This is a genomic window from Actinomycetospora sp. NBRC 106375 (genome assembly GCF_030269665.1).
Lineage (GTDB): Bacteria > Actinomycetota > Actinomycetes > Mycobacteriales > Pseudonocardiaceae > Actinomycetospora.
Genome location: NZ_BSTS01000002.1, coordinates 226,636 through 340,500, shown reverse-complemented (window position 1 = coordinate 340,500; position 113,865 = coordinate 226,636). Strand labels below are relative to the sequence as shown.

The 113,865-nt window shown below is 75.1% G+C and carries 112 protein-coding genes (1 of these 112 only partly in view); 79 read left to right on the top strand and 33 right to left on the bottom strand.

Going from position 1 to position 113,865, the window contains the following annotated elements; translation table 11 throughout:
• Both asnB and QSK03_RS05150 read left to right on the top strand, forming a co-directional pair.
• A protein-coding gene (gene asnB / locus QSK03_RS05155; protein WP_285648954.1) for an asparagine synthase (glutamine-hydrolyzing) crosses the window boundary here: on the top strand, nt 1-741 show its 3' portion. Its footprint begins 1,119 nt before the window's first position; only the last 741 of its 1,860 coding nucleotides appear in the window; the start codon falls outside the window, past its left edge; it ends in the stop codon at nt 739-741.
• Between the two features lie 654 nt (nt 742-1,395).
• Nucleotides 1,396-2,604 (top strand): DUF445 domain-containing protein, encoded by a 1,209-nt coding sequence (locus QSK03_RS05150; RefSeq protein ID WP_285649265.1) that lies wholly within the window; start codon nt 1,396-1,398, stop codon nt 2,602-2,604.
• Here the strand turns inward: QSK03_RS05150 and QSK03_RS05145 are convergent.
• Together QSK03_RS05145 and QSK03_RS05140 are read right to left on the bottom strand one after the other, a co-directional pair.
• The gene (locus QSK03_RS05145; protein ID WP_285648952.1) at nt 2,601-2,963 is read right to left on the bottom strand and encodes a fluoride efflux transporter FluC; all 363 of its coding nucleotides are present in this window, start codon (nt 2,961-2,963) and stop codon (nt 2,601-2,603) included. The genes QSK03_RS05150 and QSK03_RS05145 overlap by 4 nt on opposite strands.
• Complete coding sequence (locus QSK03_RS05140; protein ID WP_285648949.1) at nt 2,960-3,430, bottom strand: fluoride efflux transporter FluC; 471 nt, start codon at nt 3,428-3,430, stop codon at nt 2,960-2,962. The genes QSK03_RS05145 and QSK03_RS05140 overlap by 4 nt, the downstream gene beginning before the upstream one ends.
• Nucleotides 3,431-3,643: 213 nt before the next feature.
• On the opposite strand from QSK03_RS05140, the gene QSK03_RS05135 reads away from it, so the two are divergent.
• The 4 genes from QSK03_RS05135 to QSK03_RS05120 all read left to right on the top strand — a co-directional run bounded on the left by QSK03_RS05135 (nt 3,644) and on the right by QSK03_RS05120 (nt 5,893).
• A complete protein-coding gene (locus QSK03_RS05135) occupies nt 3,644-4,126 on the top strand; it encodes a helix-turn-helix domain-containing protein (protein WP_285648947.1) in 483 nt (160 codons plus the stop codon).
• A gap of 51 nt (nt 4,127-4,177) precedes the next feature.
• Nucleotides 4,178-4,900 carry a hypothetical protein gene (locus QSK03_RS05130; RefSeq protein ID WP_285648945.1) on the top strand — a complete coding sequence of 241 codons (723 nt, stop codon included), beginning with the start codon at nt 4,178-4,180 and terminating at the stop codon, nt 4,898-4,900.
• A 133-nt stretch (nt 4,901-5,033) separates the two neighbouring features.
• On the top strand, nt 5,034-5,333 hold the full coding sequence (locus QSK03_RS05125; RefSeq protein WP_285648943.1) for a DUF2516 family protein: 300 nt from the start codon (nt 5,034-5,036) through the stop codon (nt 5,331-5,333).
• Nucleotides 5,334-5,335: 2 nt separating this feature from the next.
• Nucleotides 5,336-5,893 (top strand): YbaK/EbsC family protein, encoded by a 558-nt coding sequence (locus QSK03_RS05120; RefSeq protein ID WP_285649263.1) that lies wholly within the window; start codon nt 5,336-5,338, stop codon nt 5,891-5,893.
• 6 nt (nt 5,894-5,899) lie between these two features.
• Here the strand turns inward: QSK03_RS05120 and QSK03_RS05115 are convergent, their stop codons facing one another.
• A complete protein-coding gene (locus QSK03_RS05115; RefSeq protein WP_285648941.1) occupies nt 5,900-7,168 on the bottom strand; it encodes a hypothetical protein in 1,269 nt (422 codons plus the stop codon).
• Between the two features lie 739 nt (nt 7,169-7,907).
• Between QSK03_RS05115 and QSK03_RS05110 the strand changes: the two genes are divergently transcribed.
• On the top strand, nt 7,908-8,909 hold the full coding sequence (locus QSK03_RS05110) for a pirin family protein (protein WP_285648939.1): 1,002 nt from the start codon (nt 7,908-7,910) through the stop codon (nt 8,907-8,909).
• On the opposite strand, the gene QSK03_RS05105 is transcribed toward QSK03_RS05110, so the two are convergent.
• Complete coding sequence (locus QSK03_RS05105; protein ID WP_285648937.1) at nt 8,906-9,409, bottom strand: DUF2505 domain-containing protein; 504 nt, start codon at nt 9,407-9,409, stop codon at nt 8,906-8,908. The genes QSK03_RS05110 and QSK03_RS05105 overlap by 4 nt on opposite strands.
• 25 nt (nt 9,410-9,434) lie before the next feature.
• Between QSK03_RS05105 and QSK03_RS05100 the strand changes: the two genes are divergently transcribed.
• From QSK03_RS05100 to QSK03_RS05090, 3 genes are all read left to right on the top strand, one after another.
• On the top strand, nt 9,435-10,556 hold the full coding sequence (locus QSK03_RS05100; protein ID WP_285648935.1) for a UDP-N-acetylmuramate dehydrogenase: 1,122 nt from the start codon (nt 9,435-9,437) through the stop codon (nt 10,554-10,556).
• Between the two features lie 122 nt (nt 10,557-10,678).
• Nucleotides 10,679-11,884 (top strand): L,D-transpeptidase, encoded by a 1,206-nt coding sequence (locus tag QSK03_RS05095; RefSeq protein WP_285648933.1) that lies wholly within the window; start codon nt 10,679-10,681, stop codon nt 11,882-11,884.
• Between the two features lie 73 nt (nt 11,885-11,957).
• Nucleotides 11,958-13,139 (top strand): L,D-transpeptidase, encoded by a 1,182-nt coding sequence (locus QSK03_RS05090; protein ID WP_285648930.1) that lies wholly within the window; start codon nt 11,958-11,960, stop codon nt 13,137-13,139.
• 13 nt (nt 13,140-13,152) lie between these two features.
• Here QSK03_RS05090 and QSK03_RS05085 read toward each other — a convergent pair whose 3' ends face one another.
• The gene (locus tag QSK03_RS05085) at nt 13,153-14,064 is read right to left on the bottom strand and encodes a LysR family transcriptional regulator (protein WP_285648928.1); all 912 of its coding nucleotides are present in this window, start codon (nt 14,062-14,064) and stop codon (nt 13,153-13,155) included.
• A gap of 70 nt (nt 14,065-14,134) precedes the next feature.
• Between QSK03_RS05085 and QSK03_RS05080 the strand changes: the two genes are divergently transcribed.
• Nucleotides 14,135-14,998 (top strand): SDR family NAD(P)-dependent oxidoreductase, encoded by an 864-nt coding sequence (locus QSK03_RS05080; protein WP_285648926.1) that lies wholly within the window; start codon nt 14,135-14,137, stop codon nt 14,996-14,998.
• A gap of 7 nt (nt 14,999-15,005) precedes the next feature.
• On the opposite strand, the gene QSK03_RS05075 is transcribed toward QSK03_RS05080, so the two are convergent.
• Nucleotides 15,006-15,782: an SDR family NAD(P)-dependent oxidoreductase gene (locus QSK03_RS05075; protein WP_285648923.1), complete on the bottom strand. Its 777-nt coding sequence runs from the start codon at nt 15,780-15,782 to the stop codon at nt 15,006-15,008.
• A gap of 139 nt (nt 15,783-15,921) precedes the next feature.
• Between QSK03_RS05075 and mshA the strand changes: the two genes are divergently transcribed.
• The 5 genes from mshA to QSK03_RS05050 all read left to right on the top strand — a co-directional run bounded on the left by mshA (nt 15,922) and on the right by QSK03_RS05050 (nt 20,916).
• Nucleotides 15,922-17,211: a D-inositol-3-phosphate glycosyltransferase gene (gene mshA, locus QSK03_RS05070; RefSeq protein WP_285649261.1), complete on the top strand. Its 1,290-nt coding sequence runs from the start codon at nt 15,922-15,924 to the stop codon at nt 17,209-17,211.
• A 50-nt stretch (nt 17,212-17,261) separates the two neighbouring features.
• Nucleotides 17,262-17,780 (top strand): type III secretion system chaperone family protein, encoded by a 519-nt coding sequence (locus QSK03_RS05065; protein ID WP_285648921.1) that lies wholly within the window; start codon nt 17,262-17,264, stop codon nt 17,778-17,780.
• A gap of 296 nt (nt 17,781-18,076) precedes the next feature.
• Complete coding sequence (locus QSK03_RS05060; protein WP_285648919.1) at nt 18,077-19,666, top strand: AMP-binding protein; 1,590 nt, start codon at nt 18,077-18,079, stop codon at nt 19,664-19,666.
• Between the two features lie 138 nt (nt 19,667-19,804).
• The gene (locus tag QSK03_RS05055) at nt 19,805-19,984 is read left to right on the top strand and encodes a hypothetical protein (RefSeq protein WP_285648917.1); all 180 of its coding nucleotides are present in this window, start codon (nt 19,805-19,807) and stop codon (nt 19,982-19,984) included.
• Between the two features lie 239 nt (nt 19,985-20,223).
• Nucleotides 20,224-20,916, top strand: coding sequence for a hypothetical protein (locus QSK03_RS05050; protein ID WP_285648915.1), 693 nt, complete (start codon nt 20,224-20,226; stop codon nt 20,914-20,916).
• Nucleotides 20,917-20,923: 7 nt separating this feature from the next.
• Here QSK03_RS05050 and QSK03_RS05045 read toward each other — a convergent pair whose 3' ends face one another.
• Nucleotides 20,924-21,607, bottom strand: coding sequence for a DUF899 domain-containing protein (locus tag QSK03_RS05045; protein ID WP_285648914.1), 684 nt, complete (start codon nt 21,605-21,607; stop codon nt 20,924-20,926).
• Nucleotides 21,608-21,803: 196 nt separating this feature from the next.
• Between QSK03_RS05045 and QSK03_RS05040 the strand changes: the two genes are divergently transcribed.
• Together QSK03_RS05040 and QSK03_RS05035 are read left to right on the top strand one after the other, a co-directional pair.
• On the top strand, nt 21,804-23,897 hold the full coding sequence (locus tag QSK03_RS05040) for an HNH endonuclease signature motif containing protein (RefSeq protein ID WP_285648913.1): 2,094 nt from the start codon (nt 21,804-21,806) through the stop codon (nt 23,895-23,897).
• Between the two features lie 119 nt (nt 23,898-24,016).
• Nucleotides 24,017-24,436 carry a trypco2 family protein gene (locus QSK03_RS05035; protein ID WP_285648912.1) on the top strand — a complete coding sequence of 140 codons (420 nt, stop codon included), beginning with the start codon at nt 24,017-24,019 and terminating at the stop codon, nt 24,434-24,436.
• Between the two features lie 94 nt (nt 24,437-24,530).
• Here QSK03_RS05035 and QSK03_RS05030 read toward each other — a convergent pair whose 3' ends face one another.
• The 9 genes from QSK03_RS05030 to QSK03_RS04990 form a co-directional block, all read right to left on the bottom strand.
• Complete coding sequence (locus QSK03_RS05030) at nt 24,531-26,039, bottom strand: hypothetical protein (protein WP_285648910.1); 1,509 nt, start codon at nt 26,037-26,039, stop codon at nt 24,531-24,533.
• Nucleotides 26,040-26,060: 21 nt separating this feature from the next.
• Nucleotides 26,061-26,261 (bottom strand): hypothetical protein, encoded by a 201-nt coding sequence (locus QSK03_RS05025; RefSeq protein ID WP_285648908.1) that lies wholly within the window; start codon nt 26,259-26,261, stop codon nt 26,061-26,063.
• 61 nt (nt 26,262-26,322) lie between these two features.
• Entirely contained in the window at nt 26,323-27,207 is an 885-nt protein-coding gene (locus QSK03_RS05020; RefSeq protein ID WP_285648906.1) for a hypothetical protein, read from the bottom strand.
• Between the two features lie 163 nt (nt 27,208-27,370).
• Entirely contained in the window at nt 27,371-27,808 is a 438-nt protein-coding gene (locus QSK03_RS05015; RefSeq protein WP_285648904.1) for an OsmC family protein, read from the bottom strand.
• A gap of 29 nt (nt 27,809-27,837) precedes the next feature.
• The gene (locus QSK03_RS05010; RefSeq protein WP_285648903.1) at nt 27,838-28,320 is read right to left on the bottom strand and encodes a MarR family winged helix-turn-helix transcriptional regulator; all 483 of its coding nucleotides are present in this window, start codon (nt 28,318-28,320) and stop codon (nt 27,838-27,840) included.
• Between the two features lie 37 nt (nt 28,321-28,357).
• Nucleotides 28,358-28,627, bottom strand: a complete 270-nt coding sequence (locus tag QSK03_RS05005; protein ID WP_285649259.1) for a GlsB/YeaQ/YmgE family stress response membrane protein — start codon at nt 28,625-28,627, stop codon at nt 28,358-28,360.
• A gap of 99 nt (nt 28,628-28,726) precedes the next feature.
• The gene (locus QSK03_RS05000; RefSeq protein WP_285648901.1) at nt 28,727-29,683 is read right to left on the bottom strand and encodes a ferredoxin family protein; all 957 of its coding nucleotides are present in this window, start codon (nt 29,681-29,683) and stop codon (nt 28,727-28,729) included.
• Nucleotides 29,684-29,729: 46 nt separating this feature from the next.
• The gene (locus QSK03_RS04995) at nt 29,730-31,103 is read right to left on the bottom strand and encodes a cupin domain-containing protein (RefSeq protein ID WP_285648899.1); all 1,374 of its coding nucleotides are present in this window, start codon (nt 31,101-31,103) and stop codon (nt 29,730-29,732) included.
• Nucleotides 31,104-31,118: 15 nt separating this feature from the next.
• A complete protein-coding gene (locus QSK03_RS04990) occupies nt 31,119-31,511 on the bottom strand; it encodes a hypothetical protein (RefSeq protein ID WP_285648897.1) in 393 nt (130 codons plus the stop codon).
• A gap of 179 nt (nt 31,512-31,690) precedes the next feature.
• Here QSK03_RS04990 and QSK03_RS04985 point away from each other — a divergent pair, with 179 nt between their 5' ends.
• From QSK03_RS04985 to QSK03_RS04935, 11 genes are all read left to right on the top strand, one after another.
• Nucleotides 31,691-32,461, top strand: coding sequence for a phosphoglyceromutase (locus tag QSK03_RS04985; RefSeq protein WP_285648895.1), 771 nt, complete (start codon nt 31,691-31,693; stop codon nt 32,459-32,461).
• A 133-nt stretch (nt 32,462-32,594) separates the two neighbouring features.
• The gene (locus QSK03_RS04980; RefSeq protein WP_285648893.1) at nt 32,595-33,842 is read left to right on the top strand and encodes a sensor histidine kinase; all 1,248 of its coding nucleotides are present in this window, start codon (nt 32,595-32,597) and stop codon (nt 33,840-33,842) included.
• Nucleotides 33,839-34,552, top strand: a complete 714-nt coding sequence (locus QSK03_RS04975; RefSeq protein ID WP_285648891.1) for a winged helix-turn-helix domain-containing protein — start codon at nt 33,839-33,841, stop codon at nt 34,550-34,552. Before QSK03_RS04980 ends, QSK03_RS04975 begins: the two co-directional genes overlap by 4 nt.
• A gap of 20 nt (nt 34,553-34,572) precedes the next feature.
• Nucleotides 34,573-35,568, top strand: a complete 996-nt coding sequence (locus QSK03_RS04970; RefSeq protein WP_285648889.1) for a Ppx/GppA phosphatase family protein — start codon at nt 34,573-34,575, stop codon at nt 35,566-35,568.
• Nucleotides 35,569-35,573: 5 nt separating this feature from the next.
• Complete coding sequence (locus QSK03_RS04965) at nt 35,574-36,971, top strand: Rv0497 family membrane protein (protein ID WP_285648887.1); 1,398 nt, start codon at nt 35,574-35,576, stop codon at nt 36,969-36,971.
• A 45-nt stretch (nt 36,972-37,016) separates the two neighbouring features.
• Entirely contained in the window at nt 37,017-37,799 is a 783-nt protein-coding gene (locus tag QSK03_RS04960; protein WP_285648885.1) for a sugar phosphate isomerase/epimerase family protein, read from the top strand.
• 22 nt (nt 37,800-37,821) lie between these two features.
• A complete protein-coding gene (gene proC, locus QSK03_RS04955; protein ID WP_285648882.1) occupies nt 37,822-38,664 on the top strand; it encodes a pyrroline-5-carboxylate reductase in 843 nt (280 codons plus the stop codon).
• 302 nt (nt 38,665-38,966) lie between these two features.
• Nucleotides 38,967-39,197, top strand: a complete 231-nt coding sequence (locus QSK03_RS04950; RefSeq protein WP_285648880.1) for a helix-turn-helix domain-containing protein — start codon at nt 38,967-38,969, stop codon at nt 39,195-39,197.
• 131 nt (nt 39,198-39,328) lie between these two features.
• Nucleotides 39,329-39,430: a 30S ribosomal protein bS22 gene (locus QSK03_RS04945; protein ID WP_010241351.1), complete on the top strand. Its 102-nt coding sequence runs from the start codon at nt 39,329-39,331 to the stop codon at nt 39,428-39,430.
• A 60-nt stretch (nt 39,431-39,490) separates the two neighbouring features.
• Nucleotides 39,491-40,543, top strand: coding sequence for an NAD-dependent epimerase/dehydratase family protein (locus QSK03_RS04940; RefSeq protein ID WP_285648878.1), 1,053 nt, complete (start codon nt 39,491-39,493; stop codon nt 40,541-40,543).
• A gap of 79 nt (nt 40,544-40,622) precedes the next feature.
• Nucleotides 40,623-41,702 (top strand): lysophospholipid acyltransferase family protein, encoded by a 1,080-nt coding sequence (locus QSK03_RS04935; RefSeq protein WP_285648876.1) that lies wholly within the window; start codon nt 40,623-40,625, stop codon nt 41,700-41,702.
• A gap of 1 nt (nt 41,703) precedes the next feature.
• Here the strand turns inward: QSK03_RS04935 and QSK03_RS04930 are convergent, their stop codons facing one another.
• The 4 genes from QSK03_RS04930 to QSK03_RS04915 all read right to left on the bottom strand — a co-directional run bounded on the left by QSK03_RS04930 (nt 41,704) and on the right by QSK03_RS04915 (nt 45,772).
• Nucleotides 41,704-42,672 carry an HAD family hydrolase gene (locus QSK03_RS04930; RefSeq protein WP_502872139.1) on the bottom strand — a complete coding sequence of 323 codons (969 nt, stop codon included), beginning with the start codon at nt 42,670-42,672 and terminating at the stop codon, nt 41,704-41,706.
• Nucleotides 42,673-42,979: 307 nt separating this feature from the next.
• Nucleotides 42,980-44,263: a DUF5667 domain-containing protein gene (locus tag QSK03_RS04925; protein ID WP_285648872.1), complete on the bottom strand. Its 1,284-nt coding sequence runs from the start codon at nt 44,261-44,263 to the stop codon at nt 42,980-42,982.
• 124 nt (nt 44,264-44,387) lie between these two features.
• Entirely contained in the window at nt 44,388-44,990 is a 603-nt protein-coding gene (locus tag QSK03_RS04920) for a sigma-70 family RNA polymerase sigma factor (RefSeq protein ID WP_285649257.1), read from the bottom strand.
• A 599-nt stretch (nt 44,991-45,589) separates the two neighbouring features.
• Nucleotides 45,590-45,772, bottom strand: coding sequence for a hypothetical protein (locus QSK03_RS04915; protein ID WP_285648871.1), 183 nt, complete (start codon nt 45,770-45,772; stop codon nt 45,590-45,592).
• Between the two features lie 226 nt (nt 45,773-45,998).
• On the opposite strand from QSK03_RS04915, the gene QSK03_RS33400 reads away from it, so the two are divergent.
• The 16 genes from QSK03_RS33400 to QSK03_RS04835 all read left to right on the top strand — a co-directional run bounded on the left by QSK03_RS33400 (nt 45,999) and on the right by QSK03_RS04835 (nt 60,646).
• A complete protein-coding gene (locus QSK03_RS33400; protein WP_502872131.1) occupies nt 45,999-46,496 on the top strand; it encodes a glutaredoxin family protein in 498 nt (165 codons plus the stop codon).
• On the top strand, nt 46,493-47,077 hold the full coding sequence (locus QSK03_RS04905; RefSeq protein ID WP_285648869.1) for a hypothetical protein: 585 nt from the start codon (nt 46,493-46,495) through the stop codon (nt 47,075-47,077). The genes QSK03_RS33400 and QSK03_RS04905 overlap by 4 nt, the downstream gene beginning before the upstream one ends.
• Nucleotides 47,074-47,745, top strand: coding sequence for a ferritin-like domain-containing protein (locus QSK03_RS04900; protein WP_285648865.1), 672 nt, complete (start codon nt 47,074-47,076; stop codon nt 47,743-47,745). The genes QSK03_RS04905 and QSK03_RS04900 overlap by 4 nt, the downstream gene beginning before the upstream one ends.
• Nucleotides 47,746-48,233: 488 nt before the next feature.
• Nucleotides 48,234-49,004, top strand: coding sequence for a redox-sensing transcriptional repressor Rex (locus QSK03_RS04895; protein ID WP_502872130.1), 771 nt, complete (start codon nt 48,234-48,236; stop codon nt 49,002-49,004).
• On the top strand, nt 49,001-50,407 hold the full coding sequence (locus QSK03_RS04890; protein WP_285648863.1) for a glutamyl-tRNA reductase: 1,407 nt from the start codon (nt 49,001-49,003) through the stop codon (nt 50,405-50,407). The genes QSK03_RS04895 and QSK03_RS04890 overlap by 4 nt, the downstream gene beginning before the upstream one ends.
• Nucleotides 50,404-51,426, top strand: coding sequence for a hydroxymethylbilane synthase (hemC, locus tag QSK03_RS04885; protein ID WP_285648861.1), 1,023 nt, complete (start codon nt 50,404-50,406; stop codon nt 51,424-51,426). Before QSK03_RS04890 ends, hemC begins: the two co-directional genes overlap by 4 nt.
• A gap of 44 nt (nt 51,427-51,470) precedes the next feature.
• Nucleotides 51,471-53,111: a bifunctional uroporphyrinogen-III C-methyltransferase/uroporphyrinogen-III synthase gene (locus QSK03_RS04880; RefSeq protein ID WP_285648859.1), complete on the top strand. Its 1,641-nt coding sequence runs from the start codon at nt 51,471-51,473 to the stop codon at nt 53,109-53,111.
• A gap of 35 nt (nt 53,112-53,146) precedes the next feature.
• Nucleotides 53,147-54,121 (top strand): porphobilinogen synthase, encoded by a 975-nt coding sequence (gene hemB, locus QSK03_RS04875; RefSeq protein WP_285648857.1) that lies wholly within the window; start codon nt 53,147-53,149, stop codon nt 54,119-54,121.
• Nucleotide 54,122: 1 nt separating this feature from the next.
• Complete coding sequence (locus QSK03_RS04870; protein ID WP_285648855.1) at nt 54,123-54,596, top strand: hypothetical protein; 474 nt, start codon at nt 54,123-54,125, stop codon at nt 54,594-54,596.
• A 5-nt stretch (nt 54,597-54,601) separates the two neighbouring features.
• Entirely contained in the window at nt 54,602-55,081 is a 480-nt protein-coding gene (mce1N, locus tag QSK03_RS04865) for a transport-regulating membrane protein Mce1N (RefSeq protein WP_285648854.1), read from the top strand.
• Nucleotides 55,078-55,437, top strand: a complete 360-nt coding sequence (locus tag QSK03_RS04860; protein ID WP_285648850.1) for a hypothetical protein — start codon at nt 55,078-55,080, stop codon at nt 55,435-55,437. The genes mce1N and QSK03_RS04860 overlap by 4 nt, the downstream gene beginning before the upstream one ends.
• Before the next feature lie 81 nt (nt 55,438-55,518).
• A complete protein-coding gene (locus QSK03_RS04855; protein WP_285648848.1) occupies nt 55,519-57,663 on the top strand; it encodes a serine/threonine-protein kinase in 2,145 nt (714 codons plus the stop codon).
• 67 nt (nt 57,664-57,730) lie between these two features.
• Nucleotides 57,731-59,047, top strand: coding sequence for a glutamate-1-semialdehyde 2,1-aminomutase (gene hemL, locus QSK03_RS04850; protein WP_285649252.1), 1,317 nt, complete (start codon nt 57,731-57,733; stop codon nt 59,045-59,047).
• Nucleotides 59,044-59,688 carry a histidine phosphatase family protein gene (locus QSK03_RS04845; RefSeq protein WP_285648846.1) on the top strand — a complete coding sequence of 215 codons (645 nt, stop codon included), beginning with the start codon at nt 59,044-59,046 and terminating at the stop codon, nt 59,686-59,688. The genes hemL and QSK03_RS04845 overlap by 4 nt, the downstream gene beginning before the upstream one ends.
• The gene (locus QSK03_RS04840; protein ID WP_502872129.1) at nt 59,685-60,266 is read left to right on the top strand and encodes a TlpA family protein disulfide reductase; all 582 of its coding nucleotides are present in this window, start codon (nt 59,685-59,687) and stop codon (nt 60,264-60,266) included. The genes QSK03_RS04845 and QSK03_RS04840 overlap by 4 nt, the downstream gene beginning before the upstream one ends.
• Before the next feature lie 65 nt (nt 60,267-60,331).
• Nucleotides 60,332-60,646 (top strand): zinc-ribbon domain-containing protein, encoded by a 315-nt coding sequence (locus QSK03_RS04835; RefSeq protein ID WP_285648845.1) that lies wholly within the window; start codon nt 60,332-60,334, stop codon nt 60,644-60,646.
• Nucleotides 60,647-60,688: 42 nt separating this feature from the next.
• Here the strand turns inward: QSK03_RS04835 and QSK03_RS04830 are convergent, their stop codons facing one another.
• Nucleotides 60,689-60,865: a hypothetical protein gene (locus QSK03_RS04830; protein ID WP_285648844.1), complete on the bottom strand. Its 177-nt coding sequence runs from the start codon at nt 60,863-60,865 to the stop codon at nt 60,689-60,691.
• A 505-nt stretch (nt 60,866-61,370) separates the two neighbouring features.
• Here QSK03_RS04830 and QSK03_RS04825 point away from each other — a divergent pair.
• The 4 genes from QSK03_RS04825 (at nt 61,371) to QSK03_RS04810 (ending at nt 66,444) form a co-directional block, all read left to right on the top strand.
• Complete coding sequence (locus QSK03_RS04825) at nt 61,371-62,219, top strand: cytochrome c biogenesis CcdA family protein (RefSeq protein ID WP_285648843.1); 849 nt, start codon at nt 61,371-61,373, stop codon at nt 62,217-62,219.
• 20 nt (nt 62,220-62,239) lie between these two features.
• Nucleotides 62,240-64,024, top strand: coding sequence for a cytochrome c biogenesis protein ResB (resB, locus tag QSK03_RS04820; protein ID WP_285648842.1), 1,785 nt, complete (start codon nt 62,240-62,242; stop codon nt 64,022-64,024).
• Nucleotides 64,014-65,009: a c-type cytochrome biogenesis protein CcsB gene (gene ccsB, locus QSK03_RS04815; RefSeq protein ID WP_285648839.1), complete on the top strand. Its 996-nt coding sequence runs from the start codon at nt 64,014-64,016 to the stop codon at nt 65,007-65,009. Before resB ends, ccsB begins: the two co-directional genes overlap by 11 nt.
• Nucleotides 65,010-65,097: 88 nt before the next feature.
• Nucleotides 65,098-66,444 carry an AAA family ATPase gene (locus QSK03_RS04810; RefSeq protein ID WP_285648837.1) on the top strand — a complete coding sequence of 449 codons (1,347 nt, stop codon included), beginning with the start codon at nt 65,098-65,100 and terminating at the stop codon, nt 66,442-66,444.
• A gap of 15 nt (nt 66,445-66,459) precedes the next feature.
• Here QSK03_RS04810 and QSK03_RS04805 read toward each other — a convergent pair whose 3' ends face one another.
• Both QSK03_RS04805 and QSK03_RS04800 read right to left on the bottom strand, forming a co-directional pair.
• Complete coding sequence (locus QSK03_RS04805; protein WP_285648835.1) at nt 66,460-66,726, bottom strand: hypothetical protein; 267 nt, start codon at nt 66,724-66,726, stop codon at nt 66,460-66,462.
• 248 nt (nt 66,727-66,974) lie between these two features.
• The gene (locus tag QSK03_RS04800) at nt 66,975-67,178 is read right to left on the bottom strand and encodes a BldC family transcriptional regulator (RefSeq protein WP_133830047.1); all 204 of its coding nucleotides are present in this window, start codon (nt 67,176-67,178) and stop codon (nt 66,975-66,977) included.
• Between the two features lie 206 nt (nt 67,179-67,384).
• Between QSK03_RS04800 and QSK03_RS04795 the strand changes: the two genes are divergently transcribed.
• Complete coding sequence (locus QSK03_RS04795) at nt 67,385-67,744, top strand: DUF4229 domain-containing protein (protein ID WP_285648834.1); 360 nt, start codon at nt 67,385-67,387, stop codon at nt 67,742-67,744.
• Between the two features lie 3 nt (nt 67,745-67,747).
• On the opposite strand, the gene QSK03_RS04790 is transcribed toward QSK03_RS04795, so the two are convergent.
• The 3 genes from QSK03_RS04790 to QSK03_RS04780 form a co-directional block, all read right to left on the bottom strand.
• On the bottom strand, nt 67,748-68,620 hold the full coding sequence (locus tag QSK03_RS04790; protein WP_285648831.1) for a 1,4-dihydroxy-2-naphthoate polyprenyltransferase: 873 nt from the start codon (nt 68,618-68,620) through the stop codon (nt 67,748-67,750).
• A gap of 48 nt (nt 68,621-68,668) precedes the next feature.
• A complete protein-coding gene (locus QSK03_RS04785; protein ID WP_285648829.1) occupies nt 68,669-69,934 on the bottom strand; it encodes a DUF8814 domain-containing protein in 1,266 nt (421 codons plus the stop codon).
• 299 nt (nt 69,935-70,233) lie between these two features.
• Nucleotides 70,234-70,908 carry a DUF998 domain-containing protein gene (locus QSK03_RS04780; RefSeq protein ID WP_285648827.1) on the bottom strand — a complete coding sequence of 225 codons (675 nt, stop codon included), beginning with the start codon at nt 70,906-70,908 and terminating at the stop codon, nt 70,234-70,236.
• 150 nt (nt 70,909-71,058) lie between these two features.
• Here QSK03_RS04780 and QSK03_RS04775 point away from each other — a divergent pair, with 150 nt between their 5' ends.
• Together QSK03_RS04775 and QSK03_RS04770 are read left to right on the top strand one after the other, a co-directional pair.
• Nucleotides 71,059-71,382, top strand: coding sequence for a YciI family protein (locus QSK03_RS04775; RefSeq protein WP_285648826.1), 324 nt, complete (start codon nt 71,059-71,061; stop codon nt 71,380-71,382).
• Nucleotides 71,379-73,352: a sigma-70 family RNA polymerase sigma factor gene (locus QSK03_RS04770; RefSeq protein ID WP_285648825.1), complete on the top strand. Its 1,974-nt coding sequence runs from the start codon at nt 71,379-71,381 to the stop codon at nt 73,350-73,352. Before QSK03_RS04775 ends, QSK03_RS04770 begins: the two co-directional genes overlap by 4 nt.
• Nucleotides 73,353-73,355: 3 nt before the next feature.
• Here the strand turns inward: QSK03_RS04770 and QSK03_RS04765 are convergent, their stop codons facing one another.
• The 3 genes from QSK03_RS04765 to QSK03_RS04755 form a co-directional block, all read right to left on the bottom strand.
• Nucleotides 73,356-75,089, bottom strand: coding sequence for a DHA2 family efflux MFS transporter permease subunit (locus tag QSK03_RS04765; RefSeq protein WP_285648824.1), 1,734 nt, complete (start codon nt 75,087-75,089; stop codon nt 73,356-73,358).
• 88 nt (nt 75,090-75,177) lie between these two features.
• Complete coding sequence (locus QSK03_RS04760; RefSeq protein WP_285648822.1) at nt 75,178-75,957, bottom strand: HlyD family secretion protein; 780 nt, start codon at nt 75,955-75,957, stop codon at nt 75,178-75,180.
• Nucleotides 75,958-75,964: 7 nt separating this feature from the next.
• Nucleotides 75,965-77,377, bottom strand: coding sequence for an efflux RND transporter periplasmic adaptor subunit (locus QSK03_RS04755; protein ID WP_285648820.1), 1,413 nt, complete (start codon nt 77,375-77,377; stop codon nt 75,965-75,967).
• A gap of 444 nt (nt 77,378-77,821) precedes the next feature.
• On the opposite strand from QSK03_RS04755, the gene QSK03_RS04750 reads away from it, so the two are divergent.
• The 26 genes from QSK03_RS04750 (at nt 77,822) to QSK03_RS04625 (ending at nt 107,966) form a co-directional block, all read left to right on the top strand.
• On the top strand, nt 77,822-78,964 hold the full coding sequence (locus QSK03_RS04750) for a DUF6777 domain-containing protein (protein ID WP_285648818.1): 1,143 nt from the start codon (nt 77,822-77,824) through the stop codon (nt 78,962-78,964).
• A 107-nt stretch (nt 78,965-79,071) separates the two neighbouring features.
• On the top strand, nt 79,072-80,847 hold the full coding sequence (gene menD / locus QSK03_RS04745) for a 2-succinyl-5-enolpyruvyl-6-hydroxy-3-cyclohexene-1-carboxylic-acid synthase (protein WP_285648816.1): 1,776 nt from the start codon (nt 79,072-79,074) through the stop codon (nt 80,845-80,847).
• A 115-nt stretch (nt 80,848-80,962) separates the two neighbouring features.
• Nucleotides 80,963-83,815: a Na+/H+ antiporter subunit A gene (locus tag QSK03_RS04740; RefSeq protein ID WP_285648814.1), complete on the top strand. Its 2,853-nt coding sequence runs from the start codon at nt 80,963-80,965 to the stop codon at nt 83,813-83,815.
• Nucleotides 83,812-84,303, top strand: a complete 492-nt coding sequence (locus QSK03_RS04735; RefSeq protein WP_285648812.1) for a Na(+)/H(+) antiporter subunit C — start codon at nt 83,812-83,814, stop codon at nt 84,301-84,303. Before QSK03_RS04740 ends, QSK03_RS04735 begins: the two co-directional genes overlap by 4 nt.
• Entirely contained in the window at nt 84,300-86,114 is a 1,815-nt protein-coding gene (locus tag QSK03_RS04730; RefSeq protein WP_285648810.1) for a Na+/H+ antiporter subunit D, read from the top strand. The genes QSK03_RS04735 and QSK03_RS04730 overlap by 4 nt, the downstream gene beginning before the upstream one ends.
• Complete coding sequence (locus QSK03_RS04725) at nt 86,111-86,683, top strand: Na+/H+ antiporter subunit E (RefSeq protein WP_285648808.1); 573 nt, start codon at nt 86,111-86,113, stop codon at nt 86,681-86,683. The genes QSK03_RS04730 and QSK03_RS04725 overlap by 4 nt, the downstream gene beginning before the upstream one ends.
• A complete protein-coding gene (locus tag QSK03_RS04720) occupies nt 86,680-86,964 on the top strand; it encodes a monovalent cation/H+ antiporter complex subunit F (protein WP_285648806.1) in 285 nt (94 codons plus the stop codon). The genes QSK03_RS04725 and QSK03_RS04720 overlap by 4 nt, the downstream gene beginning before the upstream one ends.
• A complete protein-coding gene (mnhG, locus tag QSK03_RS04715) occupies nt 86,961-87,374 on the top strand; it encodes a monovalent cation/H(+) antiporter subunit G (RefSeq protein ID WP_285648804.1) in 414 nt (137 codons plus the stop codon). The genes QSK03_RS04720 and mnhG overlap by 4 nt, the downstream gene beginning before the upstream one ends.
• Nucleotides 87,375-87,397: 23 nt before the next feature.
• Nucleotides 87,398-88,000, top strand: coding sequence for a DUF3592 domain-containing protein (locus QSK03_RS04710; RefSeq protein ID WP_285648802.1), 603 nt, complete (start codon nt 87,398-87,400; stop codon nt 87,998-88,000).
• Nucleotides 87,997-88,707 (top strand): demethylmenaquinone methyltransferase, encoded by a 711-nt coding sequence (locus QSK03_RS04705; RefSeq protein WP_285648801.1) that lies wholly within the window; start codon nt 87,997-87,999, stop codon nt 88,705-88,707. Before QSK03_RS04710 ends, QSK03_RS04705 begins: the two co-directional genes overlap by 4 nt.
• A gap of 101 nt (nt 88,708-88,808) precedes the next feature.
• Nucleotides 88,809-90,335, top strand: a complete 1,527-nt coding sequence (locus QSK03_RS04700; protein ID WP_285648800.1) for a geranylgeranyl reductase family protein — start codon at nt 88,809-88,811, stop codon at nt 90,333-90,335.
• Between the two features lie 165 nt (nt 90,336-90,500).
• Complete coding sequence (locus QSK03_RS04695) at nt 90,501-90,866, top strand: NADH-quinone oxidoreductase subunit A (protein WP_285648799.1); 366 nt, start codon at nt 90,501-90,503, stop codon at nt 90,864-90,866.
• 2 nt (nt 90,867-90,868) lie between these two features.
• On the top strand, nt 90,869-91,465 hold the full coding sequence (locus QSK03_RS04690) for a NuoB/complex I 20 kDa subunit family protein (RefSeq protein WP_285648798.1): 597 nt from the start codon (nt 90,869-90,871) through the stop codon (nt 91,463-91,465).
• 166 nt (nt 91,466-91,631) lie between these two features.
• Complete coding sequence (locus QSK03_RS04685) at nt 91,632-92,276, top strand: NADH-quinone oxidoreductase subunit C (RefSeq protein WP_502872138.1); 645 nt, start codon at nt 91,632-91,634, stop codon at nt 92,274-92,276.
• Nucleotides 92,273-93,613 carry an NADH-quinone oxidoreductase subunit D gene (locus tag QSK03_RS04680; protein WP_285648796.1) on the top strand — a complete coding sequence of 447 codons (1,341 nt, stop codon included), beginning with the start codon at nt 92,273-92,275 and terminating at the stop codon, nt 93,611-93,613. Before QSK03_RS04685 ends, QSK03_RS04680 begins: the two co-directional genes overlap by 4 nt.
• The gene (nuoE, locus tag QSK03_RS04675; RefSeq protein ID WP_285648795.1) at nt 93,610-94,407 is read left to right on the top strand and encodes an NADH-quinone oxidoreductase subunit NuoE; all 798 of its coding nucleotides are present in this window, start codon (nt 93,610-93,612) and stop codon (nt 94,405-94,407) included. Before QSK03_RS04680 ends, nuoE begins: the two co-directional genes overlap by 4 nt.
• Nucleotides 94,404-95,735: an NADH-quinone oxidoreductase subunit NuoF gene (gene nuoF / locus QSK03_RS04670; RefSeq protein ID WP_285648794.1), complete on the top strand. Its 1,332-nt coding sequence runs from the start codon at nt 94,404-94,406 to the stop codon at nt 95,733-95,735. Before nuoE ends, nuoF begins: the two co-directional genes overlap by 4 nt.
• On the top strand, nt 95,732-98,467 hold the full coding sequence (gene nuoG / locus QSK03_RS04665; RefSeq protein WP_285648793.1) for an NADH-quinone oxidoreductase subunit NuoG: 2,736 nt from the start codon (nt 95,732-95,734) through the stop codon (nt 98,465-98,467). Before nuoF ends, nuoG begins: the two co-directional genes overlap by 4 nt.
• Nucleotides 98,464-99,810, top strand: coding sequence for an NADH-quinone oxidoreductase subunit NuoH (gene nuoH, locus QSK03_RS04660; RefSeq protein WP_285648792.1), 1,347 nt, complete (start codon nt 98,464-98,466; stop codon nt 99,808-99,810). Before nuoG ends, nuoH begins: the two co-directional genes overlap by 4 nt.
• Nucleotides 99,810-100,391, top strand: a complete 582-nt coding sequence (gene nuoI, locus QSK03_RS04655; RefSeq protein ID WP_285648791.1) for an NADH-quinone oxidoreductase subunit NuoI — start codon at nt 99,810-99,812, stop codon at nt 100,389-100,391. The genes nuoH and nuoI overlap by 1 nt, the downstream gene beginning before the upstream one ends.
• 26 nt (nt 100,392-100,417) lie before the next feature.
• On the top strand, nt 100,418-101,305 hold the full coding sequence (locus QSK03_RS04650; RefSeq protein WP_502872137.1) for an NADH-quinone oxidoreductase subunit J: 888 nt from the start codon (nt 100,418-100,420) through the stop codon (nt 101,303-101,305).
• Nucleotides 101,302-101,601 (top strand): NADH-quinone oxidoreductase subunit NuoK, encoded by a 300-nt coding sequence (gene nuoK / locus QSK03_RS04645; protein WP_285648790.1) that lies wholly within the window; start codon nt 101,302-101,304, stop codon nt 101,599-101,601. The genes QSK03_RS04650 and nuoK overlap by 4 nt, the downstream gene beginning before the upstream one ends.
• Nucleotides 101,602-101,697: 96 nt before the next feature.
• Complete coding sequence (nuoL, locus tag QSK03_RS04640) at nt 101,698-103,695, top strand: NADH-quinone oxidoreductase subunit L (protein WP_502872136.1); 1,998 nt, start codon at nt 101,698-101,700, stop codon at nt 103,693-103,695.
• Nucleotides 103,692-105,335 carry an NADH-quinone oxidoreductase subunit M gene (locus tag QSK03_RS04635; RefSeq protein ID WP_285648789.1) on the top strand — a complete coding sequence of 548 codons (1,644 nt, stop codon included), beginning with the start codon at nt 103,692-103,694 and terminating at the stop codon, nt 105,333-105,335. Before nuoL ends, QSK03_RS04635 begins: the two co-directional genes overlap by 4 nt.
• Nucleotides 105,332-106,945: an NADH-quinone oxidoreductase subunit NuoN gene (gene nuoN, locus QSK03_RS04630; RefSeq protein ID WP_285648788.1), complete on the top strand. Its 1,614-nt coding sequence runs from the start codon at nt 105,332-105,334 to the stop codon at nt 106,943-106,945. The genes QSK03_RS04635 and nuoN overlap by 4 nt, the downstream gene beginning before the upstream one ends.
• Before the next feature lie 4 nt (nt 106,946-106,949).
• Nucleotides 106,950-107,966, top strand: coding sequence for a polyprenyl synthetase family protein (locus QSK03_RS04625; protein ID WP_502872127.1), 1,017 nt, complete (start codon nt 106,950-106,952; stop codon nt 107,964-107,966).
• Nucleotides 107,967-107,992: 26 nt separating this feature from the next.
• Here QSK03_RS04625 and rarD read toward each other — a convergent pair whose 3' ends face one another.
• Nucleotides 107,993-108,934 carry an EamA family transporter RarD gene (gene rarD, locus QSK03_RS04620; RefSeq protein WP_285648787.1) on the bottom strand — a complete coding sequence of 314 codons (942 nt, stop codon included), beginning with the start codon at nt 108,932-108,934 and terminating at the stop codon, nt 107,993-107,995.
• Nucleotides 108,935-108,936: 2 nt separating this feature from the next.
• On the opposite strand from rarD, the gene QSK03_RS04615 reads away from it, so the two are divergent.
• Entirely contained in the window at nt 108,937-109,872 is a 936-nt protein-coding gene (locus QSK03_RS04615) for a patatin-like phospholipase family protein (protein ID WP_285648786.1), read from the top strand.
• A 1-nt stretch (nt 109,873) separates the two neighbouring features.
• On the opposite strand, the gene QSK03_RS04610 is transcribed toward QSK03_RS04615, so the two are convergent.
• The 3 genes from QSK03_RS04610 to QSK03_RS04600 all read right to left on the bottom strand — a co-directional run bounded on the left by QSK03_RS04610 (nt 109,874) and on the right by QSK03_RS04600 (nt 113,830).
• Nucleotides 109,874-110,968, bottom strand: a complete 1,095-nt coding sequence (locus QSK03_RS04610) for a 2-oxoacid:ferredoxin oxidoreductase subunit beta (RefSeq protein WP_285648785.1) — start codon at nt 110,966-110,968, stop codon at nt 109,874-109,876.
• Nucleotides 110,965-112,851: a 2-oxoacid:acceptor oxidoreductase subunit alpha gene (locus QSK03_RS04605; protein WP_285648784.1), complete on the bottom strand. Its 1,887-nt coding sequence runs from the start codon at nt 112,849-112,851 to the stop codon at nt 110,965-110,967. Before QSK03_RS04605 ends, QSK03_RS04610 begins: the two co-directional genes overlap by 4 nt.
• Before the next feature lie 172 nt (nt 112,852-113,023).
• The gene (locus QSK03_RS04600; RefSeq protein WP_285648783.1) at nt 113,024-113,830 is read right to left on the bottom strand and encodes an enoyl-CoA hydratase-related protein; all 807 of its coding nucleotides are present in this window, start codon (nt 113,828-113,830) and stop codon (nt 113,024-113,026) included.
• Between the last annotated feature and the right edge of the window lie 35 nt (nt 113,831-113,865).

Below are 113,865 nucleotides of genomic sequence, written 5' to 3'. Positions count from 1 at the left end.
CGCGGCCGGTCGACCGTCGCGCTCTCGGGCGAGTCGGCCGACGAGGTGTTCGGCGGGTACCGCTGGTTCCACGACGCCGACGCGGTGAACGCCGACACGTTCCCGTGGATGGCCGCGACGCGGATGGGCCCGCTCGACCACTCCACCGGTCACTTCGCGCCCGAGCTGCGGGACAGGCTGGACCTGGCCGGCTACATCGACGCCTCGTACCGGGACGCGCTCGCCGAGGTCCCGCACGTGGACGGGGTGAGCGCGCAGGAGCGGCGGATGCGCGAGGTCTGCTACCTGCACCTGACGCGGTTCGTGCAGATCCTGCTCGACCGCAAGGACCGCATGAGCATGGCCAGCGGCCTCGAGGTGCGCGTGCCGTTCTGCGACCACCGCCTCGTGCAGTACGTCTTCAACACGCCGTGGGCGCTCAAGACGTTCGACGGCCGGGAGAAGAGCCTGCTGCGCGCCGCGACGCGGGACGTGCTGCCGTCGTCGATCGTCGACCGGGTCAAGAGCCCGTACCCGTCCACCCAGGACCCGGGCTACGAGAAGGCGCTGCGGGCGTCGGTCGCCGACCTCGTGTCCGACCGCGACGCCCCCGTCCGGGAGATCGTCGACCTCGACGCCCTGCGCGCCGCGATCGACGCCCCGCAGGACGGCCCGAGCATCGACACCGACCGCGCGCGCATGGAGTCGGTGCTGCAGATGGACGCCTGGATGCGGCGCTACCGCCCGACGCTCGCCCTGTAGCCGGAGCGCGTCCCCGTGAGGGGCGTCCCCCGGTCACCGTGGGGCAGCACGGCGACCGGGGGACGCGAGACCCCGTGCGGCCGGGCGCGGTCGGTCGCACGGGGGACCGGGTCGTCCCGCGGGACGGCTCGGTGGTCGGCGGGTGACGTCGACGGCCCCGTCCGTCCGGGGCGACCGGCGACCGTGACGGCGGCGCGGCGACTCCGGTGCGAACGACGGCGACAACGGCATCAGTCCAACGAACGACCTCGTCCGCCCGATACGCACTCTCGTTGTCGTGCCCGGGATTCGCGCCGGGCGGTCGTCCGGTTCACCAGTGCGGGTGACGACAAGGATGTGACGTCGGTCTCCTCCATCTCGCCCACGGCCCCCGTCCCCTGTCCCGTCGGCCGCCGAGGGGTCCCGGGCGGTGGGACACTGGAGGACGTGCAGACCGCCCAGGGCCGCAGCGGAGCGGAGCTCGACCCACCCACGGATCCCGTCGGCGTGCCGGTGGTCGGACGTGACCGTACCGATGATGCGGGCTCGGACGACAGGTCCACGGGACGGTCGTCTCCCGGAGGGGCATCTCCGGGTCGGTCGCGGCCGGACGCGGTCGGTACGGGGTTCGTCGGCCTCGTCGACGACGCCGACAAGCGGGCCCGGCTGCGCCGGATGAAGGCCGTCGCGCTCTCGTTCCTGCTCGGCGCCGCCGTCGTGTGGGTGGTCTTCCTGCTGTGGGAGCGCAACGGCGGACCGGCGTTCACGGGCTACGTCCGCGCCGCGGCCGAGGCCGGGATGGTCGGCGGCCTCGCCGACTGGTTCGCCGTCACCGCGCTCTTCCGGCACCCGCTGGGCATCAAGATCCCGCACACGGCGCTCATCCCGCGCAAGAAGGACCAGCTCGGGGCGAGCCTGTCCGGGTTCGTCGGCGAGAACTTCCTGGCGCCGACCGTGGTGGGCGAGAAGCTGCGCGCCGCGCAGATCTCCGCGCGGCTCGGCGGCTGGCTCGCGGCCCCGGGCAACGCCGAGCGCGTCACCGCCGAGCTCGCGACCGTCGTGCGCGGCGCGGTCACGGTGCTGCGCGACGACGAGATCCAGGCCGTGGTCGACCAGGCCGTCACCCGGCGGGTCGTCGCCCAGCCCTGGGGGCCGCCGCTGGGGCGCCTGCTGGCCGGCGTGCTGGCGGACGGGTCGCACCGGCGCCTCGTCGACCTCGTGTGCGACCGCGCGTGCGACTGGGTCCGCACCAACCACGAGACCGTCATGGCGCTGGTGAGCAAGCAGGCGCCGAGCTGGTCGCCCCGCTTCGTGGACGGCATCATCGCCGACCGGCTCTACGCCGAGGCGCTGTCGTTCGCCTGGGCGGTGAAGTCCGACCAGGACCACCCCCTGCGCAAGGCCATCGACCGGTTCCTCGTGTCCTTCGCCGCCGACCTGCAGGACGACCCGGACACCCTCGAGCGGGTCGAGGACATCAAGCGCCAGCTGCTCGAGCACCCGGACGTCCAGGCGCTCATCTCGCGGGCCTGGGCCACCGGCAAGGCGATGCTCCTCGACGCCGCCGAGGACCCGTCCTCGCAGCTGCGCCTGCGGGTCACCGACGGCATCGCCCGCTTCGGTGAGCGCCTCGACGGCGACGCCGAGCTCCGCGACAAGATCGACGGCTGGATCGTCGACGCCGCCGGCTACGTCGTCGGCCGCTACTCCGGCGAGATCTCCACGCTGATCTCCGACACCGTGGCCCGCTGGGACGGCCCCGAGACCTCCCGCAAGATCGAGCTGCAGGTCGGCCGCGACCTCCAGTTCATCCGCATCAACGGCACGCTGGTCGGCGCGCTCGCGGGCCTGGTGATCTACACGGTCGGCGAGCTGCTCGTCTAGGTCCAGAGCACGGCGCCGAGGGCGAGGCCGAGCCCCGCGGCACCGAGGCCGGCGAGGGTCGAGGCGACCGCGTTCATGACGCTCGTGGTCCGGGCGCGCTCGTCCGCGAGGCGGACCGTCTCGTAGGCGAGCGTCGACCAGGTCGACAGGCTCCCGCAGAACCCGATGCCCACGGCGGCCACCACGACGTGCGGGGCGGGACCGCCGAGCACCAGGCCGAGCACGAACGACGCGGTCATGTTCACGGCGAACGTGCCCCAGGGGAAGCCGGTGCCGTGGGTCGACTGGAGCCACCGGTCGGTCAGGTAGCGGGTCGGCGCCCCGAGCGCGGCGCCGAGGGCGACCAGGAGCGCGGTCACCGGAGACCTCCCCGCACGCCCGCGACCCGGCGGCTCACCGCCATGGCCAGGGCCGCGGCGCCGACCGCGGCGAGGACGGTGCCCGCGAGGTAGGCCAGGGCCGTCGCGCGGTGGCCGCCGGCGAGCAGGGTCTGGGTGTCGACCGCGAACGTCGAGAACGTCGTGAACCCGCCGAGGACGCCCGTCCCGAGGAAGGGCCGCACGAGCGGGTGGGCGTCGCGCACCTCGGTGACCACGACGACCAGCACGCCCATCAGCAGGCTGCCCAGCACGTTGATGCCGAACGTGGCCCACGGGAAGCCGCCCGGCGGCGTCGGCAGCCCCAGCCCGACCGCCCAGCGGGCGAGCGAGCCCACGACGCCGCCGAGCGCGACGACGGCCACGGCGGCGCCCTGCCCGCGCAGGACCGGGGCTCCGGGGGGACGTCCGGCGATGACGTCCTCGGCGTCGGGATCCGGGCTGGTCATGTGTCCTCCCTGGGCGCACGTCACTGCCGCTCCAGGGACCGTTGGCGCAGGTCGCGCGGTTGTCGGCGGGCCCCACCGCCATCGGCGCCGGAGCCTAGTCCGTCCCCCGTCCGTGTGTGCGACAGCCCACGTGACCAGCGCAAGCAGAGCGCTTGCACCAGCTAGCACTCGTGTTAGCGTGGGTGTCAGCGAGTTCGGGAGGAGGTGGTCCGGATGCCCAGCACGGACGGGGTCGAGAAGATCGGCCAGGCCGTCGAGGACATCGGGGCCTACATCCGCCGGCAGCGCGAGGGCGCGGAGGTCTCCCTCCGCCAGCTCGCCAAGGTCGCGGGCATCAGCAACCCCTACCTGAGCCAGATCGAGCGAGGGCTGCGGAAGCCCTCCGCCGAGATCCTGGCCCAGATCGCGACCGGCCTGCGGATCTCCGCCGAGGCGCTGTACGTCCGTGCCGGCATCCTCGAGCCCCGGGAGTACTCCCCTGTGCTCGACGCCGTGGCCGCGGATCCGGACCTGTCGGAGCGCCAGAAGCAGGTGCTCACCGACATCTACGAGTCCTTCCGCGGTGGCAACGCCGCCGAGAAGGCCGCCGGGCGCAGCGACGCGACCGGGCCCGAGGGCATCGGGACCGTCCTCGAGGAGGCGGTCGACGCTGCCGTCGACCCCGCCGTCGACACCCCGGCCCAGCGGTCGTCCTAACCGACGTCACGCATCTACCGCCAAGACCACGCAACAGGAGTGAGGACCATCATGGCTGTCACGTTCCCGACCAAGTTCGACGTCCGCGAGGCCCGCGACCAGGCCAACAAGGTCGTCTCGGACGCCATCGACCCGCTGCGGTCGCCGGCTCTGGCCGTGCTCGGCCTGGGCGACGTGGCCGTCGCGACCGCGCGTGAGGCCGTCGGCCGCGTGCAGGCCGGCGCCACCGAGGTGCAGGCCCGCGTCGAGGACCTGCCGTCCGAGCTGCAGGAGCTGCGCACCAAGCTCACGGCGGAGGACTTCCGTCGCCTGGTCGACAGCTACCTGGCCGCCGTCCGCAGCGTCTACACCGACCTGATCAAGCGCGGCGAGGGTGCCTACAAGGACATCACCGCCCAGCCGCAGGTCAAGCAGGCGCTGGCCACGGTCGACCAGGTCGGCAAGGACGTCGAGAAGAACCTCGAGGACACCGTCGAGGGCGTCCGCGTCCGCGGTGAGAGCGCTCTCGCCGAGGTCACCAAGCAGACCCGCTCGGTCGGCGAGCGCGCCGCCCGCGCCACCCAGCGCTTCAGCGCGCAGGCCGCCGAGGCCGTGTCCGAGGCGGGCTCGGAGCTCTCCGAGGAGATCAAGGAGGCCGGCGACGAGGTGGCGTCCGAGACGCGCAGCACCACGCGCAAGGCCGCGGCGCGCACCGCGCCGAAGAAGCAGGGCCCGAAGAACGCCCCCAAGTCGGCGGCCACCGCGACCGCCGCCAAGCGGGCGCCGAAGGCCTGACCCCTCGTCACCCCGCGGGGTGATGCCACACCACCGAACGGCCCCGGGATGCTCCCCGTCCCGGGGCCGTCGTGTGTGCCCGGGAGCCTGCGTGCCTGTCGCGGCTTCTCGCGGTGCACGTACTCTGCGAAGTGTGTCGGTGCTCTACAACCTCGACTTCTATGTGCTGAGCCTGTTGTGGCTGCTCGGGATCCCGGTGGGTCTGTACGCCTTCGTCCACGCCCTGATGCAGCGCTCCGACGCGTTCACGGCCGCCGACAAGCTGACCAAGCCGGTCTGGTGCGCCATCACCGGCGTCGGCCTCGCGATCCTCGCGATCTCCACGAGCGGCCCGTACAGCTTCCTCTGGCTCATCGGCATGATCGCCGTGCTCATCTACATCGTCGACGTGCGTCCCCGGGTCGTCGAGATCCAGCAGGGCCCTCGTTGGTGACCCTGACCGACGAGGCCCGCGCCGTCGCCGGCAGTCTCGAGCCGGAGCCCGCCCTCGCACGCACGGACCTGCTCGCCGAGCCGGTCGTCGTCGCCCTGCGCGCCCTGCCCGAGGACGTCGCGGCCACCTGCCTGGTCGCGGCGATCGACCCGGACCTCGCCGACACCGCCGCCTTCTGCGAGGCCTACGGCTCGCCGCTCGACGCCTCGGCCAACTGTGTCGTCGTCGCCGGGTCGCGCTCCGGGGAGCGCCGCTACGCCGGCTGCGTCGTGCTGGCGACCACGCGCGCCGACGTCAACGGCGCGGTCCGCCGGCGCCTCGACGTCCGCAAGGCGTCGTTCGCGCCGATGGACGAGACCGTCGCGCTCACCGGCATGGCCTACGGCGGCATCACGCCGTTCGGCCTGCCCGCCGGCTGGCCGCTGCTCGTCGACCCCGCGGTGCTCGCCGCGCCCGCGGTGATCGTGGGCAGCGGCATCCGCGGCAGCAAGCTGCTCGTCCCCGGCGAGGTCCTGGGCGCCGTGCCCGGCGCCGAGGGCCTCGACGGGCTCGGTCGCTGAGCCGCGCTACCGCCCGCCGTCGACGCGGGCGTTCCACAGCGCCGTGATCCGGGCGCCCGGGGTGCTGTAGACGGGGTTGGCGGCCGTCGTCGGGAACGTCAGGTCCGAGCCCGGGTCCGAGCGGAACGGGTGCCGGGCGACCTCGGCGTCGTTGAGGGTCACCACGATCGTGCCGCTGGTCCCGATCGTCCCGGAGTTGACCAGCCGGACGGTGACCGTGCAGGTGGGACTGCTGCACACCTCGCCGCTGCCCTCCACCGAGATCGCGAGCTGCGGGCGCTCGGTGAGGGCGGTGAACCAGCTCTTCATCGTCGGCAGCTGCGCGACGAGGCCGGGCACCGTCCCGAGGACCTGCGGGTCCGCCCGGGCGACGGTCGCCGGCCCGGCGCGGCCCGTGCCGAAGCCGGGCAGGTCCATGGCGACCAGCGCCGGCGGGTCGTCGTCGCGCACCGTCAGGCGGGTCTCGTCGGCGGCCCCCGAGGTGAACACCCGGGCCTCCTGACCGTCGACGACGACCGCGTCCTGCTCCCGCAGCCCGGCCGGCGACAGGCGTCCCGCGAGCTCGCCCGGGGACACCCCCCAGGTCGGGAGGCCGTCGGGCAGCGCCGAGCGCGCGTCGGTGAGCCAGACCCCGGCGAGCCGCTCGACCAGCTCCGGCCGGGAGGCCGCGGCGGACCGCTGCCACCACGCCTGGTCGCCCCGGATCGCCTGCTCGGTGCCGGACAGCACGAAGTCGGCGCGCCCGCCGCTGTCGCGGGTCAGGGTGCCCGTCGCGTCGCCGGACCGGTCGACCGTCATCGCGACGGCGACCTGCCCGCCGGCGCGGTCGGCGACGCGCCCGGCGTAGGCCACGCCCTCCCAGCCCCTCATGTCGGCCGAGACCGCCTCGACCGTGGCCGCGGGCGAGCTCGGCCGTGTCACCAGCACGACCGTCGCGACGAGCAGGACCAGGACGACGGCCGCCGCGATCCCGATCGCGAGGAGGCGCCGGCGCGGGCGACCGCTCGGGGGTGCGCCGGGTGCGCCGGGTGCGCCGGGTGCGCCGGGCGGTGGCGGGCCCCAGAACGGGCCGGTGGCGCCCGGGCCGGACGGACCGGGGCCGCCGGGGCCCGGTGGACCGTAGGCGCCGTACGCGCCGTACGCGCCGTAGGCCCCGGGAGCGCCGTGTGCCCCGGGGAACGGGCCGGTCGGCGGGCCCCACGGGCCGGTCCCGCCCGTGGCCGGGGGCGTCCCGAACGCGGGCGCGGCCGCGGCGCCCGGGGGCACGGGCGGCATCGGTCCGGTGCCCGGTCCCGGGTACGGCGCCGGGCCCCACGGGGCGGCCGGGGTCGACGGCGGACCCGCGCCCGGGGCCCCGGGCTGCCACGGTGCGGGAGGGACCTCGTGGCGCCGGGTGCCGCCCTCGGTCGGCGACCCGATGGTGGTGACGGTGGTGGTCGCGGCGGGCGTGCCCTCGGGCGGTGTCGCGACCCCGGTGTCGGCGCCGTCGGACGCGGTCGGGGTGGTGCCGCTCCCTGCGGGAGATGCTTCGGTTTCCGCAGCATCGGCGGCGGGTGTGGCGGCAGCCGCGGCGGCAGGCGAGGTCCCGTCATCCGCCCGGGATGCTTCGGTTCCCGAAGCGTCGGCGGCGGGTGAGCCGGTCGGCCCCGCGGCCACCCCAGCGGTGCCGTCATCCGCGCCGGATGCTTCGGTTTCCGCAGCATCGGTGGCGGATGTGCGGTCCGGTCCGGTGGCCGGCGTCGGGGCGGCGTCCGCGCCCCCGTACGACCGGGTGGGTTGCACGGCGGTGGGGGTGGCGTCGGGGCCCCCGGGCGCGGAGTCCGGGCGGGTCTCGTCGTCCTCGGGCGCCATCGCGCGACCTCCCCCACGCCGCGCCACCAGGGCGCATGATCGACACGCGCACCGTAACCCGTTCGAGGGTCACGGAGGGGACGTTCGGGGCAGGGAATCGACACGACCCGCGGCGGGTTGTCAGCGATACAATTTGAAGCTTCAACAAGTCGAGGAGTGGACGATGCCCGCACTCACGGTCGCCGACCTCACCGTCCTGCCGCGCATCCCCGAGCCCGGGGGTCCCGGCGTCGCCGTCACGGAGCGGAGCGTGCGCTCGGTGACCACCGCACCGCAGGGCTACGAGGGCGAGGGCTTCCCGGTCCGGCGCGCGTTCGCGGGCGTCGACCTGGCCCTGCTCGACCCGTTCATCCACATGGACCAGATGGGCGAGGTCGAGTACGCGCCGGGGGAGCCGAAGGGCACGGCGTGGCACCCGCACCGCGGGTTCGAGACCGTCACCTACATCATCGACGGCACGTTCGAGCACGCCGACAACCACGGCGGCGGCGGGCTGATCACCAACGGCGACACCCAGTGGATGACCGCCGGCGGCGGGGTGCTGCACATCGAGCGTCCGCCGGAGGCCCTCGTCGCGTCCGGCGGGCTGTTCCACGGGCTGCAGCTGTGGGTGAACCTGCCGCGCGCCCAGAAGTGGGCCCAGCCGCGCTACCAGGACCTGCGCTCGGGCGAGGCGGCCCTGCTGAGCTCCGCCGACGCCGGGACCCTGGTGCGGGTCATCGCCGGTGACGTCGCCGGGCACGCCGGCCCCGGCTCGACCTACACCCCGATGACGATGGCGCACGCCTCCCTCGAGCCCGGTGCCCAGCTGCACCTGCCGTGGGACGTCGAGCAGAACGCGCTGGTCTACGTCCTCTCCGGCGACGGCACCGCCGGCGTCGAGCGACGCCCGATCCGCACGGGGCAGCTCGCGGTGTTCGGCCCCGGCGAGTCGCTGCGCGTCGCCGCCGACGCCGGCCAGGAGGGCCGGCACCCGAAGCTCGAGGTGGGCCTGCTGGGCGGACGCCCCATCCGCGAGCCGATCGCGTGGGGCGGGCCGTTCGTCATGAACACCACCGACGAGGTGCACGACGCCTTCCGCGACTTCCACGCCGGTCGCCTCGGCGCGATCCCCGCGGAGCGGGTCCCGCACGCCGGCGCGTCGAACGGCGTGACGACGGGCTAGCGACCCTGTCCGAGGCGGCGGCGGGTGAACTCGTCCTCGGCGTCGAGCAGGTTGCCGACCTGCTCGACGACGACGCCCTCGATCTTGCTGCCGACCATCGGCACGTTCACCGCGGCCTGCCCGTCGATCTCGGTGACCGACCCGTCGCCGTCGTCGGCGAGCCGCTGGGTGCCGGTGAGCGTCCCGGGCAGGCCGCGCACCGTCACCTCGAACGTCCCGTCGTAGCCGCCCCCGTCCCGCGGCGTCCAGGTCTCGACGCGGTCGAGCACCAGGTCGTCGCCGGTGAAACGCCGCACGACGGACGGCAGGAACTCCACGGGCACCGAGTGGCGCAGGCGCAGGCGGGCGCCCGCGCCGTCGACCGAGTGCTCGAGCAGGGCCGGGTCGTTGCCGCCCAGCTCCTTCAGGCGGGCGCGCAGGTGGTCGTCGTCGACGAGCACCGCGTAGACGTCGTCGGCGGGCGCGTCCCAGGTGGCGTGGTGGGCGATGCGGCGGGGCACGGGCGGCAGGTTACCGTCGGGTGTCGTGGCACCCGGGACGACCGCAGGGACACCGACCACCGGCACCGCCGGTCGGGACGCCGACCCCGCGGCACTGCTGGCGCCCCACACCACGCTCGGGCTCGGCGGCCCGGCGCGGCGGCTGGTGCGGGCGTCGACGGCCGACGCGGTGGTCGAGTGCGCCCGCGCGGCCGACGAGGCCGGCGAGCCGCTGCTGCTGGTCGGCGGCGGCTCGAACCTCGTCGTCGGCGACGCCGGCTTCCCCGGCACCGCGGTGGTGATCGACAACTGGGGCCACCGCGAGGTCACGCGCGACGCGGGGTCCGTCGTCGTGCACGTCGAGGCGGGCCACGACTGGGACGCCCTTGTCGCCGACACCGTCGCGGACGGGCTCGGCGGGCTCGAGTGCCTGTCCGGCATCCCGGGACGGACCGGGGCCACGCCGGTGCAGAACGTCGGCGCGTACGGCGTGGAGGTCGCCGACGTGCTCGTCGACGTCGACCTCTACGCCCGGCGCACCGGCCGCCGCGCGACGGTGCCCGCCGCCGACCTCGACCTCGGCTACCGCACGAGCAGGCTCAAGGGCGACCGCAACGTCGACGGCGAGGTCGTGCTCGGCGTGCGCTTCCGTCTGAGCACGGACGGGCTGTCCGCCCCCGTGCGCTACGCCGAGCTGGCCCGCGCCCTCGACGTCGCGCCGGGCACCCGGGTGCCGGTCGCCGCGGCCCGCGAGGCCGTGCTCGCGCTGCGCCGGGGCAAGGGCATGGTCCTCGACCCGGAGGACGCCGACAGCCGCAGCGCCGGGTCGTTCTTCACCAACCCGGTCGTGGACCCCGACACCGCGGCGGAGGTCGCGGCGCGCGCCGAGACCATGGGCGTGCCGCCCATCACCGCCTGGCCCCAGCCCGACGGCCGGGTGAAGCTCTCGGCGGCCGCGCTCATCGAGCGTTCCGGCATCCCGCGCGGCCACCCGGGCGAGCACGCCCCGGCGCGCGTCTCCACCAAGCACACGCTCGCGCTGACCCACCGCGGCGGGGGCACCACCGACGACCTGCTCGCCCTCGCCCGCGACGTCCGCGACCACGTCGACGCCGCGTTCGGCCTCCGCCTCGAGCCCGAGCCGGTGCTCGTCTCCTGCGCGCTCTGACCCTCCGACGAGACCCGGCTCACGATCACTGCGCCACCCGTGTGAGCGCCTCCGGCACCTGACAACCGTCCCGGGACGAGCCGCGTCCTGCGGTTCGGGATCGATCAGGGAGGGGTTCTCGGGTGCGGGGTCGTGTGCAGGGTGTGCTGGCCGTGGTGGTGGCGCTGATCGCCGTCGCCGGGGTCGTCGTCGGCTGTGCGTCCGCGGGCGCGGCACCCCGGTTGGACGGGACCACGTCGCCGGGCCAGTCGTCGTTCGCCGAGTCGTCCGACGGTCCGCCGGCCGTGACGACGACCGCCGTCCCCGGCCGGGCCGACGTCGACCCCGGCGGCGAGATCAGCGTCTCCGCCCCGGACGGCGCCCTGCGCGACGTGGCGCTGACCGGCGGCGACGGCCACGTCGTGGCCGGCGCGGTCTCCCCCGACGGGCACCGCTGGGCCGCGACCGAGGCGCTCGGCTACGGCAAGCGCTACACCTGGACCGGCTCGGCGGTCGGCGCGGACGGCGCCGCGACACCGGTGGCGGGCGCGTTCGGCACGGTGAGTCCGGATCGTGTCGTGCGCGCGCAGTTCGCCCAGCCCGACGACGCCACGGTGGGCGTCGCCGCGCCGATCGTCGTCCAGTTCGACGGCCCGGTGACGGACAAGGCCGCGGCCGAGCGCGCGCTGGACGTCCGGACCAGCGTCCCGACCGAGGGGTCGTGGGCCTGGCTCCCCGACGACGCCCAGGGCTCGCGCGTGCACTGGCGCCCGAAGGCCTACTGGCAGCCGGGCACCGTCGTCGACGTCACCGCGAACCTCTACGGCGTGGACCTCGGCGACGGCGCCTACGGCCGCGAGGACCTCACGAGCCACCTGACGGTCGGGCGCTCCCAGGTCGTGCGGGCGGACGTCACCAGCCACCGGATGGTCGTGATCCGCGACGGTCAGCAGGTGATGGACGTGCCGGCGAGCTACGGCCTCGGCAGCGACCCGAACCGCATCACGCGCTCGGGGACCCACGTCGTCACCGAGAAGTTCGACAACAAGCGCATGACCAGCGCGCAGTACGGCTACGACCTCGTCGAGCACTGGGCCGTGCGGATGAGCAACAACGGCGAGTTCATCCACGCGAACCCGGCGTCGGCGTCCGCGCAGGGCTCGAGCAACGTCACCCACGGCTGCGTCAACCTCTCGACGGCGGACGCCCGGGCGTACTACGACACCGCGCTCTACGGCGACCCGGTCGAGGTCACGAACTCGCCGGTCGCGCTCTCCGCGGCCGACGGCGACGTCTACGACTGGGCGGTCGACTGGGACACCTGGCGCGGGATGTCGGCGCTGCCCTGAGCCGCGCCCGCGGGCGGCTATCGGGCCGCCCTGCCACGATGGTGGCGTCGGGGACACGAGGGTCGGGGGATGTATGGGTCGGGCCCTGCGGGTCGTGCTCGCCGTGCTGAGCGGTCTGGTGCTGGTCGTGGCGGCGGCCTGCGGGTCCGGGGCGCCGACGTCGCCCGGGGCGGGCCCCGGTCCGTCCACGACGCCGGCCCCGCCTCCGGTGAACGTCGCCGTGCAGCCGGCCGCGAACGCCACCGACGTGGCGCCGCGCGCGCCGGTCGGGGCCACCACCACCGACGGCACGTTCACCGACGTCACGCTGACCGCGTCGTCGGGCGGGCCGGTCGCGGGCACGCTCTCGCCCGACCGTAAGCACTGGACGCCGGACGGCCCGCTCGCCTACGGCACGACGTACACGTGGGGCGGCACGGCGACGGCACCGGGCGGGCGCACGTCGCCCGTCACCGGGTCGTTCAGCACCATGCCGCCCGACCGCACCGTGCGGGCGACGATCAACCCCGGCGACGACCGCGAGGTCGGCGTCGCGGCGCCGATCACCATCCAGTTCGCGGCGCCGGTCGCCGACAAGGCCGCCGCCGAGCGGGCGCTGCACGTGCGCACCTCGGTGCCCACGGAGGGGTCGTGGGCCTGGCTGCCGGACCAGGACGGCGGCTCGCGCGTCCACTGGCGGCCCAAGGACTACTGGCGGGCGGGCACGCAGGTCGACGTCCGCGCCGACCTCCTCGGCGTCGCCCTCGGCGGCGGCGAGTACGGGCGCGAGGACCTCACCACCTCGTTCCGCGTCGGGCGGTCGCAGATCGTGCGGGCCGACGTGAACAGCTTCCGCATGGTCGTGATCCGCGACGGCCAGCAGGTGATGGACGTGCCGGCGAGCTACGGCCTGGACTCCGACCCGAACCGCACGACGCGCTCGGGGATCCACGTAGTGACCGAGAAGTTCGACAACAAGCGGATGGTCAGCGCGCAGTACGGCTACGACCTCATCGAGCACTGGGCGGTGCGGATGAGCAACAACGGCGAGTTCATCCACGCGAACCCCGCCTCGGCCGGCGCGCAGGGCTCCAGCAACGTCACCCACGGCTGCGTCAACCTCTCCACCCCCGACGCGATCACGTACTACAACTCCGCGATCTACGGCGATCCGGTCGAGGTCACCGGCTCCGGGGTGGACCTGGCGCCCTCCGACGGCGACATCTACGACTGGGCCATCCCCTGGGACCAGTGGCAGGGGATGTCGGCGCTCTGAGGGCTACGGGCCCTCACGCCGTGACCGCCCGGCCGAGCGCGCGGGCGACGGCGCCCACGGCGGGGTCGGGGGCCCCGGTCACGCGGCCGTCCTCCGGCCGCTGCGCGAGCAGCAGGCGGCGGGTCTCGCGCGGTTCGCCCCGGACGGCCAGCACCCGGACGTCGACACGCACGTCGGTCAGCAGGGCCGCGGGCACCGTCGTCAGGGCGAGCCCGGCCTCCACGAGACGGAGCTTCGCGAGCCAGTCGCGCACGACGTAGCGCACGTCCGCGCGCTCCCGCAGGCCCGGCCACACCCCGAGCAGGGAGTCGCCGGCGTCCGACCGGCTCGCGACCCACACCTGGTGCTCCAGCTCGGCCACCTCGACCGCGCCGCGCGCGGCGAGCGGGTGGTCGGGCCCCACCGCGACGTGCAGATCCCGCTCCTCGAGACGGGTCAGCCGCAGCGGCGGACTCTCGGCGTCGGGCGGACGGAACGGGGGCGTCTGCGCGATCAGGGCGAGATCGAGGGTCCCCGCGCGGACGGCCCGGACGAGGGCGGGCGTGGTGCCCTCGCGCACGCTGACCTCGATCCCTGCGGGCAGGCCCGCGAGCGCGGCCGGGACGACGCCGGCGAGCGCCGCGGGGAAGGCCCCGAGCCGCACCGGGCCGCTCGACGCCGACGGGTCGGCGAGCTCCGCCGCGGCCTCGTCGATCTCGTCGAGCACCCGGACCGCGCGGCGCAGGAGCATCCGGCCGGCCGCGGTGAGCAGCACGCCGTGGCGTCGGCGCTCGACCAGCGCGTGGCCGGCAGCCGCCTCGAGGGCGGCCATCTGCCGGGACACCGCCGACTGCGTGTAGCCGAGGCTCGCGCCGGCCGCCGTCAGCGACCCCGTCGCCGCCACCGCCCGCAGGACCCGGAACCCCGTCGGCGTGAGGTCTGCCATGCGCGATGAGCATGCCAGCTCTGTCGCATCGTCGCTTCTCGCATGGCTGGTGTCGACCTAGCGTCGAGGGATGACGACGTCACGGACCGCCCTCGTCACAGGAGCCACCCAGGGCCTGGGGCTCGCCCTCGCCGCCGGTCTCGCCGCCCGGCTCGAGCCGTCGGACCGCGTGCTGCTCACGGGACGCGACGCCGGGCGCGTCGAGGCCGCCGTGGCGGCGCTCCCGGCCCGGCGGGCCCGGGTCGAGGGCCGGGTCCTCGACGTCCGCGACCCCGCCGCGATCACCGACCTGGCCGGCGACCTGGGCGAGGTCGACGTCGTCCTCTCCAACGCGACGTCCCGGATGAGCCCCGAGCAGGACCCCGCCGAGGAGGTCGACGCCGTCGTCGAGACGAACAACCTCGCGACGAGCCGGGTCCTGCGGGCGTTCGGCCCGCGCCTGCGGCCGGGCGGGCGCCTGGTCGTCGTCGCGAGCGCGCTCGGCACGCTCGACAAGCTGGACGTCCGCGTGCGGGAGCGCTTCGCGGCCGCGGCGCGCGGGTCGCTCGAGGACGTCGACGCCCTCGTCGCGGACTGGCGGGCCGCCGTCCACGCGGGCCGGGCCGTCGAGGAGGGGTTCGGCACCTGGCTCAACATCCCGTCCAAGGTCGCGCAGGTCGCGGCCGTGCGGGCCGTCGCGTCCGCCCGGCGGGCCGAGGACCTCCGGGCGGGCCGCCTGGTCGTCGCCCTGTGCCCGGGCCTCATCGACACCGCGGCCTCCCGGCCCTGGTTCGCCGACATGAGCAGCGCGCAGACCCCGGACCAGGCCGCGGCCTGGCCGCTCGACCTGGTGCTCGGGGACGAGGTGGCGCCCTTCTACGGCGAGCTCGTCCAGTTCGGCCGGGTGCTGCCGTGGGAGACCGGGATCCCGGTGCCCCACCGGGCGGTGTCGTAGGAGGGGCTCACGTCTCCCGGTGGAAGCGCATGCCCGTGGCCTGGGCGCGGGGCTTGAGGACGATGGTGTCGAGGTTGACGTGCGAGGGCCTGCTCATCGCGAACGCCACCACCTCGGCGACGTCGCCGGCCGTCAGCGGCTCGATGCCCTGGTAGACCTTGGCCGCGCGCTCCTCGTCGCCGCCGAAGCGCACCAGCGAGAACTCGGTCTCGACCGCACCCGGCGCGATCTCGGTGACGCGCACCGGCTGCCCGAGCAGCTCGCCGCGCAGCGTGCGGTGCAGGGCGCCCTCCGCGTGCTTGGCGGCGGTGTAGCCCGAGCCGCCGTCGTAGACCTCGAGCCCGGCGATCGAGGTGATCGTCACGACGTGCCCGTCGCCCGAGTCGATCAGCATCGGCAGCAGGCCCTTCGTGACGCGCAGGGTGCCGAGGACGTTGGACTCCCACATCCAGCGCCACTTGTCCTCGTCGGCCTCCATGACGGTCTCGGTGCCCTTGGCGCCGCCGGCGTTGTTGACCAGACCCCGCAGGGGCTGCCCGCCGCGCACCAGGTCGCCGACCCCGGCGACGAACGCCGCGACGGAGTCCGGGTCGGTGACGTCGAGCGTCAGCGCGGTCCCGCCCACCTCGGCGGCGACCTCCTCCAGGCGGTCCGCGCGGCGCGCACCGAGGACGGGGTGCCAGCCGTCGGCGGCGAGGGCGCGCGCGGACGCGGCGCCGATGCCCGAACTGGCACCGGTGACGACGACGAGGGGACGGTCGGTACCGGTCTGCGGCTCGCTCACACCGCGGCACCCTAGGACCCGATCGTCGATGTTCGCCCGGGCCTCACGGCCCCTGCGCACCTAAGGTGGCGGTGTGACCCCGGCGGCGACGACGGCGACGGCAACAGCGGCCACCCGTTCCCGGGGCCCCGAACCCGTCATCCGTCCGCATCCCGGGCAGCTCCGCCGGGTCGCGGTCATCTCCCTGCACACCTCGCCCCTGGCCCAGCCCGGCACCGGCGACGCGGGCGGGATGAACGTCTACGTGGTCGAGACCGCGCGGCGCATGGCCCAGCGCGGGGTTCAGGTCGAGATCTTCACGCGCGCGACGTCGTCGGACCTGCCGCCGGTCGCCGAACTGGCCCCCGGCGTGCTGGTCCGGCACGTCACCGCCGGCCCCTACGGCGGCCTGGGCAAGGAGGACCTCCCGAGCCAGCTGTGCGCGTTCACGGCCGGGGTCCTGCGCGACGAGGCTCGGCACGAGCCCGGGTGGTACGACGTCGTGCACAGCCACTACTGGCTCTCCGGCCAGGTGGGCTGGCTGGTCCGCGACCGCTGGGGCGTCCCGCTGGTGCACACCGCGCACACGCTGGCGAAGGTCAAGAACGCGTCGCTCGCCGAGGGCGACCGCCCGGAACCCCTGGGCCGGGTCGTGGGCGAGGAGCAGGTGGCCGCGGTCGCCGACCGGCTCGTCACCTCCACCCAGGCCGAGGCCGACGACCTCGTCGGCGCCTACGGGGCCGACCCCGAGCGCATCCGCACGATCGCCCCGGGGGTCGACCTGCGGACGTTCACGCCGTCGCGCGACCGGGACGCCGCCCGCGCCGCCCTCGGGATCGCGCCGGACGCCGTGACGCTGGCGTTCGTCGGGCGCATCCAGCCGCTCAAGGCCCCGGACGTCCTGCTGCGGGCCGCCGCCACCATGGTCGCGCGCCGCCCGGAGCTGCGGGCGCGGCTCGCCGTGCTGGTCGTGGGCGGCCCGTCGGGCACGGGGCTGGCCGCGCCGGAGTCGCTCGTGTCGCTGGCGCGGGAGCTGGGTATCGCCGATCTCGTGCGCTTCCTGCCGCCCCGTGCCGGCGACGAGCTCGCGGAGGTCTACCGGGCCGCCGACGTGGTCGCCGTCCCCAGCCACTCCGAGTCCTTCGGCCTCGTCGCCCTCGAGGCGCAGGCCTGCGGCACCCCCGTGGTGGCCGCCGCCGTGGGCGGGCTGCCCACGGCGGTCGCCCACGAGCGGTCGGGCCTGCTCGTCGACGACCACGACCCCGCCCACTGGGCCGACGCACTCGCCCGCGTGGGCCTCGACCAGGCCGAGCGCCAGCGGTTCGCGGCGGGCGCCGTCGAGCACGCGACGATGTTCTCCTGGGAGCGCACCGCCGATGCGCTGCTCGCCACCTACGCCGAGGCCGCACGCTCCCTGGCCCGCGCCCGCGCGGCGGAGGTGGCGGTGTGAGCCAGGACGCGGAGCGATCAGGGGAGCACGCCGACAGGGGAGCCGGACCCGTGTCGCAGCCCGACCTCGACGAGCTCGAGAAGGTCCTGGTCGCCGCGCTCGACGAGCGCGAGCTGACCTACCTGCGACGCGGGCCGGGACGGCTCTTCGTCACCCTGCCCGGCACGAAGAAGCTCGCCACGCACTGCTGGCTGGTGCTCACGCCGCACGCGCTGCTCGTCGAGGCGTTCGTCTGCCGGCACGCGGACGAGAACCTCGCGGAGGTCTACCGCTTCCTGCTGCAGCGCAACGCCCGGCTCTACGGCGTGCACTACACGATCGACCGCGCCGGCGACATCCACCTCGTCGGCCGGATCGCGCTCCACGCGATCACCGACGAGGAGATCGACCGCATCCTCGGGCAGGTGCTCGAGGCGGCCGACGGCGACTTCAACACCCTGCTCGAGCTCGGCTTCGCCACGTCGATCCGCCGCGAGTGGGCCTGGCGGGAGTCGCGCGGGGAGTCGCTGGCGAACCTGTCGGCGTTCGCGCACCTGGTCGAGGACGACCGGGGGAATCAGGAGCCCTGAGATGTGGGCCGCGCCGCCGGCGTGGGACGGGGGGCATCCGACGCCGGCGGCGGGCGTTCTGCGGGGCGCTCGCGCAGAGTGGTCGAGCCGTCGGTTCTCCTACGTCGCGATCAGCCACAACGACGCAAGCGCCCACTGTCCCACCACGCAACAGACAGAACAAGGCGTCGCAATACGGCCGAACGGGTGACCCCTGGTCGACCTCCCCCATCCGCATCGAATCAGGCGCGGGCTCGTACCGGCAGGTAGGTTGACCACGATCGAACCCGGCCTCGGCGCGACGAGGAGTGCCATCCATGATCGTTCGTAGCCCGTACGACGACATCGACGTCCCCGACGTGGGTCTGCCCGAGTTCCTCTTCGGCGACCTGGGGGACGCGGCCGATCGGGTGGCGATCATCGACGGGCCGTCGGGGCGGCAGATGACCTTCGGGGAGCTGGCGCAGGCCGTGGACCGCTTCGCGGCGGCGCTCGGCGAGCGCGGCCTCGGCCGGGGCGACGTCATCGCCCTCTTCGCGCCGAACACCCCGTACTACCCGGTGGTGTTCCACGGCGCGCTCGCCGCAGGCGTCGCGGTCTCGACGGTCAACGCGCTGTACACCCCCGACGAGCTCGCCTTCCAGCTGCGCGACTCGGGCGCGAAGATGCTCGTCACGATCTCGCCGTTCCTCGACCGCGCCCGCGCCGCGCTGCGGGAGGAGGGACTCGCGGTCGCCGAGGTCGTGCTCCTCGACGACGCCCGCGACGAGGCGTCGACGCCGATGCCGGAGAACGCGCTGGCGGACCTGCTGACCACCACCGCCGAGCGCCCGGGCGTCACGGTCACCGGCGACGACGTCGCCGCGCTGCCCTACTCGTCGGGCACCACCGGCCGCGCCAAGGGCGTCGTGCTGACCCACCGGAACCTCGTGGCCAACCTGCTGCAGGTCCAGGCCATGGGCACGCACGTCACGGCCGACTCCAAGATCCTGGCCGTCCTGCCGTTCTTCCACATCTACGGCATGACCTGCATGATGAACCAGGGCATCCACGCCCGGGCCGCGGTCGTCACGATGCCGCGGTTCGATCTCGCCGAGTTCCTGCGGATCATCTCCGAGCACCGCGTCGACCGCGTCTACATCGCGCCGCCGATCGCCGTGGCCCTGGCCAAGCACCCGATGGTCGACCAGTACGACATCGACTGCGTCGACATCGTCTTCTCCGGCGCCGCGGCCCTCGACGCCGAGCTCGGCCAGTCCGTGGCCCGCCGCCTGAACTGCACGGTGCTGCAGGGCTACGGCATGACCGAGCTCAGCCCCGTCAGCCACTGCATGCCCGACGACCGGCCGGACATGGACCTCGGCTCGATCGGCGTCGCCATCCCCAACGTCGAGTGCAAGCTCGTCGACCCCGACACCGGGGACGAGGGTGTCGAGCGCGGCGAGCTGTGGGTGCGCGGACCCAACGTCATGCGCGAGTACCTCAACAACGCCGAGGCCACCGCGTCGACCCTCGACGGCGACGGCTTCCTGCACACCGGCGACGTCGCCACGGTCACCGACGAGGGGATCTTCTACATCGTCGACCGGGTCAAGGAGCTCATCAAGTACAAGGGCTATCAGGTCCCGCCCGCCGAGCTCGAGGCGCTGCTGCTGACCAACGAGGCGATCGCGGACGCCGCGGTGATCGGGGTCAAGGACGCCGAGGGCGAGGAGATCCCCAAGGCCTTCGTCGTACGGCAGCAGGGCGCCGACCTCTCGGGCGACGACGTCATGTCGTTCGTCGCCGAGCGCATCGCCCCGCACAAGAAGGTCCGCGTCGTCGAGTTCATCGACGAGATCCCGAAGTCCGCCTCCGGCAAGATCCTGCGCAAGGACCTGCGGGCGCGCGAGAGCGCGCCGGCCTGAACGGGTCCTTCCCCTGGGGTTGTTGAGTGGTGCACCATCTGGTCGTGCACCGCGGTCGCGCCGCGATCGTGTGCTGAGCGGGTTGATCACGCAGCCCCTCTGCCCTCCGTCCCGCCGACGGTTGTCCAGGGGTAGCCGATGTCGACCGAACGCGATCTCCTGAGCGCCCTCCTGGACGATCCGCCCGAGGCGCCGACGGGGTTCTCCGAGTGGTTGCGCGACCAGGACCTCGGAGACCTCGCCGCCGTGGCGCGCACCGCGCGCCTGTCCGGCGACTCCTTCGGTCGCCACCTCCGCTCCCACGCCGGACGGTGGTGACCCGGCCGGGCGACCCGCGGCCCCCGAGTGCGGATACGTCATTCATCGTCCGGGCAGCGCACATCTTGTGCGCTTGACGAGAAGCTGTCCGTAGGAGGACCGTTTCGGCGGGCCGCGAGCTGCGCCTCGCGCCCGGCGCGGCCGCGTGCGGTCGGCAGCCCGGGCCCCGTCGGTCACCCTCCCCCCGCGTGACCGACGGGGCGTCGGCTCTCCCCTGGCCCGCTCGTACCGTGGGGACCGTGGTGCGTTCGATGGCCCCCGGCGTCGCGCTGCTCGCCGCGCTCGGGACCGGTGCAGCGATGCTGCTGGCGGGCAGCGGCGTCGTCACCTTCGTCGTCACCGCGGTGCTCGCCGCGGTGCAGGTGGCGCTCCTGGCACGCGTCCGCGACGTCGCCGTGCCTTTCCAGCGGTTCCTGCTCGCGTGGTCGGGCCAGGCCGGGCTGACCTACGCCGTGGCGGGCGACCCGACAGTCGAGTCGGCCCTCGTGTTCCTGGGGGTCGGGCTCGTGTTCGCCGCCGTCGTGCTCGGCGGCCTGGCGCTGATGAGTCGGCTCGACGGGGCGGACGACGTGTCGATCCCGGACGACGAGCTGGGCGACGAGTGGGACGACGGGCCGGACGACGGGCCGGACGACGGGCCGGACGACGGGCCGGGCGACGGGCCGGGCGACGGGCCGGGCGACGGGCGGAACGGCGGGCCGGGCGACGGGCGGGACGACGAGTCGGTGGCCGGGTACGGCCCCCGGCCGGGTGGCGAGACGGTGGCCGGGCACGACCGTCGTCCGGGTGACGCGTCCGCTGGCGGGAACGCCGTCGCGCCGGGCGTCGAGGACGGCAACGGGCCGAGCGACGCGGCGGGGTCCGCGTCGCCGACGTCGGCCGAGACGCGACGCGGCGGCACCCAGCCGCTGCCCGTCGCGGACGGGGACTGACGCAGCGTCAGAGGGCGGCGGCGCCCGCGGACGCCGTCTCGTACTCGTCGTGGCGGCGCCACCAGACGTACGGGTCCGACTGCGGGGTGCCGGCCGGCGAGTCCTCCCACGCCTCCTGGCGCCCGAACGGCGTGATGTCGAGGAACGACCAGACGCTGCCGAGCTTCTCGGTGCCCCGGCCGTCGATCATGTAGGTGCGGTAGACGTCGTCGCCGTCCCTCAGGAACACGTTGAGCGCGAACCCTCCGCCGAGGCCCAGGTCGTCGTAGAGGTCGCTCCCGACCGACGAGTACCAGGGCACGGACCAGCCCATGCGCGCGCGATAGGGCAGGGTCTCGGCCAGCGGGCCCGAGCTGATCACGGCCCGGGTCACGTCGCGGGCGTTGAGGTGCGCAGCGTGGCCGAACTGGTCGACGAACATCGAGCAGCCCTCGCACGGCTGCTCGGCGTCGGACCACATGAACTTGTACGCGATGAGCTGACGGCGACTCTCGAACACGTCGACGAGCCGCGTCGGGCCCTCGACACCCTCGACGACGTAGTCCTTCTCGAGCTTCACCATCGGCATCCGTCGCCGTGCCGCGGCGAGGGCATCGTTCGCGCGGGTGGCCTCCTTCTCGCGCACGAGCAGCTCCTGACGGGCCTGGTCCCACTCGGGGGCGGTGACGACGGGGCGATCGGCGAGGTCCATCGTCCGATCCTAGAGTTGTATCGCCTGATTCTGTCAAGGAATCGTGGATGGTTGCTCGCGCTGGAGCAGGCCTGCCCGCCGCCCGGACGAGGATCGGCCTCGGCGTCGCCGGCGGTTGTCCACACCCCCTCCATCCATCCACAGCTGACGAACCGGTTCTCGCAGGTCACGGCGTCACCGCCCTACCGTGGAACCCGTGACGACGACGGTGGCGAACCCGCAGCGAGCCGGCGGTCCAGCTCCTGCCGGGCCGCTCCCGCTGCTCGCCGACCTCACGGGTTCGGAGGCCGTCGCCGCCCTGCAGGAGGCGTCGCGCGAGGCCAACCGTCAGGCCGCGTGGGTCCTGCGCCTGACCCACGAGGTGGCCCGCAGCATCGGCGCGAGCACGACCGCCCGGGCCGACGAGACCGACGAGTTCGGCGCCGACGAGGTCCGCGCGGCGCTCGTGCTCTCCCGTGCGGGCGCGCGCAAGCGGGTCGAGCTGGCCGAGCGCTTGGTGGAGCGTCTCCCCGAGGTGCTCGCGGTGCTCGAGGCGGGCCTGATCGACGAGCCGCGCGCCCGCGCCTTCGCCGACTCCCTGGCCGATGCCGACGACCATCTCGCCCACCGTGTGTGCGCGCGGGTGCTTCCCGAGGCGCCCGATCTCGTCCTCGGAGCGCTCATCGCGCGCATCGAGAAGGTGCTGCTCGCCCTCGATCCCGAGTGGGCCGCCCGTCGCGAGGAGGCCGCGCGCCTGCGGCGCCGCCTGCGGGCCTGGCGCAACCCGTCGGGCACCGGCTCCTTCGCCGGCTACGACCTCCCGCTCGATCGCGTCGTCCGCGGCACGTCCCGCTTCGAGGCCATCGCGGCGGCCGCCCGCCGTGCCGGCGCCCGGGCCGGCATCGAGGCCCTGCGCGCCGACGCCGTGGTGGGCGTGTACGACGGCACCTTCGCGGGCCTCGACGACGACGAGATCATCCTGGCCCTCGTCGAGCAGCACGCCGGCGACCCGTCGGGGCCCGCCGACCCTGCGGGGAAGGGCGAGGCCGACGAGCCGGTCGACGACTCCGAATCGGCTCGGGATGTCGAGCCCGTGGCGGACGCGGAGCCCGCGCAGCATGCGCACACCGCCGAGCCCGCTCAGGATGTCGAGCCCGCCGAGGATGTCGGGCCCGCCGAGGATGTCGGGCCCGCCGAGGATGTCGGGCCCGCCGAGGATGTCGAGCCCGCCCAGGATGTCGAGCCCGCCCAGGATGTCGAGCCCGGGGAGCCCGGGGAGCCCGGGGAGCCCGGGGAGCCCGGGGGGGACGCCAACGGCGACGACTCAGGAGCCGGTGCCTGCGCAGCCGGGGCCGGCTGCGAGCCGCCGGAGCGACCGAGGGCCGCGCTGCGGAACGGCACCGTCGAGGTGCGGGGCTCGCTGATCACGTTGCTCGGCGCGTCCGGGCATCCGGGCGAGGTCGTGGGCTGGGGCCCGGTCCACCCGGGGCAGTTCCGCGCGATGGTGGCGGCGCGCGGTCGGGCGGAGTGGCGGGTCGTGGTGGTGGACGACGCCGGACACCTGCTCTTCGTCGACCTCACCCGTCGACGGCCCGGCCACATCGCCGCCGACGGTCGGGGCGACATCGTCGAGGTGTGGGTCGCGGAGTCCGAGCTCGCCGGTCTCGCCGAACTGGCGCGCGAGCTCGCGCCCGCCTGGCTCCCGCTCTGCCACGACATCGTCGCGCGCCACCGAGCGTGGGGGTACGCCGGTCGACCGGTGCCCGGCGGCGACGCGTTGCGTCGGTTCCCGCGGTCGGCTCTCGCGCGGTGGGTGGCCGTCCGCGACCGCTACTGCGTGGGGCCCGGGTGCGCGTGCTCCGCGGAGGCGGCGGACCTCGACCACACGCTCGACCATGCGTACGGCGGTGTGACGGTCGACGCGAATCTCGACCCGGTCTGCCGGCACGACCATCGCCTCAAGCACGAGGGCGGTTGGGTGCTCCGTCAGGTCGCGCCGGGTCGCTTCGTGTGGACGACTCGCTGCGGACAGGTGATCCCGGTACCGAAGCGACCGGTCCGGCGCGAGCTCCCGCCGCCCTGCCCGCGTCCGGACGGTCGCCCGCGGGAGGCGCCGCTCGACCTCGAGCCCCTCGCCGCCGACGAGGGCGATCCGACGGGCCGCACCTCGAGCGCGTGGATTCACGGCACCTTCCCTCCGTGGGTGCCGAACCCGGACCCGCCCGTGGACCCGATCTCCGATAGCCGCTCGGACCCGGCAGCGCCCACGCTCCCGGCATCCGTCGAGCGGGATGACGAGCCCCCGTACTGACCCGGCTCGCCCCGACGGCGTACCCGTCTCCGTGCCCGTCTCTGTCTCCGTCTCTGTGCCCGTCTCTGTGTCTGTGGCCGAGGCCGTGGGCTGTCGGTCGGGCTGGCTACGGTCGGCGCATGAGCGACACGGGGGACGGCGCGGCAGCGGGGAGCGAGCCCGACGAAGGTCTCGGGCTGGACGAGGTGCTGCTCGCGCTGCGACGGGACCTCGTCGCGGCGCGGGGCCGGCGCGGCGAGGGCTACGGCCTCGGGGTACGGGAGGTCGAAATCGAGCTCGCGGTGGAGGTCCGCCGGCGCCGCGAGGCCGGGGGGTCGGTGGGGGCGAAGTGGTTCGTCCTCTCCGGCGACGCGTCAGCCCGGGGCGAGCGGGAGAGCACCGATACGCACCGGATCCGGCTCACCCTCGGCCCGGTGCTCCCCGACGCGGACGCCGGGCACGAGGTCCTAGACCCGCAGGCCGGGACGGGCGCCGAGACCGCCGCGGGCGTCGTGGGCCCGGCGATCGCGGAGGCGCCCCCGGAGAGCACCGGCCGCTGAGCCGCCGGCCTCGTCCCGGCTACCGAGGGCGTGCCTCGCCTCGCGTACCAACGGCCGGTTCCGTCCCGCTCACCGCCCGCCGGCGTCGTCCCGCTCACCGCCCGCCCGGACGTCCCGTGCGGTAGTGACGGGGGTCGGACAGGCGCAGGTCGCGACGGGTGCCGTGGTCCGGCCCGATGCGGTGGGCGAGGCGCCCGCCGTGCAGGGCGACGAGGCCTTCCTGCAGGGGTTCGTGGTGGGTCGACGCGGTGGCGTCGACGAGGGCCTCGCCGACGACGTCGGGACGTGCCTCGCGGCGGGCGGCGCGGTCGACGGCCTCGACGACCCAGAGGTGTTCGGGGAGCGCGGCGAGGCGATAGAGGTCGGCGAGCGCCGGGTGGACGCCGCGGGCGGTGAGGCCTTCGAGGAAGTCGTCGCTGCGGACGACGTAGGTGCGGAAGGTCAGCTCGCCCGCCGCGGCGGCGCGGGCCACGGGTTCGTCGTCGTCGGCGCGCCGCAGGTAGCCGGCGAACCACAGGCGTCCGGCGGCCTCGGCGCGCTCGGCGGTCACGTAGACGGCAGGCAGCAGGGGCAGGATCGCGGTCTGCCACGGCCGGTGGGCGTCCTCGGGCTCGGCGAACGGGTCGGCGACCTCGAGGTAGGGGCCGCGGGCGTCGTCGTGGCGCCACAGGGTCACGCGGCGGTCGTCGGCGGCGTCGCGCCGGTGCGCCACGACGACCCAGGCGTGGCTCGCCGAGATGACGATCGGCGGGAGCTGGCTGTTGACGTAGCGGCACAGCACGGCGCGCAGGGACAGCCGCCCGGCCTGCGGGTCGGCCCGGCGCCCGGGTCCGCCGTCGCCGCCGGCCGGTTCGGCGACCGTGTCCGCCGCGGCGTCCTCCTCGGGCGTGGACGGCAGGTGCATGAGCCCCGGGGAGAGGCCGAGGCGGGTGGCGCCGGCGAGCATCTGCTGCACCGAGAGGCCCTCGCTGGGGATCTGGCGGCCGACGATGACGCCGCCGAGCGTGGCGTCGTGGACCTCGGCGGTGAGGCGACGGGGCAGGTCGTGGGCGAGGTGCGCGTGGCGCAGGACCATCCACAGGGTCGCGTGGGCGCAGCGCAGGTACTCGGCGTCCTGGCTGAGGAACGGCATCGCCGTGATCGACAGCGGGGTGCCGAAGAGCGACACCCGCTCGGTGGCGTCGCACCGGATGGCGCCGTCGAGGCCGGGCGGCGGCGCGAGCATGGTGCGGCCGACCGGGGTGGAGGGCAGCGGGCGCAGCACCACGTACCCGCGGTAGGCCTCGGGGCGCAGCCGCGAGAGGTCGGCGGGGACGTCGTCGGTGAACAGGTGCCAGCGGTGGCACACCGAGGGGCGGCGGCGGAAGAGCCGCCCGTGGAAGGCGCCGTGCTCGCTGCGCCAGTCGGGGTCGAGGTGGCGCTGCTCGACGACGACGCTGCGCACGCCGTGCTCCCGGGCGATGGCGACGATGCGGTCGAGGGGACGGCTCTCGGCGCCGCCGGCGTAGAAGTCGACGAGCTCCTCCCACGCACCGGGCACCGTGACGTCGTAGACCGCGCCCGCCGAGTCGTCGGGCGACCAGGCCAGGAAGGACCACGTCACGGGCGGACCCCGGCCGGGACCTCAGTGCAGGCGGACGCCCTCGGTGTCGACCTCGGCGCGGAGCTCGGCGTCGCGGACGCGGTCGAGGTCCGCGCGGTAGCGGCGCTGGAGGGCGGGATCGTCGAGGTGGAGGCGGGCGGCGAGGTCGTCCGCCGGCTCGCCGGGCTCGTGGATGCGCGTGCGTCCCGTGCGGGCCGGTCCGTCGGCCGTGCCGTGCGCCATGGCGTCTCCCCGGTGGTGCCGTCGCCCCCCAGGCTACCGGGCGCGGGGGGCGGCGAGGAGGTCAGCGACCGGCGGGCACCGAGCACGCGGCCACCGTAGCCGCGCCCTCCGACACCGACACCGACACCGACACCGGCGCGCCGGTCGCGTCGTCGCGGGTGCGGGCCAGCACGATCCCCGCGCCGGCCGTCGCGAGGAGCACGACGGGAGCGACGTACGGGAACGCGGCCGACACCGTGTCGCCGAGCAGCCACGCGCCCAGCAGGGAAGGCGGGACGACCTCGGCCGCGACGACGATGGCCGTCACGGTGGTGACCGCGCGCTCGCGCAGCGCGGCGGCCCAGGCGAGGCCGCCGACCGCGCCGCCGGCGGCGGCGATGACGAGCGCGGGGTCGGTCAGCGCGTCGAGCCCCGACGTGGTGTCGACGAGGCGCACCGCCAGCGAGCAGACCGCGAACCCGAGCCCGGAGACGACCGCCAGCGCGGTGCCGCGGCGGGACGCGGTGCCGAGGAGGGCCGCGACGCCGCCGGCGAGGGCGAGCACGAGCGCGGAGGCCGCGAGGGCGACCTCGAGGGCCCCGGTGTCGGTCGGAGTCCCGGTGTCACCGGAGAGGAGACCGAGGACGCTCAGCCCGCCGACGACCACGCCGACCGCGAGCACGCCCCCGCGCCCCAGCCGTGTCCCGAGCCACCGGCGCGCGGCGAGGGCGGTGACGACGAGGCTGCCGGTGACCGCGCCCTGCGCCACCGCCATCGACACCGTGTGCAGCGCGAGGACGTGGGCGGCGAAGCCGACGGCCTCCCCGGCGAGCCCGAGCAGGAACAGCGGGCGCACCAGCAGGGTCGCGAGCGGACCCGCGTGCCGGGCGGCGGCCACGCCCTGGGCCAGCGAGCCCAGCCCGAGCGTGACCGCGGACAGCACGACCCACAGCACTCCGACGACCATGCTCTCCACGGTGACCGTCCGGCCTGTGTGGGAGCTGGGTGGGGGATGGGTCGTCGACGAGCCCGGCGAGCGAAGGACGCCCTCGCTGCGTCACAGGCAGCGAGGGCGTCCCTCGGACGGTCCGCGCGCCGACGGTCCGAAGCCCCGAGCGGTCGGCGCGCGCTCAGTTCCCGAGCGCGGCGTCCAGGGTGATCGTGGTGCCGGCCAGGGCCTTGGACACCGGGCAGGTCTTCTCGGCGGTCGAGGCCAGCTCCTTGAACTTCGCGTCGTCGAGGCCGTCGACGTCGGCGCGCAGGGTGATCGCGATGCCGCTGATCTCGAAGCCGCCGCCCTTGGCGGGCGAGAGGGTGACCTCGGCGCTGACGTCGATCGAGTCCGCGGTGAGGCCTTCGCCGCCGAGCACGCCGGAGAGGTTCATGGCCAGGCACGACGAGTGCGCCGCGGCGATGAGCTCCTCGGGGCTGGTCTGGCCGTTCGGGTCCTCGGCGCGGGTCGGGAACGAGACGTTGAACTGGCCCGCGTTGGACGAGTCCAGGGTCACCTGACCCTTCCCGTCCTGCAGGCCGCCTTCCCAGTGGGTGGTCGCGTCGCGGCTCGGCATCGTCGCCTCCTGGTGAGGGTGGAGTGGGTTCAACTGGCGGACGACGCGCCGTCGACACCGCGGTACACGACGGTCGAGGCGGTGATCGTCCGGAGGAGCACGATGAGCTCGTGGCGCGCGCGGTCGTCGAGACCGAGCGCGCACCCGATCGTGCGGGGGACGTGGCTCACGCGGGCGCGCAGGTCGCGACCGGCGTCGGTGAGGTGCACCGTCACGGTCCGCTCGTCGTGCGGAGCCCGGCGCCTCTCGACGAACCCGGCGCCCTCCAGCCGCTTGAGCAGCGGCGAGACGGTGCCGTAGTCGAGCGCGAGCGCGGCACCGACGTCCCGGACCGTCCGCGGCTCGGACTCCCAGAGGGTCAGGAGCACGAGGTACTGCGGGTAGGTCAGGCCCAGCTCGGCGAGCAGGGGCCGGTAGACGTCGGTGACCGCGCGGGACGCCGAGTAGAGCGCGAAGCAGGCCTGCTCGGAGAGGAGCAGGTCGTCCTCCGCGCCGCCGTCGTCCGTGCTCACGTCCGGAAAACTAGCGCACGATCACATCGCGCACAATTTATCGCTGGACCCGCTTGCGGCCCGTCACCTTGTTGTAGATCACCAGCAGGATGATCGCGAAGACGACCGACCCGATCCAGCCGACCGGGTTGGACAGCGTGATCCGTCCGGTGAACAGGGAGAACACGAGGCCACCGACGACCGAGCCGAGGATGCCGAGACCGATGGTCGCGAGGAGCCCGATGTTGTCCTTGCCGGGGACCAGCGCGCGGGCGATGAAGCCGACGATCAGTCCGAACAGGATCCACCCGAGGATGGTGAAGATGATCATTGAAGCGAGCTCCGTTCGAGGCGTTCGTGCCGTGCAGCCGCCACGTTCCCCCGGATTCGCCTTCTCAACCAGTCCCCACGCGCGTTCGAGCGAGGTTCATCGTCCGGCCACGGCGCCGAGGGTCCCCGTGCGGGCCACGTCGGCGCCCGGCGTCAGCTCGACGAGATCGAACACGCGCATCGACGCCGCGCGGCCGGCCGAGCACGTCAGCGGCGTCGGCGAGGCGACCCAGCGCTCGCGCACGACGACCGTGACCGGTCCGCGGGCGGCGCCGCCGTCGAGGGTGACCTCGGTCAGGCCCGGCTCGCGGACCTCGACACCGAGCACGCGCAGCGCGTCGATGCCGGGCTCCTGGAGGGCCAGCCGGGCGTGGTGCTGGGCGGCCTGGGCGGGCGGGGTGAGGAACGAGCGTCCCCGCACCCAGACCGTGTCGACCTCACCGGCCTCGTAGCGCTCGGCCACCGCGACGGCCTCGGTGGCGGGCACGCGGCCGAGCACCAGGCCGTGGGGCAGCAGCACGACGTTCGCGGCGAAGCGGTCGCCGCCGGTGTGGGTCGTCTCCCAGGTGCGCTCGGGGTACGCGGCGGCGAGCTCCGCGGCGACCGGGCGCCCGCGCATCGCGCAGCAGGCGTCGTGCCGGCCGTGGGCGCAGACGAGGTAGACCGGCTCGGACGACGGCGTCGTCACGGCCTCGACGTCGGCCAGGGCGGCCGGGAGCGCGGCCGGGGACTCGACGCGGCCCCACCGCACGGACTCGGCGCCCGGCGTGGTGTCGACGACGGCGAAGCGGCCGCGGTCGGCGGTCGGCTCGCCGCGCGAGCGGCTGCGCCGGATGAGCTGGAACCGGCCGCCGCGTGCCCGGCAGAACGCGCCGATCGCGTCGACGACCTCGGGCGGGAACCCCGCGTCGCCCAGCGCCTGGGGACCCCACGGGCCGGGGTGCTCGACGAGCAGCCAGCACCGGGCGGGCGGAGCGGTCGCGACGAACGGGTCGTCGCGCTCGCGCGCGGCGTCAGAGCACCGGAAGCCCGCGTCCGTCGGCGGCGAGGTCATCTCCCCGTCATACCCGGCCGGGGCCGGACGGGACACCCGACGGGCGTCACACCGGCAGCAGCACGCCCTCGCGCAGCAGGCGCCGCACGACGACGGCGCCGTCGTCCGCGTCCAGCCCGGGCAGCTCCCCCGCGCGGGCGGGCCGGCCGTCGAGCAGGCGCTCGCAGGCGGCGCGTGTGCCGGCCGGGAGGGTGACGGTGCGGTCGGCCAGCTCGAGCACGACGGGGTCGCCGTCGCCGCCCGGGCGCAGGCGGTGGTGCAGGCCGCGGCGGCGCCGCACGGCGGTGTCGTCGTCGGCGGACGAGGCGGCCGCGGCCTGGGCGAGCGGGGCGAGCGCCTCGGGGCGGTTGCCCGTCCACGCCCGCCGGCGCAGCCGCCGCGCGACGCGGTCCGTGCGATCGGGGTCGGGTGCGGCGAGGGTCTCGGCGAGGCGGGCCGCGACGGCCTCGACGTGCGGGGCCAGCGCGGCCGGGTCGGCGGCGTCGATCCCCAGCGGCAGCGAGCCGCGCAGCTCCGGGTCGCCGGTCAGGGCGTTGACGAGCGCGTCCACCACCGCCCAGCGGGTCAGCACGTGGACGCCGATCGTCAGGTGCGCGCTGACCTCGCCCTGGGCGGTCGCCGAGTGCAGGTAGCCGCGCGGCAGGTAGAGGGCGTCGCCGGGCTCGAGGACCTCGTCGATCAGCGGCTCCTCGGCGGCGCGCTCGGCCACGGCGTCGGCGCGGTCGTTCCAGGGCTGGGAGCGCAGCGGGTCGGGGTGCACGGGAGCGTGCACGTGCCAGCGCTTGGTGCCGGCGACCTGCAGCACGAAGACGTCGTGCACGTCGTAGTGCGCGGAGAACCCCTGGGACGACGCCGGGGTGACGTAGGCGTTGGTCTGCGCCGGGTGGCCGAGCTCCGCGGCGAGGTCGGTGACGAGGTCCGCGACCGGCGCCCACGTCCGGTGCACGCCCTGCAGCACGACCGTGTGGCCGTCCGCGAAGAGCGCGGCGACGCGGTCGTCCTGGACCTGGTCGGCGACCTCGGCGCCGACGCCGCCCTCGCCGGTGAAGTGGCGCGAGTCGACGACCGTGCCCTGCTTCGCGATCCGCAGGAACGGGGTGCGGAGCCCCCGCCGGCTCAGCAGCTCGTCGACGGCGGCCAGGTCGAAGAGGTCGCCGAACGCCGGCGGGTGGTCGGCGTCCGCGTGCTCGGCCAGGTCCGCGGCCCGGGAGAGGCGCGCCTCGCGTCCCCAGGCGGCCGCGGCGAACTCGTCGAGATCACCGGCGACGAGGCGCCGCAGCGCCGGGCGGGGAGCCCGCCCGGCGCCGCGGCCGTGATCGTCCTCCGGTGACCCGCCGGCCTCGGGAGTCCCGGCTGCGGGAGTCCCGGGGGTCCCGGCCTCGAGGGCCTCGGCCCCCGCGACCCCGGTCCTGGGCGTCACCGTCGTCATCGGGGCTCAGGCGCTCCCGTCGGCACCGCCGTCGGCGCCGCCGTCCGCGCCGCCGTCGGCACCACGGCCGCGCGCGCCGCCGTCGGCCGGGCCGTGCCCGGCGCCGCCGTCGGCACCGCCGTCCGCGCCACCGTCGCCCCCGGCACCGCCGTCGGCACCGCCGTCGGCACCGCCGTCGGCGCCGCCGCCACGGGCCCCGCCGTCGGCCGGGCCGTGGCTCGCGCCGCCGTCGGCGCCGCCGTCCGCACCGCCGTCGGCACCACCGTCGGCGCCGCCCCCGCGGGCGCCGCCGTCGGCGGCGCCGTCCGCACCACCGTCCGCACCACCGTCGGAGCCGCCACCGGAGGCACCGCCGTCGGCCGGGCCGTGCCCGCTCGTGGTCATGTCGTCGTCGTCCACAGCAATCCTCCGTCGTCGTCGACCCGGGCCGCGTGGCTGCGCCCGCGCCCGGCGTGATGGTGGTCTCGGCAGCAGCCTGCTCCGATGCGCAAGGCCGTACCCGGCGGGGGGTGATCTCACGCGCTCGGTGCCCCGGTGGCGTGGTGCCGCACCACCGCCGCTGGCAGGGTCTGCAGGCCATGAGTCCGGAGGGAACCGTCGGCACGCTCGTGCTCCTGCGCCACGGCCAGAGCGACTGGAACGAGAAGAACCTGTTCACCGGGTGGGTGGACGTCGCGCTGTCGCCGAAGGGTGAGCAGGAGGCCCACCGCGGCGGCCAGCTGCTCGCCGAGGCGGGCCTGCTGCCCGACGTCCTGCACACCTCCCTGCTGCGCCGGGCGATCAACACCGCCAACCTCGCCCTCGACGTCTGCGACCGCCACTGGATCCCGGTGCGCCGCGACTGGCGGCTGAACGAGCGGCACTACGGGGCCCTCCAGGGCAAGGACAAGAAGCAGACGATGGAGGAGTACGGCGAGGAGCAGTTCCAGATCTGGCGCCGCTCGTACGACACCCCGCCGCCCCCGATCGACCCCGACGACGAGTACGCGCAGACCGGCGACCCGCGCTACGCCGACCTCGGCGACGCGCTGCCGCGTACCGAGTGCCTCGCGGACGTCCTCGAGCGCCTGCTCCCGTACTGGCACGCCGCCGTCGTCCCGGATCTGCGCGCCGGCCACACCGTCCTCGTCGCGGCGCACGGCAACTCGCTGCGGGCCGTCGTGAAGCACCTCGACGGCGTCGACGACCAGACGATCGCGGGCCTCAACATCCCCACCGGGATCCCGCTGCGCTACGACCTCGAGACCACCGCCGACGGCGATCTGCGGCCGACCGATCCGGGCGGCACCTACCTCGATCCCGACGCGGCGCAGGACGCGATCGCCGCGGTCGCGAACCAGGGCCGGTAGGCCGCCCCGCCGCGGAGCCACCCAGGATGGGTGAACGGCGGGAGAACAGCAGGCCAACCCTGTCCCCCGAGGGCGTTGGACTGCTCACGCGGACACCACGGGAAGGGTCGTCGCGGCCCTACCATCGGCAGATGTGACCGTCCCCGTGCTGGTGACCGTCGTCGTGGCCCTCGCGGCCGCGGCGCTCGGTGCCGTCGCCGGGGCCGCCGGCGTGCGCTGGAAGCGCGACGAGGTCCGGCGGGTCCGGGCCAGCGGCCCCACCGTGGCGGAGCTCCTCGCCCGGCTCGTCCGCCGCTCCCACGCGGGCATCGCGGTGGTCAACCGCTTCGGCGACGTCGTGCTCTCCAACGAGCACGCCGAGGCCCTCGGCGCCGTCGTCGACGCCCGGCCCGACCCGCGGCTCGTCGCGGCCGCCGAGCAGGTCGCCGGTGGCGCCGACGCGACCGAGGTCGACCTGTCGCCGCGGTCGCACCCGCCCGGCTCGACGCCGCAGACGATCGTCGCGCAGGTCCGCCCGCTCGGGGACGGCTTCGTCGTCGTCGAGGCGACCGACACCTCGGCCGCGGTGCGGCTCGAGGCGGTGCGCCGCGACTTCGTCGCGAACGTCGGCCACGAGCTCAAGACCCCGGTCGGGGCGCTCGCCGTGCTCGCCGAGGCGGTGCTGGACGCCGACGACCCCGACGAGGTCGCCCACTTCGCCACCCGCATCCTCAACGAGTCCCACCGGCTCGGGGCGTTGGTCACGGAGCTCATCGCGCTCTCCCGGCTGCAGGGCGCCGACCGACTGCCCGAGCTGGTGCGCGTCGACGTCGACGAGGTGCTGGGCGAGGCCCTCCAGCGGGTGCGGGTGCCGGCCGAGGCCGCCGCGAGCACCACGGAGGACGCCGCCGACCCCCGCGAGCGCTTCCTGCTCGACGCGTCGAGCGGGCTCGAGGTCGCGGGCGACCGCACCCTGCTCATCACCGCCCTGGCCAACCTGCTCGAGAACGCCCTGGCCTACTCGCCCGAGGGCGCGCCGGTGTCCGTGCGGCGCCGCCGGCAGGGCGACCGCATCGAGATCTCCGTGACCGACCGCGGCATCGGCATCGCTCCCGAGCACCAGCAGCGGGTGTTCGAGCGGTTCTTCCGCGTCGACCCCGCCCGCTCGCGCGCCACCGGCGGCACCGGGCTGGGGCTCGCGATCGTCAAGCACGTCGCGGCCAACCACGGCGGCGAGGTGCGGCTGTGGAGCCAGGTCGGGGTGGGCTCCACGTTCACCCTGCGGGTGCCGGCCGCTCCCGCCGACGACACCGACGCCGACCTGGACGGGCTCGACGCCGATCTGGCCCTCACCGCCGCGGGATCCGGTCCGGACCCGTCCACCCACGGAGGTTCACCGTGACCCGCGTGCTCATCGTCGAGGACGAGGAGTCCTTCGCCGACCCGCTGGCCTACCTGCTGCGCAAGGAGGGCTTCGAGACCTCCGTCGCCGGCACCGGTGCGGCCGCGCTCGACGACTTCGAGCGCCACGGCGCCGACATCGTCCTGCTCGACCTCATGCTCCCCGGCATGAGCGGCACCGACGTCTGCAAGGCGCTGCGCCAGCGCTCGTCCGTGCCGGTGATCATGGTGACGGCCCGGGACGCGGAGATCGACAAGGTCGTGGGGCTCGAGCTCGGCGCCGACGACTACGTCACCAAGCCCTATTCCGCGCGTGAGCTGATCGCGCGGGTGCGGGCGGTCCTGCGCCGCGGCCAGGACGCCGACGGCGAGGGCGCCGCCCCGAGCACCGGCGAGCGCCAGCTGCTCGAGGCCGGCCCCATCCGGATGGACGTCGACCGCCACGTGGTCACCGTCGACGCGGGCGGTCGCCACGCCGAGGTGCCGCTCCCGCTCAAGGAGTTCGACCTCCTGGAGTACCTCATGCGGAACGTCGGACGCGTGCTCACGCGCGCCCAGCTCATCGACCGCGTCTGGGGGGCGGACTACGTCGGCGACACCAAGACGCTCGACGTCCACGTCAAGCGACTGCGGGCGAAGCTGGAGCCCGACCCCTCCGCTCCCCGGCATCTGGTCACCGTGCGGGGACTGGGGTACAAGCTCGATGCGTGACGATCGGTAGAGTCCGGCCCGTGCGACTCGGGGTCCTCGACGTCGGTTCCAACACCGTCCACCTGCTCGTGGTCGACGCCCAGCGCGGGGGTCACCCCACGCCGACCCACTCCACCAAGACGGCGCTGCGCCTCGCCGAGCACCTCACGGACGAGGGCCGGCTCGAGCCCGCGGGCGCCGACGCGCTGGTGGAGGCCACGCTGGACGCCCGGAAGCAGGCGCTCGACCTGGGGTGCGAGGACCTGCTGGCCTTCGCGACGTCGGCGGTGCGCGACGCGTCCAACTCGCCGGCGGTGCTGGAACGGGTGCGCGACGAGGCCGGGGTCGACCTGCAGGTGCTCTCCGGGCCGGACGAGGCCGCGCTGACGTTCCTCGCGGTGCGCCGCTGGCTGGGCTGGTCCGCGGGCCACCTGCTCGTGCTCGACATCGGCGGCGGCTCGCTCGAGATGGCGGTCGGCCGCGACGAGGCCCCGACCCACGCGATCTCGGTGCCGCTCGGGGCCGGGCGGCTGACGCGGGACTGGTTCACCACGGACCCGCCCCAGCGCCGCGAGCTGAAGTCGCTCACCGAGTACGCCCACGAGGTGCTGGCCCCGGCGGCGACCACGCTGCTCGGCGAGGGCCCGCCGGACCGCGCGGTGGTCACGTCCAAGACCTTCCGGTCGCTGGCCCGGCTCACCGGCGCCGCGCCGCGCAGCGCCGGCCCCCGGGTGCGCCGGTTCCTGTCGGCGGCGGGCCTGCGCCAGGTCGTGGCGTTCATCTCACGGATGAGCTCCGCGGACCTCGCCGAGCTCGAGGGCGTGTCCGCCAGCCGCTCCCACCAGCTCGTCGCGGGCGCGATCGTGGCCCACGAGGCGATGGCGGCGCTCGGCCTCGAGGAGGTCGAGGTGTGCCCCTGGGCGCTGCGCGAGGGGATCATCCTGGGTCGTCTCGACCAGCTGCAGCCGGGCGGTGGGATGGCGTCGGTCGACGGCCCCCTGGCGACTGGACGACCGACCCTGCACCAGGCACGGTAGGTGGCGTGAACAGGGACGACGGGCCCCGACCGGGCACCCAGCGCAGCGTGGCCGAGCTCCTGGCCGCGTACAGCGGGGAGTCCCAGCAGCCGCGTCGCCGGCGCCCCGAGCCCGACGACGCTCCGCCGCCCGGCCAGGACGCCGGCGGCGGCTACGCACCGCCCCCCGCGGGCTACGACCCCGGCGGCTACGACACCGGCGGCTACGACCGCCCGGGTGCCGGCTACGACACCGGCGGCCACGACCGGTCTGCCTACGGCGGTGGCTACACCGGCGGGTACGACACGGGCGGCTACGACCGCGGCCGGGACGGTGGCCAGGAGACCGGCTACTACGACCCGCGCGGCGACGACCGCGGCTACGACCGCGGCTACGACCCCGGCTACGGCTACGACGGCGGCTACGGCTCCGGCCACGACGGCGGGTACGCGCCGGGCGCCTACGACCCGGGCCCCTACGACCCGGGGCCCTACGACCCCGGTTACGGGGGCGACCCCGGCGGCGGGCGCAACGGCTTCGGGCCCGGCCCCGACAACGTCTACCCGCCCGCCCGCGACCCGTGGGCCGGCGCACCCCCCGCCCCGCCCGGTCCGCCCCCGATGGCACCGCCCGGGCCCCCGCCCGCGCCGCCGTCGCTGCCCCCGACGCAGCTGCCGGCCCAGCCCCCGGCCCCGCCGGCCACCGGCACCCAGGCCTTCGGCGGCCCGCCCGCCCGGCCCGCCGGCCCGCCGCCCGGGGCGCCACCGGAGCGGCCCGCCCAGCAGCCGACCCGCGTCGTCCCCCTGACGGGCGGGCCCGCGGCGCCGTCCGGCGTCCCGGCCGCCCGCCTCGGCGACTCCGGGCCCTCGACCATGGCCGGGCCGGCCGCGCGCCCGCCGGGCGCACCCGCGCCGCGCGGTGCCGGGCCCGACGACGGGGGCCCGCCGACGGCGGCGTCGGCGTTCGCCGGGCCGGATCTCGACGACGACCTCGACTCCGGCGAGATCGAGGCCTTCCACGACGACCTCGAGGACGGCCGCCTCGACGACGATCCGGACTCCGCGCCCGCGGGCCTGGGCCGGGCCCCGCGGGGCCGCCGGGTCGACGAGGCGGACCCGTACGGCGACGAGGACGACCTCGACGAGCCCGAGGAGGCCCGCTCCTCGGCGCGCGACTGGCTGGTGATGATCGGCCAGCTCGTGGTCGGCGCCCTGCTCGGCGCGGTGCTGTGGACGGTGTTCTCCTACCTGTGGCAGGAGCAGCCGGTCATCGCGCTCGTGCTCGCCGCCGTGGCGACGACGGGCCTGGTGTTCGGCGTCCGGGCGCTGCGGCGTTCCGACGACCTGCAGACGACGGTGCTGGCGGTGGTCGTCGGCCTGGTCGTCACCGTGTCCCCGGCCGCGATCGTGCTGTTGAGCCGCTGATCCGTGGCGTCCCACCCCTCCCCGCGCGGGGGACCGCCCGTCGCCATGTCCACGGCCTCGGTGTTCCCGGAGCCGATGGACTCCGCGTTCGAGGTGGCCGCGGAGCTCGGCTACGACGGCGTCGAGCTCATGGTCTGGACCGACCCGGACAGCCAGCGCCTCGCCTCCGTGGCGCGCGCCTCGGAGCGCACCGGGATGCCGGTGCTGGCGGTGCACGCCCCGTGCCTCGCCATCACCCAGCGGGTCTGGACGCCCGACCCGGGCGAGCGTCTGCGCCGCAGCGCGGTGCTCGCGGCGAGCCTCGGCGCGCCGACCGTCGTGCTGCACCCCCCGTTCCGCTGGCAGCGCCGCTACGCCCAGGGGCTCGCGCGCCAGGCCGACGAGCTCGAGCGCGCGCACGGCGTGCGGATCGCGATGGAGAACATGTTCCCGCTGCGCCGCGGGCGGCTGCGGTGGTCGAGCTACACCCCGGGCCACGACCCCACGCGGCCCGGCGCGCGCTGGTACACGCTCGACCTGTCCCACACCGCGACCGCCGGCGACGACGCCCTCGCGCTGCTCGAACGCATGGGTGACCGGCTGGTGCACCTGCACCTCGCCGACGGCACCGGCCTCGAGCGCGACGAGCACCTCGTGCCCGGCCGCGGCACCCAGCCCACGGCGGAGGTGTGCCGGCGCCTCGGCGCGTCCGGGTTCGACGGCACGGTCGTCGTGGAGATCAGCACCCGGCGTGCGCGGTCGCGAAACGAGCGCCTCGACATGCTCGCCGAGGCGCTGCTGTTCGCGCGGCTGCACCTCGGCACGGACCTGCCGCGCTCGCCCGTCTGAGAGCTGCGGCAGGATCGGCGCCATGGGTCAGACGGTGGCGGTCCTGGGCGGCGGGAAGATCGGCGAGGCGCTCCTGGGCGGTCTGGTGGCCGCCGGGCACGCGCCGGGGAGCCTGCTGGTGGTCGAGCCCGCCGCGGCCCGGGCGGTCGAGGTCGGCGACCGCCACGGCGTCGGCGTGGTCGACGCGCCCGAGGCGGCCCGGCGCGCCGACGTCCTCGTGGTCGCGGTGAAGCCCGCCCAGGTGCCGACCGCGCTGGACCAGGTGCACGAGGCCGTGGCGGGCCGCGAGGACCGGCCGATCGTGGTCTCCCTCGCCGCGGGCATCCCGACCGCCACGCTCGAGGCGCACCTGCCCGCCGGCACCGCGGTCGTGCGCGTCATGCCCAACACCCCGATGCTCGTGGGCCGCGCGATGTGCGTGCTCTCCGCCGGCTCCGCGGCCGGCGAGGCCGAGCTGGCCACCACCGAGACGCTGCTCGCCGCCGTCGGCCGCACCGTGCGCGTGCCCGAGGCGCAGCAGGACGTCGCGACCGCGCTGTCGGGCTCCGGACCGGCCTACGTGTTCCTGCTCGCCGAGGCCATGATCGACGCCGGCGTGGCCCTCGGGCTGCCGCGGCCGGTGGCGACCGAGCTCGTCACCACCACCGTCGACGGCGCGGGCGGGCTGCTCACGACGCCGGGCAGCGACGGGCGCGAGGACGAGCCGCCGCACGCGGGCCTGCTGCGCGAGGCCGTCACCTCACCCGGCGGCACCACCGCGGCCGCCCTCGGCGTGCTCGAGGCCGACGGGCTGCGCGCCGCGCTCGCGCGCGCCGTCACCGCGGCCCGCGACCGCTCGGTCGCCCTGGGCCGCGGCGACGCCTGACCCCGCCGGGCGGAGCGAGGGACGCCCTCGCTGCCTCCCGCGCAGCGAAGGACGCCCTCGCTCCGTCCCCGGACCACGCGCGCGCCGGTCGGACCTGGGCGTCCGCTCGTCGTGACAGGACCGTGTTCGGGCGTCTCGGCGTGGACGCTTGACGCGCGGGCCCGCGCGGCTGCCGCACGAGCGGGTGGAGTCGAACCAGACGTCACACGCGTCCCGCTACCCTCATCCGCACAGCACGGCGTGTCGGCCCGCCGGGAGGGGAAGCCCGGCGGCACGGCCTGTGCTCGGAAGGCGTGAGACCCATGCCCAACAACACGACGGGCTCCGGGACGCGGAAGGACGGGGACAACCTCGCTCGCGTGCAGTTCCTGACGGTCGCCGAGGTGGCCGCCGCGATGCGCGTGTCGAAGATGACCGTCTACCGACTCGTCCACAACGGAGAACTGCCCGCGGTCCGGGTGGGCCGCAGCTTCCGTGTCCCCGAGGACGCGGTGCACGAGTACCTGCGCGGCTCCTACTTCGACGCCGGCTGATCTCCGCGCGCGCCCTCCGAGGGGGCGCGTGGAGATCGGCCCCTCCGTCACCGGTCGCCCACGGGGCGACCGGTACGGTGGTGTGTCTGCGGCCGGGAGGCCGCCATCCCCTGCTCAACGAAAGGTTCCCTATGGGTTCGGTCATCAAGAAGCGTCGCAAGCGGATGTCGAAGAAGAAGCACCGTAAGCTGCTTCGCAAGACCCGCGTGCAGCGTCGCAAACTGGGCAAGTAAGGCCTTCGGGAGCCGAAGGCCTACAGGCCCGCGCAGACCGACCGCAGGAGAAGGCAGGGGATGTCCGAGGCGCCGTCCGTCGTCCTCGTCACCGGGGTGAGCCGCTTCCTCGGCGGCCACCTGGCGGCGCGCCTCGCCTCCGACCCGTCGATCGAGCGGGTCCTCGGCGTCGACACCACGCCGCCGTCGCGGGAGATGCGGCGGCGCATGGGCCGCGCCGAGTTCGTGCGCGTGGACATCCGCAACCCGCTCATCGGCAAGGTCATCTCCACGGCGAAGGTCGACACCGTCGTCCACGCCTCGCTCTCGGGCAACCCCGGCGCGTCCGGCGGCCGCTCGATGATGATGGAGATGAACGTCATCGGGACGATGCAGCTGCTCGCGGCCTGCCAGCGTTCCGACACGGTGCGCCGCCTGGTGGTCAAGTCGACCTCGGCCGTCTACGGCGCGAGCCCACGGGACCCCGCGACGTTCACCGAGACCACCGAGCCGAAGGCCATCCCGCCGGGCGGCTACGCGAAGGACGCGGTCGAGATCGAGGGCTACGTCCGCAGCTTCTCGCGACGTCGCCCGGACATCCCGGTGACGACGCTGCGGTTCGTCAACCTCATCGGCCCGCGGATCGACACGTCGTTCGTGCGCTACTTCTCTCTGCCGCTGGTGCCCGTGGTGATGGGGTACGACGCGCGGGTGCAGCTGCTGCACGAGGAGGACGCCGTCGCGGTGCTCGAGCGCGCGGCGGCGGAGGACCTGCCGGGCGTGTTCAACGTCGGCGCCGACGGCGTCCTCATGCTCTCCCAGGCGATCCGGCGGGCCGGGCGCATCTCGCTGCCGGTCCCGCAGCCCGCCGTGCCCCTGGTCGGCCGCTTCACCCGCCGCGCGCGCCTCGTGGACTTCTCCCCGGAGCAGCTGCGGCTCCTGAACTTCGGGCGGGTGGTGGACACCACGAAGCTGCGCACCGAGTTCGGCTTCACGCCACGCTGGACCACGGTCCAGGCCTTCGACGACTTCGTGGCCGGACGCAGCCTGCGTCCGATCATCGACCCGGCGACGCTCGGCCGGGTGCAGGGCGCGGCCACGGCCGTCGCCCGCGCCCTGCCCTCCGGCGCCTGACGGCAGTACGCACCGCAGGACCCGCGCACCACCCCGGCACCGCCGCCGTCCCGCCCCAGCGTCCTCGAGAGGAGACGTCATGCCCGAGGCCCGTGTCATCCCGCTGCACGCGGAGGGCACCGAGGGCGGACGCCGGCCCCGGCCGCGGCCGGCGCCGCGGCGGGCGAGCCGGCCCGGCGTGGGCTCGCTCGCGGAGCGCACGGCGGCGGCGCGCGGGACCACGGTCGGCCGCGACCAGGACACCGGGGAGGCGGGGGAGACGGGCGTGGCACCGACCGGTGGCGAGGTGGCCGCGCTCCCGACCCCGCAGGGCCCGACCGAGCTCGAGGCGCGGGTCGCGGAGGTCGGCGAGTTCCTGCAGCGCCGGCTCACCGGGCGCTACGCCGTCGACGACTTCGGCTTCGACCGCGACCTCACCGAGAACGTGGTCATGCCCGTGCTGCGCCCGCTCTACGAGCACTGGTTCCGCGTCGAGACCATCGGCACCGAGAACGTGCCGCTCTCCGGCGGGGCGCTGCTCGTCGCGAACCACTCCGGCACCCTGCCGCTCGACGCCCTCATGACCACGGTGGCGGCGCACGACGACCTGCCGGTGCCCCGCTACCTGCGGATGCTCGCGGCCGACCTCGTGTTCGGGCTGCCGGGCGTCGGCGCCGTGGCCCGCAAGGCCGGGCACACGCTCGCGTGCAACGCCGACGCCGAGGCCCTGCTGTCGGCCGGCGAGCTCGTCGGTGTGTGGCCCGAGGGGTTCAAGGGCATCGGCAAGGACTTCGCCGACCGCTACAAGCTGCAGCGCTTCGGGCGCGGCGGTTTCGTGTCGGCCGCGCTGCGCACGGGCGTGCCGATCGTGCCGTGCTCGATCGTCGGCGCCGAGGAGATCTACCCGAAGATCGCCGACCTCGGGCCGCTCGCGCGCCTGCTCGGCTTCCCGTACTTCCCGATCACCCCGACCTGGCCGCTGCTCGGCCCGCTGGGCCTCGTGCCGCTGCCGTCGAAGTGGTACATCGAGTTCGGCGAGCCGATCCCGACCGACGTCTACGACCCGGGCGCGGCGGACGACCCGATGCTGGTGTTCAACCTGACCGACCAGGTGCGGGAGAACATCCAGCAGACGCTCTACCGGCTCCTCGCGGGCCGGCGGAACGCGTTCCTGGGATAGATCAGCCGGCCAGGCGGCGGCGGTAGGCCGCGCCGGCGACCACGGCGCCGGCCACCGCGCCGGCGCCGAGCACCGAGGGCACGCCGATGCGCGCGGCCTTGCGGCCCGACCGGAAGTCGCGGATCTCCCAGCCCCGCTCCCGGGCCATCTGGCGCAGGTCGGAGTCGGGGTTCACGGCCACCGCGGTGCCCACCACCGACAGCATCGGGGCGTCGTTGACGGAGTCGGAGTACGCCGCGCAGCGCCGCAGGTCGAGGCCCTCGCGGGCGGCGAGCGCCCGCACGGCGTGCGCCTTGGCCGGGCCGTGCAGCAGCTCGCCGACGAGCCGGCCGGTGAACACGCCGTCCTCGCTCTCGGCCACCGTGCCCAGCGCGCCCGTGAGGCCCAGGCGCCGCGCGATGATGCGGGCCAGCTCCAGCGGCGTGGCGGTGACCAGCCAGACCCGCTGGCCCGCGTCCAGATGCATCTGGGCGAGCGCGCGCGTGCCCTCCCAGATGCGGTCGGCCATCAGCTCGTCGTAGATCTCCTCGCCGAGCGCGACCAGCTCCGTGACCGACCGGCCGGCGACGAACGACAGCGCCTGCTCGCGGTGCGCCCGGACGTCGTCCGGGGTGCCCTCGCCCCCGACGCGGAACTTCAGCTGCTGCCAGACGAAGCCGCGCAGGTCCGAACCCGAGAAGAAGTTCCGCGCCGCCAGCCCGCGCGCGAAGTGGAAGATCGACGCGCCCATCATCATGGTGTTGTCGACGTCGAAGAACGCGGCCGCGGTGAGGTCCGGCGGCACCCGCGACGACGGCGGGACCCGGTGGATGTCGGGCGCCTCGGCCGCGGCGGCGGCCGCCGCGGGCGCGCCGCCGGCGAACTCGCCGTCGTACTCGGCGTCCGGGACGAGCTCCGAGGCGGGGTGGGTCTCGCCGACGTCCGGGCGGCCCGCGCCGGACCCGCCCGCGGCCCCGGAGCCCTCCGGCACGGTCTCCAGCAGCTCGGACGCGGTGGGCGCCCCGACCCCGGGATCCTCCAGCGCCGCCTCCGCGGCCGCCTCACCCGCGCGGCGCGCCGCGTCGCGCTCCGCCTGAATCCGGCGCTCGCGCCGTCGTCCCACCGCCGGGCCTCCCGTCGCGTCCGTCCCACCGACCACGCCGTCGGGGCGGGACGGAACGAACGACCCCTCCGGTGGTGCTCGTTCACCCTAGACGTCGGCCCCGACCGTCATCGCCGCCACGACGGCGGCGGGGCGGGCGTCACGATCCCGGGGTGGCCGACGGACCGGGGTCCCGTCAGCCGAGGCTGAGGCCGGGCAGCCCGGGCAGCAGCGGCGGCACGTCGACCTGGGGGAGCAGCGGCACCGGCAGCGGCACCTGGACCGGCGCCGGCGTGGACGTCCGCTCCGACCGCGAGGACGACGACCCCGAGGAGTCCGAGTCGCGGCTGCTGTCCGACGACGTCTCCGAGGACCGGGTGGTCGTCGTCGTGGTGGTCGTGGTCGTCGTGGTGCTCGTCGGGGCCGTGCTGGACGTCCCGGCACCCTCCGAGCCCGAGGACTCCGACGACGAGGTGGACCCGCAGTCCGCGCCGGGCACCGGACCGAGGTCGTCGGTGTCGGCCGCGGCGGTCGCGCAGTTCCCGGAGCCGGAGAAGGCGGCCGCCCGGTCACCCAGGCGCTGCAGCATCTGCTGGGAGTTGGCGGCGGCGGCGCGGCCGTCGGTGTCCAGCGACGGGCTCAGCGTGTCCAGGCGGGACGACTGCGAACGCGCCCACTCCTGGAGCTCGCCGGGCGGGGGCCCGGTCGGCTGACCGGCCAGCGGCAGGATCAGCCGGGAGCCCGTGCGGGCCTGGTCGTCGAAGGCGCGCAGGTTGTCCAGCACGAGCGCGGTCTGGTCGGCGTCGAGACCGGCGGCCACCGGGCCCGGCCCCGCGGCCGTGGTGCTCTGGCGGCTGATGAGGTCGGAGACCTCCTCGAGCCGGCTGGAGGCGAACTCGAGGTGCTTGAGCCCCTTCGCCTCCTGCCCGCTGGTCAGGCCGATCTCGGCGCCCTCGGACGCCCGCTTGATGCCGTAGAGCATCTCGCCGGGCAGGGCGCCGCGGCTGAGCAGGACGGTCAGCGCGCCGAGCAGCAGCACGGCGCAGGCACCGGTCACCAGCGAGGACATCAGTCGCGTCGAGCGCCGTCCGCCGCGGCCCGGGCGGGCGTCCGCCGCGGGACGTCCGTCGGCCGGGCGCGTGCCCGCCCGCCGGGCGCCGCCGCGCGTGCCCGCGCCGGCCCGGCCGGCCCCCCGACCGCCGGCCGGACCGGAGTCCGGGGTGAGCACCCGCGTGCCCTCGTGGGCCGCGGGCCTGCTCGACGGGTCGCCGCCGATCTCGGCCATGAGGGCGGCGCGCATCCGGGCACTGGCCTCGGGGTCGGGTCCCGGGGTGTCCCGGCCCGCCGCGCGGAGCGCCGACGCGATGTCGAGGTGGCGCGCGGCCTCCCCGTCGCCACCGCGGTCCCGACGAGCACGGTCGGCCCGAGGAAGACGCCCCGTGGGGTCCCGCTCGTCGCCTGCGTCGTGCCCGCTCGACATGCCGTCCGTCCTCATCGTCCGCGCGTCACGGTCCGTGCGCGCCGTGCTCGTCGCTGGGCAAAACGACCGGACGGGCGACCGGTTACGTCGATGCGGTGTGCGGTTCGAACTACAGAGATGTCACTCACCGCAGGCCCTCGGGCAACAGTTGAGCGAGACGGCGGACCGCACGGTGCTGCAGGGCCTTCACGGCGCCCTCGTTGCGCCCCATGATCTCCGCGGTCTCGGCGACCGAGAGGCCCTGCAGGAAGCGCAGCGCGATGCATTCCTGCTGGTCGTCGCCCAGCTTCGCGACGCATCGCAGCAGCTCGGCGTGGGTGGCGCCCGCGATGACCTCGGACTCGGGCCCGGGCCGGAAGCTCGACGGGGCGACGTCGGCGACCTCGGCGGTGGAGCTCTCGAGGCGGTAGCGGCTGGACTTGACGTGGTCCAGCACGAGGTTGCGGGCGATGGTGACGAACCACGCACCGATGTCGCGGCCCTGGTAGCTCACCGACGTGATGCGGCGGAAGGCGCGGACGAACGTCTCCTGCGTGAGGTCCTCGGCCGCGGGCCGGTCGCCGAGACGGAAGAGCACGAACCGGAAGACGGTCTCGTGGTAGCGGTCGAAGAGCCGGCCGAAGGCCTCGGTGTCGCCGGCCTGGGCGGCGCGGACGAGCGCCCAGCCCTCGGCCGTCGCCGCGTCCTGGGGGTCCTCCGGCAGGTCCTCGGCGAGGTCGTCGGCCAGCTCGTCGTCGGCGTCCTCGGGCTCGGGGGCGCCGGGGTCGTCGGTGACGAGCGCGCCGTCGGTGGCCGGGCCCGCCGAACCCAGCGCGCCGCCGGGGTGCGAGGCCGTCGGGTCACCGGGGGGCTGCAGCGGGACCGCCGTGGTCGGTGCGCTCCCGCTCTCGACCGCCGTCGGCGGGGCGTCCAGCGGCGGCGCCTCGGCCGGCATGGCCTCCGCGGGCGGGTCCGGCGGGACGGGCGGCAGCGGGCCGGTGCCGTGCCGGGGCGCGGGTGCGTCCGGGACCGGGGTCCCCATCGGCGGCGTCGGGCGGCTGCCCGTCGGACGGCGGGGGCGCCGGGTCTCCGGGGCGGGCTCCGACGAGGGCGGCGGCCACGTGTCCTCGCGGCGCCGCTGCGCCGGGTACGCGATCGGTGCCGTGGGCGGCGCGGCCGTCGGCGTGCCGCGCCCGCGTCCGTCGCGGGCGTCCAGGACGGGCTCCGGGGGCGTGTCCGTCCCCGTGGCGCCCCGCGACCGCCCGCCGGTCACGCCGGGGCCCCGCCGGACGTCACCCCGGGCCGGACCGCGTCCGGGCTCGTCGGCGGGGTCGGGTGCCGCGCGCCTCACGGCGCTCCGGGGGGTGACGGGCGGCCGAGCGCGGCGCCGCTCGATCCGTCGACGGAGAGGCGAAGCCCGAGCGGCTCGCGCTCGTTGGGCAGGGCGCGGGTGCCGGAGAGGGGCGCGTCGGGGGTGCGGACCACGGACCGCGCACACGTCGGGTCGAGGCGACCGGCTGCGTCGGACATGCCCTCTCCCTCGATCGACGTTCCCGACCGGATCCCCCACGAGGGGGCGTCGCCGACGGAGCATACGTGCGGCGAGATCCCCCCTCGCACCGGCGCGCCTCACACGGGCCTGACCCTCTCCGACCTGCGCCGACGGTGCGGCGAGCGGCCGTTCGGCGGTATCTCGGGGCTCCGCAGGGGGCCCCGCGGACCGTGGGAGACTGCCGCCGGGCGGCGCAGGTGCGCCGTGCCGGAGGGAGGCGACGAGCCGGTGGCGGGCGAACGGTCCGACGAGCGGGCGACGACGTCGGTGGGCGGTGCGACGGGCGGTCGGGGAGACGGCCCGGGCGACCGGGGCGACCCGATCGAGACGTCGCCGGGCTCCGCGACCGGGAGCGCCGGGAACGCCGGGAACGGCGGGGACTTCGGGGACTCCGGGGAGGACGCACCGCTCCGCGTCGTCGTGCTGGTGCGTGCCGACTGCCGGACCTGTGACCGCATGGAGGGCGTCGTGCGCGAGATCTGCGGCCGCGTCGGCGAGGAGCACGCCGTGGTGGACGTCGACGGCGCGGGCGCCGACCCGGAGTGGCGCGCCGAGTACGGCGACCGCATCCCTGTCACCCTCGTCGACGGCGTCGAGATCGGCTCGTGGCGCCTCGAGCCCGACGACCTCGTGCGCGCGCTCACGACCGGCGGACACGGAGCGACGGGGAGCCGGACCGTCGACGGAGGGGCCGGCCGGTGACCGCCCCCGCGCCGGCCGACGTGCCGATCCTCCAGACCGCCTCGTCGCTGGTCGTCCTCACCACGACCACCTACCGCTCGCTGCAGGCGCTGCCCTTCGGGGGCGGCGCCAACGCGCCCGGTCCGGTGCGCGACCTGATCGCCGCCGCGCTGGAGGAGCTGGGGCGGGCGCGGACCGATCTCGCGGACGCGACCCGGGCCGCCGGCGGGCGGGTGCAGAACGGCTCGAACCCCCGGTACGCGCCGGTCGTCGCGCAGGCGCTGCCCACCGTACGGGGGCCGGGTGACGTCGTCGGTCTCGCGCTGACCCTCGAGGACGTCCTGGCCCAGACGCTGGTCCGCGACGTCGTCGACCTCACCTCGCCCGACGTGCGGCGCACGGTGGCGGGCCACGCGGCGGCGGCGGCCCGGCGCAAGGCGCTGCTGCTGACCCTCGGGGCCCTCCTGTCGACGGGGCGGTCCGACCTGGTCGCCGCGCCGCCGGACCTCGGGGCGCTGCCCCCGAGCGCCGGCACGGTCGGGTTCCCCGACGTCCTGTTCCCGACCGAGAAGGCGTCGCCGTCGGCGGAGGGGGCGCTGTGAGCCCCGGGCTGCCGCGGCGGGCCTTCCTGCGCGGGCTCGGCGGGGTCGCCGGGGCCGCTGGGCTCACAGCGCTCGCCGCCTGCTCGGACGCCGCCCCGGCGGGCCCGCCCGCGCCGGGCGCGACACCGGGCCCCACGCCGAGCACCACCACGACGACGGCGCCCACGTACTCCGGCGAGGCGGCCCTGGTCGCGCTCGGGGCCGCGGTCTCCGGGCTCGCGGGCGACCTTCTCGGGCAGGCGGCCGGCGGCGCGGGCCAGGGGCGCTACGGCGTGGTGCCGGGAGCGGTCTCGGCCTTCCTCTCCGGCGCCGCGGCCCAGCACGTCGCGCACGCCGAGGCGTGGAACCGGGTGCTCGTCGCCGCCGGCCGCCCGGCCGTCGACGGCACGCCGCTGACCGTCGAGCCCGCGCTGCGCGCCCGCCTCGGCGCGGCGCTGGCCCCCGTCGACCTGCTCGGGCTCGCCGCGGACGTGACGAGCACGGTCGCCGCGACCGTGACCGCGATGACGGACCAGCTGACCGGGGCGTCGGCCGTGAGCCTCGCGGCCGGGATCGGGCCGGTCGCCGCGATGCACGGCGCGACGGCCGGGTTCCTGCTCGGACGTCCGCCCACCGCACCGGCCGATCCCACCGCCGGCGCCCTGGGGCCCGACGCGCTCACCGTCTGAGGCCGCCCGGCCGCCGGGGACGCGCCACCGGCGTGGCGACGGCGCGTCCCCGCGTGTCGCCGGACGGCGCACGAGGACGCCCTCGCACCGCCTCGTCCTGCTCCGCACCGGTGCGACGACGGCGCGACGGCGCGCCGACTGGCAGACTGGAGACCCACCGCCGGTCGGCACGACGCCCGCATCGACCCGGCGCGGTCCGCGGCGGAGCGGCGGGTGGTCGAGCCCACGCCCGCACGGTCCGCGGCGATTTTGTGCGTGCGTTCACGAGCGCTAGCGTTGTCAGGCGAGCCAGTCAGGACGACGTCCGCGTGAGGACGGCCGCGGGTGCGGACACCCCCCGTGGCGTCCGCGGGACGTGCACGACGTCGGCGACCGCGGAGCGCGGGCAACGAGCGAGGCATGACAGGAGGCGCCCGGAAGTGACGGTCGACCGCGGCACCCGGCCCACCCGCCGTGCGGTGCCCTCGAGCCGACCGCCCGGGGAGGACGTGGAACCCGACGTGGCCGTGCCCGACGACGACACCGCCGACGCCGTCGACACGACCGGCGACACCGCCGACGCCGGCGCGCGACCCGTGCCGGGCGCGACGGTGGCCCGGCTGGCGGTGTACCTCCGCGTGCTGACCTCGCTGCTCGCCGACGGTCGCGGCACGGTCTCGAGCGAGGAGCTGGCCGCCGCGGCGGGGGTCAACTCCGCGAAGCTGCGCAAGGACCTCTCCCTCATCGGGTCCTCCGGGGTGCGGGGCGTCGGCTACGACGTGTCCCGGCTCACCGCCGAGGTCGAGGCCACCCTCGGGCTGACCCGTCCGCACGCCGTCGCGCTCGTCGGTGTCGGCAACCTCGGGCACGCGCTCGCCGGGTACGGCGGGTTCGCCCAGCGAGGCTTCCCCGTCGCCGCGCTGTTCGACGTCGACCCGGCGCTGGTCGGCACCACGATCGCGGGCGTCGAGGTCGAGCCCGTGGACGCGATCGGGCGGGTGTGCGCCGAGCGGGGCGTCACCATCGGCGTCGTCGCCACCCCCGCCGCCGCCGCGCAGCCGGTCTGCGACCAGCTCGTCGCGGCGGGCGTGCGCAGCATCCTCAACTTCGCGCCGACCGTGCTGGCCGTCCCGGCCGGGGTCGAGGTGCGCAAGGTCGACCTCGCGGTGGAGATGCAGGTGCTCTCGTTCCACGTCGCGCAGCGGCACGGCACGGTGCCGGCCGCCGGGCTCGCCGCCCCCGCGGCGGGCCGGACCCCGCGAGAGGCGGTCACCCGATGAGCGTGCTCCTGGTCGGCGTCTCGCACCGGACCGCCGAGGTCCCGGTGCTCGAGCGCGTCGCCGTCTCCGCCGAGGACACCCGCAAGGTCCTCGACGACCTGCTCACCGGCGAGCACGTCACCGAGGCGATGCTCGTGTCCACCTGCAACCGGGTGGAGATCTACGCGGTCGTCGAGACCTTCCACGGCGGGCTCACCGAGGTCTCCTCCGTGCTCGCCCGCCACGCCCACGCCGAGGTCTCGGACCTCACCGACCACCTCTACGTCCACTACGCGGGCTCCGCGGTGGAGCACCTCTTCTCCGTGGCCGCGGGGCTCGACTCGATGGTCGTGGGCGAGGCCCAGATCCTCGGCCAGCTCCGCGCGTCCTACAACGAGGCCCGCGAGCTCGGGTCTGCCGGCAAGGTGCTCCACGAGCTCGCGCAGCAGGCGCTGCGGGTGGGCAAGCGCGCCCACACCGAGACCGGCATCGACGCGGCCGGCGCCTCGGTGGTCTCCGAGGTGCTCGCCGACGCCGAGGACGCGCTCGGCGGCCCGGGATCGCTCGCCGGCCGCCGCGCGCTCGTGGTCGGCGCGGGCTCCATGGGCGCGCTGTCCGCGGCCCACCTGCGCCGCGGCGGTGTCGACGACCTGGTGCTGGCCAACCGCTCGGAGGAGAACGCCGAGCGCCTCGCGGTGGCGCTGCGGGGCGAGGGCGCCACCGCCCGCGCCGCCGGCCTCGACGCGCTGCCGGCCGAGATCGCGGCGGCCGACGTCGTCGTCGCCTGTACCGGCGCGATCGGCACGGTGATCGGCGAGGACGCGGTGCGCCGGGCGCTCGCGGGCCGGGCGCCCACCGCGGCGCCGCTGGTCGTCTGCGACCTCGGCCTGCCCCGCGACGTCGACCCCCGGGTCGCCGCCCTCCCGGGCGTGACCGTCGTCGACCTCGCCGCCCTCGGCGAACGCCTGCGCTCCGCCTCGGCGGGGATCGCGGTGGAGCAGGCGCGCACGGTCGTCGCCGAGGAGGTGCGCGCGTACTTCGCCGCGCAGCGCACGGCTGAGGTCACCCCCACCGTGACGGCGCTGCGCCGGCGGGCCGCCGAGGTCGTCGACGCCGAGCTGCTCCGCCTCGCCGGGCGCCTGCCCGACCTCGACGACCGCTCGCGCGACGAGGTCGCCCAGACCGTGCGGCGCGTGGTCGACAAGCTGCTGCACACCCCGACCGTGCAGGTCAAGCGCCTGGCCCAGGCCCCCGGCGGCGACACCTACGCCGAGGCGCTGCGCGAGCTGTTCGAGCTCGACCCGCAGACGCCCGCCGTGCTCGCCGCCACCGAGACCACGCGGGTCGAGCCGGGCGAGCGCGTCGACCAGGCGCTGGCCGTGGACCCGCACGAGGCCGACCACCGCGGCGGGGGGCGACGATGACCGCCACCGACACCGGCACGACGGGCACCCTCGACGCGTCCTTCAGCGGCGCGGGCGCCCGCACGATCCGCCTCGGCACCCGCGCGAGCCTGCTGGCCCGCACGCAGACCGACATCATCGCGTCCGCCCTGACCGCCGCCGGCGCGACGGTCGAGATCGTCACCGTGTCCACCGAGGGCGACCGCAGCCAGGCGGCCGGCACGCCGATCGCCGGCAGCGGCGTCGGGGTGTTCGTCACCGCGCTGCGCGAGGCGCTGCTCGCGGACGAGATCGACGTCGCGGTGCACTCGTACAAGGATCTCCCGACGGCCGCGGTGCCGGGTCTGACCCTGGCGGCCGTGCCGGCCCGCGAGGACCCGCGCGACGCGCTCGTCGCCCGCGACGCCATGGTGCTCGGCGAGCTCCCGCCGGGCGCGGTGGTCGGCACCGGCTCGCCGCGGCGGGTCGCCCAGATCGACGCGCTCGGGCTCGGTCTGCGGCTCGTGCCGATCCGCGGCAACGTCGACACCCGCATCGGCAAGGTCACCCGCGGAGAGCTCGACGCCGTGGTGCTGGCCCGGGCCGGGCTCGCCCGCCTCGGGCGCGTCGGCGAGGCCACCGAGGTGCTCGACCCGGTGCAGGTGCTGCCGGCCCCCGGCCAGGGGGCGCTGGCCTGCGAGTGCCGCACCGACGACGCTCCGCTGACGGAGCTGCTGCGCAGCACCCTGCACGACGAGGGTGTCGCGGCGGCCGTGACCGCCGAGCGCGCCGTGCTCACCGCCCTGGGTTCACCCTGCAGCGCCCCGATCGGGGCGCTCGCCGAGGTCGTGGAGGACCTCGACGACGACGGCCACGTCGTCGAACGGCTGTCGCTGCGTGCGGTGGCCACCACGGAGGACGGCGCACTGGTGCGCGCGTCCGCCGCCGGAGAGACCGAGGACGCCGAGCGGCTCGGGCGGGAACTCGCCGCCGAGATGCTCGCCGACGGGGCGGTCCCGACCGGGCCCGCCGGGAGCCGCGCGAGCGATCCCGGCGCTTGACGCCCGGCACGCCCCCTGGACACCACTGATGGGAACGGAAAGACATGACAGCACCCTCGACGACCGCCGGTCGCGTCGCCTTCGTCGGCAGCGGGCCCGGTGACCCGGGCCTGCTGACCGTCCGGGCCCGCGACGCCCTCGCCGCGGCCACCCTCGTGGTGGCCGACCGCGGGGTGCCCGCGGAGGTCCTCGCCCTGCTGCCGGAGTCCACGGTCGTGCGCCCGGTCGGGCTCGCCGACGACCCGGCCGCCGGCGGACCCGTCACCGACGCGGTCGTCGCCCCCGGGTTCGCCGCCGACGAGCCGTCCGCGAGCGCGGGCCCGGCGCCGGCCGACCCGGGCGCGCTGGCGGAGACCGTGGTGGGCGAGGCCCGCGGCGGCGCGTCGGTGGTCCGCCTGTGCCTCGGTGACCCGCTGGTCCGTCCCGACGTGGTCACCGAGGTCCGCGCCGTCGCCGCGGCCGGCGTCCCCTTCGACGTCGTCCCGGGCATGCCCGCCGACACCGCGGTGCCGACCTACGCCGGCGTCGCGCTCGGCCCGGCCCACACCGCGGTCGACCTCACCGCCGGCGAGGCCGTCGACTACGCGGCGCTGGCCGTCGCGCCCGGCCCGCTGGTGCTGCAGGCCACCGCCGCCGAGCTGGCCGGCGCGTCGGCGTCGCTCATCGAGAACGGCTGGAAGCCCGGCACCCCGGCGCTGATCACCGCCGCCGGCACGGGGTCGCGGCAGCGCACCGTCGAGGCGAGCCTCGACAAGCTCGCGGCCGAGGGCGCCGAGCTCGACGGCCCGCTCGTCGTGACCCTCGGCGACGCCGTGACCGACCGCCCCACCCTCTCGTGGTGGGAGTCGCGCGCCCTCTACGGCTGGCGCGTGCTCGTGCCGCGCACCAAGGACCAGGCGGGTGCGATGAGCGACCGCCTGCGCGTCCACGGCGCGGTGCCCGAGGAGGTCCCGACCATCGCGGTGGAGCCGCCGCGCAGCCCCGCCCAGATGGAGCGCGCGGTGAAGGGCCTGGTCGACGGGCGCTACCAGTGGGTGGTGTTCACGTCGGCCAACGCGGTGCGCGCCGTGTGGGAGAAGTTCGGCGAGTTCGGGCTCGACGCCCGCGCCTTCTCGGGCGTCAAGATCGCCTGCGTCGGCGAGGCGACGGCCGACGTGGTCCGCGCCTTCGGCATCCACCCCGAGCTCGTGCCGTCCGAGGAGACCGAGCAGTCCTCCGAGGGCCTGCTCGACGTGTTCCCGCCGCACGACGACGTGCTCGACCCGGTCGACCGGGTGCTCCTGCCGCGCGCCGACATCGCGACCGAGACCCTCGCCGAGGGCCTCCAGCAGCGCGGCTGGGAGATCGACGACATCACGGCGTACCGCACGGTGCGCGCGGCGCCGCCGCCCGCCCCGGTGCGTGAGGCGATCAAGACCGGCGGGTTCGACGCGGTCTGCTTCACGTCGTCCTCGACGGTGCGCAACCTCGTCGGGATCGCCGGGAAGCCGCACGCCCGCACGATCGTCGCCTGCATCGGCCCGAAGACGGCCGAGACCGCCGTCGAGTTCGGGCTGCGCGTCGACGTGAAGCCCGACACCGCCGACGTGCCCGCGCTCGTCGAGGCCCTGGCCGCGCACGCGGCGAAGCTGCGCGCCGAGGGCGCGCTGCCCCCGCCGCGCAAGACGAAGGCCCGCAAGCGCTAACTTGGGGGCTCAGCGCGCTCGAAGGACGAAGGTCGATGTTCCCTACTGACCGTCCCCGCCGGCTGCGGGCGAACGCCGGGATGCGGCGCCTGGTCGCCGAGACCGACGTGCGCCCGCGACACCTGGTCCTGCCCGTCTTCGTGGCCGAGGGACTGGACGCGCCGCGCCCGATCTCGTCGATGCCCGGCGTCGTGCAGCACACCCGCGAGTCCGTGCGCAAGGCGGCCGCGGAGGCGGCGGCGGCCGGGGTCGGCGGGATCATGCTGTTCGGTGTCCCCGCCCGGCACGACGCCGTGGGCTCCGGGGCGACCGACCCCGAGGGCATCCTCAACGTGGCGCTCGGCGACGTGCGGGCCGAGGTCGGCGACGCGCTGCCGGTCATGGCCGACACGTGCCTCGACGAGTTCACCGACCACGGGCACTGCGGCGTGCTGGACGCGTCCGGCGCCGTCGACAACGACGCGACGCTGCTCGTCTACGGCGAGATTGCGGTGGCCCAGGCCCGCGCCGGCGCCCACGTCGTGGCGCCCAGCGGGATGATGGACGGCCAGGTCGGCGTCATCCGGGCCGCGCTGGACGACGCGGGGTTCCGCGACACCGCGATCCTCGCCTACTCCGCGAAGTACGCGTCGGCGTTCTACGGACCGTTCCGCGAGGCCGTCGACTCCCAGCTCCAGGGCGACCGGCGCACCTACCAGCAGGACCCGGCGAACGCCCGGGAGGCGGCCCGCGAGGCGGCGCTCGACCTCGACGAGGGCGCCGACATGGTCATGGTCAAGCCGGCGATGGGCTACCTCGACGTCCTGCGGCGGGTCGCCGACTCGTCCGACGTCCCGGTCGCCGCGTACCAGGTGTCCGGGGAGTACGCGATGATCTCGGCCGCCGTGGAGCGCGGCTGGCTCGACCGCGAGCGCACGATCCTCGAGTCGCTCACCGGCATCCGGCGCGCCGGCGCCGACGTCGTCCTCACCTACTGGGCCACCGCGGCCGCCGCCTGGCTGGACCGCTGAGGTGACCGACCACGCCGGACGCGCAGCGGAGCGGAGCCGGACCCCGGCGGGTGGGCCCGCCGAGCACCGGGCGGTCACCCCGCCCGACGAGGAGCCCGGCCGGCCCGGGATCGTCACGGCCGCGGTCGTGGTCTGGACCGTCCTCGGCGTGCTCATGATCGGCACGGCGCTGCTGTTCGCGGTCGGTCTCGTGTTCGGCAGCGCCGACCCGGGCACCGGCCCGGTCGCCGTGGTCGCCGCGATGATCGTGCTCGCGGCCGCCGGGGTCGGCACCATCGTGGCGGCGCGCCGCCTCGGGCGCGGGTCGCGGTCGGCGCGGCGGGGCCTGACGATCCTCGGTGCGGTGCTCGCCGTGACCGGCCTGGTGCAGGTGACGTTCCTGGGGGTCGGCGGCGTCTGGTTCGTCGCCTTCGTCGCGGGGGCGGTGCTGCTCCACCTGCCGGCCGCCCGCGCCTGGTTCGGTCGGTTCGCGTGACATCGGTGACCCCCGGGACCCCGGGGACCCCGGACCGCACCGACGAGCCGGTGCTCTTCGCGGAGTCGGGCACCCGGCCCTGGATCCTGGTCTTCGGCCCGGCGCTGGCCGCCGTCGGCATCGGCCTCGACAGCCTCGCCCCGGGGGGCGCGGCGGTCGGGCTGTGGCTCGGGGTCGGTCTGCTGGTGTTCCTCTACACGCTGGTGCTCGTGCGCAGCCGGCGGCGGTTCCGCCGGGTGGAGCTCACCCCGTCGGTGCTCGTGCAGGGCACCAGCAGCCTGCCGATGTCGCAGGTGACCTCCCTGCGCCCGGCCGAGGAGGAGCACCACGGCCTGCGCGTGCTCGGCGACGGGCCGGTCGTGCCGCGGCGGTGCCGGCCCGTGGTGCTGCGGCTGAGCGACGGCACCCGCGCCGTCGCCTGGGCGAACGACGGTCCCGCGCTGCGCCGCGCGCTCACGGACCTGTTGACGGCGCGGTCGTCGTGACGCGCCGTCGGGCGGTCGTGCTCGCCGCCGCGGCCGTGGTGCTCGCGATCGCCGCGGTCGCGCTGCTCGTCGCCGGCGTGCAGGTCCGCGAGACGACCGGTGGCCTGCTCGTCGAGCCGATCCGCCAGCTGCACCTCGTCGGCGGCTTCCTGCTCGGCGGCACGGCCGCGGGTGTCGCCGCGGTGATCGTGGCGCTCGCGGCCGGGCCCGCCGTGCGGCGTGCCCGCCGCCCCCGGGCCGCGCCGGTGGAGGACGTCCCGGCCTCCGGGCCGGACGCGCCGGACGCCCCCGTCGCCGCCCCGGACGGGGACCCGGAGACCGCCACCATCTCGCCGGGATCCGATCAACGTTCGTGATCGCCCCACGGGCGTGTCCGCCGTATCCTCCGTCCGGGCTCCGGCGCTGCGACGGACCGCGGCCCCCGGGGGGAGGTCGGTATGACGGGCACGTCGGAGTCGTCCGGTGCGGGCGCGGGGCCGCCCGGGCCCTCGGCCGAGATGTTCGGCCCGTACCGCCTGGACCGCCGCCTCGGCCGCGGCGGCATGGGCGAGGTGCACCGGGCGTACGACACGCGCCGCGACCGGGAGGTCGCGCTCAAGCGCCTGGCGCCCGAGCTCGCCGACGACACCGAGATCCGGGAGCGGTTCGAGCGCGAGTGCCGCACCGCGGCGCGCCTGTCCTCGCCGCACGTCGTCCCGATCCACGACTTCGGGGTGATCGACGGCCGCCTCTACCTCGACATGCGGCTCATCGAGGGCCGCGACCTCGCGCGGCTCCTGCACGACGACGGCCCGCTCGACCCGGTGCGCGCGGTGGGCATCGTCGAGCAGGTCGCCGACGCGCTCGACGACGCCCACGCCCACGACCTCGTCCACCGCGACGTCAAGCCCGGCAACGTCCTCGTCACCACGGGGCGCGGCCAGGACTTCGTGCACCTCGTCGACTTCGGCATCGTCCGGCTCGGCGAGTCCACGACCCACGGGCGCGCGCTCACCGGCACGGGCACCACCCTCGGGACGCTCGCCTACATGGCCCCCGAGCAGTTCGAGGGCGCCGCGGTCGACCGCCGCGCCGACGTCTACGCCCTGGCCGTCGTCCTGCACGAGGTCCTCGTCGGGCGCCCGCCCTTCGAGGGCGACATGCCCGCGATGCTCCACCAGCACCTCAACGTCGCCCCCGCGCCGCCGTCGAGCCGGCGCCCGGGCCTGGGCACGGTCCTCGACGCCGTCGTCGCGCGGGGTCTGGCCAAGAACCCCTCCGAGCGCTACGGCGAGGCCGGCGAGCTGGCCGAGGCAGCGCGGGCGGCGCTCGGCGGGCGGTCGGGTGGCCCCGTCCCGGACCCGCCGGCGGGCCCCCACCCGGGTCCCGAGCACCACCGCGAGACGTGGGTCGGGCCGAGCGGTCCCCCGTCGCCGCCGCCGGGACAGCGGACGCCGCCCCCGCAGTACGCCGGACCCGGGTACCAGAACCCGGCCGGCCCGGCCCCGTCCGGTGGCCACATCCGCTGGGACGCCGGCTCGGGCACGGGCGGGACCTGGTCGCCGACCTCGCCGATGGCTCCCGGTCCGGGCGCCCCCGGCGCCCCCGGCCCGCCCGGGTCCTGGGGACCCCCCGGCGGCCACCCCGGGTACGGGACCCCCGAGCCGCCGAAGCGCCGGCGGCGCGGCCTCGTGATCGGGCTCGTCGCGGTCGCCGTGCTGCTGGTGGTCGCGGTCGTCGCCGTCCTGCTCGTCGTCGGGCGCACGGACAGCTCCCCGGCCGTCGTCGCGATCGGTCCGGCCGCGTCGCTGGCCCAGACCTTTCCGGACAGCGCCGGGGCGAACTGCCTGGCCGGCGACGTGACGGCGTACATCGTGTCGACCACCAACGTGCGACCCCTGGCGGTGACCCAGTGCGCGCGCGGGGCGTCGTCGATCGCCTACATCGACTGGGAGACCCCGCAGGACGCCGTGGCGCGCGTGCAGTCGTACCAGTCGTCGCCGTCGGTCGACGGCAACAGCACCTGGAACCTCGACGGCGTCCCGCAGGGCCCGTACTACCAGACCAACGTCGCCGGGCAGTGCACGACCGTCGCCGCGTACACGGGCATCCGGCAGATGGTCCAGGGCTACACGACGACCACGAACTGCGCCGACGTCACCGCCTCGCTCAACGCCATCGGCCTGCCCGGCGGCGAGGACCTGCGCGCGGTGGACCGGGTGTTCCCGGCGGCGACGCGTCCCGGGTGCAACCAGGCGACGGCCGCCGCGGGCACCTCCGGGATCACGCCGCGCCAGGTGCGCATCTGCGGCGGCCCCGAGGGCACGACCGTGAGCTTCACGCGCTGGAACGGCCCCGGCGAGGTCGCCACCGAGGCGAACGCGCGGGCCTCGCGCGCGGGCGGCGAGGTGACGTCGTGGAGCGCGCCGGGCGGGCCGCGGCTGGGCCCCTACCTGCGCGGCGAGGACGGCAGCACCTGCCGAGCCCTGCTCGGGTGGGACCGCGCGGGCTACGGCATCGAGGTCGTCGGCACCGACTGCGACGTCGTCGACCGGGCCGTGGCCGCCCTCGCGCCGCCCCCGGTGGAGTCGCTGCCGGGCTGACGCGCCGTCCCGCCCACGGCGCCCCGACAGCCCGGCTGGGACACTGGCCGGCGTGACCAGCACAGCGATGACGGGTGCCGCGACGGCCGGCGCCGGGCGCAGCGCCGAGCTCTTCGCCCGCGCCGAGGAGGTCGTCCCGGGCGGGGTCAACTCCCCGGTGCGCGCGTTCCGGTCGGTCGGCGGCACCCCCCGGTTCATGGTCTCCGGCTCCGGGCCCTGGCTGACCGACGCCGACGGCAACCGGTACGTCGACCTCGTCAGCTCCTGGGGCCCGATGATCCTCGGGCACGCGCATCCCGCGGTCGTCGAGGCCGTGCGGGAGGCGGCGTCGGCCGGGCTGTCGTTCGGCACACCGACCGCCGGCGAGGTCGAGCTCGCCGAGGAGATCGTGCGCCGCGTCGAGCCGGTCGAGCAGGTGCGGCTGGTCAACTCCGGCACCGAGGCGACGATGAGCGCGGTCCGGCTGGCCCGCGGGTTCACGGGACGCAGCGTCGTGGTCAAGTTCGCGGGCTGCTACCACGGCCACGTCGACGCGCTGCTCGCCGAGGCCGGCTCGGGCGTCGCGACGTTCGGGCTGCCGTCCACCCCCGGCGTCACCGGCGCGCAGGCGAACGACACCGTCGTGCTGCCCTACAACGACCTCGACGCCGTGGCCCAGGTCTTCGCCGAGCGCGGCCAGGAGATCGCCTGCGTGATCACCGAGGCGGCCGCGGGCAACATGGGCGCCGTCGCCCCCGACGACGGCTTCAACGCCGGGCTCAAGCGCCTCTGCCAGGCCCACGGCGCGCTGCTCGTGATCGACGAGGTGATGACCGGGTTCCGGGTCTCGTCCGCGGGCTGGTACGGGCTCGAGGGCGTCCCCGGCGACCTCTACTGCTTCGGCAAGGTCATGTCCGGCGGGCTGCCCGCGGCCGCGTTCGGCGGGCGCGCCGACGTCATGGCCCAGCTCGCCCCGGCCGGGCCCGTCTACCAGGCGGGGACGCTGGCCGGGAACCCCGTCGCCACGGCGGCCGGGCTCACGACGCTGCGGCACGCGACCGACGACGTCTACCGGGCCCTCGACGCGAACGCCGACCGGCTGCACGGGATGTTCACGGACGCCCTGGGCGAGGCCGGCGTCGTGCACACGATCCAGCGGGCGGGCTCGCTGATCTCGATCCGCTTCGCCGACGAGGCCGGGCGGAACTACGACGACATGCGTGCCGCGGAGACGTGGCGGTTCCCGCCGTGGTTCCACGCGCTGCTCGACCGCGGCGTGTACGCCCCACCGAGCGTGTTCGAGGCGTGCTTCATCTCCGCGGCCCTCGACGACGAGGCGTTCTCCGTGATCGCCGACGCGCTGCCGCACGCCGCGCGGGCGGCGGCCGCGGCGGAGGCCCCGTGACCCCGACCCGTCCGGTCCGCACCACCGTGCACCTCGTCCGTCACGGCGAGGTCCACAACCCGGAGAAGGTCCTCTACGGCCGGCTGCCCGGCTACGGGCTGTCCGAGACCGGGCGGGTCCAGGCCAAGCGGGTCGCCGAGCACCTCGCCGGAGCGGACGCGACGGCGCTGCTCGTGTCGCCGATGCAGCGCGCGCAGGAGACCGCCGAGCCCGTGGCCGCGGCGCTCGGTCTCGACCCCGTCACCGACGACCGGCTCATCGAGGCGGCGAACGAGTTCGAGGGTCTGACCGTCGGGGTCGGCGACGGGGCGCTGCGCAAGCCGGAGTACTGGCCGCTGCTGCGCAACCCGTTCCGCCCGTCGTGGGGCGAGCCCTACCTCGGGATCGCGCACCGGATGCTCGGCGCCGCGCACCGGGCGCGCGCGCTCGCGGCGGGCCACGAGGCGGTGTGCGTCTCCCACCAGCTGCCGATCTGGACGCTGCGCCGCTTCCTGGCCGGGCAGCGCCTCTGGCACGACCCGCGGCACCGTCAGTGCGCGCTGGGCTCGGTGACGAGCTTCGTGTTCGACGACGAGAGCCTCGTCGACATCGCCTACGCCGAGCCCGGCGGCGCCTCCGACCCGACGGTGACCGGGGCGTGAGGGTGCGCGCCGCCCTCCTGGCGCTGGCCGCGCTGCTGCTCGTCGCCGGGTGCTCGTCGGGCTCGCCGGACGGGAACTTCACGTTCGGGGGCACCGGCGGGGGCACGACGGTGACCTACGACCCGCCGGAGAGCCGGGGCGTGCTGCCCGCCGTGAGCGGCGACAGCCTGCTCGAGCCGGGCCGGGTGCTCTCCACCGACGCCTACCGCGGGCAGGTCGTCGTGCTCAACGTCTGGGGCTCGTGGTGCGGGCCGTGCCGCGCCGAGGCCGACGCGCTGGACCAGGTGGCGTCGGCGTCCGCGCCGCGCGGTGTGCAGTTCCTCGGGATCGACGTGCGCGACCAGCGCGACGCCGCCGCCGACTTCGTCCGCGACCGGGGCGTCGTCTACCCGTCGGTCTTCGACCCGCCGGGCCGCTCGCTGCTCGTGCTGCGCGGCTACCCGCGCAACGCGGTGCCCTCGACGATCGTGCTCGACCGGTCCCACCGCGTCGCGGCGGTCTTCCTCACCGCCGTGCTGGCCTCGGACCTGCAGCCCGTGGTCGACCGGCTCGCCGCGGAGCCGGCGCCGGCGAGCTGATCACCTCCCGCGCGGGCGCCCGATCTGCGAAGCTCGATCCAGGATCGCTCCCCGGGGGTTTGCACGTGATCATTTTCGGTACCCGCCGCACCGTCGCGCAGCTCGCGATGGTCGTGCTGACCTGCGGGAACTGCCACCGCTCGGCCGCGCACGCGGTGCTCAAGGCGGTCACGAAGTTCACGCTCTTCTTCATCCCGCTCTTCCCGGTGCGCACGCGGTACGCCCACCAGTGCACCGCCTGCGGCTTCCTGATGTGGATCGAGAAGGCGCAGGCCGAGCAGCTGGCGACGGCGCCGCCGGCGGGAGCGCCGCCGCCGCCGCCGTTCCCCCAGCAGCCCTGGCAGCCGGCGCCGGGCCAGCACCCGAACGCCTGGAACTGACCCGCCCGGGACCGTCGCCGGCCCCGGGCGGGCGCTGCGCGCTCAGCCGCTGCGACGGGCGGCGAAGTCCGTGCGGCCGTGCACGGCCTTCGTGTGCTCGCGCGGACCGGTGTGCCGCGGCGCGGCGGGCTGCGGGCTCCCGCCGGTCGTGCGGCCTCGCGCGGCGGCCCGGCGCTCGGCGCGGTTGGCCGGGCGGGGTGCGGGATCGGTGGTGCGCATGCGGGACCTCCTGGTGGGGGGAAGGGCGGACGCCGCCGGCGCCGGCAGACCAGGGGGCGCGCGCGGCCGGGCTGCGGCACGCGCCGCGGCGGAGCCGCCGCGGGGTTCGCCGAGCGGCATCGACCGCGCGCGGCCCCCTGATCACGCCCGGGGTGCGAGGCACCGCACCGGGCGGCGGGAGGGTCAGCGGGGGACGCGGGACCGTCGGGTCCCGGCGCCGTCAGGAGTCGATGTCCACGAGCGGGCACGGTACGAGCCGGCCCGCGCGGGGCGCCACCGCATTTCCCGCGCGATCCGGTGATCAGCAGGCACCGTCGGGAGATCACGAGCGCGTCATGCCCCCGGCGACGCGGCCGCGGGTCGATGAGGTGCTCCTGATCTCCTCGCGAGGCCGGCGGTGTCGCGTCCCGGACGAGCCGTGCCACCGGTTTCCTACGACACATCGTCGGAGATCGGGGCCCGCGCTCACGCGCGTCCGACCGGCGCGTCCTACCCTGGACGCGCCATGAACCTGACCGAGGTGGCCACGTCCGGCCCCGTCCTGCTCGCCGTGCTGCTGTCGGTGGCGGCGGGAGCGGTCAGCTTCGCGTCCCCGTGCGTCGTGCCGCTGGTGCCGGGCTATCTCGCCTACCTCGCCGGGCTGGTCGGCGCCGACGCGCCGGCGGTCACGGAGGACGAGGTCCGCGCCCAGTCCGCCGAGCGGCGCGCCGCGGTGACCGGCGAGCTGCCCGCCGCCGGTGCTGCCACGGCGACCCCGCGGCGGCTGCGGCGCTGGCGCCTGGCCGGCGCCGCGGGCCTGTTCGTCCTCGGGTTCACGGTCGTGTTCGTCGTGGGGCTCGGGTCGATCGTGTGGCTGGCCGACGCCCTGCTGGTCAACGAGGCGCTGCTGCAGCGGATCGGCGGCGTCGTCACCGTGGCGATGGGCCTGGTCTTCCTCGGCCTCGTGCCCGCGCTGCAGCGCGACACCCGGCCGCACCGGGTCCCGCGCGCCGGGCTCGTCGGGGCGCCGCTGCTGGGGGCGACCTTCGGCCTGGGCTGGACGCCCTGCCTCGGGCCGACCCTCGCCGGCGTAGTCGCCCTGGCCAGCGGCACCGACGCGGGCGCCGCCGGGGTCCGGGGCGTCGTGCTGCTGCTCGCCTACTGCCTCGGGCTGGGCGTGCCGTTCGTGCTCATCGCCCTCGGCGCCGGGCGCGCCGTGCGCGCCCAGGCGTGGCTGCGCACCCACAGCCGCCGCATCCAGGTGGTCGGCGGGGTCGCCCTGGTGATCGTCGGCCTCCTGCTCGCCACCGGCCTGTGGGCCGAGATCGTCGCCCTGGTCCGCGGCCCCGTCGCCGGCTTCACCACTCTTCTCTAGCCCCCTCTAGGCCCTCATCGATGACCACCACGCTGCCGCAGGCCCCCGCCGGGGACGCCGGTCCGCCGCCGGCGGGCCCGTCCGGGGTGCGCCGCGCCCTGGCCCTGGCCCGCAACACCTGGCGCGCGCTGACCAGCATGCGCACGGCGCTGATCCTGCTGTTCCTGCTCGCCGTCGCCGCGCTGCCCGGCGCGCTGCTGCCCCAGCGCACGCCGAGCCCCAACGCCGTCGACGACTACCTCACGCAGCACCCGACCCTCGGCCCGTTCCTCGACGAGCTCGGGTTCTTCGACGTCTTCGCCACGCCGTGGTTCGCGGCGATCTACCTGCTGCTGTTCATCTCGCTCATCGGCTGCCTCGTGCCGCGCTCGTTCGAGCACGTGCGGGGCCTGCGCACGGAGCCGGTGTCGGTGCCGCGCAACCTGGCGCGGCTGCCCCACCACGCGCAGAGCACGGCCGACGACGACCCCGACGCCGTCGTCGACGCCGCCCGCCGGCGCCTGCGGGGCTGGCGGGTCGCGGTGCGCGAGGAGCCGGATGGCGTCCGGACGCTCTCGGCGGAGAAGGGCGCCCTGCGCGAGGTGGGCAACCTCGTGTTCCACCTCAGCCTCGTCGCCCTGCTGCTCGGCGTCGCCATCGGCAAGATCTTCGGCTACGAGGGTCAGGTCATCGTCATGGCCGACGGCAGCGAGTTCTGCAACTCCGGGATCTACGCCTACGACTCGTTCCGTCCCGGTCTCGACGTCGACGGCACCGGGCTGGACCCGTTCTGCTTCACCGTCGACGACTTCAGGGCCACGTTCCGCCCCGACGGCCAGCCGGACTCGTTCGGCGCGAACGTCCGCTACCAGGACGCCGACGCCGTGCAGGACGGCGACCCGACCTGGCAGCCGCACGCCCTCGCGGTCAACGACCCGCTGCGCGTCGACGGCGAGCGGGTCTACCTGCTCGGGCACGGCTACGCGCCGCGGTTCACCGTGACGTTCCCGAACGGGCAGCAGCGCACCGGGCTCGTGCAGTGGCGCCCGGTCGACCAGGCGACGCTGCTCTCCGAGGGCGCCACGAAGATCGACCCGCCGGGTGTCACCGACGAGGCGCAGCGCCGACGCTCGCAGCTCGCGATCACCGGCCTGTTCGCGCCGACGTCGTCGGGCGGCGGGCTGGTCACCTCGGTGTTCCCGGCGCTGGACAACCCCGAGGTCGCGGTCGACGTCCTGCGCGGCGATCTCGGCCTCGACTCCGGCCGCGCCCAGTCGATCTTCACGGTGGACCAGGGGATGATCGACCAGGGCCGCCTGGTGCGCGTGGCCCGCGAGAACATCAAGCCCGGCGGCGAGATCACGCTCGACGACGGCACCCGGGTCCACTTCGACGGCGTCGAGAACTGGGTGTCGCTGCAGGTGTCCCACGACCCGGCCCAGACCGCCGTCCTGATCGCCGCGATCGCTCTGCTCGGCGGGCTGACCCTGTCGCTGACGGTGCGCCGGCGCCGGTTCTGGGTCCGCGCGACCCCCGCCCTGCCGTCTACGACAGGTGGTCGTACGGTGGTCGTGCTCGGAGGGCTCGCCCGCACCGACCGCGCCGGCTACGGCGAGGAGTTCGGACGGCTCGCCGCGGAGCTGGCCCCGCCGCGTGCGGACGAGGTCGGTGCCGACGGTGCCGACGGCGCCGCGGGACGGGCACGACCCGACCCGGAGGTGCCGCCCGACGCCGCCGAGGTCACCGACGCCGACCAGGACGTCGACCGGGACGTCGACGCGGAGCCCGGGCCGGACGACGACGGGAAGGACGACGATGGTCGTTGACGCGCAGTTGGGCTCCTACGGCGACCTGCTGTTCGGGTCCGCGCTGGCGGTCTACGTGCTGGCGATGATCCTGCACGCCGTCGAGTACGCGCTCTCGCGGAACCTCGCCCCGGTCGAGGAGGACGCCCGCGTGCCCGTCGCCGCCGGCGCCGGATCGTCGTCGGATCCGGCCGGCACGACCGGCACCACCGCCACGACCGACACGGACGCACCGCGACCGCCCCGCAGCCGCGCCGAGCGCTACGGGCGCACCGGGGTGTCGCTGACCGTGCTGGGCTTCGGGCTGCACCTCGCGATGCTCGTCGTGCGCGGTCTCGCGGCCGAGCGCGTGCCGTGGGGCAACATGTACGAGTTCTCCGCGGCGGTCTGCCTCGTCGCGGTCGGGGCCTGGCTGGTCGTGCTGTACCGCCGCCCGGAGCTGCGCCGCCTGGGCGCGTTCGTGCTCCTTCCCGTGATCGTCCTGATGTTCCTGGCCGGCACGGTGCTCTACACGCAGACCGCGCCGGTGGTGCCCGCGCTGCGCTCCTACTGGCTCGCGATCCACGTCACGGCCGCGGTGATCGCGTCGGGCATCCTGCTGCTCGCGGGCGTCGCCAGCGTCCTGTACCTGCTGCGCCGGGTGCACGACGGCAACCCGGCCCGGTTCGCGTGGACCGCACGCCTGCCCGGCGCCGACGCCCTCGACCGCACGGCGTACCGCGCCACGGCCATCGCGTTCCCGATCTGGACGTTCGCGGTGATCACCGGGGCGATCTGGGCCGAGGCGGCCTGGGGCCGCTACTGGGGCTGGGACCCGAAGGAGACCACGGCGTTCATCGCCTGGATCGTCTACGCCTGCTACCTGCACGCGCGGTCGACCGCCGGGTGGCGCGGCAGGCCCGCCGCGACGATCAACGTGATCGGGTTCGCGGTGATGGTGTTCAACCTCTTCTTCGTCAACATCGTGGTCACGGGCCTGCACTCGTACGCGGGGCTGCCGGGCTGATCGACCGGGCTGATCAGTTCGGGTCGTTCGGATCTCCCGACTCCGATACGGTGCGGCGCGCGCACCGCGACGAGGGAGGACCGTGGCGATGGAATCCAGGGACGACACCGGCGCCGAGCGCGACGGCGCGGCCGGTGCCGTCCCGCCGGAGACGGACCACGCCCCGGCCGACGAGGCCGCGACGGGTGCCTCGTCGGGGCCCGCCACCGGCGCGCCGGCGACCAACGGAGCGGCCGACCCCTCCGGCGTCGCGGCACCCCCGGACTCCCCGGAGACCACCCGGCGCGTCGACACCGCCGAGGCCGCCCGCGGCGACGCCGCGCAGCCCCGGCACGCCGCGGGCTTCGACCCGCGCGCCGGTGCCCCGCCCACGGGACGCGCCGCGGGGGCACCCCCCGCGCCGCCGTCGGGTGACCGCGCCCCGGTCTCGGGTCGGTTCACCACGCCGGGCCGCGGCGCCGGCGCCCCGCAGGCCGCCGGGCCCGCGTCCTACGACCTGTCCTCCGCCCAGCTGCTGCGGCCCAGCAAGCGGCCGCCGCAGACGGGCTGGCGGCGCGCGCTGTTCGTCGGCACCGGCGGCCTGGTCAACCCGGGGGAGAGCCCCGGCGACGCCGCCCGCCGCGAGCTCATCGCCCGTGTCAACCAGCCGCTGCACGGCTGCTACAAGATCGCGATGCTGAGCCTCAAGGGCGGCGTCGGCAAGACGACGATGACCACGACGCTCGGGTCGACGTTCGCGTCCCTGCGCGGCGACCGGGTGATCGCCGTGGACGCCAACCCGGACCGCGGGACGCTGAGCCAGAAGATCCCGCTCGAGACGACGGCGACGGTGCGGCACCTGCTGCGCGACGCCAACCGCGTGCGCCGCTACTCCGACGTCCGCGCGTACACGTCCCAGGGCCCGTCACGCCTGGAGATCCTCGCCAGCGAGCAGGACCCGGCCGTGTCCGAGGCGTTCAGCGAGGTCGACTACCGGCGCACGGTGACGCTGCTCGAGCACTTCTACAACGTCGTGCTCACCGACTGCGGCACCGGCCTGATGCACTCGGCGATGAAGGGCGTGCTCGACGTCGCCGACTCCCTGCTCATCGTGTCGTCGGCGTCGATCGACGGAGCGCGCAGCGCGTCGGCGACCCTGGACTGGCTGGACGCGCACGGGTACCGCGACCTCGTGTCGCGCTCGGTGGCGGTCATCAACTACGTGCGCCGCTCGTCGGGCAACGTCGACCTCGACCGGGTCTCGGACCACTTCGCCGCGCGCTGCCGGGCGGTCGTCCGCCTGCCGTTCGACCCGCACCTCGAGGAGGGCGCGGAGATCGAGCTGGAGAAGCTCAGCTCGGCCACACGCGCGGCGCTGCTGGAGCTGGCGGCCACGGTGGCCGACGACTTCGGCCGCGCCGGATCGCGCGTCCGCCTGCCGATGATCCCCCGCTGAGGGGCGGTCAGGAGCTCAGGGCGAGGAGGACGGCGGGTCCTCGCGCTGGATCTTCTCGTCGAGGGAGCGCAGGAACTCGGGGTCGTCGTCCGGGGCGACGGGCCGGCGCGGGCGCTGGGGACGCCGCGGGGTCGCCTGCCGGGTGGGCCCGGTGGGGGCGTCCTCGACCATGCCGCCGGGGGCGCCGTCGTGTCCGGCCTGCGCCGCCTGGGCGGCCATCACCTTCCACAGCAACGTCCCCACGACGACCAGGACCAGCACGGCCACGAGGAACGCGATCACTCGGACGCCTCCAGCATCTCGACGTCTCCGGCCGCGGGCGGGTCCGCGGACGGGGCAGCGCCCACGCTACCGGTCGCGCGCGGAGTCCGCGTGACGTGCGAGAGGTTGCCGTCGGGTGACGGTCGGGTGCCCGGGACGAGCGGGGTCACCGGTCGCGACCGAGTCTCCGCCGGCCGCCGCCGCACCCCCGTGCCGCGGCCCGAGCGCCGCCGACCGGCGGCGCGGGGCCGCCGGTCGTGCGGGGATCGCTAGTGGTGCGCCTCGCTGGTGAGGCCGTCGAGCAGCGTGCGCACCTCGGACTCACGGAAGCGGCGGTGGCCGCCCGGGGTGCGGATGGAGCCGATGCGGCCCGCGGAGGCCCAGCGGGTCACGGTCTTGGGGTCGACGCGGAACATCGCGGCGACCTCGCCCGGGGTCATGAGCCGCTCGCTGGCCTCGTGAGCGATGGTCATGTCACTCCACCTTCCCTATCGCCACACACAACCGGTCCGCCCCGCGGACGGCGGAGCGGACACAACACGGCGAATCGTGACACCGGACCCCGTACGTACTCGAACGCTTGTATCCAGGTAAAGGGTTCATAAAGGGCGAAAAGGGACGTGTCCGGCGCCCGCCGCCGGGCCGCACGGACGGGTCGCCGCGGGCCTACCCTGGATGCGTGAGCACCGAGGATCCCGGGTCCGGCGAGGGCGTCCGGACCGACGCCGCGCACCCCGCGAGCCCGACCGCAGCGGCCCCGACCGGGACGCCGGGCGCCGTCGCCCTGGCCGTCCTGCTCTACGTCGGCGCGCGCCTGCTCGTCGTCGCGGTGATCGCCGGCGTGCTCGTCGCGGTCGGCCTGCCGCTGCTCCTGGGGCTGCTGGTGGCCATCGTCGTCGCGCTGCCGCTCTCGCTGTACCTGTTCCGCGGGCTGCGGGCCGGGCTCACCGGCGAGATCGACGCGGCGACCGCGTCCCGCCGCGCCCGCCGGGAACAGCTGCGGGCGGAGCTGCGGGGCGACGTCGACAGCCCGGAGTGAGGGTCAGGTCAGCGCCAGCCCCAGGGCCGTCGCCGCGGACCACACCAGCAGCCCGAGCGCGGTGTCGCGCAGCACGGGGATGAGCTGCGGGCCGGTGGAGCCCGCCAGCACGCGGCGCAGGCTGGGGACCAGCAGGACCAGGGCGAGCAGGCCCGCCAGCGCGCCCCACGCGCGCAGGCTCAGCACGAGCGTCATCCCGAGCGGCACGACCACCAGCGCGGCGTAGAGCACGCGGGTGTCGCGGTCGCCGAGCACCACCGCGAGCGTGCGCTTGCCGGTCTCGACGTCGGAGGAGATGTCGCGCAGATTGTTGGCCACGAGCACGGCGCACGCGAGCAGCCCGACACCCACCGACGCGCCGATGCCCAGCCCGCTCGCGCGGCCCGTCTGCACGAACTCGGTGCCGAGCACGGCGACGGGGCCGAAGAACACGAACACCGCGACCTCGCCGAACCCGCGGTAGCCGTAGGGCCGCGAGCCGCCGGTGTAGAACCACGCCCCCAGCAGGCACGCGGCGCCGACGAGGATCAGCCACCAGTGCCCGCTGTAGAGCGAGAGGGCGACGCCGGCGACGGCGGCGGTGCCGAGACAGGCGACGGCGGCGCGGCGGACCTTGTACGGCTGGGCGACGCCCGAGCCGACGAGGCGCAGCGGACCGACCCGGTCGTCGTCGGTGCCGCGGATGCCGTCGGAGTAGTCGTTGGCGTAGTTCACGCCGATGACCAGGCCGACGGAGACGATCATCGCGAGGATCGCGGCGACCAGATCGAACCCGGCCACCCCGGCCGCGGCCCCACACCCCGCCAGCACCGGCGCGACCGCCGTGGGCAGCGTGCGCGGCCGCGCTCCTTCCACCCACTCCGCCACGGTCGCCACGCCCGGCGAGCCTAGTGGCCCGGCCGTGTCACCCGTCAGAGCGCTGTGTCACTGGCACGGCGGCAGCGGCGGGGCGCCCTGGATCCAGGCCGCCGGGACGTAGCGCTCCGGGCGGGTCTGCAGCCAGAGGTTGCTCGTGCCCTGGCTGCCCGTGACCGGCGTGCCCGCGCGCTGGCACCGGACCTCGACCTGGGCGCCGTCGCCGACGACGCCGGCCTCGGGCGCCGCGGCGTCCGGGGTGGCGCGCTCCTGGACCGGCCCGGCGCCGACGGTCACGGCGCGACCGAGGGCCGCGGAGCGCGCGGTCCACAGGTAGTCGACCGTGACGAAGCTGTTGTTCGTCAGGCCCAGACCGTGGAAGGTCCCGTCGGCGAGGTCGATGCCCGCCGGGTTCTTGATCGGGCGCCCGAAGCCGTCGTTGCCGCCGTTGTACCGGTCCTCGTAGGCGGCCTGGGCCATCGGCCGGCCCTGGGGCAGGTCCTTCCACTGCTCGCGCTGGTCGGCGGGGTTCCAGTAGTCGTCCTTGGTGTTCCAGGGTCCGACGTCCCACACCGGCACGGTCGCGCAGCGCCCGGCGTCGGTGCAGACCCGCACGCTGTACTCGCCCTTGCCGTCGGGCGAGAGCGCGCGGCGCGAGGGCAGCGCGACGAACTGGTCCTCGGGGGCGATCCGGTGCCCGTTGGCGGTGGTCCCGCCGACGAGGCCCTCGCGCGTGGCGAACACGCGGTAGCTGGCGCGCGGGGTGATGGCGCGCGGCCCGGCCGGCACCTCGTCGGCGAGCACCTCGAGGCTGCGGACCGTCGGCCCGGCCGAGCCGGTGGGCGCGAGCAGCGCGAGGCGCACGGCGACGGTCCTCGTGGGCTCCGGCAGCATCGCCGGGGCCCCCGGCTCCGCGGGGATCCACTCGGTCCACTGCCCGTCGTCACCCTGGCCGCGGACGTCGACGGCCACCTGCCCGCCGGGCGGGACGTCGCCGACGACCGGAGCGTCGATGCGGTTGACGGGCTCGGCGAACTGGTGCGCGCCGAGGTCGAGCAGGCCCTGGCGCTGCGCGCCCCGCAGCGAGGCGGGGCCGGTCTCGGTGCCGTCGCGGGTGGTGGAGAGCCGGGCGGTGCCCTCGGTGACCTCGACGCCGGTCGACGTGCCGGCGAGCGGCGGGGCCCAGCGCTGCGGTCCCTCGTCGGCCGCCGCGGACGGGGTGTCGCGCGGCAGCGGCCCGGAGGGGTCCGTCGACGGCGGGCCCGGGTCGGCGAGCGCCGCCGGGGCGCCCAGCGGGGCGGACAGGGCCAGGGCCGTCGTCAGGGCGGCGGCCACGACGAGTCCCGCCCGTCGCGTCCGTCGCTCCCGGACGGCCCGTGTCGGGGACGCGGGGCCAGTCGTGTCGGAGCGCACGCCGCAGTCAACGGTGGGACCGCGGGCCCGGGGTACCGGTCGCGACGGAGATCCGCTCGATGGGTTGTCATCCCGTCGAGTGTTTCGCCACCCGTCCGGCGCGTCGTCTCGACGGCGCCGCGTACGTCGTGCTGACGCCCGGGGCCCGCGGGGCTCTTGTGGGTGAGCACGGCGCGAGCCCCTCGGGTGCCGGGCACCCGAGGGGCTGGTGTCGCACGTCGTCAGACGGTCCGTCGCAGCCGCAGCGCCACGGCGGCGACCCACACCATGGCGGCGATCGCCCCGATCGCGAGGGTCAGGGTGCCGCCGGCTCCGCCGGCCATCGCCCAGCCCCAGCCGGCGACCAGGGCGAGCCCCGCGGCGCGGGAGACCACGGCGAGGTCGCGGCGCCCGCCGCGGGAGAAGTGGCGGCCCAGGACGCAACAGGCGGCGATCAGCGTCGTGAACGTGATCGTGCCGGCGACCATGTGGCCGTAGGCGTGCCAGGTCACGAGCGGGAGGTCCGCCGGTGCGCCGACGGGGAAGTTCGCGCCCGGGTCCATGACCATGGCACCGGCGAGGACGAGGCCGACCCCTGAGGCCGCGACGAGGCGGGGCGCCCACACACCACCGTGCGTGCCGCGCAGGGCCTGCCGGAGCCCGCCGGCGCCGACGACCGTCAGCACGCCGGCGACGACGAAGTTCGTGATCTGCAGCCACCCGAGGTCGCCGGTGGAGAGCAGGCTCAGCGGGTGGACGAGGATGTCGAACCCCGCACGGGTGGCCGCCTGCGCGGTGGAGACCGCCGCCCACCCGACGAGACCGGCGGCGAGGGCGCCCAGCCGGATGCGGGTGCCGGGGTCGGACACGGCGGCGGGGACCTGGGTGCGGGTCTGGGTGCGGGTCGGGGTGCTCATCTCGGGTTCCTCTCGTCGGGTCCTCCGGTCGGACGCTCGCCAGGACGTCGCCCGGGCTGATACGACAGGGAACGCATGGCGTTCCCTGTCGCATCGCCCCGGTCGACGGGGAGCCGGAAGCCGTCGTCACCCGAGACAGAGGAGTTCGAGATGCGCTACCTGATGACCACCGGGGAGAACAGCCGCCGGCCCGACGAGGCCCTCTTCGCCGAGATGGGCGCGTTCATCGAGGAGATGACCGCCGCCGGCATCCTCATCGCCACCGGGGGCCTGGAGCCCGGCGGCACGACCGTGACCTCGCACGGCGACGAGATCACCGTGACCGACGGGCCGTTCGTGGAGGCCAAGGAGGCGATCCTCGGCTTCGCGCTGGTCGAGGTGTCCTCGCACGAGGAGGCGCTCGAGGTCTCCCGCCGGTTCCGCCGCATCGTCGGTGACGGCGACAGCGTGCTGCGGCGGGTGATGGGCCCGTGACGTCCGCGCGTGGGGGCGGCGAGGAGCCGCGCGCCCGCGTCGACGCGGTCTGGAAGCTCGAGGCCGCCCGCGTCGTCGCCGCCCTCACGCGCATGGTCCACGACGTCGGGCTGGCCGAGGAGCTCGCCCAGGACGCCCTCGTCGCGGCGCTCGAGCAGTGGCCCGCCGAGGGCGTGCCGGACAACCCCGGCGCGTGGCTCACCGCCGTCGCCAAGCGCCGCGCGGTCGACCACCTGCGGCGCGCGCAGCGCGCGGAGCGGGCGCACGAGCGGGCCGCGTCCGAGGCACCCGGGACGGCCGAGGTGCCGGACGACGCCGACGCTCCGGACGAGGACGCCGACGTCCTGCGGCTCATGTTCCTGTCGTGCCACCCGGTGCTGCCCACCGAGGGACGGCTGGCCCTGACCCTGCGCCTGCTCGGCGGTCTGTCCGCCGCCGAGATCGCGCGCGCCTTCCTCGTCGACGAGACGACGGTCAGCCGCCGCATCGCCGACGCGAAGCGGGCCCTCGCCGCGGCGGGCGCCGAGCTCGCGATGCCCGGCCGCGAGGAGCTGGCCGCGCGCCTGCGGTCGGTGCTCGAGGTCGTGTACCTCGTGTTCAACGAGGGCTACGCGGCCACCTGGGGCCGGGAGCTGGTGCGCGCGGACCTCTGCGGGCAGGCCCTGCGCCTCGGGCACCGGCTCGCGGCCCTCGCGCCGTCGGAGCCCGAGGTGCACGGCCTGGTCGCGCTCATGGAGCTGCAGGCCTCGCGCACGGCGGCGCGCACCGCCCCGGACGGCTCGCCGATCCCGCTGCACGAGCAGGACCGCGGCCGGTGGGACCCGGTCCACGTGCGCCGGGGGTTCACGGCGATGCTGCGGGCCCGCGACCTCGGGGGCGCGCCCGGCCCGTACGTCCTGCAGGCCGCCATCGCCGTCTGCCACGCCCAGGCCCGCCGCCCCGAGGACACCGACTGGGCGGCGATCGCCGCGCTGTACGACCGGCTCGCGTCCGTCCTGCCCACCCCGGTCGTCGCGCTGAACCGCGCCGTCGCCGTCGCCCGCGCCCGTGGACCCGCCGACGGGCTCGCCCTCGTCGACGCCCTGCGCGACGACCCCCGCCTGCGCGACTACCACCTGCTGCCCGGGGTCCGCGCCGATCTCCTGCGCCGGCTCGGCCGGGGCGAGGAGGCGCGCCGGGAGTACGCCCGCGCGGCGGCCCTGACGCACAACGACGCCGAGCGCGCGTTCCTCGACGCGCGGGCGGCCGACGTCGCCGCGCCCGCGGCCCCGACGACGGGACCGACGCTCGGGGACCTCGTCGACGGCTTCCTCGCCGGGCTCGCCGCGCCGGCCCGGCGCGCCTACGCGCAGACGCTGGGCCGGCTGGTGCGCGACCTCGGCGCGACGACGCCGCCGGCGGCGGTGGACGCCGACGACGTCGCCCGCGTGGTCCACACCTCGTGGGACGGGGCCGCCGCGACGACGTGGAACCGGCACCGCGCCGCGGTCCGCTCGTTCGCCGCGTGGTCCGGGCGGCCCGAGCTCGCCGACGGCCTGGCCCGCCGCGCGGCCGACGCGCCGCCCGCGGCCCCCGTCGCCCCCGACCGCGTCGCCGCCCTGTGCGCGGACCCCGCCGTGCCGGTGCGCGAGCGGGCCCTGTGGTCGCTGCTGCACGAGTCCCGGGCGCCGGTCCGCGCCGTGCTCGCCCTCGACGTCACCGACCTCGACCGCGACGACCGCCGCACCCACGACGGCGCGGTGACCTGGCGGTCGCGCACCGCCCGCCTGCTCGACGAGCTGCTGGACGGTCGGACGCGCGGCCCGGTCTTCCTCACCGACCGGCGGCCCGGTCCCGCGCGCACCCCGGCGTCCGCCGACCGCTGCCCCGACACCGGCCGCACGCGGCTGTCCTACGAGCGCGCCGAGTACCTGTTCACCCGCGCCACCGGCCGGGAGGCGACGCTGCGCCGGCTGCGGGCCCGCGCCTGACCGTCAGGCCTCCGCCACGACCTTCTCGCCGCCGGCGGCGGGCTTCTTGCTCTTCAGCAGGAGGGCGAAGCCGACCGCGACGGCGCTGAGGACGGTCGTGACCAGCATGAGGTCGTCGAAGGCATTGGTGAACACCTGCCCGGTGGCGGCCTGGTCCAGCGAGTACTGCTGGAGGATCGCGCTCGTGGCGCCGCTCCCCGCGCCCCCCGCGCCGCCGGAGCCGGCCGCGCCGGCGGCGGCCCCCGAGCTCGCCGCCGACTCCTGGGCGCCCATCATCCCGCCCATGTCGCTCGAGCCCTGGGCCTGCTGGGCGGTCATCAGGGCGGTCATGGCGGCCAGGCCCATCGCCGACGACGTCCGCTGGACGAGGTTGTTGAACGCGCTCGCGCCGCTGGTGTTCGCGGGCGGGACGGCGGACAGGCCGTTGGTCATGATCGGCATCATCGCCAGCCCGATGCCGCCGGCGCGGAAGGCGAGGATCCACTGCAGGTGGGTGTGCGAGGTCTCCACCGTGATGTCGTGCAGCAGGTAGGTGCCGATGGCCATCACCGACAGGCCGATGACCGCGGGCCACTTGGCGCCGAACCGGTCGTAGATCCGCCCGGCCAGCGGCATCATCACCGCCATGACCGCCGCCTGCGGCAGCAGCAGGATGCCGGAGTCGAACGCCCCCATCCCCTGGAACTGCTGCAGGTAGACCGGGATGTAGAAGAGCACCCCGAACAGGCCGATCGAGATGATCGCGATGAGGATCAGCGAATTGGTGAACGGCCAGAAGCGGAAGACGCGGACGTCGAGCAGCGGGTGGTCGACCTCGAGCTCGATGACCACGAACAGGGCCAGGCACAGCGTCCCGAAGGTCAACAGGATCAGCACCCGGTAGCCGGTCCACCCCCACGACTCGCCCTCCGAGAGCGCGAGCAGCAGTGAGAACAGGCCGGCGGCGATGGCGAGGAAGCCGGGCAGGTCGAACCGCTTGGCGAGCCCGCCCGTGAAGGCGGGCAGGAGCGCGACCGCCGCGATGGCGCCGATGATGCCGATCGGGACGTTGATGAAGAAGATCAGCCGCCAGTCGACGTACTCCACGAGGTAGCCGCCGAGGGTCGGGCCGACGGCGGGGGCGACGATGATGCCGAGCCCGTACATCCCCATCGCCGCGCCGATCCGCTCCCGCGGCACGATCCGGTAGACCATCGAGAGCGCCACGACCGGGATGACGCCCCCGGGGATCGCCTGCAGGATCCGGAAGGCGATCATGCTGTTGAGATCCCACGCGAGCCCGCACAGCGCTGACCCGGCGGCGAAGCCGATCAGCGACAGGATGTAGGCGCGGTTGAGGCCGATCTTCTCGCCGAGCCACGCGCTGGCCGGGACGATCACGCCCAGCGCCAGGGAGTAGGACGTCGCGACCCACTGGATGTCCTCGGTGGTCGCCCCGAAGTCCTTCTGCATGGCCGGGATGGCGACGTTGACGATGCTGACGTCGAGCACCGACATGAACATGCCGACGACCAGGACGATCAGCGACACCACCCACGGCCCGGACGACGCCGGGGTGGGCGGCGCGGCCGGTGCCGACGGCGGGGCCGGCGCCGGGGTGCTCGGGGGCTCCGGCGGTGCCGGCGGTGCCGCCGGTGCCGCCGGTGCCGGCCGGGCCGGTGCGGCGACCGCCGTCGGCGGATCCGCGGTCGCGTCGCGGGGCTCCACCGACGTCTGGGCCGGCGTCTCGGTCGACATTTCTAGAGTGTCGCAGTGGAGGGCCGTCGGGGCTCGTTCTCCATTTCCGGAGAAAGAGTCACGAACGGTCCCTTCTCTCGCATTCCGGTCACCGGTCGTCCTTGTGGATGTCGGCCGTGACATTCATGCCGGGGATGAGGTCGAGACCGCGGGGATCATCGATCGTGATCTTCACGGGGATCACCTGGGTGACCTTCTGGAAGTTCCCGGAGCTGTTGGACTGCGGGAGCGGGGAGAAGACCCCGGCGGCGCCGCCCTGGATCTCGCGGACCGACCCCGTCAGGTCGACGCCCGGGTAGGCGTCCACGGTGATGTCGACGGGTGCGCCCACGCGCACGGCGTCGATGTCGGTCTCGTCGACGCGCGCGGTGACGGTGAGGTCGGACAGGTCGTAGGCGACCGCGAGCTGCGTGCCCGCCGTGACGAAGGCGCCCTCGGTCGTGTCGTCGGTGGCGACCGTGCCGGCGGCGGGGGCGCGGATCGTCAGCTGGGGCTGCACGAAGGCGCCCTGCAGCTGGACCCGTCCCACGGCCTCGTCGCGGCGCAGCACGGTCCCCTGCGTCGCCGACCAGTCCACCAGCGTCCCGCTGGCCGGCGCGACGATCGGGATCTGGGTGCCGTCGATCTGGGCGTTGTCGGTGGACACGATGCGGCTCGAGACCACGAGGTAGTTCACCAGGAACGCGATCGCGGCGAGCACCGCGACGGCCGCGATGACGATCAGCGCGATGCGGGTGGAGCGCTTCAACGGCCGGCGCCCGCTCGGCGGAGCGGCCTCGCCGTCGCCGTCGGTGGTCGGGGCCTGGGCCGTCGCGACCGGTCCGGTGGTGGGGTCGTCGTGCTCGGTCTGCCCGGGCTGCTCGGTCATGGGGTGCTCACCTGCCTCCGGTGACGAGGACCTGCTGGTTCGGTGACAGCCCGCCGAGGACCTGGGTCCGGTCGGCGCCGACGAGACCGGCCTGGAAGCGGGTCGGCTGCTGGTGGCCGTCCGGGGCCACGACGGTCACCGAGGTCGCGCTGCCCTGGCGGCGCACCGCGCTGTTCGGGACCGTGAGCGAGCCGTCGACCCGACCGGTGACGACCGAGGCCCGCGCGGTCTGGCCCTCCCGCAGGCGGGGATCGGGCGTGGTCAGGGCGACCGTGACGTAGTAGTTGACGACGTTGGAGATCGCCGCCCCCGACGGCGCGACCGCCTGGACCGTGCCCGTGAGCGGGACGTCCGGGATCGCGTCGACGCTGACGTCGACGTGCTGCCCCGGGGTGATGGCGGCGGCGTCCTCCTCCTGGAAGGGCACGACCACCTGGAGGGTGGCCGGGTCGTCGAGCACGATGAACTGGGCGCCGCCGGGGCGGGTCGGGCTCGCCCCGGCCGCGGCGCCCGCGGCCCCCGCGCCCCCCGCGGCGCTCCCGGCGCTGCTCGCGGCGGGCGCTCCCGGGATGGCGGCGTCGCTGCCCGGGGCCTGGGCCGTGGTCCCGGAGCTCGGGCCGACGTACTCGCCGACCGCCCCGTTGAGGGCGGTGACGACGCCGTCGGCGGGCGCCTCGAGCGTGGTGTTCTCGACGTTCCGGCGAGCCGTGTTCACCGCTGCCCGGGCGCCGTCGACCGCGGCCTCCGCGCCGTCGAGAGCGTGCGGGCGCTGCGCCTCGGCGGCGTTGAGATTGTTCTGCGCGCTGACGACGCCCTGGCGGGCCTGCTCGACCTGGAGGTCGCCGGCGGCGGAGCTCCCGCCGCCGGAGGAGCCCGAGGCGCCGGAGGCACCCGAAGCGGCGGAGGCACCCGAGCCACCCGAGGCGCCGGACGCACCCGAGGCGCCGGACGCACCCGCGCCACCCGCCGCCGCCCCGCCCCCGGAGGACGCCGCGCGCTCGGTCGCGTCGAGGATGCGGTTCGCCTGGTCCAGCGCGGCCCGCGCGCCCTCGACGGACGTCGAGTCCTCGGCCTGCTCGAGGCTCGCCTCCTGCCCGTCGAGCTGCGCCTGCGCCTGCCGCAGCGCCTGCCGGGCGGCGTAGTCGTCCACGGTGGCCAGGACCTGGCCGCGGGTGACGCGGTCGCCGACGGCCACCCGCACGGAGGTCAGCTCCCCGCCCTGGGCGAAGCCGACGCCCCGCTGCCCCGACGACACGGAACCGACGGCCGAGACCGACGTGCTCACCGAGGCGCGCTCGACCGGCACCGTGCGCGGGGCCGACGTCGTCGACGAGCCGCAGCCGGCGAGCACGGCGCTCGCGGCGACCGCCGAGACGGCCGTGGCCGCCCACAGGCCGAGTCGGGTGGTGCTGACCGTCACCAGGCCTCCCCGCTGGTTGGTACATACAAGTATTTGGTGACACACCGTCGCGGTGGAGCGTGCGACGCGGGGAGCATGACACGGACGGGTGATCGGTCAGCGGGGGGTCGGCGCGCGGCGCAGCGCGGGTTGCTGCGAAGCGTGACGATCGGGGCGATTCCGGACGAAGCTCCCTGTCCTCCGCCCCGCCGCGCGTGAATGCCGGGCCACGCCTCTGTCGGGCTTTCGGCCACTCTTCGTCGCTGTGTGTTGCGCTGAACGGCTGAACAAGCTTCGGGCGAACGTGCGACCTGTGTCACAGTCGGTGTCGAGGTCGGGGATGACGTCGGAGGCGGGCGACACCGCGGTGCGGTGCGGCCGCTCCGACTCCCGACCAGGGGGGTTCGACGACCGATGATGGAGCCTGCGCCGCCGCCGCGGCCCCCTACTCCGGCGACCGTCACGGTGTCGCGGCGATGGCTGATCACCACCGGGGCGATCGTCGCGGCCATCGCCCTCGTGGTCACGGGGTCGGCCGTCGTCATGCTGACCTCGGGGACCGCCGCCGCGGACGAGACGTCGCTCGAGCCGGTCAACACCCCGCAGGAGAACCCGTTCCTCCCGGAGCCCGGCGGGACCGACGCCTCCGGCGTCACGCCGCCCTCCGGAGCGGCCGGGTCGCACTCAGGGGCCACCCCGGGCCTGTTCGGCGGCACCGGCAGCAACACGTGCGACCGCGACGCGATGGCGGGCTTCCTCGAGGGGCACCCCGACCTCAACGCGGCGTGGGCCGAGGCCCAGGGGATCGCCGCGGAGGAGACCGTCGACTTCCTGCGGCACCTCAGCCCCGTGGTCCTGCGGGCCGACACGGCGGTGACGAACTACGGCTACGCGGACGGAGAGCTCACCAGCCGCACCGCGATCCTCCAGAGCGGCACCGCCGTGCTGGTCGACGGCTACGGCTCCCCGCGGGTCAAGTGCTACTGCGGCAACCCGCTCGCCGCGGCCCCGCACCGCCTCTCGTGGCACTACGAGGGCACGCCGTGGCCGACCTTCGTGCACGTCGACGTCGTGGTCGTCCAACCGGCGCCGGTGATCATCAACAACTTCACGATCGTCAACGTGGTCACGAACAACACCTACGTCGTCACCCCGCCGCCCTGGTGGTACGGCCAGGTCTCCGGTCCGCCGGACGACGAGGGGAGCTCGAGCGACCCCGCGGGGGACCCGTCGAGCGGCACGACGACCTCGACCACGACGACGACCACGAGTGTCCCGCCGGGCTACCGGGAGCCCGGGCCGGCGGACCTGCCGGGCAACGGCGCCCCGGGAGACTCCGGTCCGGGCACCCGGGAGTGCCTGGTCACCGGGGGCGGTCCGGTCAGCGGCGGGCTCGTCCCCGGCGGCGGGGCCGACGCGGGCGGGGCGCGTACGGCCCCGGCGGACACGCAGGGCGGGGCCGCCACCGAGCCCCCGACCTGCGAGCCGAGCGCGGGACCGACGTCCTCCACCACCAGCAGTACGACCACCACGACGACGACCACCACGACCACCACGACGACCCCGACCACGACGACCACCACGACCGACGCGCTGCCCGGCACGTGAGCGGCGGGTTCTCCGGTGCGTGAGATGCGTCGCGATGGGGGCCCGGATCGCCCGTCCGGCGTCGGCCGGCGGGTGCGCGGGCCGTCGCGTCTCTACCCTCGGGATGCGTGATTCCCTCGACGGCGCAGGCCCACGTCGTCGTCGACGAGTGGGTGCGGGCCGGGGTGACCGACGCCGTCGCGTGCCCCGGGTCGCGCAACGCGCCCCTGCTCGTCGCCCTCGACGCCGCCGACCGTGACGGCCGCCTGCGCCTGCACGTGCGCATCGACGAGCGCGGCGCGGGCTTCCTCGCGCTGGGCCTCGGCACGGTGTCCGGGCGGGTGGTGCCCGTCGTGGTCACCTCCGGGACGGCCGTGGCGAACCTGCACCCCGCGGTGCTCGAGGCCTCCCGCGCCGGGGTGGGGCTGCTCGTGGTGAGCGCCGACCGGCCCGTCGACCTCGTGGGCAGCGGCGCCAACCAGACCGTCGACCAGGTCGGCCTCTACGGCGAGGCGGCGCGCGCGTCGATGGTGATGCCGCTGGCCGAGGACCGGCCCGGGGCGGCACGCACCTGGCGGGCCGTGGTGACCCGCGCCCTCGACCGTGCCGGCGGCGTCAGCGGCGGCGACCCGGGTCCGGTGCAGCTGAACGTGCCGCTGCGCGAGCCGCTGCTCGACCCGGCCGACTCCGTGGACCAGGCCCCCGGCGAGCCCGACCCCACGCTCGCCGGGCGTCCCGACGGCGCGGCGTGGACCCGGACGGTCGCGGCCCCGCCGTCCTCGGCACTCGCGCCGCTGGCGCTGCGGGCGGGGGTGCGCACGCTCGTCGTCGCCGGCTACGGCGGCGCCGCGGTGCCCGCGGGGACCCGGTTGCCCGACGGCGTGCCGGTGCTCGCCGAGCCCACGTCGCCGCTGTGGTCGGACCCGTGCGGCGGCCGGGCGCTGCACGCCGGGACCTGGGTGCTGCCCGCCGCGCTCGACGGGGTCCGCGACGACCTGCGGCCCGAGCAGGTCGTCGTGCTCGGCCGCCCGACGCTGCACCGCGCGGTCTCCCGCCTGCTCGCCGATCCGGGCGTCGAGGTCCACGCGGTACCCGCGGTCGCGCCCACGGGCGGGCGCCCGCGCCCCGGGTGGACCGACGTGGCCGGTGCGGTCTCCGCGGTCGGCGCGCTGCCGGACCCGGACGACTGGAAGCCCGACGCCGCGTTCGCCCGGGCGTGGGCCGACGCCGACGACCGGGCCGCCGCGGCGCTCGTCGGCGACGCGGGGCGGCGGACGGCGGGGAGCGCGGACGGCGCCGTCGACGGACCCGCGCTGGCGGCCGCGACCGTGGCCGCGCTGCCGCCCGGGGCGCACCTCGTGGTCGGCGCGTCCGCCCCGATCCGCGACGTCGCGCTCGCGGCGACCCCGCGCGCGGACCTCACCGTGCACTCGGCCCGCGGCGTCTCGGGCATCGACGGCGCCGTGTCGCTGGCGGTCGGGGTGGCGCTCGCCCATCGGGGGCCGACGTACGCGCTGCTCGGGGACCTGACGTTCCTGCACGACACCAACGGGCTGCTCGTCGGGCCGGACGAGCCCCGCGGCGAGCTGACCGTCGTGGTCGCGAACGACGACGGCGGCGGCATCTTCACCACCCTCGAGCAGGGCGCGCCCCGCTACAGCGCCGCCTTCGAGCGCGTGTTCGGCACGCCCCACGGCACGGACCTGGCCGCCCTGTGCGCGGCCCACCACGTCCCGCACCGGCGCGCGGAGCCCGCCGACCTGCCCGCGGCGCTCGCGCCGACGGGGCGGCCGGGAACGCGAGTGGTCGAGGTCGCGGTCGACCGCGCCCGGCGGCGGACCGCGGGGGAGGACACCGCCGCCGCGGTGCGGGCCGCGGTGGCCGCCGACGGCCCCGGCGAGTGACCTGTGCGGTCACCGCACGCGACCACCACGGGGGATCCGGGATGATGACCCGCGGGGGCTCCGCCCCCACGAACCCCCGAACGACAGCGGGACGACGACAGGAGCGCAGGCGGGCGTGCTGGTGCTGGTGGTGGCGCACGCGGTGGCCGCGCTGCTCGCCCCCGCACTCGTCCGGGCGCTCGACCGCCGCGCCTTCCTCGTGCTGGCGCTCGTGCCCGCCGCGGCGTTCGCGTGGATCCTCGCCGAGCTCCCCGGGGTCCTCGCCGGCGACGTCCCCGAGCAGAGCGTCCCCTGGATCCCGGCGCTCGACATCGCCATCGCGTTCCGTCTCGACGCGCTCGCCGCGACCGTGTCGCTGCTGGTCACCGGCGTCGGGGCGCTGGTGCTCGTCTACTGCGCGCGCTACTTCTCGCCCGGCGCCCGCGGTCTCGGGCGGTTCGCGGGCGTCCTCACCGGCTTCGCCGGGGCGATGCTCGCGCTGGTCTGGTCCGACGACGTCTTCGTGCTCTACGTCTGTTGGGAGCTGACGACCGTCTTCTCGTTCCTGCTCGTGGGCCACGACGCCCACAAGCGGGCCGGCCGGGCGGCCGCGGTGCAGGCCCTCGTCGTCACCGCGGCCGGCGGGCTGACGATGCTGGTCGGGCTCGTGGTCCTCGCCGGGGGCGCGGGCACCACGCGCCTCTCGGAGCTCGTCGCGTACTACGCCGGCCCCGCGGCCACCCCGGCCGCGCTGACCGCGGGTGTCGTGTGCGTGCTGGTCGGCGCGATCACCAAGTCGGCCCTGGTCCCGTTCCACTTCTGGCTGCCCTCGGCCATGGCCGCGCCGACCCCCGTCAGCGCCTACCTGCACGCCGCGGCGATGGTGAAGGCCGGCGTCTACCTCGTGCTGCGCCTCGCGCCCGGGCTCGCCGACGTCCCGCCCTGGCGCCCGCTGATCGCCGTCCTCGCGATCGCGACCCTGCTGCTCGGCGGCCTCCAGGCGCTGCGCCAGCACGACCTCAAGCTGGTGCTCGCGTACGGCACGGTCTCCCAGCTCGGCTTCATGGTGCTGCTGGCGGGGGCGGGCACCCGCGACGCGGCGCTCGCCGCGATCGGGCTCGTGGTCGCCCACGCGATGTTCAAGGCGTGCCTGTTCCTCGTCGTCGGGGTGATCGACCGTCGCGCGGGCACCCGCGACCTGCGCGAGCTGTCGGGTCTCGGGCGGCGCGCGCCCGTGCTCGCGACGGCGGGGATCCTCGGCGCCGCCTCGATGGCCGGCGCACCGCCGCTGCTCGGCTTCGTCACCAAGGAGGGCGCCTTCGAGGCGTTCCTGCACGACGCCTACGGCGACTGGGCCGTCCCGCTGCTGGTCCTGGTCGTCCTGGGCTCGGTGCTCACCGTCGCCTACAGCACGCGGTTCGTGTGGGGGGCGTTCTGGCGCAAGCCCGGGGTGGACGCGGTGACGTGGTCCGAGCCCGGCCCCCTGTTCCCGGCGGCGCCGGTGGTGCTCGGGGTCGCGGGCCTCGTCGCCGGCGTGGGCGTCGCCGGGCTGGCGCCGCTGCTCACCGCCTACGCCGACACGTTGCCCGTCAGCTACCCGGCGCTGCTGGAGCTGGCCGTGGTGCCGTCGGTCGGCGTCGCGCTCGGGCTCTCGGTGGTCGCGCTGGTGCTCGGGTTCGTCGCCGGCCTGCCCGCGGTCAGCGCGCGCCTCACCGCCCGCCACCCGCTGGCCGGCGTCCGCGCGGAGATCACCTGGCGCGGGGTGGTGCACGCCCTGGAGAACACGTCGCTGCGGGTCACGGCGGTCACCCAGCGCGGGTCGCTGCCCGGGATCCTCACGACGGTCTTCGCGGTGCTCGTGCTCGGTCCCGGGCTCGCGCTGCTGCTGTCCGCGGACCTCGGCGAGGTCCGCGTCGACCGCCTCGTCGACTCCCCGTTCCAGCTCCTCGCGGCCGTGATCGGCGCCGCGTGCGCGATCACGGCCACGCGCGTGCGCCGCCGTCTCGGCGCCGTGCTCGTCGTCGGCGGGCTCGGCTACGCGACGGCGCTGTTCTTCGCGCTCGCCGGGGCGCCCGACGTCGCGCTGACCCAGGCCCTGGTCGAGACGGCCACGCTGGTGGTCGTCGTGCTCGTGCTGCGCACGCTGCCGCGCGACATCGCCGACCGGAACACCCCGCGCCAGCGGGTGCGGCGCCTGCTGGTCGCCGTGCCCGTCGGGCTGCTCATGACCGGCCTCGGCGCGGTCGCGCTCGCCGCGCGCCGCGTCCCGCCGGTGTCGGCGGCCTACCCGACGCAGGCCTACGACTTCGGCGCCGGGGCGAACGTCGTCAACGTGACCCTGGTCGACATCCGCGCCTGGGACACCATGGGCGAGCTCTCGGTGATCGTCGCCGCCGCGACCGGCGTCGCGAGCCTGGTGTTCCTGCACCGCCGCTCGGGCGCCCCGCCCCGGGCGGAGGGGCAGCCCGCGGTCACCCCGTCGACGCGGGCGGGCGGATGGCTGCGCTCGGCCCGCCGCGGCGACGGCGACCGCGTGCTGCTCCTCGAGGTGATCACCCGATTGGTCTTCCCGACGATGATGGTGGTCTCGCTGTACTTCCTGTTCGCCGGCCACAACGCGCCGGGCGGCGGGTTCGCCGGCGGTCTCGTCGCGGGCCTCGCGCTCGTCGTGCGCTACGTCGCGGGCGGGCGCTACGAGCTCGGCGAGGCCGTCCCCGTCGACGCCGGCGTGCTGCTCGGGATCGGGCTGCTCTGCGCGGGCGGCACGGGCCTCGGGGCGCTGCTGCTCGGGGGCGAGGTCCTGCAGACCGCCGTCCTGGAGGCCGACATCCCCGTGCTGGGCCACGTCAAGTTCGTGACGTCGCTGATCTTCGACGTGGGCGTCTACCTCATCGTCATCGGGCTCGTGCTCGACATCCTGCGCAGCCTCGGCGCCGAGCTCGACCGGCGCCGCACGGCCACCCTCCGACGCGAGGAGGCGCCCTCGTGACCTCGCCGATCGTCCTGCTGGCCCTGGTCGGCGTGCTCTACACCGCCGGCGTCTACCTCATCCTCGAGCGCAGCCTCACGCGCGTGCTGCTCGGCATCCTGGTGCTCGGCAACGCCACGAACGTGCTCGTCGTCGTCGCGGGCGGCCGCGCGGGCGAGGCGCCGCTGGTCGGCCGCGCCCCCGACGCCGCGATGAGCGACGCCCTGGTCCAGGCACTGGTGCTCACCGCCATCGTCATCACGCTCGGGGTGACCGCGTTCCTGCTCGCGCTGATCCACCGCGCGTGGACCCTCGAGCGCGAGGACGACCTCACCGAGGACGTCGAGGACCGCTCGGTGCGGCGCCGCCTGGCCCGCGGCGAGCAGGAGGACGAGGAGGAGCTCGACACCGCCGGGTGCGAGAGCACCTCCGACACCGACCCGGACGACACCGAGTCGCTGCCCGACCCGGCGCACGCGGCCGCCGGACGCGGGGAGGGTCCGCGGTGAACCCCGGCTCCAGCCTGCTCGCGACCCTCATCCCGCTCCCGACGCTCCTCCCGCTGCTGGGGGCGGGCCTGACGCTCGTGCTCTCGCGGCGCCCCACGCTGCAGCGCGCGGTGAGCGTCGCCGTGCTGTCGATCGTGGTCGTCATCGCGGCGCTGCTGCTCGTGGCGGCCGCCCTGTCGGGGCCGATCGTGGTGACGGTCGGGTCGTGGCCGGTGCCGCTGGGCATCACGCTCGTGGTCGACCCGCTGTCGGCGCTGATGCTGCTGACCTCGATGACGGTGACGCTCGCCGTGCTGGTCTACGCGATCGGGCAGGGCGTCTACGACCGCGACGAGGCCACCCCGATCACGATCTTCCACCCGACCTACCTGATCCTGGCCGCGGGCGTCGCGAACGCGTTCCTGTCCGGGGACCTGTTCAACCTCTACGTCGGGTTCGAGGTCCTGCTGATGGCCAGCTACGTGCTGCTGACCCTCGGCGGGAGCCGCTCGCGGGTCCGCGCGGGCGTCACCTACGTCGTCGTCAACGTGGTGTCCTCGCTGGTCTTCCTCGTGGGCATCGCCCTCGTCTACGCCGCGGTCGGCACGCTGAACCTGGCCCAGATCTCGGTGCGCATGGCCGCGGTGCCGCCGGGCACCGCGCTCGCGATCCACCTCGTGCTGCTCACGGCGTTCGGCATCAAGGCCGCGGTGTTCCCGCTGTCGGCATGGCTGCCCGACAGCTACCCGACCGCCGCCGCGCCGGTGACCGCGGTGTTCGCCGGCCTGCTCACCAAGGTCGGCGTCTACTCGATCATCCGCACCGAGACGCTGCTGTTCCCCGGCTCCGAGGTCACGCACACGATCCTGCTGGTGGCGGCCGCGCTGACGATGGTCGTCGGTGCGCTCGGGGCCATCGCCCAGTACGACATCAAGCGCGTCCTGTCGTTCACGCTCGTCAGCCACATCGGCTACATGATCTTCGGGATCGCGCTCGCGACACCGATGGGCGTGGCCGGCGCCGTCTTCTACGTCGTCCACCACATCACCGTGCAGGCCACGCTCTTCTGCGTCGTCGGGCTGATCGAGGGCGTCGGGGGCTCGACGTCGGTCAGCAGGCTGGGCGGTCTCGCCCGCGCGTCACCGCTGCTCGCGATCCTGTGGTTCGTGCCCGCGATGAACCTCGGCGGCATCCCGCCCTTGTCGGGCTTCGTCGGCAAGCTCGGCCTGGTGCAGGCCGGTGTCGCCGACGGCTCGGCGCTGGCCTGGGTGCTCGTGGTGGTCTCGGTGCTCACGAGCCTGCTGACGCTCTACGCGGTCACCAAGGTCTGGGTGCTGGCGTTCTGGCGCCCGGCCGACCAGATCCCGGTGCCGGAGCCGGCGGACCCCGACGCCGACCCCGACGCCGACGAGTCGCCGGCGGACGCGGACGAGGAGGACGCCGCCGAGGACACCGGACGCCTGCCCGGTGCCCCGGCGCCGCGCAGCGGGGTCCTCACCGGTGTCGCGCCGGGCACCGCCCGCACGATCGCGAACGCAGGGGCCAACAGCGGCGCCGAGGTCGACTGGCCGGTGGCACGGATGGCCCCGGCGGACGGCGCGCCCGTGCTCACCGGCCGGTTCCTCGGCACCCCGAACGACCGGGTGTCGTCGCGGCTGCCCGTGGTGATGGCCGGGGCCACCGGCGCGCTGGTGGCTCTCGGGCTGGCGCTCACGGTCGTCGCGGGCCCGCTGTACGCGGTCGCCGACCAGGCCGCCGACGACCTCGTCAGCCGCACGCCCTACATCTCGGCGGTCTTCGCGCAGACCGTCGACGACCGGGTCGCCCGGTGAGCCGCCCGACCCCGCCCGACACCGCGGGGCTGCTCCGCCGCGCGGTCCCCGTGGTGTGGCTCGTGCTGGTGTGGGTGCTGCTGTGGGGCACGTTCTCGTGGGCGAACGTGCTCGGCGGGCTCGCCGTCGCGCTCCTCGTCCTCGCCGCGTTCCCGCTGCCGCCCGCGCCGGGCCGGGGCTGGCTGCACCCGCTCGCCGCGCTCCGTGCGGTCGGGCGCTTCTCCGCCGACCTCGTGGTGTCGAGCCTGCAGGTGGCGTGGCAGGCGCTGCAGGCGGTGCTGCCGGGGCCGCCGATCCGCAGCTCGGTCGTCGCGGTCCGTCTCGCGTCGTCCTCGGAGTTCGTCATGGCGATGGTGGTCGAGACGCTCTCGCTCGTGCCGGGCAGCGTCGTGATCGAGGCACGGCCCGAGGAGCGCACGGTCTACGCCCACGTGCTCGGCGCCGGCGACGCGGAGGCCGTCGCGGCGTTCCGCGCGCAGGTGCGCCGGCTCGAGGCCGACATCGTCGCGGCGCTCGGGAGGCCGGCGGCGCCGGCCGCCGGTGCCGTGGCCGAGGAGGAGGTGACGTGAGCACCCTGCTCTCCCTGCTCGACGCGGTGCTGGTCGTGTCGCTCGTGCTGCTCGGGCTGTCGGCGGTCCTCGTCGTGGTCCGGCTGCTGCGGGGCCCGACGGGTCTCGACCGCCTGGTGGCCCTCGACGTGCTCGTCGCCGAGTTCCTCTGCGGGCTCGTGGCCTACGCGGCCCTCACCGGCGACTCCGCTCTCGTGCCGGTGGTCGTGGCGATCAGCCTGGTCGGGTTCCTGGGCTCCACCACCGTGGCCCGCTTCGTGCGGCGGGGGACCGGCCGGTGACCGGGCCCGCCGAGACCGGCCTCGAGATCGCGCTCGACACCGTCGGCACCGTCCTGATCGTGCTCGGGGTGCTGCTGACCCTCGTCGCGTCGGTGGGTCTGCTCTCGTTGCCCGACGTGCTGAGCCGGATGCACGCGGCCACGAAGCCCCAGGTCGTCGGGCTGCTGCTCGTCGTCGTCGGGGGCGCGCTGCACCTGCGCACGAGCGTCGACGTGTGGATGCTCGTGCTGGTCGGGGCGTTCCAGCTCGTGACCGCGCCGGTCACCGCCCACGTCGTCGGGCGGCTCGCCCACCGCGGCGACGGGGTGCGGCGGGACCTGCTCTACGTCGACGAGCTCGACGACAGCCCGGACGTCGCCGACCCCGGACCGGACACCGCACGGACCGGGCCCGACGGCGAGCCGGGATGAGCCGCCTCCCTAGACTCGGGACGATGAGGTGGCTGCGCGAGCTGGTGCGGCAGGCCCGGGAGCGGGTCGTGCCGGTGCTCGTCGCCGCCCGCGAGATCGTCCGCCCGGCGGGGCGCCGCGCGCCCGAGATCGTGGTCGTCGCGGGCCTGGTGGTCACCGTCCTGCTGGGGCTCGTGCTCGTCGCCGCCGCTCGCAACGACGCGCACATCGACGCGAACGAGGGGCGGGCGGTGGCCGAGGTGCTCGAGGGCGGGTCGCGCCCGCACACCTTCGTCCGGTTCACCGCCGACGACGGCGCCGTGCTCACCCCGGAGAAGGGCGTGTTCTACCCGCGCGGGCTCCAGCCGGGCCAGCTCGTCCGCGTCGAGTACGACCGCACCGACCCCGAGCTCGTCCGCGTCGCCGGCCGCACCTGGTCCGAGGGTCTCGTGCCCGTCGCGCTCGGGCTGGTCGTCCTGTGGGCCGTGCTCGCGCCGTCTGCCTGGCTGCTTGCCCGCGCCCGCCGGCGCCGCCGCGACGCCGAGGCCCGCGCACGCTGGCAGGGGTCCCCGGTGCCGCCGGGCGCCGGGTCCTCCGACGAGCGCGAGGACGGCGAGCCGGAGATGGCCGGGGCGGGCTCGCGGTGAGCGCGGGGGGCTCCCGCGCGCAGCTCGACCGCGACCCGAGCGCCGTCGCCCGGATGTTCGACGGCGTCGCCGCGCGCTACGACCTCACGAACACCGTGCTGTCGTTCGCCCAGGACGTTCGCTGGCGCCGTGCCACGCGCGAGGCGCTCGCCGTCGGGCCCGGCGACACCGTCCTCGACGTCGCCGCCGGCACCGGCGTCTCCACCGTGGAGCTGGCGCGCACCGGCGCCCGCTGCCTCGCCACCGACTTCTCGCTGGGGATGCTGCGCTCCGGGCGCTCGCGGGCCGCGACGGCCGGGCTGCCGTTGGTCGCCGCCGACGCCCTGGACCTGCCGCTGCCCGACGCCTCGGTCGACGCGGTCGTCATCTCCTTCGGGCTGCGCAACACCGTCGACCCGGATGCCGCGCTCGCGGAGTTCGCCCGGGTCACGAAGCCCGGCGGCACCCTCGCGGTCTGCGAGTTCTCCCGCCCGGTCTGGGCGCCGTTCCGCCGCGTCTACACCGACTACCTCATGCGCGCGCTGCCCCGCGTGGCCCGCGCGGTGAGCTCCAACCCCGACGCGTACGTCTACCTCGCCGAGTCGATCCGCGCCTGGCCTGACCAGGCCGCCCTCGCCGAGCGGATCGCCGCCGCCGGCTGGCGCTCGGTGGCCTGGCGCGACCTCACCGGCGGCATCGTCGCCCTCCACACCGCCACCCGCCCCTGACCCGACGCACGGGATGGTGTCAGCGCACACGGTGTGGTGTCAGCGCACACGGGGTGTGCGAGCAATGCGGCTTTCCTGGCGTCTCACGCCAGGATCGCCACATGCTCGGTGACGAGACACGCCGAGCAACGCGCTGGACACCCGCGAGCCTGCGTTCGTCGGCCTCCCGACACCGGATCCACACCACCCTCGGCGGGCGATCTCGACACACGATCCCTACACTCCCGGGTGCCGAGCTAGTGAACGAATTCACAAGGGAGCCAGTCGCCGTGTCCGCCACCACCGGAGCGCGCCGCAGCCCCGACGACAGCGACGCCGACGTCGTGGTCGTGGGTGCCGGTCCCGCGGGCTCCACGGTGGCCACGTACCTGGCGCGCGCCGGCCTCGACGTCCTCGTGCTGGAGAAGGCCACGTTCCCGCGCGAGAAGGTCTGCGGCGACGGCGTCACCCCGCGCGGGGTCAAGCAGCTCGTCGACCTCGGCGTCGACACGCGCGAGGAGGCCGGCTGGCGCCACCAGCGCGGGCTGCGGGTCGTCGGCGGGGGCGCGAGCGTCGAGCTCGACTGGCCCGAGCTCGCGACCTACCCCGCCTACGGCCTCGTGCGCCCGCGCCGCGACTTCGACCAGATGCTCGCCGACCACGCCCGGGCCGCCGGGGCTCGCGTCGAGGAGGGCGTCTCGGTCGCCGGCACGACGGTCGACGAGCGGACCGGGCGGGTCACCGGCGTCGAGGCGCGCCGCGGCCCGGAGCGCACGCCCGCGACCTTCACCGCACCCCTCGTCGTCGCCTGCGACGGCGTCGGCGCGCGCACCGCGCTGAGCCTCGGCATCGCCAAGCGCGACGACCGCCCGCTCGGCGTCGCGGTCCGCCGGTACTACACGAGCCCGCGCCACGACGACGCCTACCTCGAGACCCACCTCGGGCTCCACGACCGCCCGGGCGTCGGCGCCGACCTGCACGGCGGCTACGGCTGGGTGTTCGGCATGGGCGACGGCACCGCCAACGTCGGGCTCGGCGTCCTCGCGACCCGGCAGAGCGACAAGCGCGACTACCGGGCGATGCTGCGCTCCTGGCTCGACGGCCTGCCCGCCGCGTGGGGCCTGACCGAGGACAACGCCACCGGCCCGATCGGCGGTGCCGCGCTGCCCATGGGTCTGAGCCGCACCCCGCTCTACCGCGACGGCCTCGTGCTCGTCGGCGACGCCGGCGGCATGGTCAACCCCTTCAGCGGCGAGGGCATCGCGTACGCGCTGCAGTCCGCGGCGCTCGCCGCCGAGTGCGTCGTGCAGGCGATGGCCCGCCCCGAGGGTCCCGGCCGCGAGCGCGCGCTGGCCGCGTACCCGGCCGCGGTCCGCCACGCGCTGGGCAGCTACTACCGCGTCGGCAACCGGGCGGCGGGCGCGCTGGGGCGCCCGCGGTTCATGCACCACGCCCTGCGGCTCGGCCTGCCGCGGCGGCGGGTCATGGGAGCCGCGCTCAAGCTCTTCGCCGGTCTGACCGACGGCCGCGACGGGGACGCGGGCGACCGCGTGCTCGAGCTCGCCCTGCGGATGGTGCCGCCGCTGCGGGACGCACCCCCGCCCGAGAGCACGGGTCGACGCGCGAAGGAGGTGTCGCGGGCGGCCTGACGTGGCCGCCGAGGTTAGGACGCCCTCATCGGATCACCGGGCGGACGTCCTCATTAGGGTCGCCCTCGCCCGTCGAGCGTGATCCGCGGCACGGCCCCCGGCGTGGGCCGGGCCACCCACCACGTGACTCCCGATGCGCAGCACCTCAGGAGGGAAGGAGCGACGATGCTGGACCCCTACGTCCCGCTCATCGTCATGTTCGCGCTCGCCGCGGCGTTCGGGCTGTTCTCGGTGACCGCCGCGCCGTTCATCGGACCCCACCGCTACAACCGCGCGAAGCTCGACTCCTACGAGTGCGGCATCGAGCCCTCGCCGCAGCCGGTCGCCGGCGGCGGTCGCATCCCGGTGGCCTACTACCTCACGGCGATGCTGTTCATCCTCTTCGACATCGAGATGGTCTTCCTCTACCCGTTCGCGGTGAACATCGACGCGCTCGGGTTGTTCGGCCTCGTCGAGATCGTGCTGTTCGTCGCCACCGTCGCGTTCGCCTACGCCTACGTCTGGCGTCGCGGCGGGCTGGACTGGAGCTAGACATGGGACTGGAAGAGAAGCTCCCGAACGGGATCGTGCTGGCCAGCGTCGAGAGCCTGGTCAACTGGACCCGCAAGGCGTCGCTGTGGCCCGCCACCTTCGGGCTGGCGTGCTGCGCGATCGAGATGATGACCTCGGGCGCCCCGCGCTACGACCTCGGCCGCTTCGGCATGGAGGTCTTCCGCCCGAGCCCCCGCCAGGCCGATCTGATGATCGTCGCGGGCCGCGTGACCAACAAGATGGCCCCGGTCCTGCGCCAGATCTACGACCAGATGGCCGAGCCCCGCTGGGTGCTCGCCATGGGCGTCTGCGCCTCGTCGGGCGGCATGTTCAACAACTACGCCGTCGTGCAGGGCGTCGACCACGTCGTGCCCGTCGACATGTACCTGCCGGGCTGCCCGCCGCGCCCGGAGATGCTCATCGACGCCATCCTCAAGCTGCACCAGAAGATCCAGGCCGAGCCGCTCGGCCCGGTGCGCGCCGAGCTCGCCGCCGAGCGCCGCGCCCAGGGCGAGAAGCTCGAGCTGCTGCCGTCGTCGGAGAAGTACGCGAAGAAGGACCGCAAGACGGGGGAGGCGAAGGCCGAGCATGTCTGGTGATCCCGGCAAGGACGACAAGAAGCCCGAGACCCCCGGCACCGGCGCCGGCGGCGCGAGCGGCCCGACCGGCGCGTCGAACCCCGGCTCGGCCGGCACGGCCTTTGGCCCGCAGGAGATCGCGCGCCGCGACGTCAGCGGCTCCACCGCCGGCCGCGCCCGCGAGGGGATGTTCGGCATCCAGGGCTCGGGCGACACGACGGGCTTCGGCGGCCTGCGCCTGCCCGGCTACGCCCCGGCGCCTGCCGAACGCCCCTACGGCGGCTGGTTCGACGAGGTCGCCGACGAGGCCGCCGCGGCGCTGGCCGACGACACCGACGCCCCCGGCGTCGACTTCGACACGTGCGTCCACCAGGTGACCGTCGATCGCGGCGAGATGACCTGGTACGTCGACCGCGAGCACCTCGTGCGGCTCGCCCGCACCCTGCGCGACGACCCCGCGCTGCGCTTCGAGTTCTGCTCCGGGGTCTCGGGCGTCGACTACGGCGAGGGCGTGCCGCAGCAGCTGCACGTCGTGGTCCACCTGCTGTCGATGACCTACCGGCGCCGACTGCGCCTCGAGGTCGCCCTCGAGCTCGACGACGCGCACTGCCCGTCGCTGGTCGACGTCTACCCGACCGCCGACTGGCACGAGCGCGAGACCTGGGACATGTTCGGCATCGTCTTCGACGGCCACCCGAGCCTGACCCGGATCCTCATGCCGGACGACTGGAACGGCCACCCGCAGCTCAAGAGCTACCCGCTCGGCGGCATCCCCGTGGAGTACCACGACGCGGAGATCCCGCCGCCCGACCAGCGGAGGGCCTACACGTGAGCACCACACACGACGACCCGGCTCGTCCCGATCCCTATGGCGCCTCCAGCCGCGAGACCACCGAGGGCACCGTCTACACGGTCACCGGTGGCGACTGGGACGAGATGGTCGACCAGACCGCGGGCGACGAGCGCATCGTCATCAACATGGGTCCGCAGCACCCGTCGACGCACGGCGTGCTGCGGCTGGTGCTGGAGCTGCAGGGCGAGGTCGTCACCGACGCGCGCCTGGTCATCGGCTACCTGCACACCGGCATCGAGAAGAACTGCGAGTACCGCACCTGGACCCAGGGCGTCACCTTCGTGACGCGGGCGGACTACCTCGCGCCGATCTTCAACGAGACGGCCTACTGCCTCTCGACCGAGCGCCTGCTCGGCATCGAGGTGCCCGAGCGCGCCGCGACGATCCGCGTGCTCCTCATGGAGATCAACCGGATCGGCTCGCACCTGGTCGCCCTCGCCACGGGCGGCATGGAGCTCGGGGCGCTGACCGGCATGACCAACGGCTTCCGGGAGCGCGAGGAGGTCCTGCACCTGCTCGAGTTCCTCACCGGCCTGCGCATGAACCACGCGTTCGTCCGCCCCGGCGGGGTCGTGCAGGACCTGCCCGAGGGCTACGAGGAGCGCATCCGGTCGTTCATCACCGTGATGCGCGAGCGGCTGCCCGGCTTCCACAAGCTGCTCACCGGCAACCGCATCTGGCGCCAGCGGCTCGAGGGCGTCGGCTACCTGCCGGTCGACGGCTGCCTCGCGCTCGGCGTCACCGGGCCGATCCTGCGGTCGGCGGGCCTGGCGTGGGACCTGCGCGAGGTCGACCCGTACCTCGGCTACGAGCACTACGACTTCGAGGTGCCCACCGAGACCGCGGCGGACAGCTTCGCCCGCTATCTGCTGCGGGTCGAGGAGATGAACCAGTCGCTGCGGATCATCGAGCAGGTCCTCGACCGTCTCGAGCCCGGCCCGGTCATGATCCAGGACGCGAAGATCGCCTGGCCCGCGAAGCTGTCGATCGGCGCGGACGGCATGGGCAACTCCCTCGAGCACGTCCGGCAGATCATGGGTCAGTCGATGGAGTCCCTGATCCACCACTTCAAGCTGGTCACCGAGGGCTTCAAGGTGCCGCCGGGCCAGGCCTACGTGCCGATCGAGTCGCCGCGCGGCGAGATGGGTGCGCACCTGGTGTCCGACGGCGGCACCCGGCCCCTGCGCGTGCACATGCGCGACCCCAGCTTCGTCAACCTGCAGTCCGCGCCCGCGATGTCCGAGGGCGGCATGGTCTCCGACGTCATCGCCGCGCTGGCCTCGCTGGATCCCGTGATGGGGGGGTGTGACCGATGAGCCCGCTGCCGCCCGAGGCGCCGCCGCAGGCCCCGCCGGTGGATCCCGCGCACGCCATCGACGAGGCCGGCGGCACGGTCGCCCAGCACGGTGAGCTCGCGTCGGTCGACACCACGGTGTTCGACGGCGTCCGCGAGCGCGCCGCGGCGATCCTGCTGCGCTACCCCGAGCCGCGGTCGGCGCTGCTGCCGCTGCTGCACCTCACCCAGCACGTCGAGGGCCACGTCTCCCGGGCCGGCATCGCGTTCTGCGCGGAGGTCCTGGGGATCACGACGGCCGAGGTGTCGGCGGTCGCGACCTTCTACACGATGTACAAGCGCGAGCCCGTCGGCCGCCATCTCGTCAGCGTCTGCACGAACACGCTGTGCGCGGCCCTGGGCGGTGACGACATCTACGCCGCCGTGCGCGAGCGTCTCGACGGCATCGGCCACGAGCAGACCGCCGCGGACGGCTCGATGACGATCGAGCACGCCGAGTGCCTCGCCGCGTGCGACCTCGCGCCCGTGCTGACCGTCGACTACGAGTTCTTCGACAAGCAGACCGTCGACTCGGCGGTCGAGATCGTCGACGCGCTGCGGCGCGGGGAGAAGCCGCACCCGACGCGCGGGGCCCCGCTGACCGACTTCCGGTCGGTGGAGCTGCTGCTGGCCGGGTTCTTCGACGACCCGGCGGTCGGCGGGCTCGAGGCCGTCGCGGGCCCGTCGGCGGCCGAGGAGAGCCTGCGCGGCGCCCGGCTCGCCGAGGAGCGCGGGTGGACGGCACCGCCCGTGCCGGACGAGGGGAGTTCGTCGTGACCGACCCGTTGACCCCGGTCCTGACCAAGCACTGGCTGGGACCCGAGTCGTGGACGCTGCGCCACTACACCGAGCTCGGCGGCTACGAGGCGCTGACCACGGCGCTGAACACCCCGGCCGACGACCTCATCGCCCTGATCAAGGACTCCGGCCTGCGCGGCCGCGGCGGCGCGGGCTTCCCGACGGGCATGAAGTGGAGCTTCATCCCGCAGGCCAAGCCGGGCGAGGAGCCCACCGGCCCGGCGGCGAAGCCCAAGTACCTCGTCATCAACGCCGACGAGGGCGAGCCGGGCACCTGCAAGGACGTCCCGCTGATGATGGCCGACCCGCACTCGCTCATCGAGGGCTGCATCATCACGAGCTGGGCGATCCGCGCCCACTACTGCGCGATCTACGTGCGGGGCGAGGTCGTGCACTGCGTCCGGCGCCTGCACGCCGCGGTGCGCGAGGCCTACGAGGCCGGGCACCTCGGGCGGGACATCCACGGCACCGGCTTCGACCTCGACATCGTCGTGCACGCCGGCGCCGGGGCGTACATCTGCGGCGAGGAGACCGCGCTGCTCGACTCGCTCGAGGGCCGCCGCGGCCAGCCGCGCCTCAAGCCGCCGTTCCCGGCGACCGCGGGCCTCTACGCCGCGCCGACCGTCGTCAACAACGTCGAGACCATCGCGACCGTCCCGGCGATCGTGTCGGGCGGCAAGGACTGGTTCCGCACGATGGGCCGCGAGCGCTCGCCCGGCCCGAAGATCTTCTCGTTGTCCGGGCACGTCGAGCGTCCCGGGCAGTACGAGGCGCCGCTGGGCACCACGCTGCGCGAGCTCCTCGACCTGGCCGGCGGCATGTCCGGCGGCATTCCGCTGAAGTTCTGGACGCCGGGCGGGTCGTCCACGCCGCTGCTGACCGCCGAGCACCTCGACGTGCCGCTCGACTTCGAGGGCGCCACCGAGGCCGGCTCGATGCTCGGGACCACGGCGCTCATGATCTTCAACGAGACCGTATCGGTGCCGTGGGCGGTCATGAAGTGGACCGAGTTCTACGAGCACGAGTCCTGCGGCAAGTGCACGCCGTGCCGCGAGGGCTGCTACTGGCTCGCCGGGATCCTGCGCCGGATGGTCGAGGGCCACGGCACCGAGGCCGACATCGACACGCTGCTCGACGTCTGCGACAACGTGCTCGGGCGCTCGTTCTGCGCCCTCGGCGACGGGGCGGTCTCGCCGATCACCAGCGGCATCAAGTACTTCCGCGAGGAGTTCGTCGCGCTCTGCGAGGCGCAGACCCGGCACCCGGAAGTCGAGCGGATCGTCGAGCTGAGCGGAGCCAGCGCGTGACACAGGCACCGGAGAAGACGGACGCCGAGGGCCCCCCGATCCGGGAGGGCCACGTCCGGCTCACCATCGACGACCAGGTCGTCGACGCCCCGCAGGGCGAGCTGATCATCCGCACGTGCGAGCGGCTCGGCATCGTCGTCCCGCGCTTCTGCGACCACCCCCTGCTCGACCCGGCCGGCGCCTGCCGCCAGTGCCTGGTCGAGGTGGAGATGGGCGGGCGCAAGATGCCCAAGCCGCAGGCCAGCTGCACGATGACCGTCGCCCAGGACATGGTCGTCAACACCCAGATGACCTCGCCGGTCGCCGACAAGGCGCAGCAGGGCGTCATGGAGCTGCTGCTGATCAACCACCCGCTGGACTGCCCGATCTGCGACAAGGGCGGCGAGTGCCCCCTGCAGAACCAGGCGATGTCCTCGGGCCGGGCGGAGTCGCGGTTCGTCGAGGAGAAACGGACCTTCGCCAAGCCGCTGCCGATCTCCGACGAGGTGCTGCTCGACCGCGAGCGCTGCGTGCTCTGCCAGCGCTGCACCCGGTTCTCGCGCCAGATCGCGGGCGACCAGTTCATCGAGCTGCTCGAGCGCGGCGCGCACCAGCAGATCGGCACCGAGGAGACCGCCTTCGGCGAGGGCGAGGACTTCCAGTCCTACTTCTCGGGCAACACCATCCAGATCTGCCCGGTGGGCGCGCTGACCTCGGCGTCGTACCGCTTCCGGTCGCGCCCGTTCGACCTCGTCTCCACCGCCGGGGTGGCCGAGCACGACAGCTCGGGCGCCGCGGTGCGCCGCGACTGGCGCCGGGGCGCGGTCACCCGCGTCCTGGCCGGCGACGACCCCGAGGTCAACGAGGAGTGGATCGACGACAAGACCCGCTTCGCCTTCCGCTACGCCCAGGCCGCCGGTCGCATCACGCGCCCGCTGGTGCGCGGCGACGACGGCGAGCTGCACGAGGCCTCGTGGACCGACGCCCTCGAGCGCGCCGCCTCCCTCCTCGTCGCCGCGCGTGACGGCGAGGTGGTCAGCGAAGCGCCGTCACAGACGCTCAGCGTCCGCAACGGGACTTCGATCACCGAGGACTCGGGCGACTCCGCCGACGACGAGGAGACGGAGCGTGAGCCCAAGCGCGGCGTCGGCGTCCTGCCCGGCGGGCGTCTGACGGTCGAGGACGCGTACGCCTACGCGAAGTTCGCGCGCCTGGCACTCGGTACCAACGACATCGACGCCCGCGCCCGCGCGCACTCCGGCGAGGAGCTGGACTTCCTCGCCGCGCACGTCGCCGGCACCGGTCTCGGCGTGACCTACGCCGACCTCGAGGAGGCCTCGACGGTCCTCACCGTCGCCCTCGAGGTCGAGGAGGAGGCGCCGGTCGTCTTCCTGCGGCTGCGCAAGGCGGCGCGCCAGGGCACGGCGGTGCACCACCTCGGCCAGTGGTCGACGCCGGCGGTCGTCAAGACCGGCGGCCACCTCGTGGCCTGCGCCCCGGGCGGCGAGCCCGCCGCGCTCGACGCGCTGCCCGACGCCCTCGCCGAGGCGCTCACCCGTCCCGGCGCGGTCGTGCTCGTGGGCGAGCGCGCCGCCGAGGTGCCCGGGCTCTACGCCGCGGTCTCGGCGCTGGCCGGCCGCAGCGGCGCGAAGGTCGCCTGGATCCCCCGCCGCGCCGGGGAGCGCGGCGCGGTGGACGCCGGCGCGCTGCCGACCCTGCTGCCGGGCGGCCGCCCGATCGACGACGTCGCCCGCGCCCAGCTCGCGTCGACCTGGGGCGTGACCGAGCTGCCCGCGACCCCGGGCCGCGACGCCGCCGCGATCCTGCGCGCGGCCGCGGCCGGTGAGCTCGCCGGCCTCGTGGTCGGCGGCGTCGAGATCGCCGACCTCCCGGACCCCGTGCTCGCCCGCGAGGCGCTGCGCGCGGCCGACGTGGTCGTGAGCCTCGAGCAGGCCCACTCCGAAGTCACGCCGTACGCCGACGTCGTGCTGCCGGTGGCGCCCGTGGTCAACAAGTCGGGCACCTTCCGCAACTGGGAGGGCCGGGACCGCCGCTTCGCCACCACCATCGACCCGTCCGGCGGGTCGTCGGGCCGGGTCGGCGGCACCGCGGCGATCACGCTGCCGGACTGCCGGGTGCTCGACACCCTCGCCGTCGAGATGGACGTCGACCTGTTCACCCAGACCCCGGAGGTCGCCGCCGCGGAGCTCGAGCGCCTCGGCGTCGCCCGCCCGGCGCGGCCGGCGCCGGTGCGCGGTCCCGACCACCCGGATCGCCCCGAGGGCCACCACGCCGCGCTGGTCGTCACCGAGGAGGAGTATCTCGTGGCGACGCCGGCGGGGCTCGCCGAGGTCGACGTCGTGTCGGTGGTCGAGGTGGACGACGAGGAGCGCGCCGCGACCACCTCGGACGCCGACGGCGGTCTGCGGCTCGCCACCTGGCGCCAGCTCCTCGACGGCGGGTCGCTGCTCGTCGACGAGCCCGAGCTCGCCGGCACGGCCCGGCCGCCGAAGATCCGCGTGTCGACCGCGACGGCGCAGCGGCTGGACCTGCACGAGGACGACGTCGCGACGCTGGCGGGCCCGCGCGGCGAGCTGCACCTCGAGGTGGAGCTCGCGGACCTGCCCGTGGACGTCGTCTGGGCCCCGGCCCGCGTGGTCGAGCCGGGCGGCGCCGTCACCCTGGCCGGCCTCGGTCTCACCCACGGAGGCCCCGTCCGCGTGACCGGGTCGCACGACGGGAGCCAGAGGTGAACCCAGTCCCCCCGCCGGGGTACTACCAGACCCTGATCGCGGACGACCCGTTCTGGCTGACGCTCATCAAGGTCCTCGTGATCTTCGTCCTGCTGATGCTGGTCACGCTGTTCATGATCTGGTTCGAGCGCCGGGTCGTGGGGCGGATGCAGCAGCGCCCGGGGCCGAACTGGAACGGGCCGTTCGGCCTGCTCCAGTCGCTGGCCGACGGGCTCAAGCTGGCGTTCAAGGAGGACATCCGCCCGGTCCTCGCCGACAAGGCGGTCTTCTTCATCGCGCCGGTGCTCTCGGTGGTCCCGGCGTTCGTCGCGTGGTCGGTGATCCCGCTCGGCCCGCAGGTCTCGATCTTCGGTGAGCAGACCGCGCTCCAGCTGACCGACCTCCCCGTCGGCGTGCTGGTCGTGCTCGCGTGCTCGTCGATCGGCGTCTACGGCATCGTGCTCGCGGGGTGGGCGTCCGGCTCGCCGTACCCGCTGCTCGGCAGCCTGCGGAGCGCCGCCCAGGTGATCTCCTACGAGCTCGCGCTCGGCCTGTCGATCATCGCGGTGGTGCTCTACTCCGGGTCGCTGTCGACCGCGGACATCGTCTCCGCGCAGGAGGGCGGCTGGTACATCTGGCTGCTGCCGGTCAGCTTCGTGATCTTCGCGGTGTCGATGGTCGGCGAGACCAACCGCGCGCCGTTCGACCTGCCCGAGGCCGAGTCCGAGCTGGTCGGCGGCTTCCACACCGAGTACTCGTCGCTGAAGTTCGCGCTCTTCTTCCTCGCCGAGTACGTCAACATGGTCACCCTCTCCGCGGTCGCCACGACGCTGTTCCTCGGTGGCTGGCGCGCCCCGTGGCCGCTGTCGCTGTGGGCCGGGGCGAACGAGGGCTGGTGGCCGCTGCTCTGGTTCTTCGGCAAGACGCTGGCGTTCCTGTTCGTCTACGTCTGGCTGCGCGGCACGCTGCCCCGCCAGCGCTACGACCAGTTCATGCGCCTGGGCTGGAAGCTGCTGATCCCGATCAGCCTGCTCTGGGTGGTGCTGGTGGCCACGTTGCGCGTGCTGCGCAGCGAGCTGACCACCGGCCAGATCCTCATCGTGGGCGGCGTGGTGCTGGTGCTGCTGGTCGGCGCCGCCCTGCTCATCCCCGACCAGGCGCCGCCGGAGGAGGACCCGGAGCCGCCGGTCGTCGCGGACTACCCCGTGCCACCGCTCGACCTCGCCGTCCCGCCGACCCCGAAACGCCGCCGCCGCGCGGTCGCGGGCTCGCGGGAGAAGCAGAAGGACAGCGAGCCGGTGGGCGCGGGGACGGGACAGGACGCGGAGCCTGCCGGAGCCGGACCATCGAAGGGAGACCGCTGATGGGCATGTTCGACGGGCTCGCCGGGTTCGGCGTGACCTTCTCGACGATGTTCCGCAAGGTCGTCACCGAGGACTACCCGCGGGTGAAGAAGGTGACCGCCCCGCGCTACCACGGGCGGCACCAGCTCAACCGCCATCCCGACGGCCTCGAGAAGTGCGTCGGCTGCGAGCTGTGCGCCTGGGCCTGCCCGGCCGACGCGATCTACGTCGAGGGCGGCGACAACACCGACGAGGAGCGCTACTCGCCGGGCGAGCGCTACGGCGCGATCTACCAGATCAACTACCTGCGCTGCATCGGCTGCGGCCTGTGCATCGAGGCGTGCCCGACGCGGTCGCTGACGATGACCAACGAGTACGAGCTCGCGGACGACGACCGCCAGGACCTGATCTACGACAAGGAGCGCCTGCTCGCGCCGCTGCTGCCGGGCATGGAGCAGCCGCCCCACCCGATGCGCCTCGGCGAGGACGAGCAGGACTACTACGTGCAGGGTCCGGAGATGGCGCGCCGGCCCGACGTCCAGGACCAGGTCCGTGAGGAGATCCCCATGACGCCCGGTGCCGTGCCCGGGGAGGCCCGGTGAGCGCCCTGCTGGCGAGCGCCGCGCCGATGACGGGCGGCGGGGAGATGAGCACCGGCGAGTCGGTGGTGTTCTGGATCCTCGGCCCGGTCGCGCTCGCCGGCGGCCTCGGGATGATCTTCTCGCGGAACGCCGTGCACTCGGCGCTGTGGCTGGTGCTCACGATGCTGAGCCTCGGCGTGCTCTACATGGTCCAGCAGGCGCCCTTCCTCGGCTTCACACAGATCATCGTCTACACCGGCGCGATCATGATGCTGTTCGTGTTCGTGCTGATGATGGTCGGACGCGACGCCTCGGACTCGGTGGTCGAGGTGCTGCGCGGGCAGCGGCTCGCGGCCGCCGTCCTCGGCGTCGGGCTCGGGGGGCTCGCGGTGGCGGCGGTCGCCGAGACGCTCACGACCGTCGGCCCGGTCGGCCTCGGCCCGGGCTACGGCCCCGAGGCCCGCGGCAACGTCCAGGCGCTGGGCACGAGCATCTTCCGCGACTACCTGCTGCCGTTCGAGCTGACCTCGGCGCTGCTGATCACCGCCGCGGTCGGCGCGATGGTCTACACCTTCGCCGGCCAGGCGCGCCGCAAGCAGGCGAGCCAGCGCGAGCGCGTCGTCGAACGGCTGCGCGGCCCGCTGGCGGGCTACGGCTCGCGGTCCGGCCCGGGCGTCTTCGCGACCGCCGACTCGGTCGCCACCCCGGCCCTGCTGCCCGACGGCTCGGTCGCCCCGGCGTCGCTGTCGCAGATCATCGAGTCGACCCGCCGCGAGCGGCTCGACGCCGACATCGCCGACGTGCAGTCGCAGAGCGGTCCCGCCGGTGAGGTCGACGCGCGGGCCCTGCGGGGCGGTGACGGCGACGGTCACGGCGCCGGCAGCACGCACGACCGCCTCAGCGAGGGCGAGCACGAGGGTGAGGGAGCCCGATGAGCCCCACCGTCTACCTGCTGCTCTCCGCGCTGCTGTTCGCCATCGGCGCGGTCGGGGTGCTCGTGCGGCGCAACGCCATCGTCGTGTTCATGTGTATCGAGCTGATGCTCAACGCCGTGAACCTGACGCTCGTCACGTTCGCCCGCATCAACGGCTCGCTCGGCGGCCAGATCATGGCCTTCTTCGTCATGGTCGTCGCCGCGGCCGAGGTCGTCGTCGGCCTCTCGATCATCATGGCGATCTTCCGCTCCCGCCGCTCGACCTCGGTCGACGACGCCAACCTGCTCAAGTACTAACTTGCCGCCCCAAGCAGATACGGCAGTCAGCGCTCCTTCGTCGCGCTCCCTACCGACCTGCGGCGCGAATGAGAAAGGGGTCAGAGAGTCGTGTCGTTGCTGACCGCCGCCGCCCCGCTCCCCCCGGTGCTCCCCGCCGAGGGCGCCGCCGGCGCGGCCTGGCTGCTCGTCGCCTTCCCCGCGCTCGGCGCGCTCGTCCTGTTCGTGGGCGGGCGCCGCACCGACCGCTGGGGTCACGTCCTCGGCGTCGCGACGGTCGTCGCGTCGTTCGTCGTCGCCGTCGTGCTGTTCGCCGGGTCGCTCGGGCTGCCCGCCGAGGAGCGGGTGCGCGACCTGGGCCTCTACGACTGGTTCGTCGTCGGCGCGCTCAACGTCGAGTTCGGCCTGCGCATCGACCCGCTGTCGATCACGTTCGCCCTGCTCATCACGGGTGTCGGATCGCTGATCCACATCTACTCCGTGGGCTACATGGACCACGACCCGCACCGCCGGAAGTTCTTCGCCCAGCTCAACCTCTTCGTGGCGTCGATGCTGGTGCTGGTCCTCGGCAACGGGTTCGTGACGCTCTACCTCGGGTGGGAGGGCGTCGGTCTCGCGTCGTACCTGCTCATCGGCTTCTACACCGGACGCCGGTCGGCGGGCAGCGCCGCGAAGAAGGCGTTCCTCATGAACCGGGTCGGTGACGTCGGGCTCGCGCTGGCGATCTTCCTGCTGTTCCTCGAACTGGGCACCACGCAGTACGGCGAGGTGTTCGCCCGCGCCGGTGAGATCTCCCCGGGCGCGCTGACCGCGATCACGCTGCTGCTGCTGCTCGGCGCCTGCGGCAAGTCGGGCCAGTTCCCGCTGCAGGCGTGGCTGCCCGACGCCATGGAGGGCCCGACGCCGGTGTCGGCGCTCATCCACGCCGCCACGATGGTCACCGCCGGCGTCTACCTCATCGCGCGCGCCAACCCGCTGTACGACCTGGCGCCGGTGGGGCAGCTGCTCGTGACGATCGTCGGCGCGATCACGCTGGTGATCGGGGCGATCATCGGGTGCGCCTACGACGACATCAAGAAGGTCCTGGCGTACTCCACGGTCAGCCAGATCGGCTACATGATGCTGGCCGTCGGCCTCGGCCCGGTCGGCTACGCGGCGGCCCTGGCGCACCTGCTCGCCCACGGCTTCTTCAAGGCCGGGCTCTTCCTCGGCGCCGGCTCGGTGATGCACGGCATGACCGACGAGACCGACATGCGCCGCTTCGGCGGGCTCTGGCGCCACATGCCGGTGACGTTCTGGACGTTCACCTTCGGCTACCTGGCCCTGATCGGCTTCCCGTTCTTCTCGGGCTACTACACGAAGGACCTGATCATCGAGGCCTCGCTGACCGCGGGCCCGGTCGGCGGCTGGATCTTCGGGCTCGCCGCGCTCCTGGCGGCCGGTCTCACGGCGTTCTACATGACGCGCCTGATGCTCATGACGTTCTTCGGACCCGAGCGCTGGAAGGACCTGAAGCCCCGGCGCATCGACGCGGCCGACCTGGAGGACCCGCCCGAGCACTACCACCCGCACGAGTCGGTGGCCGCGATGACGGCACCGATGGTGCTGCTGGCGATCGGCTCGCTCGGGGCCGGCGCGTTCCTCGTGCTCGGCGAGCACCTGGCCGACTACCTCGAGGCCTCGATCGGCCCCACGATCGAGCCCGACACGCTCCCGACCGCGTTCCCGGTCGGCCTGGTGCCCGTGTTCGCCTCGATCCTCATGGTCGTGGGCGCGGGCACCGCCTACCTGCTGATCGGGCGCCGTGAGGTGCCGGTCGAGCGCCCGCAGCGCGTGAGCCTGCCGGTGCGGGCGGCCCGGGCGGACCTGTTCGCCAACACGATCAACGAGAGCGTCATCGCGCGGCCGGGCATCTGGCTGTCCCGCGCGCTGGTCTACCTCGACAACCGCGGCGTGGACGGCGCGGTCAACGGCACCGCCGCGCTGCTCGGCGGGACGTCGGGCCGGTTGCGGCGCACGCAGACCGGCTTCGTCCGCTCCTACGCCCTGACCATCCTCGGAGGTTCCGTCGTGCTCGTCGCGGCTCTCCTCGTCGTCGGCGGGTTCGGCTCGTGAGCGCGCTGCTGCTCGCCCTGCTGCTGGTCCCGCTGATCGGGGCGGCCGTCTGCGGCGCCATGGCGACCCGCGAGCACCTCGACCGCGCGGGCAAGGCCGTCGGCCTCGGCTTCTCCGCGGTCTCGCTGGTGCTCGTCGTCGCGGTGTGGGCGATGTTCCGGACCGGACCGGGCACGCCGCGGTTCCAGGGCGAGCTCGCCGTCGACTGGATCCCCGCGTTCGGCACCCGCTTCGCGCTCGGCATCGACGGCATCGCGCTGACGATGATCGCGCTGCTCGCGGTCCTCGTGCCGATCGTGCTGGGCTTCGCGTGGGGCGACAAGCTGCCCCCGGGGCGCACCGGGGCCGGGTTCACCGCGCTGATGCTGGCCACCCAGGGCGTGCTCGTCGGCGTCTTCGCCGCGACCGACGTGTTCCTGTTCTACGTCCTGTTCGAGGCGATGCTCATCCCGATGTACTTCCTCATCGGGCGCTTCGGCGGGCCGCGCCGCCAGTACGCCGCGGTGAAGTTCTTCCTGTACTCGTTCCTCGGCGGCCTGATCATGCTGGCGTCGGTGATCGGGCTGTTCGTCGCCAGCGAGTCCCGCCTCGGGCAGGGCACGTTCGACTGGGCGGCGCTGCAGCAGATGGCCGGGCAGCTGCCGCTGTCGACGCAGATCCCGCTCTTCCTCGGGTTCTTCGCCGCGTTCGCCATCAAGGCGCCGCTGGTGCCGCTGCACACGTGGCTGCCCGACGCCGGTGCCGAGGCGCCCGTCGCGGGCGGCGTGATCCTCGTCGGCCTGCTCGACAAGGTCGGAGTGTTCGGGTTCCTGCGCTACACGCTGCCGCTGTTCCCGGCGGCGTCGCGGGAGCTGGCGCCGCTGGTGCTGACGCTCGCGGTGATCGGCGTGATCTACGGGGCGCTGCTCGCGGCGGCGCAGACCGACATGAAGCGCTTCGTCGCCTACACCTCGATCGCGCACTTCGGCTACATCGCGCTCGGCATCTTCGCCTTCACCTCGCAGGCGATCGCCGGCTCGGCGCTCTACATGGTCAACCACGGCATCTCGACCGCGATGCTCTTCCTCGCCGTCGGCATGCTGATCCGCCGCGGCGGGACAGCCTCGATGACCGAGTACGGCGGCGTCGGGCGCGCGGCGCCGCTGCTCGCGGGGATGTTCCTCATCGCCGGCCTCTCGACGCTCTCGCTGCCCGGCACGAACTCGTTCATCAGCGAGTTCCTCGTGCTCATCGGCGCGTTCCCGACCCGGCCCGTGTTCACGGTGATCGCCACCGTCGGGATCGTCTTCGCGGCGCTCTACGTGCTGTGGGTCTACCAGCGGGTCTTCACGGGCCCGCTGCGCGGCACGGCCGTCGTCGGTGACGGGCCCGGGGCGGCGTCGGCGGCGACGATGGGCTCCGGGGACGACACCGACGACACCGGGGGCTCCTGGGCCCGCCGCACCACGGCCCGCTTCGGCGACCTGACCCGCGGCGAGATCGCCATCATGACGCCGCTGGTGGCCCTCGTCCTCGTGCTCGGGTTCTTCCCCGGGCCGGTCCTCGACGTCCTCGACCCGGCGGTGTCGGCGACCATGTCCGAGGTCGGCGCCGTCGACCCGGTGGCCCCGGCCGCCCCGACCAACGGAGTGCCGCGATGACCGGTCCCGCGTTCCCGACGGTCGACTACGGCGCTCTCGCGCCCATGTTGATCATTCTCGGGGCGGCGTGCGTGTCGGTGCTGCTCGAGGCGCTCCTGCCGCTGCGCGGACGGGGGCGGGCGCAGCTCACCCTGACCCTCGTCGCGATCGTGGCCGCGTTCCTCGCGGTGGTCGTGCGCGCGACCTCGGGCGCGCCGGCGGTGACGACGCTCGCCGGCGCCCTCGCCGTCGACGGGCCCTCGCTGTTCCTGTGGGGCACGCTGCTCGCGCTGGCCGTGCCGAGCGTGCTGCTGCTCGCCGACCGGTCGATCGAGCCCGGCGGCGCCTTCGTGGCCGACCCGGTGGCGCTCGCCGAGGCGGAGAGCCGGGAGCGCGTCTCCGCGGGGACGCGCGGCGGCGGCCGTGTGGGCGGCTCCGGCGGCTCCGGCGGCTCGGGTCGCGCCGCGCGCGGCACCGACGCCGTCGAGGGCCACACCGAGATCTACCCGCTCGTGCTCTTCGCGCTCGGCGGGATGATCGTCTTCTGTGCCGCCGACGACCTGCTGACGATGTTCGTCGCGCTCGAGGTGCTCAGCCTGCCGCTCTACCTGCTCTGCGGGCTCGCGCGCCGGCGCCGGCTGATGAGCCAGGAGTCGGCGGTCAAGTACTTCCTGCTCGGCGCGTTCTCGTCGGCGTTCTTCCTCTACGGCCTCGCGCTGCTCTACGGCTACGCGGACTCGGTGAAGCTCTCGGACATCTCGCTGGCCGCCGCGGGCTCGCTGCGCCCGGACTCGCTGCTGTTCGGCGGGCTGGCGCTGCTGGTGGTGGGCCTGCTCTTCAAGGCCTCGGTGGGCCCGTTCCACACGTGGACCCCGGACGTCTACCAGGGCGCCCCGACCTCGGTGACCGCCTTCATGGCCGCGTGCACCAAGGTCGCGGCGTTCGGGGCGATCCTGCGGGTGTTCACCGTCGCGTTCGGCTCCACGGTCTGGGAGTGGCGCGGCGTGCTGTGGATCGTCGCGATCGTGTCGATGGTGGTCGGCGCCGTGCTCGGCCTGACCCAGACCGACGTCAAGCGCATGATCGCGTACTCGTCGGTCGCCCACGCAGGCTTCCTACTGCTCGGCGCGATGGCCGTCACCCCGGCCGGGCTCTCGGCGACGCTGTTCTACCTGCTGGCCTACGGGTTCACGACGGTCGCGCTGTTCGGGCTGGTCTCGCTGGTGCGCGGCCCCGACGGCGAGGCGACGCACCTCTCGGCGTGGGCGGGGCTCGGGAGGCGCTCGCCGGTGGTCGCGGCCGCGGTGACGTTCCTCATGCTGGCCCTCGCCGGCATCCCGCTGACCAGTGGCTTCACCGCCAAGTTCGCGGTGTTCTCGGCGGCCCTGGCCGACGGGATGACGCCGCTGGTCATCGTGGCCCTGGTGGTCAGCGCGGTGGCGGCGTTCTTCTACCTGCGCCTGATCGTCCTCATGTACTTCTCGGAGCCCGCCGCGGACGGCCCGACCGTCAGCGTGCCTGGCCCCTTCACGACGGTGGCGATCACACTGGGGGTCGTGGTGACCCTGCTGCTCGGTGTCGTGCCGACCGCCGTCCTGGGATGGGCCGACGGCCTGTCCTTCCTAGGCTAGGACCGTGTCCGGACCCAACCCTGCCCTGACCCAGGTCGCGGGCCTGCCCATCGCCGACCCTGGCCTCGCCGCCGCGGTCGGCGAGGGCCTCGACCGCGTCGAGGAGCTGCTGCGCCGCGAGGTGTACAGCGACTACCGCTTCGTCACCGACACCTCGCTGCACCTCATCGAGGCCGGCGGCAAGCGGTTCCGCCCGCTGCTGACGCTGCTCGCCGCCCAGCTCGCCGGCGGGACCTCGGACGACGTGGTGGTGGCGGCGACGTCGGTGGAGCTCGTGCACCTCGCGACGCTCTACCACGACGACGTCATGGACGAGGCCGTCATGCGCCGCGGCGCCGAGAGCGCCAACGCCCGGTGGGACAACTCGATCGCGATCCTCACCGGCGACTACCTGTTCGCCCACGCCTCGCGCCTGGTCTCGCAGCTGGGCCCGGAGGCCGTGCGGATCATCGCGGAGACGTTCGCCGAGCTCGTGACGGGCCAGATGCGCGAGACCCGCGGGCCGCGCGACGGCGAGGACGCGGTCGAGCACTACCTCGCCGTCGTGGCCGAGAAGACCGGCTCGCTGATCGCGACCTCGGGGCGGTTCGGGGCCATGTTCGCGGGCGCGCCCCCCGAGCACGTCGCGGCGATGAGCCGGTTCGGCGAGATCATCGGGACCGCGTTCCAGGTCTCCGACGACATCATCGACATCGCCTCGCCGTCGGGCGACTCGGGCAAGACCCCCGGCACCGACCTGCGCGAGGGCGTCGCGACGCTGCCGGTGCTCTACACGCTCGCCGGCGACGGTCCCGAGGTCCCGCGGCTGCGCGCCCTCGGCGTCGGCACCCGCGAGCTCGACGACCACGAGGTGGGCGAGGCCCTCGAGCTCCTGCGCGGGTCGGCCGGCCTGCGCGAGGCCCGCGCGGCGCTCGACGCCCGCGCCGACGCCGCCCGCGCCGAGCTCGCCGCCCTGCCCGACGGCCCCGCCCGCCACGCCCTCGCCGCTCTCCTCGACTACACCGTCGCGCGCCCGGGCTGATCGGCGTACGTGAGCAGTTGGCGCCCCTATCGGGGCGCCAACTGCTCACGTACGGGGCGGCGGCGGAGGGCGTCGCCGGTGAAGAGGAGCAGGGCGGCCCAGACGAGGGCGACGCCGACCCAGCGGGAGGCGGGCATCGGCTCGCCGTCGACGACGACGCCGTAGAGGAACTGCAGCGTCGGGTTGATGTACTGCAGCACGCCGAGGGTCGCGAGCGTGAGGCGCTTCGCGCCGGCGGCGAAGAGCAGCAGCGGCAGCGCCGTGATCGGCCCCGCGGCGGCGAGCAGCAGCGCGTGCCCGACGCCGTGGCCCGCGAACGTGCCGATCCCGGCGATCTGCAACCCGACCAGAAAGACGATCGCCAGCGGCCCGAGCAGGAAGCCCTCGGCGGTCAGCCCGGGGATCGGGTCGAGCGGGACCTGCTTCTTCACCAGCCCGTACGTGCCGAAGCTCAGCGCCAGCACGATCGTGATCCAGGGCAGCCGTCCGGTGCCGACGGTGAGCACGACGACGGCCGCCACCGCCAGCCCGATCGCCACCCACTGCGCCAGGCGCAGCCGCTCGCGCAGCACGACGACCGCGAGCAGCACCGACACCAGCGGGGTCGCGTAGTAGCCCAGCGACGAGTCGACGACCTGGCCGTGCGTGGCGGCCCAGATGAACGCGCCCCAGTTCGCGGCGATGAGCACGGACCCGGCCGTGATCAGCATCCACGTCCGCGGCGGGAGGCCGCGCAGGTCCGACCACCGGCCCACGACGGTCAGCACGCCGACCATCCCGACCAACGTCCACGCGACACGGTGGGCGAGGGACTCGAGGGCACCCGCCGGCGCGAGCAGCGGCCAGAAGGCCGGCGAGAACCCCCACAGCGTGTACGCGGCGACCGCGGTCGCGTACCCCCGACCGGCGCCCCGCGCGTGATCGGGACCGCTCGTCCGACCCGTCCGCCGCGCCGGTGCGAAGCTCATGCGTGCACCCCGTGCTGGATGTCCTGCGCGCCCGACGGGACCGCGGCGACCGCCCCGGCGACCGCGGCGACCCGCACCGCGTCGTGCTGGCCGTCGAGGGCGGCGGGAGCCGGGCGACGCTCTCCGCGGGCATGACCGCCGAGCTCGCCGCCCGCGGCTACGCGCACGCCTTCGACGCCGTCCACGGGGCGTCGGCGGGCACCGTCAACGGCGCATGGTTCGTCGCGGGAGCCGCGGACGAGGGCGCGGCGGCCTGGTCGCGGCCCGGGGTGATGCGCCGGGTGACGGGCGTCGCCCGGTTCCTCGTCGGGCGACCGGTCGTCGACATGGCCTGGGTGGTCGACCACCTCTACGAGCGTGTCGTCCCCCTCGACTGGGACGCCGTGCGCGGAGCGGCGACGCCGCTGCACCCGATGGCGACCGACGCCGACACGGGCGCCTCGGTCGACCTGCGGCCGCTGGTCCACGACACCTCCACCCTGAAGACCGCGCTGCGGGCCTCGACGCACCTGCCGATCCTCGGCGGACCGCCGGTGGTGCTGTCCGGACGGCGCTTCCTCGACGCCGCGCTCGCCGAGACCCTGCCGTTCAGGACACCGCTCGCCGCCGGGGCGTCGCACGTCCTGCTGCTGCGGACGCGGCGCGCCGACGACCCCGTCCGGCCGCCGTGGCGCAGCGGGGACGCGCTGGCGCGCCTCCTGCTCGCCCGCACCGCGCCGGGCGCCGCCGCGGCCTGGCGGACGCGCTACGAGCGCCAGCTCGCCGACGGGGCCGCGCTCACCGGAGCGTTCGCGGGCCGCGTGCAGACGATCCGCCCGCCGCTGCGCACCCGCGATGTCGGCCAGCTCGAGACCGACCCCGCGGTGCTGCGCGAGGCGGTGGCGGCGGGCCGGGCGGCCGTGCACGCGTGGTGCACGGCCGCCCGCCCGGTCGCCTGACCTACTGCTCGTTCTCGGGCTCCGGGAGCACCGCCCAGGTGTCCTTGCCCCGCAGGAGGGCGTCGAGGTTGTCGCCGCGGGCCTCGGCCTGCTCCTTCGCGGCCGCGACCTGGGCGCGCGCGCCGTCGTCGTAGGTCGGGCGGTCGACCTTGCGGAAGACGCCGGTGATGGTGTGGGTGAGGTCCTGGTCGGAGAGCCGCGAGAGCGCGAACGACTGGGTCGGGTCCTGCTCGTCGGCGTGGTGGACCACGACGGCGTCCTCGCCGACGTCGGCCACCCGGGCGACCTCGAGCCCGCCCGAGGCCGAGCGCACGACGCCGTACTCGCCCTCGTTGCCGAACAGGATCGGCTCGCCGTCGACCAGCTTGATCAGCCGCTCGGCCACGTCGTCGCCCTTGCGCAGGACGTCGAACGACCCGTCGTTGAAGATCGGGCAGTCCTGGAAGATCTCCACCAGCGAGGCGCCGCGGTGGGCGGCGGCCTGGCGCAGGACCTCGGTGAGGCCCTTGCGGTCGGAGTCCAGCGCGCGACCCACGAACGTCGCCTCGGCGCCCAGCGCCAGCGACACCGGGTTGAACGGGGCGTCGACCGAGCCCATCGGCGTGGACTTGGTGACCTTGCCGACCTCGGAGGTCGGCGAGTACTGGCCCTTGGTCAGCCCGTAGATCCTGTTGTTGAACAGCAGGATCGTGATGTTCATGTTGCGGCGCAGCGCGTGGATCAGGTGGTTGCCCCCGATCGACAACGCGTCGCCGTCACCGGTGACGACCCAGACCGAGAGGTCCGGACGCGTCACCGCGAGGCCGGTCGCGATCGTCGGCGCGCGCCCGTGGATCGAGTGCATGCCGTAGGTGTCGAGGTAGTACGGGAACCGCGACGAGCAGCCGATGCCCGAGACGAACACGATGTTCTCGCGGCGCAGCCCCAGCTCCGGCAGGAACGAGCGCACGGACGCCAGCACGGCGTAGTCCCCGCAGCCCGGGCACCAGCGCACCTCCTGGTCGGAGGTGAAGTCCTTCGCCTTCTGCTGCTCGTCGGTGGTCGGGACGAGGTCCAGACCGCCGACCGCGGGAGTCGGCAGATCGGTGGCCGTCATGCGGGCAGGTCCCCCTTCACGGCGTCGGTGAGGACGCCGGCGAGCTCCTCGGCCTGGAACGGCAGGCCGGCGACCTTGGTGTACGAGTGCGCGTCGACGAGGAACCGCGCGCGCAGCAGCATCGAGAGCTGCCCGAGGTTCATCTCGGGCGCCACGACGCGGCGGTACGAGCGCAGGACGTCGCCGAGGTTGCGCGGCATCGGGTTGAGGTGGCGCAGGTGCGCCTGGGCCACCGAGAGCCCCGCGGCCCGGACGCGGCGGCAGGCCGCCCCGATCGGCCCGTACGACGAGCCCCAGCCCAGGACGAGGACCTCGGCGTCACCGTCGGGGTCGTGGACGGTGAGGTCGGGGACCTCGATGCCGTCGATCTTCGCCTGGCGCAGCCGGACCATGCGGTCGTGGTTGTCCGGGTCGTAGGAGATCGTGCCCGGGCCGTCGGCCTTCTCCAGCCCGCCGATGCGGTGCTCGAGGCCGGCGGTGCCCGGGATGGCCCACGGGCGGGCGAGGGTGTCGGCGTCGCGCAGGTACGGCCAGAACTCCCCGGAGCCGTCCGGGGCGTTGGCCTCGGTCGCGAACGTGACCGACAGGTCGGGGAGCGCGTCGACGTCGGGGATGCGCCACGGCTCGGAGCCGTTGGCGATCGAGCCGTCGGAGAGCAGGAAGACCGGGGTGCGGTAGGTCAGCGCCATCCGCACCGCGTCGAGCGCGGCGTCGAAGCAGTCGGCGGGCGACTGCGGGGCGATGATCGGCACCGGGGCCTCGCCGTTGCGGCCGTACATGGCCTGGAGCAGGTCGGCCTGCTCGGTCTTCGTCGGCAGGCCGGTCGACGGGCCGCCGCGCTGCACGTCGAGGATCAGCAGCGGCAGCTCGAGGGCCACCGCGAGGCCGATCGTCTCGGACTTCAGCGCGACACCCGGGCCGGAGGTCGACGTGACGCCCAGCGAGCCGCCGAACGACGCCCCGAGCGCGGCGCCGATGCCCGCGATCTCGTCCTCGGCCTGGAACGTCGTGACGCCCATGCCCTTGTGCTTCGAGAGCTCGTGCAGGACGTCGGACGCCGGTGTGATCGGGTAGGTGCCGAGGAAGACCGGGAGCTTCGCCTGCTGCCCGGCGGCGACGACGCCGTAGGCGAGCGCGAGGTTGCCGGTGATCTGGCGGTAGGTGCCCTCGGCCAGCCGCGCCGGCGCGACCTCGTAGGTGACCGCGAAGCTCTCGGTGGTCTCGCCGTAGTTCCAGCCGGCCCGGAACGCGAGGATGTTGGCCTCGGCGAGCTCGGGCTTCTTCGCGAACTTCTCGCGCAGGAACTGCTCGGTGCCCTCGGTGCCGCGGTGGTACATCCAGGACAGCAGGCCGAGCGCGAACATGTTCTTCGCGCGCTCGGCGTCCTTCTTGCTCATCCCCGTCGGCTCGAGCGCCCCGCGGGTCAGCGTCGCCATCGCGACCTGGTGGACCGTGTACGGGTCGAGCGAGTCGTCCTCGAGCGGGTTGGACTCGTAGCCGACCTTCGCGAGGTTGCGCTTGGTGAACTCGTCGGTGTTGACGATGAGGACGCCGCCGTGGGGCAGGTCGGCGAGGTTCGCCTTGAGCGCCGCCGGGTTCATCGCGACGAGGACGTCGGGCCGGTCGCCGGGGGTGAGGATGTCGTAGTCCGCGAAGTGGAGCTGGAAGCTCGACACCCCGGGGAGGGTCCCGGCAGGGGCACGGATCTCGGCGGGGAAGTTCGGCAGCGTCGCGAGGTCGTTCCCGAAGGCCGCGGCCTCGGAGGTGAACCGGTCGCCGGTCAGCTGCATGCCGTCCCCGGAGTCGCCCGCGAAGCGGATGACGACCCGATGGGTCTGGCGCACCTCCCGACCAGACGGCCCGACGGCGGTGTCAGTGCTCATCGAGCTCTTCCGTCCCTTCGCCTTGCTCGTGGTACATCCATCCGGGAGGAGTGGACTACCCAGGCTAACCTCACCGCTCCGGGACCGTCCGGCGGCTGGTCGTGGGTCACAGGCTGGACCGAAACAGGCGCGTTGCGCACCTCCGGTGTTCGGCGTGGCGGACCGTCCGGGTTCACTTCCTCCCGGTGCCGGCGCGCACGCGGGCGAGGCCCTCGCGGAAGCCGTCCGAGCGCAACGACTCCAGCTGCGGGCCGACCTCCACGGCGACGGCGTCGCCATGCCGGTCGAGCTGCCCGGTCGCCCGGATGCTCGCCTTCGTGTTCACGACGAGCTCGCGCGGGGCGGCCGCCGACGTCGCCGCCATGCGCAGCGCCTCGGCCACCGCCGGGGACCGCCCGTCGGTGCCCTCGCCGGTCGCGACCTTGACCACCAGCCCCAGCGCGGCGGCGCGCGCGGCGTCGAGGCCCTCGCCGCCGAGCAGCATCGCCGTCGTCACCTGGGGACCGACGATCCGCTGCGCCATCCACGTCATGCCCCCGCCGGGGTGGACGCCGAGGCGGAGGAAGCCGGGCTCGAAGCGGGCCGTCTCGCCCGCGATCCGCACGTCGGCGGCCAGCGCCAGGTTGAGGCCCGCCCCGACCGCGGGTCCGTCGACGGCGGCGAACGTCGGCAGCGGGCACTCGGCCAGGGCCAGGAACCCGGCGTAGATGCGCTCGAGCGCGTCCGGGCCCGCCTCGCCGGCCGCGGCCAGCTCGTCGAGGTCGCCGCCCGCGCAGAACGCGGGCTTGGGGTCGTCATCGCCGGTGACCACCACGGCGTGCACCGAGGTGTCGGCGGCGATCTCCGCGAGCACGGCGACCAGCCGGTCGGACAGCACCGTCGTCATGGCGTTGCGGCGCTGCGGGTCGGACACGGTGAGGAGGGCCGTGGAACCGACGGGACCGTCGAGACGCTCCACGCGGACATCGGGCTCGGGCATGGCGCCAGCATGCCTCCCACGTGACGCGACTCGCG

Bases quoted from the DNA above. Each gene is read 5' to 3' on its own strand.
- QSK03_RS05150 (WP_285649265.1), top strand. From the start codon at position 1,396: ATGAAGGCCGTCGCGCTCTCGTTCCTGCTCGGCGCCGCCGTCGTGTGG.
- QSK03_RS05140 (WP_285648949.1), bottom strand. From the start codon at position 3,430: ATGACCAGCCCGGATCCCGACGCCGAGGACGTCATCGCCGGACGTCCC.
- QSK03_RS05135 (WP_285648947.1), top strand. From the start codon at position 3,644: ATGCCCAGCACGGACGGGGTCGAGAAGATCGGCCAGGCCGTCGAGGAC.
- QSK03_RS05130 (WP_285648945.1), top strand. From the start codon at position 4,178: ATGGCTGTCACGTTCCCGACCAAGTTCGACGTCCGCGAGGCCCGCGAC.
- QSK03_RS05115 (WP_285648941.1), bottom strand. From the start codon at position 7,168: ATGCCGCCCGTGCCCCCGGGCGCCGCGGCCGCGCCCGCGTTCGGGACG.
- QSK03_RS05110 (WP_285648939.1), top strand. From the start codon at position 7,908: ATGCCCGCACTCACGGTCGCCGACCTCACCGTCCTGCCGCGCATCCCC.
- QSK03_RS05090 (WP_285648930.1), top strand. From the start codon at position 11,958: ATGGGTCGGGCCCTGCGGGTCGTGCTCGCCGTGCTGAGCGGTCTGGTG.
- QSK03_RS05085 (WP_285648928.1), bottom strand. From the start codon at position 14,064: ATGGCAGACCTCACGCCGACGGGGTTCCGGGTCCTGCGGGCGGTGGCG.
- QSK03_RS05080 (WP_285648926.1), top strand. From the start codon at position 14,135: ATGACGACGTCACGGACCGCCCTCGTCACAGGAGCCACCCAGGGCCTG.
- QSK03_RS05060 (WP_285648919.1), top strand. From the start codon at position 18,077: ATGATCGTTCGTAGCCCGTACGACGACATCGACGTCCCCGACGTGGGT.
- QSK03_RS05055 (WP_285648917.1), top strand. From the start codon at position 19,805: ATGTCGACCGAACGCGATCTCCTGAGCGCCCTCCTGGACGATCCGCCC.
- QSK03_RS05045 (WP_285648914.1), bottom strand. From the start codon at position 21,607: ATGGACCTCGCCGATCGCCCCGTCGTCACCGCCCCCGAGTGGGACCAG.
- QSK03_RS05035 (WP_285648912.1), top strand. From the start codon at position 24,017: ATGAGCGACACGGGGGACGGCGCGGCAGCGGGGAGCGAGCCCGACGAA.
- QSK03_RS05025 (WP_285648908.1), bottom strand. From the start codon at position 26,261: ATGGCGCACGGCACGGCCGACGGACCGGCCCGCACGGGACGCACGCGC.
- QSK03_RS05020 (WP_285648906.1), bottom strand. From the start codon at position 27,207: ATGGTCGTCGGAGTGCTGTGGGTCGTGCTGTCCGCGGTCACGCTCGGG.
- QSK03_RS05015 (WP_285648904.1), bottom strand. From the start codon at position 27,808: ATGCCGAGCCGCGACGCGACCACCCACTGGGAAGGCGGCCTGCAGGAC.
- QSK03_RS05000 (WP_285648901.1), bottom strand. From the start codon at position 29,683: ATGACCTCGCCGCCGACGGACGCGGGCTTCCGGTGCTCTGACGCCGCG.
- QSK03_RS04985 (WP_285648895.1), top strand. From the start codon at position 31,691: ATGAGTCCGGAGGGAACCGTCGGCACGCTCGTGCTCCTGCGCCACGGC.
- QSK03_RS04960 (WP_285648885.1), top strand. From the start codon at position 37,017: ATGTCCACGGCCTCGGTGTTCCCGGAGCCGATGGACTCCGCGTTCGAG.
- proC (WP_285648882.1), top strand. From the start codon at position 37,822: ATGGGTCAGACGGTGGCGGTCCTGGGCGGCGGGAAGATCGGCGAGGCG.
- QSK03_RS04950 (WP_285648880.1), top strand. From the start codon at position 38,967: ATGCCCAACAACACGACGGGCTCCGGGACGCGGAAGGACGGGGACAAC.
- QSK03_RS04945 (WP_010241351.1), top strand. From the start codon at position 39,329: ATGGGTTCGGTCATCAAGAAGCGTCGCAAGCGGATGTCGAAGAAGAAG.
- QSK03_RS04940 (WP_285648878.1), top strand. From the start codon at position 39,491: ATGTCCGAGGCGCCGTCCGTCGTCCTCGTCACCGGGGTGAGCCGCTTC.
- QSK03_RS04935 (WP_285648876.1), top strand. From the start codon at position 40,623: ATGCCCGAGGCCCGTGTCATCCCGCTGCACGCGGAGGGCACCGAGGGC.
- QSK03_RS04925 (WP_285648872.1), bottom strand. From the start codon at position 44,263: ATGTCGAGCGGGCACGACGCAGGCGACGAGCGGGACCCCACGGGGCGT.
- QSK03_RS04915 (WP_285648871.1), bottom strand. From the start codon at position 45,772: ATGTCCGACGCAGCCGGTCGCCTCGACCCGACGTGTGCGCGGTCCGTG.
- QSK03_RS04890 (WP_285648863.1), top strand. From the start codon at position 49,001: ATGAGCGTGCTCCTGGTCGGCGTCTCGCACCGGACCGCCGAGGTCCCG.
- hemC (WP_285648861.1), top strand. From the start codon at position 50,404: ATGACCGCCACCGACACCGGCACGACGGGCACCCTCGACGCGTCCTTC.
- QSK03_RS04880 (WP_285648859.1), top strand. From the start codon at position 51,471: ATGACAGCACCCTCGACGACCGCCGGTCGCGTCGCCTTCGTCGGCAGC.
- hemB (WP_285648857.1), top strand. From the start codon at position 53,147: ATGTTCCCTACTGACCGTCCCCGCCGGCTGCGGGCGAACGCCGGGATG.
- QSK03_RS04855 (WP_285648848.1), top strand. From the start codon at position 55,519: ATGACGGGCACGTCGGAGTCGTCCGGTGCGGGCGCGGGGCCGCCCGGG.
- hemL (WP_285649252.1), top strand. From the start codon at position 57,731: ATGACGGGTGCCGCGACGGCCGGCGCCGGGCGCAGCGCCGAGCTCTTC.
- QSK03_RS04830 (WP_285648844.1), bottom strand. From the start codon at position 60,865: ATGCGCACCACCGATCCCGCACCCCGCCCGGCCAACCGCGCCGAGCGC.
- QSK03_RS04825 (WP_285648843.1), top strand. From the start codon at position 61,371: ATGAACCTGACCGAGGTGGCCACGTCCGGCCCCGTCCTGCTCGCCGTG.
- resB (WP_285648842.1), top strand. From the start codon at position 62,240: ATGACCACCACGCTGCCGCAGGCCCCCGCCGGGGACGCCGGTCCGCCG.
- ccsB (WP_285648839.1), top strand. From the start codon at position 64,014: ATGGTCGTTGACGCGCAGTTGGGCTCCTACGGCGACCTGCTGTTCGGG.
- QSK03_RS04810 (WP_285648837.1), top strand. From the start codon at position 65,098: ATGGAATCCAGGGACGACACCGGCGCCGAGCGCGACGGCGCGGCCGGT.
- QSK03_RS04800 (WP_133830047.1), bottom strand. From the start codon at position 67,178: ATGACCATCGCTCACGAGGCCAGCGAGCGGCTCATGACCCCGGGCGAG.
- QSK03_RS04780 (WP_285648827.1), bottom strand. From the start codon at position 70,908: ATGAGCACCCCGACCCGCACCCAGACCCGCACCCAGGTCCCCGCCGCC.
- QSK03_RS04775 (WP_285648826.1), top strand. From the start codon at position 71,059: ATGCGCTACCTGATGACCACCGGGGAGAACAGCCGCCGGCCCGACGAG.
- QSK03_RS04765 (WP_285648824.1), bottom strand. From the start codon at position 75,089: ATGTCGACCGAGACGCCGGCCCAGACGTCGGTGGAGCCCCGCGACGCG.
- QSK03_RS04760 (WP_285648822.1), bottom strand. From the start codon at position 75,957: ATGACCGAGCAGCCCGGGCAGACCGAGCACGACGACCCCACCACCGGA.
- QSK03_RS04710 (WP_285648802.1), top strand. From the start codon at position 87,398: ATGAGGTGGCTGCGCGAGCTGGTGCGGCAGGCCCGGGAGCGGGTCGTG.
- QSK03_RS04700 (WP_285648800.1), top strand. From the start codon at position 88,809: ATGCTCGGTGACGAGACACGCCGAGCAACGCGCTGGACACCCGCGAGC.
- QSK03_RS04695 (WP_285648799.1), top strand. From the start codon at position 90,501: ATGCTGGACCCCTACGTCCCGCTCATCGTCATGTTCGCGCTCGCCGCG.
- QSK03_RS04690 (WP_285648798.1), top strand. From the start codon at position 90,869: ATGGGACTGGAAGAGAAGCTCCCGAACGGGATCGTGCTGGCCAGCGTC.
- QSK03_RS04685 (WP_502872138.1), top strand. From the start codon at position 91,632: ATGTTCGGCATCCAGGGCTCGGGCGACACGACGGGCTTCGGCGGCCTG.
- nuoE (WP_285648795.1), top strand. From the start codon at position 93,610: ATGAGCCCGCTGCCGCCCGAGGCGCCGCCGCAGGCCCCGCCGGTGGAT.
- nuoI (WP_285648791.1), top strand. From the start codon at position 99,810: ATGGGCATGTTCGACGGGCTCGCCGGGTTCGGCGTGACCTTCTCGACG.
- QSK03_RS04650 (WP_502872137.1), top strand. From the start codon at position 100,418: ATGACGGGCGGCGGGGAGATGAGCACCGGCGAGTCGGTGGTGTTCTGG.
- nuoK (WP_285648790.1), top strand. From the start codon at position 101,302: ATGAGCCCCACCGTCTACCTGCTGCTCTCCGCGCTGCTGTTCGCCATC.
- nuoN (WP_285648788.1), top strand. From the start codon at position 105,332: ATGACCGGTCCCGCGTTCCCGACGGTCGACTACGGCGCTCTCGCGCCC.
- rarD (WP_285648787.1), bottom strand. From the start codon at position 108,934: ATGAGCTTCGCACCGGCGCGGCGGACGGGTCGGACGAGCGGTCCCGAT.
- QSK03_RS04610 (WP_285648785.1), bottom strand. From the start codon at position 110,968: ATGACGGCCACCGATCTGCCGACTCCCGCGGTCGGCGGTCTGGACCTC.
- QSK03_RS04605 (WP_285648784.1), bottom strand. From the start codon at position 112,851: ATGAGCACTGACACCGCCGTCGGGCCGTCTGGTCGGGAGGTGCGCCAG.
- QSK03_RS04600 (WP_285648783.1), bottom strand. From the start codon at position 113,830: ATGCCCGAGCCCGATGTCCGCGTGGAGCGTCTCGACGGTCCCGTCGGT.